Annotated in this window: 104 protein-coding genes and 3 tRNA genes (1 of these 107 cut by a window edge); 52 read left to right on the top strand and 55 right to left on the bottom strand. The window is 69.9% G+C overall.

Translation table 11 applies throughout. The features are described from left to right. Positions 1 to 1233 carry the 5' portion of an aspartate--tRNA ligase gene (gene aspS / locus ACGF8B_RS01880; RefSeq protein ID WP_392733835.1) on the bottom strand. It extends 585 nt beyond the left edge of the window, so only the first 1233 of its 1818 coding nucleotides appear in the window; its start codon is at positions 1231 to 1233; its stop codon lies beyond the left edge, outside the window. Between the two features lie 173 nt (positions 1234 to 1406). On the opposite strand from aspS, the gene ACGF8B_RS01875 reads away from it, so the two are divergent. Further along, on the top strand, positions 1407 to 3497 hold the full coding sequence (locus tag ACGF8B_RS01875) for a SpoIIE family protein phosphatase (protein WP_392733833.1): 2091 nt from the start codon (positions 1407 to 1409) through the stop codon (positions 3495 to 3497). 168 nt (positions 3498 to 3665) lie between these two features. On the opposite strand, the gene ACGF8B_RS01870 is transcribed toward ACGF8B_RS01875, so the two are convergent. The 3 genes from ACGF8B_RS01870 to ACGF8B_RS01860 form a co-directional block, all read right to left on the bottom strand. After that, positions 3666 to 4763, bottom strand: a complete 1098-nt coding sequence (locus ACGF8B_RS01870; RefSeq protein WP_392733831.1) for an AI-2E family transporter — start codon at positions 4761 to 4763, stop codon at positions 3666 to 3668. Positions 4764 to 4841: 78 nt separating this feature from the next. Further along, a complete protein-coding gene (locus ACGF8B_RS01865) occupies positions 4842 to 5798 on the bottom strand; it encodes a pirin family protein (RefSeq protein ID WP_392733830.1) in 957 nt (318 codons plus the stop codon). Between the two features lie 166 nt (positions 5799 to 5964). Further along, positions 5965 to 6405, bottom strand: coding sequence for an SseB family protein (locus ACGF8B_RS01860; protein WP_072487501.1), 441 nt, complete (start codon positions 6403 to 6405; stop codon positions 5965 to 5967). Positions 6406 to 6577: 172 nt separating this feature from the next. On the opposite strand from ACGF8B_RS01860, the gene ACGF8B_RS01855 reads away from it, so the two are divergent. The 5 genes from ACGF8B_RS01855 to ACGF8B_RS01835 all read left to right on the top strand — a co-directional run bounded on the left by ACGF8B_RS01855 (position 6578) and on the right by ACGF8B_RS01835 (position 13989). Continuing rightward, positions 6578 to 8404, top strand: coding sequence for an acyl-CoA dehydrogenase (locus ACGF8B_RS01855; RefSeq protein ID WP_392733829.1), 1827 nt, complete (start codon positions 6578 to 6580; stop codon positions 8402 to 8404). 128 nt (positions 8405 to 8532) lie between these two features. Next, positions 8533 to 9213, top strand: a complete 681-nt coding sequence (locus ACGF8B_RS01850; RefSeq protein WP_392733828.1) for a hypothetical protein — start codon at positions 8533 to 8535, stop codon at positions 9211 to 9213. 60 nt (positions 9214 to 9273) lie between these two features. Next, positions 9274 to 10572, top strand: a complete 1299-nt coding sequence (locus tag ACGF8B_RS01845; protein ID WP_392733827.1) for a M18 family aminopeptidase — start codon at positions 9274 to 9276, stop codon at positions 10570 to 10572. A 102-nt stretch (positions 10573 to 10674) separates the two neighbouring features. Continuing rightward, on the top strand, positions 10675 to 10896 hold the full coding sequence (locus ACGF8B_RS01840) for a DUF6458 family protein (RefSeq protein WP_392733825.1): 222 nt from the start codon (positions 10675 to 10677) through the stop codon (positions 10894 to 10896). 120 nt (positions 10897 to 11016) lie between these two features. Beyond that, positions 11017 to 13989: a BTAD domain-containing putative transcriptional regulator gene (locus ACGF8B_RS01835; RefSeq protein WP_392733823.1), complete on the top strand. Its 2973-nt coding sequence runs from the start codon at positions 11017 to 11019 to the stop codon at positions 13987 to 13989. Between the two features lie 22 nt (positions 13990 to 14011). Here ACGF8B_RS01835 and ACGF8B_RS01830 read toward each other — a convergent pair whose 3' ends face one another. Next, positions 14012 to 15838 carry an NHL domain-containing thioredoxin family protein gene (locus ACGF8B_RS01830; protein ID WP_392733821.1) on the bottom strand — a complete coding sequence of 609 codons (1827 nt, stop codon included), beginning with the start codon at positions 15836 to 15838 and terminating at the stop codon, positions 14012 to 14014. A 64-nt stretch (positions 15839 to 15902) separates the two neighbouring features. Here ACGF8B_RS01830 and ACGF8B_RS01825 point away from each other — a divergent pair, with 64 nt between their 5' ends. Further along, positions 15903 to 16394, top strand: coding sequence for an LURP-one-related/scramblase family protein (locus ACGF8B_RS01825; protein ID WP_392733818.1), 492 nt, complete (start codon positions 15903 to 15905; stop codon positions 16392 to 16394). Between the two features lie 43 nt (positions 16395 to 16437). On the opposite strand, the gene ACGF8B_RS01820 is transcribed toward ACGF8B_RS01825, so the two are convergent. Continuing rightward, positions 16438 to 17229 (bottom strand): carbon-nitrogen family hydrolase, encoded by a 792-nt coding sequence (locus ACGF8B_RS01820; protein ID WP_392733816.1) that lies wholly within the window; start codon positions 17227 to 17229, stop codon positions 16438 to 16440. A gap of 191 nt (positions 17230 to 17420) precedes the next feature. Here ACGF8B_RS01820 and ACGF8B_RS01815 point away from each other — a divergent pair, with 191 nt between their 5' ends. Then, on the top strand, positions 17421 to 18245 hold the full coding sequence (locus tag ACGF8B_RS01815; RefSeq protein WP_266492058.1) for a maleylpyruvate isomerase family mycothiol-dependent enzyme: 825 nt from the start codon (positions 17421 to 17423) through the stop codon (positions 18243 to 18245). A 128-nt stretch (positions 18246 to 18373) separates the two neighbouring features. On the opposite strand, the gene ACGF8B_RS01810 is transcribed toward ACGF8B_RS01815, so the two are convergent. Both ACGF8B_RS01810 and ACGF8B_RS01805 read right to left on the bottom strand, forming a co-directional pair. Beyond that, complete coding sequence (locus ACGF8B_RS01810; protein WP_392733813.1) at positions 18374 to 19684, bottom strand: nitrate/nitrite transporter; 1311 nt, start codon at positions 19682 to 19684, stop codon at positions 18374 to 18376. Next, the gene (locus ACGF8B_RS01805) at positions 19681 to 20400 is read right to left on the bottom strand and encodes a GntR family transcriptional regulator (protein WP_392733811.1); all 720 of its coding nucleotides are present in this window, start codon (positions 20398 to 20400) and stop codon (positions 19681 to 19683) included. Before ACGF8B_RS01805 ends, ACGF8B_RS01810 begins: the two co-directional genes overlap by 4 nt. A 214-nt stretch (positions 20401 to 20614) precedes the next feature. Between ACGF8B_RS01805 and ACGF8B_RS01800 the strand changes: the two genes are divergently transcribed. Next, the gene (locus tag ACGF8B_RS01800; protein WP_392733809.1) at positions 20615 to 21514 is read left to right on the top strand and encodes a D-alanyl-D-alanine carboxypeptidase family protein; all 900 of its coding nucleotides are present in this window, start codon (positions 20615 to 20617) and stop codon (positions 21512 to 21514) included. Positions 21515 to 21569: 55 nt separating this feature from the next. On the opposite strand, the gene ACGF8B_RS01795 is transcribed toward ACGF8B_RS01800, so the two are convergent. Both ACGF8B_RS01795 and ACGF8B_RS01790 read right to left on the bottom strand, forming a co-directional pair. After that, positions 21570 to 22172 (bottom strand): hypothetical protein, encoded by a 603-nt coding sequence (locus ACGF8B_RS01795; RefSeq protein WP_392733807.1) that lies wholly within the window; start codon positions 22170 to 22172, stop codon positions 21570 to 21572. Positions 22173 to 22221: 49 nt separating this feature from the next. After that, positions 22222 to 22656 (bottom strand): VOC family protein, encoded by a 435-nt coding sequence (locus ACGF8B_RS01790; RefSeq protein WP_342281939.1) that lies wholly within the window; start codon positions 22654 to 22656, stop codon positions 22222 to 22224. A 206-nt stretch (positions 22657 to 22862) separates the two neighbouring features. On the opposite strand from ACGF8B_RS01790, the gene ACGF8B_RS01785 reads away from it, so the two are divergent. The 4 genes from ACGF8B_RS01785 (at position 22863) to ACGF8B_RS01770 (ending at position 24981) form a co-directional block, all read left to right on the top strand. Next, positions 22863 to 23027 (top strand): hypothetical protein, encoded by a 165-nt coding sequence (locus ACGF8B_RS01785; RefSeq protein WP_392733805.1) that lies wholly within the window; start codon positions 22863 to 22865, stop codon positions 23025 to 23027. A 119-nt stretch (positions 23028 to 23146) separates the two neighbouring features. Further along, the gene (locus ACGF8B_RS01780) at positions 23147 to 23773 is read left to right on the top strand and encodes a LysE family translocator (protein WP_392733803.1); all 627 of its coding nucleotides are present in this window, start codon (positions 23147 to 23149) and stop codon (positions 23771 to 23773) included. Between the two features lie 117 nt (positions 23774 to 23890). After that, positions 23891 to 24472 carry a GNAT family N-acetyltransferase gene (locus tag ACGF8B_RS01775; protein ID WP_392733801.1) on the top strand — a complete coding sequence of 194 codons (582 nt, stop codon included), beginning with the start codon at positions 23891 to 23893 and terminating at the stop codon, positions 24470 to 24472. Positions 24473 to 24588: 116 nt separating this feature from the next. Next, positions 24589 to 24981 carry an SgcJ/EcaC family oxidoreductase gene (locus tag ACGF8B_RS01770; RefSeq protein WP_392733799.1) on the top strand — a complete coding sequence of 131 codons (393 nt, stop codon included), beginning with the start codon at positions 24589 to 24591 and terminating at the stop codon, positions 24979 to 24981. A 79-nt stretch (positions 24982 to 25060) separates the two neighbouring features. Here the strand turns inward: ACGF8B_RS01770 and ACGF8B_RS01765 are convergent, their stop codons facing one another. The 3 genes from ACGF8B_RS01765 to ACGF8B_RS01755 form a co-directional block, all read right to left on the bottom strand. Next, on the bottom strand, positions 25061 to 25243 hold the full coding sequence (locus tag ACGF8B_RS01765; RefSeq protein ID WP_392733797.1) for a DUF397 domain-containing protein: 183 nt from the start codon (positions 25241 to 25243) through the stop codon (positions 25061 to 25063). Between the two features lie 67 nt (positions 25244 to 25310). Beyond that, positions 25311 to 25493 (bottom strand): DUF397 domain-containing protein, encoded by a 183-nt coding sequence (locus tag ACGF8B_RS01760; protein ID WP_392733795.1) that lies wholly within the window; start codon positions 25491 to 25493, stop codon positions 25311 to 25313. Next, positions 25490 to 26377 carry a helix-turn-helix domain-containing protein gene (locus ACGF8B_RS01755; protein ID WP_392733793.1) on the bottom strand — a complete coding sequence of 296 codons (888 nt, stop codon included), beginning with the start codon at positions 26375 to 26377 and terminating at the stop codon, positions 25490 to 25492. Before ACGF8B_RS01755 ends, ACGF8B_RS01760 begins: the two co-directional genes overlap by 4 nt. A 241-nt stretch (positions 26378 to 26618) precedes the next feature. Here ACGF8B_RS01755 and ACGF8B_RS01750 point away from each other — a divergent pair, with 241 nt between their 5' ends. Beyond that, on the top strand, positions 26619 to 27116 hold the full coding sequence (locus ACGF8B_RS01750; protein WP_392733791.1) for an ATP-binding protein: 498 nt from the start codon (positions 26619 to 26621) through the stop codon (positions 27114 to 27116). A gap of 332 nt (positions 27117 to 27448) precedes the next feature. After that, entirely contained in the window at positions 27449 to 29116 is a 1668-nt protein-coding gene (locus ACGF8B_RS01745; protein ID WP_392733789.1) for a glycosyltransferase, read from the top strand. A 300-nt stretch (positions 29117 to 29416) separates the two neighbouring features. On the opposite strand, the gene ACGF8B_RS01740 is transcribed toward ACGF8B_RS01745, so the two are convergent. Genes ACGF8B_RS01740 through pdhA (ACGF8B_RS01730) form a run of 3 tightly spaced genes read right to left on the bottom strand, consistent with a single transcriptional unit; the run spans position 29417 to position 33004 of the window. Beyond that, positions 29417 to 30829, bottom strand: a complete 1413-nt coding sequence (locus ACGF8B_RS01740; protein ID WP_392733787.1) for a dihydrolipoamide acetyltransferase family protein — start codon at positions 30827 to 30829, stop codon at positions 29417 to 29419. A 10-nt stretch (positions 30830 to 30839) separates the two neighbouring features. Continuing rightward, positions 30840 to 31820 (bottom strand): alpha-ketoacid dehydrogenase subunit beta, encoded by a 981-nt coding sequence (locus ACGF8B_RS01735; protein WP_384749302.1) that lies wholly within the window; start codon positions 31818 to 31820, stop codon positions 30840 to 30842. Positions 31821 to 31822: 2 nt separating this feature from the next. Further along, positions 31823 to 33004 (bottom strand): pyruvate dehydrogenase (acetyl-transferring) E1 component subunit alpha, encoded by a 1182-nt coding sequence (pdhA, locus tag ACGF8B_RS01730; RefSeq protein ID WP_392733784.1) that lies wholly within the window; start codon positions 33002 to 33004, stop codon positions 31823 to 31825. Between the two features lie 340 nt (positions 33005 to 33344). Between pdhA (ACGF8B_RS01730) and ACGF8B_RS01725 the strand changes: the two genes are divergently transcribed. The 3 genes from ACGF8B_RS01725 (at position 33345) to ACGF8B_RS01715 (ending at position 35815) form a co-directional block, all read left to right on the top strand. Continuing rightward, a complete protein-coding gene (locus ACGF8B_RS01725; protein WP_392733782.1) occupies positions 33345 to 34004 on the top strand; it encodes a response regulator in 660 nt (219 codons plus the stop codon). A gap of 122 nt (positions 34005 to 34126) precedes the next feature. Beyond that, positions 34127 to 34555: a pyridoxamine 5'-phosphate oxidase family protein gene (locus ACGF8B_RS01720; protein WP_392733780.1), complete on the top strand. Its 429-nt coding sequence runs from the start codon at positions 34127 to 34129 to the stop codon at positions 34553 to 34555. 267 nt (positions 34556 to 34822) lie between these two features. Next, on the top strand, positions 34823 to 35815 hold the full coding sequence (locus tag ACGF8B_RS01715; RefSeq protein ID WP_392734447.1) for a phosphotransferase: 993 nt from the start codon (positions 34823 to 34825) through the stop codon (positions 35813 to 35815). A gap of 104 nt (positions 35816 to 35919) precedes the next feature. On the opposite strand, the gene ACGF8B_RS01710 is transcribed toward ACGF8B_RS01715, so the two are convergent. After that, complete coding sequence (locus ACGF8B_RS01710) at positions 35920 to 37539, bottom strand: protein kinase (RefSeq protein WP_392733778.1); 1620 nt, start codon at positions 37537 to 37539, stop codon at positions 35920 to 35922. Between the two features lie 291 nt (positions 37540 to 37830). On the opposite strand from ACGF8B_RS01710, the gene ACGF8B_RS01705 reads away from it, so the two are divergent. The 6 genes from ACGF8B_RS01705 (at position 37831) to ACGF8B_RS01680 (ending at position 45939) form a co-directional block, all read left to right on the top strand. Next, positions 37831 to 39465: a protein kinase gene (locus ACGF8B_RS01705; RefSeq protein ID WP_392733776.1), complete on the top strand. Its 1635-nt coding sequence runs from the start codon at positions 37831 to 37833 to the stop codon at positions 39463 to 39465. Between the two features lie 377 nt (positions 39466 to 39842). Next, the gene (locus tag ACGF8B_RS01700; protein WP_392733774.1) at positions 39843 to 40658 is read left to right on the top strand and encodes a hypothetical protein; all 816 of its coding nucleotides are present in this window, start codon (positions 39843 to 39845) and stop codon (positions 40656 to 40658) included. A gap of 83 nt (positions 40659 to 40741) precedes the next feature. Continuing rightward, complete coding sequence (locus ACGF8B_RS01695) at positions 40742 to 41356, top strand: PadR family transcriptional regulator (protein ID WP_392733773.1); 615 nt, start codon at positions 40742 to 40744, stop codon at positions 41354 to 41356. Between the two features lie 231 nt (positions 41357 to 41587). After that, the gene (locus tag ACGF8B_RS01690; RefSeq protein WP_392733771.1) at positions 41588 to 42367 is read left to right on the top strand and encodes an ABC transporter ATP-binding protein; all 780 of its coding nucleotides are present in this window, start codon (positions 41588 to 41590) and stop codon (positions 42365 to 42367) included. Beyond that, on the top strand, positions 42364 to 45216 hold the full coding sequence (locus ACGF8B_RS01685) for an FtsX-like permease family protein (RefSeq protein WP_392733768.1): 2853 nt from the start codon (positions 42364 to 42366) through the stop codon (positions 45214 to 45216). The genes ACGF8B_RS01690 and ACGF8B_RS01685 overlap by 4 nt, the downstream gene beginning before the upstream one ends. Before the next feature lie 171 nt (positions 45217 to 45387). Then, positions 45388 to 45939 carry a bacterial proteasome activator family protein gene (locus ACGF8B_RS01680; protein WP_392733766.1) on the top strand — a complete coding sequence of 184 codons (552 nt, stop codon included), beginning with the start codon at positions 45388 to 45390 and terminating at the stop codon, positions 45937 to 45939. A 314-nt stretch (positions 45940 to 46253) separates the two neighbouring features. Here the strand turns inward: ACGF8B_RS01680 and ACGF8B_RS01675 are convergent, their stop codons facing one another. The 7 genes from ACGF8B_RS01675 to pdhA (ACGF8B_RS01645) form a co-directional block, all read right to left on the bottom strand. Further along, on the bottom strand, positions 46254 to 47240 hold the full coding sequence (locus tag ACGF8B_RS01675; protein ID WP_392733765.1) for an NAD(P)H-quinone oxidoreductase: 987 nt from the start codon (positions 47238 to 47240) through the stop codon (positions 46254 to 46256). Between the two features lie 210 nt (positions 47241 to 47450). Next, complete coding sequence (locus ACGF8B_RS01670) at positions 47451 to 48593, bottom strand: potassium channel family protein (protein WP_392733764.1); 1143 nt, start codon at positions 48591 to 48593, stop codon at positions 47451 to 47453. Then, entirely contained in the window at positions 48551 to 50275 is a 1725-nt protein-coding gene (locus tag ACGF8B_RS01665; protein WP_392734445.1) for a molybdopterin molybdotransferase MoeA, read from the bottom strand. Before ACGF8B_RS01665 ends, ACGF8B_RS01670 begins: the two co-directional genes overlap by 43 nt. A 347-nt stretch (positions 50276 to 50622) precedes the next feature. Beyond that, positions 50623 to 51477 (bottom strand): NTP transferase domain-containing protein, encoded by an 855-nt coding sequence (locus tag ACGF8B_RS01660; protein ID WP_392733762.1) that lies wholly within the window; start codon positions 51475 to 51477, stop codon positions 50623 to 50625. Between the two features lie 109 nt (positions 51478 to 51586). Then, the gene (locus tag ACGF8B_RS01655) at positions 51587 to 53125 is read right to left on the bottom strand and encodes a dihydrolipoamide acetyltransferase family protein (protein WP_392733760.1); all 1539 of its coding nucleotides are present in this window, start codon (positions 53123 to 53125) and stop codon (positions 51587 to 51589) included. Beyond that, entirely contained in the window at positions 53125 to 54156 is a 1032-nt protein-coding gene (locus ACGF8B_RS01650) for an alpha-ketoacid dehydrogenase subunit beta (RefSeq protein ID WP_392733758.1), read from the bottom strand. The genes ACGF8B_RS01655 and ACGF8B_RS01650 overlap by 1 nt, the downstream gene beginning before the upstream one ends. Beyond that, positions 54153 to 55316, bottom strand: coding sequence for a pyruvate dehydrogenase (acetyl-transferring) E1 component subunit alpha (gene pdhA / locus ACGF8B_RS01645; protein WP_392733756.1), 1164 nt, complete (start codon positions 55314 to 55316; stop codon positions 54153 to 54155). The genes ACGF8B_RS01650 and pdhA (ACGF8B_RS01645) overlap by 4 nt, the downstream gene beginning before the upstream one ends. A 264-nt stretch (positions 55317 to 55580) precedes the next feature. Here pdhA (ACGF8B_RS01645) and ACGF8B_RS01640 point away from each other — a divergent pair, with 264 nt between their 5' ends. Continuing rightward, a complete protein-coding gene (locus ACGF8B_RS01640; protein ID WP_124720168.1) occupies positions 55581 to 56087 on the top strand; it encodes an Lrp/AsnC family transcriptional regulator in 507 nt (168 codons plus the stop codon). Positions 56088 to 56199: 112 nt separating this feature from the next. Here ACGF8B_RS01640 and ACGF8B_RS01635 read toward each other — a convergent pair whose 3' ends face one another. Next, complete coding sequence (locus ACGF8B_RS01635; protein WP_259930212.1) at positions 56200 to 56793, bottom strand: TetR/AcrR family transcriptional regulator; 594 nt, start codon at positions 56791 to 56793, stop codon at positions 56200 to 56202. Positions 56794 to 56916: 123 nt separating this feature from the next. On the opposite strand from ACGF8B_RS01635, the gene paaN reads away from it, so the two are divergent. Continuing rightward, positions 56917 to 58617 carry a phenylacetic acid degradation protein PaaN gene (paaN, locus tag ACGF8B_RS01630; protein WP_392733754.1) on the top strand — a complete coding sequence of 567 codons (1701 nt, stop codon included), beginning with the start codon at positions 56917 to 56919 and terminating at the stop codon, positions 58615 to 58617. Positions 58618 to 58746: 129 nt separating this feature from the next. On the opposite strand, the gene ACGF8B_RS01625 is transcribed toward paaN, so the two are convergent. The 3 genes from ACGF8B_RS01625 to ACGF8B_RS01615 form a co-directional block, all read right to left on the bottom strand. After that, positions 58747 to 59391: a TrmH family RNA methyltransferase gene (locus ACGF8B_RS01625; RefSeq protein ID WP_392734444.1), complete on the bottom strand. Its 645-nt coding sequence runs from the start codon at positions 59389 to 59391 to the stop codon at positions 58747 to 58749. Between the two features lie 173 nt (positions 59392 to 59564). Continuing rightward, positions 59565 to 60818 (bottom strand): HTTM domain-containing protein, encoded by a 1254-nt coding sequence (locus ACGF8B_RS01620; protein ID WP_392733752.1) that lies wholly within the window; start codon positions 60816 to 60818, stop codon positions 59565 to 59567. Beyond that, positions 60815 to 61576 (bottom strand): DUF5819 family protein, encoded by a 762-nt coding sequence (locus ACGF8B_RS01615; RefSeq protein WP_392733750.1) that lies wholly within the window; start codon positions 61574 to 61576, stop codon positions 60815 to 60817. Before ACGF8B_RS01615 ends, ACGF8B_RS01620 begins: the two co-directional genes overlap by 4 nt. A gap of 115 nt (positions 61577 to 61691) precedes the next feature. Here ACGF8B_RS01615 and paaA point away from each other — a divergent pair, with 115 nt between their 5' ends. The 6 genes from paaA (at position 61692) to ACGF8B_RS01585 (ending at position 66567) form a co-directional block, all read left to right on the top strand. Then, the gene (paaA, locus tag ACGF8B_RS01610; RefSeq protein ID WP_392733748.1) at positions 61692 to 62708 is read left to right on the top strand and encodes a 1,2-phenylacetyl-CoA epoxidase subunit PaaA; all 1017 of its coding nucleotides are present in this window, start codon (positions 61692 to 61694) and stop codon (positions 62706 to 62708) included. Beyond that, positions 62705 to 62995: a 1,2-phenylacetyl-CoA epoxidase subunit PaaB gene (paaB, locus tag ACGF8B_RS01605; RefSeq protein ID WP_093548044.1), complete on the top strand. Its 291-nt coding sequence runs from the start codon at positions 62705 to 62707 to the stop codon at positions 62993 to 62995. Before paaA ends, paaB begins: the two co-directional genes overlap by 4 nt. Next, the gene (gene paaC, locus ACGF8B_RS01600; protein WP_392733746.1) at positions 62992 to 63693 is read left to right on the top strand and encodes a 1,2-phenylacetyl-CoA epoxidase subunit PaaC; all 702 of its coding nucleotides are present in this window, start codon (positions 62992 to 62994) and stop codon (positions 63691 to 63693) included. Before paaB ends, paaC begins: the two co-directional genes overlap by 4 nt. Further along, complete coding sequence (paaD, locus tag ACGF8B_RS01595) at positions 63687 to 64193, top strand: 1,2-phenylacetyl-CoA epoxidase subunit PaaD (RefSeq protein ID WP_342280215.1); 507 nt, start codon at positions 63687 to 63689, stop codon at positions 64191 to 64193. The genes paaC and paaD overlap by 7 nt, the downstream gene beginning before the upstream one ends. Further along, positions 64194 to 65252: a 2Fe-2S iron-sulfur cluster-binding protein gene (locus tag ACGF8B_RS01590; protein ID WP_392733744.1), complete on the top strand. Its 1059-nt coding sequence runs from the start codon at positions 64194 to 64196 to the stop codon at positions 65250 to 65252. It abuts the gene before it with no gap. Between the two features lie 115 nt (positions 65253 to 65367). After that, the gene (locus ACGF8B_RS01585) at positions 65368 to 66567 is read left to right on the top strand and encodes an acyl-CoA dehydrogenase family protein (protein ID WP_392733742.1); all 1200 of its coding nucleotides are present in this window, start codon (positions 65368 to 65370) and stop codon (positions 66565 to 66567) included. A gap of 162 nt (positions 66568 to 66729) precedes the next feature. On the opposite strand, the gene ACGF8B_RS01580 is transcribed toward ACGF8B_RS01585, so the two are convergent. The 4 genes from ACGF8B_RS01580 to ACGF8B_RS01565 all read right to left on the bottom strand — a co-directional run bounded on the left by ACGF8B_RS01580 (position 66730) and on the right by ACGF8B_RS01565 (position 71021). After that, positions 66730 to 67074, bottom strand: coding sequence for a rhodanese-like domain-containing protein (locus tag ACGF8B_RS01580; protein WP_342280218.1), 345 nt, complete (start codon positions 67072 to 67074; stop codon positions 66730 to 66732). 46 nt (positions 67075 to 67120) lie between these two features. Then, the gene (locus ACGF8B_RS01575) at positions 67121 to 68200 is read right to left on the bottom strand and encodes a J domain-containing protein (protein WP_392733739.1); all 1080 of its coding nucleotides are present in this window, start codon (positions 68198 to 68200) and stop codon (positions 67121 to 67123) included. 58 nt (positions 68201 to 68258) lie between these two features. Then, on the bottom strand, positions 68259 to 69710 hold the full coding sequence (locus ACGF8B_RS01570; RefSeq protein ID WP_392733738.1) for a DUF2252 domain-containing protein: 1452 nt from the start codon (positions 69708 to 69710) through the stop codon (positions 68259 to 68261). A gap of 159 nt (positions 69711 to 69869) precedes the next feature. Continuing rightward, a complete protein-coding gene (locus ACGF8B_RS01565) occupies positions 69870 to 71021 on the bottom strand; it encodes a hypothetical protein (RefSeq protein ID WP_392733736.1) in 1152 nt (383 codons plus the stop codon). A gap of 90 nt (positions 71022 to 71111) precedes the next feature. Between ACGF8B_RS01565 and ACGF8B_RS01560 the strand changes: the two genes are divergently transcribed. Beyond that, entirely contained in the window at positions 71112 to 71582 is a 471-nt protein-coding gene (locus ACGF8B_RS01560; RefSeq protein WP_392733733.1) for a MarR family winged helix-turn-helix transcriptional regulator, read from the top strand. 175 nt (positions 71583 to 71757) lie between these two features. Here ACGF8B_RS01560 and ACGF8B_RS01555 read toward each other — a convergent pair. Next, positions 71758 to 71840: transfer RNA gene (locus ACGF8B_RS01555), tRNA-Leu, on the bottom strand. A 317-nt stretch (positions 71841 to 72157) separates the two neighbouring features. Between ACGF8B_RS01555 and ACGF8B_RS01550 the strand changes: the two genes are divergently transcribed. From ACGF8B_RS01550 to pknB, 6 genes are all read left to right on the top strand, one after another. Beyond that, on the top strand, positions 72158 to 73027 hold the full coding sequence (locus ACGF8B_RS01550; RefSeq protein WP_392733731.1) for an FhaA domain-containing protein: 870 nt from the start codon (positions 72158 to 72160) through the stop codon (positions 73025 to 73027). A 10-nt stretch (positions 73028 to 73037) separates the two neighbouring features. Continuing rightward, positions 73038 to 73553, top strand: a complete 516-nt coding sequence (locus tag ACGF8B_RS01545) for an FHA domain-containing protein (RefSeq protein ID WP_072487556.1) — start codon at positions 73038 to 73040, stop codon at positions 73551 to 73553. A 129-nt stretch (positions 73554 to 73682) separates the two neighbouring features. Beyond that, a complete protein-coding gene (locus ACGF8B_RS01540; RefSeq protein ID WP_392733729.1) occupies positions 73683 to 75194 on the top strand; it encodes a PP2C family protein-serine/threonine phosphatase in 1512 nt (503 codons plus the stop codon). 23 nt (positions 75195 to 75217) lie between these two features. After that, entirely contained in the window at positions 75218 to 76618 is a 1401-nt protein-coding gene (locus tag ACGF8B_RS01535) for an FtsW/RodA/SpoVE family cell cycle protein (RefSeq protein ID WP_392733727.1), read from the top strand. Further along, positions 76615 to 78072, top strand: coding sequence for a penicillin-binding transpeptidase domain-containing protein (locus tag ACGF8B_RS01530; RefSeq protein WP_392733725.1), 1458 nt, complete (start codon positions 76615 to 76617; stop codon positions 78070 to 78072). Before ACGF8B_RS01535 ends, ACGF8B_RS01530 begins: the two co-directional genes overlap by 4 nt. 167 nt (positions 78073 to 78239) lie before the next feature. After that, positions 78240 to 80222, top strand: a complete 1983-nt coding sequence (gene pknB, locus ACGF8B_RS01525; RefSeq protein WP_392733723.1) for a Stk1 family PASTA domain-containing Ser/Thr kinase — start codon at positions 78240 to 78242, stop codon at positions 80220 to 80222. Positions 80223 to 80409: 187 nt separating this feature from the next. Here pknB and ACGF8B_RS01520 read toward each other — a convergent pair whose 3' ends face one another. The 6 genes from ACGF8B_RS01520 to ACGF8B_RS01495 are packed head-to-tail and all read right to left on the bottom strand — an operon-like array spanning position 80410 to position 85150. Beyond that, positions 80410 to 81138: a class E sortase gene (locus tag ACGF8B_RS01520; protein ID WP_392733721.1), complete on the bottom strand. Its 729-nt coding sequence runs from the start codon at positions 81136 to 81138 to the stop codon at positions 80410 to 80412. A gap of 27 nt (positions 81139 to 81165) precedes the next feature. After that, positions 81166 to 82746 (bottom strand): class E sortase, encoded by a 1581-nt coding sequence (locus tag ACGF8B_RS01515; RefSeq protein WP_392733719.1) that lies wholly within the window; start codon positions 82744 to 82746, stop codon positions 81166 to 81168. Next, entirely contained in the window at positions 82743 to 83381 is a 639-nt protein-coding gene (locus tag ACGF8B_RS01510) for an aminodeoxychorismate/anthranilate synthase component II (protein ID WP_342280231.1), read from the bottom strand. Before ACGF8B_RS01510 ends, ACGF8B_RS01515 begins: the two co-directional genes overlap by 4 nt. Beyond that, positions 83378 to 83560 (bottom strand): hypothetical protein, encoded by a 183-nt coding sequence (locus tag ACGF8B_RS01505; protein WP_266914546.1) that lies wholly within the window; start codon positions 83558 to 83560, stop codon positions 83378 to 83380. Before ACGF8B_RS01505 ends, ACGF8B_RS01510 begins: the two co-directional genes overlap by 4 nt. Positions 83561 to 83616: 56 nt before the next feature. Next, positions 83617 to 84327, bottom strand: coding sequence for a class E sortase (locus ACGF8B_RS01500; RefSeq protein ID WP_392733717.1), 711 nt, complete (start codon positions 84325 to 84327; stop codon positions 83617 to 83619). Between the two features lie 52 nt (positions 84328 to 84379). Further along, on the bottom strand, positions 84380 to 85150 hold the full coding sequence (locus tag ACGF8B_RS01495; protein WP_392733715.1) for a DUF881 domain-containing protein: 771 nt from the start codon (positions 85148 to 85150) through the stop codon (positions 84380 to 84382). A gap of 140 nt (positions 85151 to 85290) precedes the next feature. Here ACGF8B_RS01495 and crgA point away from each other — a divergent pair, with 140 nt between their 5' ends. Continuing rightward, complete coding sequence (crgA, locus tag ACGF8B_RS01490; protein ID WP_093548084.1) at positions 85291 to 85545, top strand: cell division protein CrgA; 255 nt, start codon at positions 85291 to 85293, stop codon at positions 85543 to 85545. A 357-nt stretch (positions 85546 to 85902) separates the two neighbouring features. Here the strand turns inward: crgA and ACGF8B_RS01485 are convergent, their stop codons facing one another. Both ACGF8B_RS01485 and ACGF8B_RS01480 read right to left on the bottom strand, forming a co-directional pair. Then, positions 85903 to 86805 (bottom strand): rhomboid family intramembrane serine protease, encoded by a 903-nt coding sequence (locus tag ACGF8B_RS01485; protein ID WP_392734441.1) that lies wholly within the window; start codon positions 86803 to 86805, stop codon positions 85903 to 85905. 156 nt (positions 86806 to 86961) lie between these two features. After that, entirely contained in the window at positions 86962 to 87489 is a 528-nt protein-coding gene (locus tag ACGF8B_RS01480; RefSeq protein WP_392733713.1) for a peptidylprolyl isomerase, read from the bottom strand. Between the two features lie 391 nt (positions 87490 to 87880). On the opposite strand from ACGF8B_RS01480, the gene ACGF8B_RS01475 reads away from it, so the two are divergent. Further along, positions 87881 to 88615, top strand: a complete 735-nt coding sequence (locus tag ACGF8B_RS01475; RefSeq protein ID WP_392733711.1) for a DUF5324 family protein — start codon at positions 87881 to 87883, stop codon at positions 88613 to 88615. A gap of 166 nt (positions 88616 to 88781) precedes the next feature. Here ACGF8B_RS01475 and ACGF8B_RS01470 read toward each other — a convergent pair. Beyond that, a tRNA-Ala gene (locus tag ACGF8B_RS01470) sits at positions 88782 to 88854 on the bottom strand. A gap of 171 nt (positions 88855 to 89025) precedes the next feature. Here ACGF8B_RS01470 and ACGF8B_RS01465 point away from each other — a divergent pair. Together ACGF8B_RS01465 and ACGF8B_RS01460 are read left to right on the top strand one after the other, a co-directional pair. After that, positions 89026 to 89574, top strand: coding sequence for a DNA-binding protein (locus ACGF8B_RS01465; RefSeq protein WP_342280236.1), 549 nt, complete (start codon positions 89026 to 89028; stop codon positions 89572 to 89574). An 84-nt stretch (positions 89575 to 89658) separates the two neighbouring features. Then, positions 89659 to 91020: a serine/threonine protein kinase gene (locus ACGF8B_RS01460; RefSeq protein WP_392733709.1), complete on the top strand. Its 1362-nt coding sequence runs from the start codon at positions 89659 to 89661 to the stop codon at positions 91018 to 91020. A 73-nt stretch (positions 91021 to 91093) separates the two neighbouring features. Here ACGF8B_RS01460 and ACGF8B_RS01455 read toward each other — a convergent pair whose 3' ends face one another. The 3 genes from ACGF8B_RS01455 to ACGF8B_RS01445 all read right to left on the bottom strand — a co-directional run bounded on the left by ACGF8B_RS01455 (position 91094) and on the right by ACGF8B_RS01445 (position 94671). Continuing rightward, entirely contained in the window at positions 91094 to 92437 is a 1344-nt protein-coding gene (locus tag ACGF8B_RS01455; RefSeq protein WP_392733708.1) for a hypothetical protein, read from the bottom strand. Continuing rightward, positions 92437 to 94389 carry a VWA domain-containing protein gene (locus ACGF8B_RS01450; protein WP_392733706.1) on the bottom strand — a complete coding sequence of 651 codons (1953 nt, stop codon included), beginning with the start codon at positions 94387 to 94389 and terminating at the stop codon, positions 92437 to 92439. The genes ACGF8B_RS01455 and ACGF8B_RS01450 overlap by 1 nt, the downstream gene beginning before the upstream one ends. Before the next feature lie 147 nt (positions 94390 to 94536). Further along, positions 94537 to 94671 carry a DLW-39 family protein gene (locus tag ACGF8B_RS01445; protein ID WP_003958712.1) on the bottom strand — a complete coding sequence of 45 codons (135 nt, stop codon included), beginning with the start codon at positions 94669 to 94671 and terminating at the stop codon, positions 94537 to 94539. A gap of 308 nt (positions 94672 to 94979) precedes the next feature. Here ACGF8B_RS01445 and ACGF8B_RS01440 point away from each other — a divergent pair, with 308 nt between their 5' ends. Next, positions 94980 to 95351 carry a DUF6344 domain-containing protein gene (locus ACGF8B_RS01440; RefSeq protein ID WP_392733703.1) on the top strand — a complete coding sequence of 124 codons (372 nt, stop codon included), beginning with the start codon at positions 94980 to 94982 and terminating at the stop codon, positions 95349 to 95351. Positions 95352 to 95433: 82 nt separating this feature from the next. Here the strand turns inward: ACGF8B_RS01440 and ACGF8B_RS01435 are convergent, their stop codons facing one another. The 10 genes from ACGF8B_RS01435 to dnaA all read right to left on the bottom strand — a co-directional run bounded on the left by ACGF8B_RS01435 (position 95434) and on the right by dnaA (position 108829). Further along, the gene (locus ACGF8B_RS01435) at positions 95434 to 95787 is read right to left on the bottom strand and encodes a hypothetical protein (RefSeq protein ID WP_392733701.1); all 354 of its coding nucleotides are present in this window, start codon (positions 95785 to 95787) and stop codon (positions 95434 to 95436) included. A gap of 108 nt (positions 95788 to 95895) precedes the next feature. After that, a tRNA-Ile gene (locus ACGF8B_RS01430) sits at positions 95896 to 95972 on the bottom strand. A gap of 71 nt (positions 95973 to 96043) precedes the next feature. Next, positions 96044 to 96652, bottom strand: a complete 609-nt coding sequence (locus tag ACGF8B_RS01425; protein ID WP_392733700.1) for a DUF3566 domain-containing protein — start codon at positions 96650 to 96652, stop codon at positions 96044 to 96046. 93 nt (positions 96653 to 96745) lie between these two features. Next, positions 96746 to 99376: a DNA gyrase subunit A gene (gene gyrA / locus ACGF8B_RS01420; protein ID WP_392733698.1), complete on the bottom strand. Its 2631-nt coding sequence runs from the start codon at positions 99374 to 99376 to the stop codon at positions 96746 to 96748. A gap of 46 nt (positions 99377 to 99422) precedes the next feature. Beyond that, positions 99423 to 101516 carry a DNA topoisomerase (ATP-hydrolyzing) subunit B gene (gene gyrB, locus ACGF8B_RS01415; protein WP_392733695.1) on the bottom strand — a complete coding sequence of 698 codons (2094 nt, stop codon included), beginning with the start codon at positions 101514 to 101516 and terminating at the stop codon, positions 99423 to 99425. A 413-nt stretch (positions 101517 to 101929) separates the two neighbouring features. Further along, on the bottom strand, positions 101930 to 102502 hold the full coding sequence (locus ACGF8B_RS01410) for a DciA family protein (protein WP_342280245.1): 573 nt from the start codon (positions 102500 to 102502) through the stop codon (positions 101930 to 101932). Further along, positions 102499 to 103629 (bottom strand): DNA replication/repair protein RecF, encoded by a 1131-nt coding sequence (recF, locus tag ACGF8B_RS01405; RefSeq protein ID WP_342280246.1) that lies wholly within the window; start codon positions 103627 to 103629, stop codon positions 102499 to 102501. Before recF ends, ACGF8B_RS01410 begins: the two co-directional genes overlap by 4 nt. An 84-nt stretch (positions 103630 to 103713) precedes the next feature. Then, the gene (gene gnd, locus ACGF8B_RS01400; RefSeq protein ID WP_124719870.1) at positions 103714 to 104592 is read right to left on the bottom strand and encodes a phosphogluconate dehydrogenase (NAD(+)-dependent, decarboxylating); all 879 of its coding nucleotides are present in this window, start codon (positions 104590 to 104592) and stop codon (positions 103714 to 103716) included. A gap of 165 nt (positions 104593 to 104757) precedes the next feature. Further along, positions 104758 to 105888, bottom strand: a complete 1131-nt coding sequence (gene dnaN, locus ACGF8B_RS01395) for a DNA polymerase III subunit beta (RefSeq protein WP_072487582.1) — start codon at positions 105886 to 105888, stop codon at positions 104758 to 104760. A gap of 1129 nt (positions 105889 to 107017) precedes the next feature. Continuing rightward, a complete protein-coding gene (gene dnaA / locus ACGF8B_RS01390) occupies positions 107018 to 108829 on the bottom strand; it encodes a chromosomal replication initiator protein DnaA (protein WP_392733691.1) in 1812 nt (603 codons plus the stop codon). Between the two features lie 380 nt (positions 108830 to 109209). On the opposite strand from dnaA, the gene rpmH reads away from it, so the two are divergent. The 8 genes from rpmH to ACGF8B_RS01350 all read left to right on the top strand — a co-directional run bounded on the left by rpmH (position 109210) and on the right by ACGF8B_RS01350 (position 115215). Further along, a complete protein-coding gene (rpmH, locus tag ACGF8B_RS01385) occupies positions 109210 to 109347 on the top strand; it encodes a 50S ribosomal protein L34 (protein WP_030930485.1) in 138 nt (45 codons plus the stop codon). Between the two features lie 18 nt (positions 109348 to 109365). Then, entirely contained in the window at positions 109366 to 109737 is a 372-nt protein-coding gene (gene rnpA, locus ACGF8B_RS01380; protein ID WP_093895046.1) for a ribonuclease P protein component, read from the top strand. Further along, positions 109734 to 110093, top strand: coding sequence for a membrane protein insertion efficiency factor YidD (gene yidD / locus ACGF8B_RS01375; RefSeq protein ID WP_392733689.1), 360 nt, complete (start codon positions 109734 to 109736; stop codon positions 110091 to 110093). Before rnpA ends, yidD begins: the two co-directional genes overlap by 4 nt. A gap of 3 nt (positions 110094 to 110096) precedes the next feature. Continuing rightward, complete coding sequence (gene yidC / locus ACGF8B_RS01370; RefSeq protein ID WP_392733687.1) at positions 110097 to 111359, top strand: membrane protein insertase YidC; 1263 nt, start codon at positions 110097 to 110099, stop codon at positions 111357 to 111359. A gap of 14 nt (positions 111360 to 111373) precedes the next feature. Then, the gene (locus ACGF8B_RS01365; RefSeq protein ID WP_124719874.1) at positions 111374 to 111883 is read left to right on the top strand and encodes a R3H domain-containing nucleic acid-binding protein; all 510 of its coding nucleotides are present in this window, start codon (positions 111374 to 111376) and stop codon (positions 111881 to 111883) included. A gap of 110 nt (positions 111884 to 111993) precedes the next feature. After that, complete coding sequence (gene rsmG / locus ACGF8B_RS01360) at positions 111994 to 112710, top strand: 16S rRNA (guanine(527)-N(7))-methyltransferase RsmG (RefSeq protein ID WP_072487588.1); 717 nt, start codon at positions 111994 to 111996, stop codon at positions 112708 to 112710. Positions 112711 to 113041: 331 nt separating this feature from the next. Further along, positions 113042 to 114118: a ParA family protein gene (locus ACGF8B_RS01355; protein ID WP_124720173.1), complete on the top strand. Its 1077-nt coding sequence runs from the start codon at positions 113042 to 113044 to the stop codon at positions 114116 to 114118. Further along, entirely contained in the window at positions 114115 to 115215 is a 1101-nt protein-coding gene (locus ACGF8B_RS01350) for a ParB/RepB/Spo0J family partition protein (RefSeq protein WP_392733684.1), read from the top strand. The genes ACGF8B_RS01355 and ACGF8B_RS01350 overlap by 4 nt, the downstream gene beginning before the upstream one ends. The last annotated feature ends 128 nt before the right edge of the window (positions 115216 to 115343 follow it).

The following is a 115343-nucleotide window of genomic DNA, read 5'->3' as shown; positions in this document are numbered from 1 at the left end:
GGCGGCCTCGACGCGGACGGCGGACATGATCTTGGAGACCTCGTCGAACTCGCCGGCGCCGAAGAAGACCGCGTGGCCCGGCACGAGGGAGAGCCGCTCGGTGAGCGTCTTGATGTCGGTCTCGGTGAGGAACTTGGCGATCGGTCCCGCCAGGGTGCCGTCCTCACCGACCCGGACCCAGGCCAGGCCCTTGGCGCCGTGCTGGACGGCGTAGTCGCCGAGGCCGTCGAAGAACTTCCGGGACTGACCGGCGGTGTCCGGGACCGGGAGGGCACGGACGTGCTTGCCGGCGAACGCCTTGAACTCCGAGTCGGCGAAGACATCGGAGATGTCGACCAGTTCCAGCTTGGCCCGCAGGTCGGGCTTGTCGTTGCCGTACTTCAGCATCGACTCGCGGAACGGGATGCGCGGGAACGGCGAGGTGACGTGGCGGCCGTTGCCGAACTCCTCGAAGAGCTCGGTCATCAGCTTCTCGATCGGCCGGAAGACGTCCTCCTGCTCGACGAACGACATCTCGACGTCGAGCTGGTAGAACTCGCCGGGCGAACGGTCCGCGCGGGCGTCCTCGTCGCGGAAGCACGGCGCGATCTGGAAGTAGCGGTCGAAGCCGGAGATCATCAGCAGCTGCTTGAACTGCTGCGGGGCCTGCGGCAGGGCGTAGAACTTGCCCGGGTTCAGACGCGACGGGACGACGAAGTCACGGGCGCCCTCGGGGGAGGTCGCGGTGAGGATCGGGGTCGCCATCTCGTTGAAGCCGAGGGCCACCATCTTGGCGCGGATCGAGGCGATGACCGCCGAGCGCAGCATGATGTTGCGGTGCATGCGCTCGCGGCGCAGGTCGAGGAAGCGGTACTCCAGGCGCCGCTCCTCGTTGACCCCGTCCTCGGTGTTGATCGTGAAGGGCAGCGGGGCGGCCTCGCCCAGCACCTCGACCTCGGTGACCTCGACCTCGATCTCGCCGGTCGGGAGCTCCGGGTTGACGTTGTCGGCGCCGCGCGCGGAGACCTTGCCGTCGATCCGTACGACGGTCTCCTTGGTGAGCTTCGCCAGCGCCTCGTTGCCGGGAGTGCCGGGGCGGGCGACGAGCTGCACCAGACCGTAGTGGTCGCGCAGATCGATGAAGAGGATGCCGCCCAGGTCTCGGCGATTGTGCAGCCAGCCGCTCAGCCGGACGTCGGTGCCGACGTCAGAGGCGCGGAGCTCGCCGCAGGTGTGGGACCTGTACCGATGCATCGTCGTTCATCCAGTCTTCGCGGTTCGGGGTGGATTCAGCCTCCCCAGGCTACCGCCCGCACCCGCACCGAATCATTGACATTGACATCTCAAGATCATCCGGGGCCCTCCGAGGGGCGGGAGGGCCCGTTCCTCGGTGGCGTTCACGGAGCAAGTCTTCTTAAAGTGGGGCAATGCGCACCGAGGACATCCTGGCCGCGACCGCGACCGGTCTGTGGCGCTGGGACAGCGGATCCGGGACCTTCACGCTCGATGCGGAGGCGGCCCGGCTCCTGGAGCTGCCCGCGGGGGGCGGTGTCTTCCGCGACTCCGCGGTGCGTTCCCGCTTCCACCCCGTCGACTGGAACGAGATCTACGGGGTGGTGAACCTCGCGCTCACCGAGGGCACCCTCGCCGAGGCCCGGCTGCGGATCGTGGACGGGACCGGCCGGGTGCTGCGCACCGTACGCAGCCGCTCCAAGCCGTTCCCGCCCGAGCGGCCGGGCGGGGCGGGCCACGTACTGCTCGGCACCCTCCAGGAGGTCCCGGAGCCGCACCCGGGCGCCACCGGGGCGCCCGCGACCGTCACCGGCGACTGGCGCCGCTCCCGCGAGGCGTTCCTGCTGGACGCGGGCCGGGCACTGGCCGAGGCCCGGTCGACCGAGGAGGTGCTGCGGGTCGCCGCCTCGCTCTCCATGCCGGGGTTCTCGCCGGACGGCCTGGCGGTCTTCGGCATCGCGGGCGAGCGGCTGACGGTCATCGGGCACCACGGGCACAGCGTGGGCGACGAGGACCCGTTCACCGACATGCCGCTGGAGACCGACTACCCGGCCGCCGAGGTGGTGCGGACGGGGCGGGCGATCTATCTGCCGTCGCCCGAGGACTACGGCCGCCGCTACCCGGTGACCTGGCCGCTCGCCAGCCGGTTCGGGCGCCGCTCCTGGGCCTTCCTGCCGCTGATCGTCGCGGGGCGCACCATGGGCGCCTGGATGGCGGGCTTCAAGCACCCGGTGTCGTTCACACCGGACGAGCGGTCCGTGCTGACGACCGTGGCCCGGATGCTGGCGCAGGCGCTGGCCCGGGCCGGGGTCGCCGAGACCGAGCGGGAGCTGTCGCTGGGGCTCCAGCGCTCGATGATGCCGACCCTGGGACCCGACATCCCGGGGATGACGGTCGCCGCCCGCTACATCCCGACCGGCGGCGGACTCCAGGTCGGCGGCGACTGGTACGACATGATCCCGCTCCCCAACGGCCGGATCGCCCTGGTCATCGGTGACGTCCAGGGCCACGACGTGCGGGCCGCCGGGCTGATGGGACAGCTGCGGATCGCCCTGCGCGCGTACGCCGCCGAGGGACACCGCCCGGACGCGGTGCTCTCCCGGGCGTCCCGCTTCCTGTCCGGGCTCACGGACGCGTACGAGGACGGCGAGGAGACCGGACCGCGCTTCGCCACCTGCCTGTACGCGGAGACCGACCCGGAGACCGGCACGCTCGACATCGCACGGGCCGGCCACCCCGACCCCGTGGTGATCACCGCCGACGGGACGGCGATGATCCACCAGGCCGAGGGCGGAATGCCGCTCGGCGTCGAGACGGACGCCGACTATCCGACGAGCCGGCTCACCCTGGAGCCGGGGGAAACGATCATGCTCTGCACGGACGGGCTGATCGAGACCGGCGGCCACGACATGTTCTCCGGCTGGGACCGGCTGCGGCCGGTCCTGGAGCAGCAGACCGCCGACCTGGAGAAGCTCGCCGACGCCCTCGTGCAGGCCGTGCACGGGCCGACGTCGCACTACACGACGGGCCCGCTGGCGGACCGCCGCGAGGACGACATCGCGCTGCTGCTGCTCCGGTGCGACGGAGGGACGCGGCGGCGGCCGGCGCCCCGGCGCACCGCGCTGACCATCGCGCAGGCCGAACCGGAGCGGATCGCGGCGGCCCGGCAGCAGATGCGGGACCTGCTGCACGACTGGGCGGATCCGGAGCAGGTCGACGCGGCGGTGCTGATGATCTCCGAGATGGCCACCAACGTCCTCGTCCACACGGACGGGGACGCGCTGATGCTCGCTCAGGCGACGGGGGAGCACGGCGAGCGGCGGCTGCGCGTGGAGGTGTCCGACGGCAGCGACGAACTCCCGCACAAGCGGCGCCCCGGGGAGATGGCCTCCAGCGGGCGCGGGCTGGTGCTGATGGAGATGCTCGCCGACGCGTGGGGAGTGGACCCGCGCGGGGCGGGGAAGTCGATCTGGTTCGAGCTGTACGAGTCGGGGCCGGAGAGCTGAACCGGGCACCCCTCCACCGGGCGCCCTCCGAAGCCATAGAACCGAACCGGGCGCCCTCCGAGGCCGGAGAGCCGAACCGGGCGCCCTCCGAGGCCGGAGAGCCGAACCGGGCGCCCTCCGAGGCCGGAGAGCCGAACCGGGCGCCCTCCGGGGCCGGAGAGCCGGGTATCAGGCGCCCTCCGGGGCCGGCCCCGGACGCGGCCCTTCCCCGGGCGCCGGCCCCGGCCCCGGCCGGTCACCGCGCAGTTCACCAAGGACGCCGAAGGCCGCCGCGCAGACCGGGACCGCGAGCAGCATGCCCAGCAGACCGGCCACACTGGCGCCCGCGGTGATCGCGATCATGATCATGGCGGGGTGCATCTGCACCGTACGGCTCTGGATCACCGGCTGCAGCACGTGTCCCTCCAGCACCTGCACCGCCAGTACCACCCCCAGCGCCCAGAGCGCGATCACGAACCCCCGGTCGGCGAGCGCCACCAGGACCGCGACCGCGCCCGAGATGAACGCCCCGAGGTAGGGGATGTAGGCCCCGACGAAGACCAGCGCCCCGAGCCCCACCGCGCCGGGGACGCGCAGGATCAGCAGGCCGACGGTGATGCAGACGGCGTCGATCAGCGCGATGAACGTGGTGCCGCGCATGAAGCCCTCGACGGCCTCGAAGGCCCGCCTCCCCATCGCCTCGACCAGGTCCCCGGTACCACGCGGGGCGATCGAGTGGGCGAGGCCCGCGGCCCGGTCGGAGTCACGCAGGAAGAAGAAGGTCAGCAGGAGCGCGAGGACGCTGGTGGCGATGAGCGAGCCGATCAGGCTGAGCCCGGACAGCAGCCCGCCCGCGGCGCTCGCACCGAACTTCTCGACGAGCTTCTGGGCGTTGGCCACCAGGTCGTCCACGCTGGTGTTCCTGCCGATCCCGAAGTGGTCGACGATCCACTGGGCCACGTCCTTCAGGGAGCGGACGATCTGGTCGCCGGTGTCGACGAGCGCGGTGACGACGATGTACCCGGCGCCGCCGACCACCGCGACGAGCAGCACACAGGTGAGCCCCGCGGCGAGCGAGCGCTTCAGTCCCCGGGCGATCAGCCAGCGGTGCACCGGCCCGAGCAGCGCCGTACCGAGCAGCCCGAGCAGCACGGGAGTGACCGCGGTCTTGAGGACGATGCACAGCCAGATGGCGACCGCGGCCACCCCGGTGACGAGGAGGACCACGCCGCACCAGGCGGCGGCACGGCGCGCGCCGTCGGGCAGGAGGGGCTTGTCGGTCTGCACCCTCCCACCCGATCACGGCGCGGGGGCCGTGTCCCGCCTGCGGATCCGTACGGGTGACGGTCCGTCAAGCGGCGGCGGTCACATCCCGTGGACCGCGGGCACGGTGCCGAGGCGGCCGGCCTGGAAGTCCTCGAAGGCCTGCTTCAGTTCGGCCTGGCTGTTCATCACGAACGGCCCGTAGTGCGCCATCGGCTCCCGGATCGGACGGCCGCCGAGCAGCACGACCTCCAGGTCCGGGGTGTTGCCGTCCTGCTTCTCGTCCGCGCGGACGGTCAGCGAGGAACCGGACCCGAAGACCGCGGTCTGCCCCATGTGGACGGGGCGGCGCTCCGCACCGACGCTGCCGCGGCCGGCCAGCACGTACGCGAGTCCGTTGAAGTCCTCGCGCCACGGCAGGGTCACCTCGGCGCCGGGGCGCACCGTGGCGTGGATCATCGTGATCGGGGTGTGCGTGATGCCGGGGCCCTGGTGCCCGTCGAGCTCACCGGCGATGACGCGGAGCAGCGCGCCGCCGTCCGGGGAGGCGAGGAGCTGGACCTGGCCGCCGCGGATGTCCTGGTAGCGGGGGTCCATCATCTTGTCGGCCTTGGGCAGGTTCACCCAGAGCTGGAGGCCGTGGAAGAGGCCGCCCGACATCACCAGGGACTCCGGCGGGGCCTCGATGTGCAGCAGCCCGGAACCGGCGGTCATCCACTGGGTGTCGCCGTTCTGGATGGTGCCGCCACCGCCGTTGGAGTCCTGGTGGACGAAGGTTCCGTCGATCAGGTACGTGACGGTCTCGAAGCCGCGGTGCGGGTGCCAGGGGGTGCCCTTCGGCTCGCCGGCCGCGTACTCCACCTCGCCCATCTGGTCCATCATGATGAACGGGTCGAGGTGCTTGTAGTTGATCCCGGCGAACGCACGGCGCACCGGGAAGCCCTCGCCCTCGAATCCGCTCGGCGCCGTGGTGACGGCGAGCACGGGGCGGGCCGCCGCGTCGCCGGATGCGGCGACCTTGGGCAGGGTCAGCGGGTTTTCGACAGTCACTGCGGGCATGGGAGCCACCTCCGGGATCGTCCTGCCTTCAATTTAGTTGAATGGTGAACATCTTGCAAGGCTCACTTCATTCCCCCCGCGTTTCCCACCCGTCCGGAGCAGCGGAAGAGGGCAGCACAAAGGGCCCGCACCGAGCGGTGCGGGCCCTTCCCGAACGATTCCGGCGTCAGCCGTACATGCGGCGCATCGCGAAGTCGACCATCTGCTCCACGGCCTTCGCGTCGAAGACCATGCGGTGCTCACCCTCCATGTCGAGGACGAAGCCGTAGCCGGTCGGCAGCAGGTCGATCACCTCGGCCCCGGTGATCACGAAGTACTTGGACTCCTTGCCCGCGTACAGCCGCAGTTCCTTGAGCGTGGTGAACATCGGGATCACCGGCTGCTGGGTGTTGTGCAGCGCCAGGAAGCCGGGATTGTCGCCACGCGGGCAGTAGACCTTCGACGTCGCGAAGATCTGCTGGAAGTCCTCGGCGGACAGCGAGCCGGTGGTGAAGGCCCGCACCGCGTCGCCCAGGGACGGCGGCGAGGGCTCGGGATACAGCGGCTGCTCGCCGTAGCCGCCACCCATCTGCTGCTGTGCACCCGGGTTCTGGTCGTAGCCGTACATACCGCAAAGAGTAATCGGACACATCCGGGCCTTGAGGGGTTGCGTCTTATTACTGACGGGTAGCATCATCGTAGAGGTCAGCTGATATACGCACCGCCAGCTCGTCGCCCACCCGGCCCACACCCCATCCCCGGGGCGTTGCGCGCCACTGCTATTGATTACGGAGCCTTCCATGGGGCACTACAAGTCGAATCTCCGCGACATCGAGTTCAACCTCTTCGAGGTCCTCGGGCGCGACAAGACGTACGGCACCGGCCCGTTCGCCGAGATGGACGTCGAGACGGCGAAGAGCATCCTCGACGAGGTCAACCGCCTCGCGGAGAACGAGCTGGCCGACTCCTACGCGGACGCCGACCGCAATCCGCCGGTCTTCGACCCGGAGACCAGCACCGCGCCGGTCCCGGCGACCTTCAAGAAGTCGTACCAGGCGTTCATGGACTCCGAGTACTGGCGTCTGGGCCTGCCCGAGGAGATCGGCGGCACCACCTCGCCGCGCTCCCTGATCTGGGGCTACGCGGAGCTGCTGCTCGGCGCGAACCCGGCCGTGTGGATGTACTCCTCCGGCCCGGCGTTCGCCGGCATCCTCTTCGAGGAGGGCAACGAGGCGCAGAAGAAGATCGCCGAGATCGCCGTCGAGAAGCAGTGGGGCTCGACGATGGTGCTGACCGAGCCGGACGCCGGTTCGGATGTCGGCGCGGGCCGCACGAAGGCCGTCGAGCAGGAGGACGGCTCCTGGCACATCGAGGGTGTGAAGCGCTTCATCACCTCGGGCGAGCACGACATGTCCGAGAACATCCTCCACTACGTGCTGGCCCGCCCCGAGGGCGCCGGCCCCGGCACGAAGGGCCTCTCGCTCTTCATGGTCCCGAAGTTCCACTTCGACTGGACCACCGGCGAGCTGGGCGAGCGCAACGGCGTGTACGCGACCAACGTCGAGCACAAGATGGGCCTCAAGGCCTCCAACACCTGCGAGATGACCTTCGGCGACCAGCACCCCGCCAAGGGCTGGCTGATCGGCGACAAGCACGACGGCATCCGCCAGATGTTCCGCATCATCGAGTTCGCCCGCATGATGGTCGGCACGAAGGCCATCGCCACCCTGTCGACCGGCTACCTGAACGCGCTGGAGTACGCCAAGGAGCGCGTCCAGGGCACGGACCTGTCGCAGTTCATGGACAAGACCGCCCCCAAGGTCACCATCACGCACCACCCCGACGTGCGCCGCTCGCTCATGACGCAGAAGGCGTACGCGGAGGGCATGCGCTCCCTGGTCCTGTACACCGCCTCCGTCCAGGACGCGATCCAGGAGAAGGAGGCCGCGGGCGAGGACGCGAAGGCGCTGCACGGCCTCAACGACCTGCTGCTCCCGATCGTGAAGGGCTACGGCTCCGAGAAGTCCTACGAGCAGCTGGCCCAGTCGCTCCAGACCTTCGGCGGCTCCGGGTACCTCCAGGAGTACCCGATCGAGCAGTACATCCGTGACGCCAAGATCGACACGCTGTACGAGGGCACCACGGCGATCCAGGGCCAGGACTTCTTCTTCCGGAAGATCGTCCGCGACCAGGGCGCCTCGCTGAACGCCCTCTCCGAGGAGATCAAGAAGTTCCTCGCCGGCGCCCAGGGCAACGAGGAGCTGGCCGGTGCGCTGGACTCGCTCGCCAAGGCGGCCGTGGACCTGGAGGCGATCGTCGGCACGATGATCACCGACCTCACCGCGACCGGCGAGGACGTCAAGAACATCTACAAGGTGGGTCTCAACACCACCCGCCTGCTGATGGCCTCCGGCGATGTCGTCGTCGGCTACCTGCTGCTCAAGGGCGCGGCCGTCGCGGCGGAGAAGCTGCCGACCGCGACCGCGAAGGACGTCGCCTTCTACCAGGGCAAGATCGCCGCCGCGAAGTTCTTCGCCGCGAACGTCCTGCCGGGCGTCTCGGCCGAGCGCGCGCTCGCCGAGTCCGTCGACAACTCGCTGATGGAGCTGGACGAGGCCGCGTTCTAGCCTTCCCCCACGCATCGAAGGAACCGCCGCCCGGAGTCGCTCCGGGCGGCGGTTCCGCAGTATCGGGCGCCGTCGAGCGGGCCGCTCTAGGATCGGACGTCCGATGACCGGAGGGGGCGGGTTCACTCATGGGTGACAAGGGTTTCGTGGGTACGCGCGCGGTGCGGGGGCGGCTCGTGGCGGTCGGGGCGGTGGCGCTGCTGCTGGCGGGCTGCGGGGGCGGGGGCGGTGATGCCGAAGCGGCCGCGCTCGACAAGGGGCAGGTCGCCTCGGTGCTGCCGGACGCGAAGGCCGTGCCGGGCTGGCGCAACTACGTGAAGCCGGAGGCCCAGAAGCCGGTGCCCGACTACCCGCCGACGGTCTGCGTGGCCAGGACGAAGAAGCAGCGGGACACGGCCTGCGCCCCGGTCACGTCCTGGGGCGCCTCGGCCTTCGTGCGCAAGGCGGACGCGACCACACTCAACTTCTGGGCCCTCGCCTACAAGGACGAGAAGGCCGCGGACGCCGCGTACGACGTCCTGATCGAGTGGTACGGCGGGGACCGGGTCGGCCAGAACGCCGAGAAGGTGGAGATCGGCAGCCCCGGCGCCGAGCGCGAGGCCAACCGCGCGGCGGTCGGCACCATGGCCGGACCGGCCACGATCACGCAGATCCGGGTCGGCACGACCGTCCTCGGCATCAGCACCGGCACCACGGGCAGGGCGGTCGTCCCCGACAAGGAGGTCGAGTCGTTCGCGGCCATGTTCGCCGAGCGGGCGCAGCAGGCCCAGAACGGCGAGAAGCCCTCGGCTGCCCTGCCGGCGAGCTGAGCGCACGGACCGGCCGACGGCGGTGAAGGTGTCCGGTCCGGTCTCGTTACAGTGAGGAACATGAGTTCCTCCCTCCGCTTCGACCGCGGGCACACCGACGATCTGATGGCCTTCCTGATGGCCTCCCCTTCCCCGTACCACGCCGTGGCCACCGCGGCCGCCCGGCTGGAGAAGGCCGGATTCCGGCAGGTCGAGGAGACCGCGGCCTGGGACGGGACCAGCGGCGGGAAGTACGTCCTGCGCGGCGGTGCGATCGTGGCCTGGTACGTGCCGGAGGGCGCCTCGGCGCACACCCCGTTCCGGATCGTCGGTGCGCACACCGACTCGCCGAACCTGCGGGTCAAGCCGCTGCCCGACACCGGGGCGTACGGCTGGCGGCAGGTCGCTGTGGAGATCTACGGCGGGACTCTTCTCAACACCTGGCTCGACCGGGACCTCGGTCTCGCCGGCCGGATCTCGCTGCGCGACGGCACGCACCGGCTGGTGAACATCGACCGGCCGCTGCTGCGCGTGCCCCAGCTGGCCGTGCACCTGGACCGGTCGGCCAACCCCGACGGTCTCAAGCTCGACCGGCAGAAGCACATGCAGCCGATCTGGGGGCTCGGGGACGTCGAGGAGGGCGACCTGATCCGGTTCGTCGCCGAGGAGGCGGGCGTCGACGCCGAGGACGTGACCGGCTGGGACCTGATGCCGCACGCCGTCGAGCCGCCCGCCTACCTGGGCCGGGACCGCGAGCTGCTGGCCGGGCCCCGGATGGACAACCTGCTCTCCGTGCACGCGGCGACCGCCGCGCTCGCCGCCGTCGCCGGACAGCCGGACGCCGAGCTTCCGTACATCCCCGTCATGGCCGCCTTCGACCACGAGGAGAACGGCTCGCAGTCCGACACCGGCGCCGACGGACCGCTGCTCGGCACGGTCCTGGAGCGCTCCGTCCTCGCCCGGGGCGGCACGTACGAGGACCGCGCGCGGGCCTTCGCCGGGACCATCTGCCTCTCCTCCGACACCGGTCACGCGGTCCACCCCAACTACGCCGAGCGCCACGACCCGACCCACCACCCGGTGGCCAACGGCGGACCGATCCTCAAGGTCAACGTCAACATGCGGTACGCGACCGACGGCAGCGGCCGGGCCGTGTTCGCGGAGGCGTGCCGGAAGGCGGACGTGCCGTGGCAGACGTTCGTCTCCAACAACTCGATGCCGTGCGGCACCACGATCGGCCCGATCACCGCCGCCCGGCACGGCATCCAGACCGTGGACATCGGCGTCGCGATCCTGTCGATGCACAGCGCCCGTGAGCTGTGCGGGGCGGACGACCCGTACCTGCTGGCCAACGCACTGGTGTCGTTCCTGGCGGGCTGAGCCGCCGCGCCCCGGCCGTCCCCCGGGCATGGTCGTCGCCGGGCCGGGTACGCGATCCGTACACCGGCCCGGAGCCGCCGGGCCGTCGAGGAGGCGGGATTCATGGGACTCGGAGGATGCATCATCCTCATCGGAGCCGGGGCGATACTGGCCTTCGCCACCGACTGGAAAATGGACACCGTCAACGTCGACCTGGTCGGCTGGATCATGATGATCGTCGGCATCATCGGGGTCATCGTCTACTCAAGCATCGCGCGGCGCCGCCGGATGCTCGTACCGCCCAGCACCACGGTCGTGTCCGAGGACGAGCGCCGCTACCCCTGACCCGCGGCGTCCGCCGGGTCGCGACCGGCGTGACCCGTCGTCGGCTCCACGGCACCCCCGATATCCTGGGACTTTCCCGTGCCCGACTCCGGGCGCATCCTGCCCGGAAGGGAAGCCCCCGTGGAGTTCCGGCTGCTCGGCACCGTCTCCGTCGACACGTTCACCGGGCCGCTGCCGCTCGGTCCCGCCAAGCGCCGCAGCCTGCTCGCCGCGCTGTTGCTGTCAGCCAACACCCCCGTCACCATCGCGAGGCTGACGGACTCCCTGTGGGACGACACACCACCGCTGCACGCCCGCAGCGTCATCCAGGGCCATGTGTCCCGGCTGCGCGCCCTGCTGGTGGGCGCGGACGCGGAGGCGTACGGGGTGGAGCTGGTCACGCTCGGCGACGCGTATGTGCTGCGGCTGCCGGAGACCCTGCTGGACTCGCAGCGGTTCGAGGAACTGCTGATGCTGGCGCGGGGGCAGCGCAGCCCCGCCGACGCGGTGCTGATGCTCAAGGAGGCGCTGTCCCTGTGGCAGGGCCCGGCGCTCAGCGGCGCGTTCGCCGGACGGCCGCTCCAGGCCGCCGCGCACTCCCTGGAGGAGTCGCGGCTGGCGACGGTCGAGCAGCTGGCGCGCGCCTACGCGGAGCTGGGGGAGCACAACCGGGCGGCGGCGGTGCTGCGTGCGGAGGCCGTCGCGCACCCGATGCGGGAGTCGCTGGCGGCGGCGCTGATGACGGCGCTGTACCGGGCGGGGCGCCAGTCGGAGGCGCTGGACTGGTTCCACCGCACGCGCCGGCTGCTCGCCGATGAGCTGGGCATCGACCCGGGACACGAACTCGCCGACGCGTACGCGCTGATCCTGCGCGGCGACCCCGGGCCGGACACCGGCCGGAACGCGCCCGACGGGCACCGGCCTGCGGCACGCGGCCCGGTCCGGGCCGGCGGAAGCGGTGGCAGTGGCGGCCCCGATGGCCCGGGCGGCAACGGCAACAACACCGGGCCCGGGCCCGCGGCCCGTCCGGCGGCGGACCGGCGGACCGGACCGGACGGCGGGACCGCGGCCGGACCGGGAGACCGGCCGGCCGAGCAGCCCGGCGCCAGGAGCGGCGGTACGGCACGGGGTGCGGCCGACGGCCCCGGCCCCGCGCCGGGCCGCCCGCTCCCGGTGCCGTCCCTCGCGGGTGAGCCGCACCCCACCGATCTGCTGCCCCGCGCACCCCGCGGCTTCCAGGGGCGGACCGCCGAGCTGGCCGCGCTGACCCGGGCCGCGGCGGGCGAGGCACCCGTGTGCCTGGTCACCGGACCGGCCGGGGTGGGCAAGACCGCGCTGGCCCTCCAGTGGGCGCACCGCAATCAGGCCGCCTTCCCGGACGGACGGCTCTTCGCCGATCTGCGCGGGTTCAGCGACACCGGCGAGCCCGCGCTCATCGAGGTGCTGCGCGAGTTCCTGCTGTCGCTCGGCGTCGCACCCCGCCGCGTCCCGGAGTCCGTCGCGGCCGCGGCCGCGCTCTTCCGCTCGCTGACCGACCGGCGCCGGCTGCTCGTCGTGCTCGACAACGCCCGGCACTCCGCCATCATCCGGCCGCTGCTGCCGGGCGGCACCGACTGCGTCACGCTGGTCACCAGCCGCCACCGGCTGGAGGGCCTCATCGCCTCGGACGCGGCCCGCCCCGTACCGCTGGACGTGCTCGAACCGCCGGACAGCACGGCCCTGCTGGCCGGTGTGCTCGGTGAGGACCGGGTACTCGCGGAGCCGGTCGCGGCCCGTCGGCTCGCCGAACTCTGCGGCGGGCTGCCGCTCGCGCTGCGGGTCACCGCGGCCCGGCTGGCCGGGCGGCCGACGTGGACGCTGGCCGGTCTCGCCGACGAGCTGGCCGACGAGCGCAGCCGGCTGACGTTCCTCGACGTGGACGACACCGGTGTCTCGGCCGCCCTGCGGCTGACCGTGCAGCAGTTGCCGCAGGACGCCGTCCACCAGCTGGCCCGACTGGGCCACCACCCCGGCAGCCACTTCGACCCGTACACGGCGGCCGCACTGGCCGGTACCGACCCGGTCGTCGCCACGGCGGCGCTGGAGCGGCTCGCCGCCGCCCATCTCGTCACCGAGACGGGCCCCGGACGCTGGATATTGCACGACCTGGTGCGCCTCTACGCCCGCGGCATGGCCCCCGAGGGCGGCCCCGAAGCGCTCATCGGGGTGCTCGACCACTACATCGCCACCGCGCTCGCCGCCGCCGACACGGCCGAGCCCGGCGGCGAACCCTGCTTCGTCCTGCCGGAGGACTACCACCGCCCCGTCGCCGTACGGGACTTCGTGGACCGGCCGGCGGCCATGCACTGGCTGGCGACCGAACGCGACGACCTCGCGCTGGCCGCCGTGGCGGCCCGTACCGCCGGGTTCCACGACCGGGCGTGGCGGATCATCCTGCTCCAGTGGCCCCAGGTGGTGTGGCGGGTGCGGGACAGCTGGTCCCCGCTGCTGGAACTGGCGCTGGACTCCGCCCGCGCCCGCGCCGACGCGTACGCCGAGTCGCGGGTGCTCAACCTGCTGGGCTGGGTGCTGACCGAGGAGGGCCGGACCGCCGAGGCCGTCGCCCTGCTGGAGCGCTCGCCGGCGCTGGCCCGGCAGGCGGGCGACCGGCTCGGCGAGGCGACCGCGCTGATCAACCTCGCCGTGGTCCAGGCCGAGCAGGGGGAACTCGACACGGCGCTGGAGGACTGCGGGCGCGCCGTCGGACTGGCCCGAAAGGAGCGGGACGCGCACACCGAGATGCTGGCGCTCCAGCACCTCGCGCGGATGCAGCTCACCGCGAACCGGCCGCACGAGGCCCTCGAATCCGTCCGGACCGCACTCGACCTGGGGCCCGAGCACGAGGAGATCGCCCGCAGGGTCCTGCTCCTGACCATCAGCGGCGAGGCCCGGCTGTCGCTCGGCGAGGAGGACGAGGGCATCCGGCTGCTGGACCTGGCGGCCGGGGAGGCGGAGAACTCCGGCTACGACGAGGGCGCGGTGCGGGCCCTCCAGGCACTGCTGCGGGTGACGGCGGAGCCGGAGTACCTCAAGCGGTACGAACAGGCGGTCCGCCGGCTCACCGAGGACGGCTGAGCCCGCCCGGCCCCCCGGGGCGTCAGCCCTGCTCGTCCATTCCCGCCAGCACCAGCGGCAGCCGGGACACTCCACCGGCGCCCACACGGACCGGGACGCCCCAGTCCTGCTGGTGGACATGGCAGGCCGGGTACTCGTTCGCCGGGTCGTCGTCGCAGGACGCCGCCATCGCCGACACATGCAGGACGCCCTCGGTGACGTCGTCGGCCAGGACCAGGTCACGGAACAGGTCCGTCCCCGGCCCGGCGCCCTGTGCCAGCAGCTCCGGCGGCGTCGCGGAGACCAGCAGCCGGGTCGAGGGACCGTACCGGGTGTCCAGCTTCTGCCCGGCGGGCGCCTGGAAGACCACATCGAGCCGGAGCGTGCCCGGGGCGATCCCGGTGGCCGCCCGCTGCGTGCGGTGCGCCCGGTCGGTGACGCGTACGGCCTCCTCGGGCAGACGCAGCCGGGTCAGCCGGTGCCGGGCGGACTCCACGACGACGAGATCACCGTCGACCAGCACGGCGTCGCTGGGCTCGCGCAGATCCGTGGCCAGGGTGGTGACCTCGCCGCTCGCGGGGTCGTAGCGCCGCAGCGCGTGGTTGTACGTGTCGCAGACGGCGACGGACCCGTCGGGCAGCGCGGTCACCCCGAGCGGGTGCTGGAGCAGGGCCTGTCCGGCGGCGCCGTCGCGGTGCCCGAAGTCGAAGAGCCCGGTGCCCACAGCGGTGCGGACGGCGAAGCCGGTGCCGTCGCGCTCGACGTGACGCACGGAGGACGTCTCCGAGTCGGCGACCCAGAGCCGCTCGCCGTCCGCGGAGGCGGCCAGCCCCGACGGCTGGGCGAACCAGGCCTCGTCGGCCGGCCCGTCGACCAGGCCCTCGTTGGTCGTGCCGGCGGCGACCCGCACCGTCCTGGTCGCGGGGTCGTACGTCCACAGCTGGTGCACGCCCGCCATGGCGATCCACAGCCGGTCCGCGAACCAGGCGACGTCCCAGGGAGAGGAGAGGTCGACCTCGCGGGCCGGTCCGGACGTCGGCGAGCCCTGCCACCACTGACGGCCGGTGCCGGCCAGTGTGGTCGTCTCCCCGGTCGCGGGGTCGAAGGCGCGGATGGCGTGGTTGACGGTGTCCGCGACCGCGATCCGGCCGTCCGGCAGCGCGGCGAGACCCTGGGGCTCGGAGAACCGGGCCGCCTCCGGCCCGCCGTCGCCGAACCCCCGCTCGCCCGAGCCGATGTGGCGGCGCACCGTCTCACCGTCGGGCCCGAGATCGACCAGCCGGTGGCGGGTGGTGTCGGAGACGAGGAAGCCGCCGTCCGGCAGGAGCAGCGCCTTGCCGGGGAAGCGCAGATGCGTGGCGACCGGTTCGGGCGCGACGTAGGGGCCGTCGCCGCGGCGCAGCGTGCCCTTCGCCGCGTGTTCGGCCTCCAGCTCCTCGACCAGCTTCGCGATGGCGTGCGCGTGGCCCTCACCGGCGTGCTGGGCGACGACATAGCCCTCGGGGTCGATCACGACGAGCGTCGGCCAGGCCCGTACGGCGTACTGCTTCCAGGTCGCCAGTTCCGGGTCGTCGAGGACCGGGTGGTGGACCCCGTACCGCTCGACGGCGTCCACGACGGCCTGGTGCTCCGCCTCGTGGACGAACTTCGGCGAGTGCACCCCGATGATCACCAGGGTGTCGCGGTGCTTCTCCTCCAGCTCGCGCAGCTCATCGAGGACATGCAGACAGTTCACACAGCAGAAGGTCCAGAAATCCAGGACCACAATGCGTCCTCGCAGGTCAGCGAGGGTGTACTGCTGGTCGCCTGTATTGAGCCAGCCGCCCTTGCCGACCAGCTCGGGGGCCCTTACGCGCGCACGTGTTGCCATGTGAACAGTCAACATCACCGTGGCGTCCACGCATTCCGCAGGGACCTCGGGGAACCTGTGAGCCATGAGATTCCTGGTGCGTGAACGACTCTTCGCCGTCGGTGACGACTACTGGATCGAGGACGCGGACGGCCGCAAGGTGTTCCTCGTCGACGGCAAGGCCATGCGGGTGCGGGACACCTTCGAGCTGAAGGACGCGCAGGGCCGGATCCTGGTCGAGATCCGGCAGAAGCTGCTCAGCCTGCGCGACACGATGCTCATCGAGCGGGACGGCGAGCAGCTCGCCAGGATCAAGCGCAAGCGGCTGTCGCTGCTGCGCAACCACTACCGGGTCACGCTGGTCGACGGCACCGAACTCGATGTCAGCGGCAAGATCCTGGACCGCGAGTTCGCCGTCGACTACGACGGGGAGCTGCTGGCCCAGGTCTCGCGGCGCTGGCTGACCGTACGGGACACCTACGGCATCGACGTCGTACGGGAGGACGCCGATGTGGCGCTGCTCATCGCCGTGTCGGTCTGCGTCATCGTGCTCGCGGAGAAGGAGCACGAGGGCTGAGCCGTCGGCGCTGTTTCACGTGAAACAGCGGGGCGTGCATGCCCTACGAGGGCGGGTTCAGCCCCAGGCGGCGGTCCTTGAGGGCCGGGAACTGCTCGCGGGTCGTCGCCACCCTCGCCGGGTCGAACTCCACGGCGAGCACCTCCTCGCCCGCGCCCGCCTCCGCGAGCACCTCGCCCCACGGGTCGACGACGATGCTGTGCCCGGACTGCTCGACCCCGGCATGGGTGCCCGCGGAGGCGACGGCCAGGACGTACGACTGGTTCTCGACCGCGCGGGCCCGGGAGAGCAGCGTCCAGTGGGCGCGGCGCCGCTCGGGCCAGCCCGCCGAGACGATCAGCGTCTCGGCGCCCGCGTCGACCAGGCCGCGGAACATCTCCGGAAAGCGCAGGTCGTAGCAGGTGGCGAGGCCGAGCGTGGTCTGCGGCAGAGCGACCGTGACCAACTCCTCGCCGGCGCCCATCATGACCGCCTCGCCCTTGTCGAAGCCGAAGCGGTGGATCTTGCGGTACGCGGCGGCCCGCTCGCCCTCTGGCGTGAAGACCAGCGAGGTGTTGTAGAGGGTGCCGTCCGCGGCGCGCTCGACGAAGGAGCCCGCGTGCAGCCAGACCCCGGCGTCGGCGGCGGCCTTCGCCATGATGTCGTGGGTGGGCCCCTGGAGCGGTTCGGCCTCGTCCTCGAAGGCGGCGTACGCGAAGGCGCCGACCGGCCAGAGTTCCGGCAGGACCACCAGGTCCGCGCCGCGCTGGGCGGCGATCAGCGAAGCCGCGCGCTGCCTGCGGGCCTTGACGGATTCGTCCGGGTCTACTGCGATCTGGATGAGGGAGGCGCGCACACTACCACCGTCCTGGCATTCGAGCCGTCAACACGGGCCTACGATCGTCACACGAAAGCACTGCCGGGGTGCCTGCTCGCAGCGTAACTTAGCGACCGAACCTCCCACGAAGACCGCCGCCCGCAGACCGCAGCCCGCCGCCCGCGCCCAGCTCTCCAGCCCATGCACCGCAGAACCGCACGAGGGGTCCCGTGACCGTCCATCCCAGCCTCCAGACCTACGCCGATGCCTGGACCCACTCCATCGAGTCGATAGCCGAGCTGGTGAAGCCGCTCGCCGAGGGAGAGTGGAACCGCCGTACGCCGTGCCCCGCCTGGTCGGTGCGTGACATCGTCTCGCACATCATCGGCATGGAGTGCGAGCAGCTCGGCGACCCGCGCCCGATCCACTCCCTGCCCCGCGACCTCTACCACGTACAGAGCGACTTCGCCCGTTACATGGAGATGCAGGTCGATGTGCGGCGGCACCACACCTCGCCGGAGATGACCTCCGAGCTGGAGTACACGATCATCCGCCGGGCGCGTCAGCTCCGCAACGAGACCCGTGACCCCGAGACCATGGTCCGCGCGCCGCTCGGCGCCGAGCAGACCCTCGAACTGGCGCTGCGGATGCGCGTCTTCGACGTCTGGGTGCATGAGCAGGATCTGCGCGCGACGCTGGGCCGGCCCGGCAATCTGGACTCCCCCGGCGCGACCGTCGTCCGGGACACCCTGCTGGAGGCGCTGCCGAAGGTGGTCGCCAAGGACGCGGGGGCGCCGGCGAATTCGGCGATCGTGCTCGATGTGCACGGGCCGCTGGAGTTCCTGCGCACCGTCAGGGTCGACGCGGAGGGCCGGGGTTCGGTGGACGGTTCGCCGTCGCTCGGGCCCGTGGTGACGCTGGCGATGGACTGGGAGACGTACTTCCTGCTCGCCTGCGGGCGGGTGCGCGCGGGCGCGGTCGCGGACCGGGTCAAGATCGAGGGCGACCAGGACCTGGCGACGGCGATCCTGCAGAACTTCGCCGTGACCCCGTGACGCCCGGCTCCGTGACGCCCGGCTCCGTGACCCCGTGGCTCTTCGGCGCCATGCCGTCATGACGCCATGACCGGCGGCGCCCGTCGCAGCTGAGGACGGGCGCGCCGCCGGCCCGGCGCGGGCCGCGGTCACGCGGGTACGTGCACGGCCTCCACCCGGCTGACCACGTGGTGGTCCCGCTCGCGGTGCGTGGCCCGGGAGTGCAGCCGCAGGATCTGCACGACGCCGAGCGCCTCCAGCACGAAGACCGAGGCGAACGCGATCCGGTAGTTGTCGCCGGTCGCGTCCAGCAGCACGCCGACGGCGAACAGCGTGGTCATCGAGGCGATGAAGCCGCCCATGTTGACGATGCCCGACGCGGTGCCCTGACGCTCCGGCGGGTTGGCCGGCCGGGCGAAGTCGAAGCCGATCATCGAGGCCGGGCCGCAGGCGCCGAGCACCACGCACAGGACGATCAGCAGCCACATCGGCGCATGGTCGCCGGGGTAGAAGATCGCCGACGCCCAGAGCAGCGCCGTCACCGCGACCGTGCCGAGGGCCAGCGGGGCGCGGGCCGCGTGGTGGCGGGCGATGATCTGCCCGTAGACCAGCCCGAAGGCCATGTTGGAGAGCACCACCAGGGTGAGCAGCTCACCGGCGGTGGACCGGCTGAGCCCCTGCGCCTCGACGAGGAACGGCAGTCCCCACAGCAGCAGGAACACCATGGCCGGGAACTGCGTGGTGAAGTGCACCCACATACCGAGCCGGGTGCCGGGCTCCCGCCAGGAGGCGGCGATCTGCTTGCGCACATAGGCGGCGCCCGCGTGCTCGGCGGGCGGCGGCTCATGGCCCTCGGGGTGGTCCTTCAGGAACAGCAGCAGAAGGACGAGGACGACGACTCCGGCGACGGAGCTGCCGACGAACGTGGTGGTCCAGCCGAACCCGTGCAGGGCCCGTGCGATGAAGAGCGTCGAGACGAGGTTGCCCGCCATTCCGAACAGGGCCGCGACCTGCCCGATCAGCGGTCCGCGCCGGGCCGGGAACCAGCGGGCGCCGAGCCGCAGCACGCTGATGAACGTCATCGCGTCACCGCAGCCGAGCAGCGCCCGGGACGCCAGTGCCATGCCGTACGAGGGGGAGAGCGCGAAGCCGAGCTGTCCGAGGGTGAACAGAACGGCCCCGAAGGTGAGGACCTTCTTGGTGCCGAGCCGGTCGACCATCAGGCCGACGGGTATCTGCATGCCCGCGTAGACCAGCAGCTGAAGGATGGAGAACGTGGAGAGCGCGGAGGCGTTGACGTCGAAACGGTCGGCGGCGTCCAGCCCGGCGACACCCAGGCTGGTGCGGAAGATGATGGCGACGAAGTAGACGGCGACGCCGATGCCCCAGACCCACGCGGCACGCCGGCCGCCGGGTGGATCGCCGGGCAGGGACAGGGTGGGAGCGGCGGCAGAACTCACCGGTCCTCACCCCTGACCAGCACCTTGACCCGGCCGACATGGCGCCGTACGACCTGCGCCGCACCGTCCGCGTCCCCGGCCCTGATCGCCTCCAGCAGCTCACCGTGCTCGGTGATGTTGGCGGCGATCCTCCCCGGGTGCGCCTCCATCACGGCGACGCCCATCCGCAACTGCCGGTCGCGCAGCTGGTCGTAGAGGCGCGAGAGGATGTCGTTGCCCGCGTTCCGCACGATCTCGGCGTGGAAGCAGCGGTCCTTCACCGACACCGCCGCCAGGTCCCCGGCCTCGGCCAGCTGCCGCTGCTCCTCCAGGAGTTCTTCGAGCCGGCCGATCAGCTGCGCGGAGGCGGGCACGGCCCTGCGGGCCGCGAACTCCTCGACCAGCAGCCGGGTCTCCACCACATCCGCGATCTCCTGCGCGGAGACGGCGAGGACGAGCGCGCCCTTCTTCGGATACAGCTTGATCAGCCCCTCGACCTCCAGCCGCAGCAGCGCCTCGCGCACGGGGGTGCGGGAGACGCCGACGGCCTCCGCGAGATCGCCTTCGGTCAGGAGCGTGCCGCCCTCGTAACGGCGGCCCAGTACCGCCTCCTTGATATGGGCGTACACGCGCTCGGCGGCGGCCGGCTGCTTGGCGGGGGACTTCACGGCGGACTTCGCCGACGGCTTGGCGGACGACTTCGCGACAGGCTTCACGGCTGGGGGTGCGGCAGGCATGCACACAGCATAGATACAAGATGCGTACATGATGAAACCATTCCGGCATCCGGACGGGATCCCATCGGCGCCACCCACCCCACCCCCGGCCGGAATCACCCGTAGCCCCGAAATTGCCCCAGGAATCAGTACATCCATCCCCTGCTCCCGTGAGTCTCATCACCGAGCGGCACCTTCATGTGGCCGCATTCCAGGGGCATTTGGAGCATTCAAGTTGAAAATCGGCATTAAGGGCATAAGCCGCGCCACCGCCACTGCCACCGTGGCCCTGACGGCAGGTGCCGTCATCACGGGCAGCGCGTTCGCCTCCACCGCGCAGGCCGCCACGCTGCCCAACCCCAAGATCACCGCCGCGGGCGGTTTCGTGATGAACAACGGCACCTCGAAGGCCCTGTTCGCCAAGACCGCGGACACCCGTCGTTCCACCGGATCCACCACCAAGATCATGACGGCGAAGGTGGTGCTGTCGCAGAAGAACCTGAACCTGGATTCCAAGGTCACGATCCAGAAGGCGTACAGCGACTACATCGTCTCCAAGGGCGCCTCGTCGGCCCGCCTCATCGTGGGCGACAAGGTCACGGTCCGCCAGCTGCTGTACGGCCTGATGCTGCCGTCCGGCTGCGACGCCGCCTACGCCCTGGCCGACAAGTTCGGCTCCGGCTCCACCCGCGCGGCCCGCGTGAAGTCGTTCATCGGCAAGATGAACGCCCAGGCCAAGTCCCTCGGGCTGAAGAACACCCACTTCGACTCGTTCGACGGCATAGGGAACGGCTCCAACTACTCGACGCCGCGCGACCTGACGAAGCTCGCCAGCAGCGCGATGAAGAGCTCCACCTTCCGCTCGGTCGTCAAGACCAAGTCGACCAAGCAGAAGGTCACCACGAAGTCCGGCGGCTACCGCTACATGTCGTGGTCCAACACCAACACCATGCTCAGCAGCTACAGCGGCGCCATCGGCATCAAGACCGGCTCCGGCCCGTCGGCCAAGTACTGCCTGGTCTTCGCCGCGACCCGCGGCAGCAAGACGGTCATCGGTACGGTGCTCGCCTCCACGTCGGCGGCCAACCGCAGCGCGGACATGAAGAAGATCATGGACTACTCCTTCAAGAAGTAGTCCCGGTCCCGGCACACACACGGAGGGGTCCCGCGCCGAGCGGGGCCCCTCTCGGCTACCGCGTCGCTGCTCCGGCCGGCCGCAGCCGTGGGGAGCCGCCCCGGGTCAGCGGCATCCCGGTGCCGGTCACGAGGTCGTACGCCGCGGGGCCGATCCTCATGCCGGAAACCCGCCCACCGTGCGCGGTCTCGACATGGGCCGGACGGGTCGCCGACCGGAGGGCCCGCCAGGCCAGCCGCGTCTGCTCGGTCAGCAGCCGATGCCGCTCCGGCCCGACCTCCGGTTCGTCCCAGCGCACCGCGAGGCGGCCTGCTTCGAGGACTTCGCCCGCACCGTCCCGGAACCGGCGCGAGCACAGGAACTGCAGCACGGCGGAGCGCGAAAGACCGGAACGGGAGACAGCTCCCTCGGCCACCAGGACGTCCTCGGGCGCCCCGGCCCCCTCCGGCAGCAGCAGGAACGCCTGGCGGCCACCGCAGTCCAGGGCCTCGACGAGCGAGGGATGCAGGTGCACCTCGTGAAGACCCTTCGGTCCCGGCTGACTGCACAGCCAGCCGGACCGGGGCAGGGCCTCACCGATGCACTGCCCGACGTCCCGCTCGTCCTCGGGCAGCAGCCACACATGGGTCGTCTTCGTACGAGAGCCAGGAAATGCCACGGGCGCAGCATGGCAGAGGCCACTGACAGGCCCGCCGTCCGGCGGATGCTCAGTCGAGACAGAACTCGTTGCCCTCGATGTCCTGCATGTTGATGCACGACTCGTTGTCCTCGTCGGCGTACAGCACGTTCGTGCACACGGCGCCGAGCGCCACCAGCCGATCACGTTCGGCCTCAAGCACGGCCAGCCGCTCCGCACCCACGAGCCCGGTGCCGGCCCGCACGTCGACGTGCACCCTGTTCTTGGCGACCTTGCCTTCGGGGACACGCTGGAAGTACATGCGCGGGCCCTCACCCGTGGGGTCGGAGCACGCGAACCACGCCCCCCGCTCCTCGGCCGGCAGCGATTCGTTGTAGGCGTCCCAGGAGTCGAACCCCTCCGGCGGCGGAGGCGCGACGTACCCCAGCACCTCGCACCAGAAACGAGCGACGCGCTCGGGGTCCGCACAGTCGAAAGTGATCTGGATCTTCCTCACCGATGCCATTCGGCCACCCTAACAGCGGCCGACAGCGGGCCTCAGCCCAATAACCACCGCTGGATATCGACACGTTGGCCGGCAATCGGACACCGCCGCCCCTGCCGCCCGCACAGGGAGTTGACGGCATTCGTACGATGGGGAGGAAACGCATCAACGCCCGCCCCGGACTCCGATCCGGGCGGGCCGAGCGGGGGAAGAAAGGTGCGTGCCCGGTGTCCGTCGGGCTCCTCTCCACGATCGCCGCCGTGTTCTACGGAGGCACGGTCTCCGTCCTCGCCCTCACCGCGACCTTCGCCCGCCGCCGCACCCTGCGGCGCGAAGCGCGCAGCACCCTCGCCCTGCTGGTGCCGGGGAGGCCGGAGGAGCCGCAGCGCTGAGGGCCGCCCCGTGAACGATCTCCAAGTCGGTGCAGCTGCGGGTTGTCCCGGTCGGGCTTGCCTCGAAACGGTCGGGGCAACTGCCGGTTCGGCGCCCGCCTGTTGCATAGGCTCGTTGCGTGCAGTGGCATCCGGTACTCGGCTTCGTGGCTGCGGTCACACCCCTGACATTGATTCCCGGTACGAGTTTCACGCTGGTCACGCAGCACGTGATCGCGGGCTCGCGGTCCGACGGCGTACGCGCCGCCCTGGGCTCGGCATGCGGGCTCCTGGTCCACGCGGCCTTCGCCGCGGTGGGCCTGTCCGCCCTGGTCATGTCGTCGGCTCGCGCGCTCACCGTGGTGAAGCTCGTGGGCGGCATCTATCTCATCTGGCTGGGCGTGGCCACGTGGCGTTCAGCGCGTCGAGGCGTCGAGCCGAAGGCCCGCAGGCGATGGCGCCTGCCGTGGGCTCAACTCGGGTGCTTCGGCCAGGGGATGTGGTCCAACGCCCTCAATCCGAAGGCAGCGTCGGTCTATCTCACCCTGGTCCCGCAGTTCCTGACCTCCAGCCGCTCGATCGCGCCACAGATCGCCACGCTCGCGGTCGCGCACATAGTGGTCGTGCTGGTGTGGCTGCTCTTCTGGGCTTCGGTGGTCGCCGTCGCGCGCACGGCAATCGACACACCTCGGTTCCGGCGTGGGACGAGTCGTCTGGCGGGAGCCGTGCTGGTCGCCTTTGGGGTTCGGACAGCGACGGCGGGCTGAGCCCGCACGTTCCGGCCGAGATGTGGACCTACCGGCGGAGCGTCCCCCGACACTGCTGACCCGCGCGTCTGGACGATTACCCGCGGGCACAGGGCCGGGCTTGCCATGATGTCGACCATGCCTTCACTGGTCACTCCAGTCATGTCCCCCGGCGTCCTCAGAGCCGCTGCCCAGCCGACGCTGCCGATCGACGACGACTTGCTGCTGCGGCCGTGGCGGCCCTCCGACGCAGCCGCCGTCGCCCGAGCCTTCCAGGACCGGGCGATCCAACGCTGGCACCTGCGCAAGGCGGACTCCGAGGGCGAAGCCCAGGAGTGGATCAAACAGTGGCGACGTGGCTGGGAGACGGAGACTGCCTGCCACTGGGCCGTGGTCGATGCCGACGACCACACGCTTCTCGGGCGGGTCTCCCTCCAGTCCATCATCATGGCCGGAGGCCAGGCAGAGATCTCCTACTGGACGACCCCGGAGGCCCGTGGCAAGGGCGTCTGCTCCCGGGCAGTCGCCCAAGTGGCGAACTGGGCACTGGAGGAAGCCGGCTTCAACCGGCTCGAACTCGGCCACTCAACGGTGAACGTCGCTTCCTGCCGCATCGCGGAGAAGACCGGCTTCGCCCTGGAAGGCGTACGACGCCAGGCGCTGCTCCACGCCGACGGCTGGCACGACATGCATCTGCACTCCCGAGTCCGCAAGGCCTGACCGGGCGTCTGGTCCCGCCGGTAGCGACCACTGTCCGGATGCGTCGGAGATCATTACGGGACAGGCCTTGGCCGGCCCTTGACCTCAAGTCCGCTTGAGATCACAGAGTGATCTGCATGAACACCGAACCCGCAGACATCGAAGCCATCGAACGGGTCGTCGCCACCGTCGAGCGCGCTCAGCGCGCCAAGGACGTCGAGGGCTTCCTCGCGCTCTTCCACCCCGACGCCCTCTGGACGACCGGCCACGGCAAGGTCCTGATCGGCTTCGACGCGATCGCCGAATTCACCCGTACCGTGCTGCCCGCGGCCAGTTGGGAGGGCGAGGTCACCTACGAGGCAGTGCACACGCAATTCCTGCGGCCCGACGTGGCGGCCGTCAAGGTCCGGCAGGTCTACCGGTCGCCGGAGGGCGAAACGGAAGGCGCTCCGCTCTACGTCATGACGAAGCAGGATGACGGAAGGTGGCTGCTGCACGCCTGCCAGAACACGGCGGTGTGGGCCGAATAGACATCCCGAAGTCATGGACGGCGGCGGCGCGGAGGATATCGCAGGCAACCTCCTCGCCCTCGCCGTTCCACCGCCGCGCCTACGGTTGCCGGCGCAGGCCCGTCGCGAAGGCGTCCCACGCGGCGGGAGCGAGGACGACGACGGGGCCGTCAGGGTGCTTGGAGTCTCGGACGGCGACGGCGTGGGGGATGTTGCGGGCGACTTCGACGCACTCGCCGTCGCCGCTGCTGTAGCTGGACTTCCTGAAGCGAAATCCACTCACTCGCCCATTCCTCCAAGGATGCCGGGAGCCATAGTGCGCAACTCGGTCGGTGGCGAACTCCGCCGCACTACGGCTGTCGACGCAGCTCAGCCCGGAAGGTGTCCCACGCGGCGGGAGCGAGGACGACGACGGGGCCGCCGGGGTGCTTGGAGTCGCGGACCGCGACGGCGTGGGGGATGTTGCGGGCGACTTCGACGCACTCGCCGTTCGGCTCGCTGTAACTGGACTTCCTGTAGCGGAACTCGGTCACTCGTTCATCCCCTTGGCAATGCTCTCCACGACCCGCAACGAGTCGTACGGTGACAGGCTCGTGGCGCAGGTGCGCGCGAACAACTCAGTGTAGGCAGCGCTCTCTTCGGCCCCCTCAACCCAGTTGGTGGAGCGCAGTCCGTCCATGTGCACCACATCCAGAGCACCGGACTCGACGAACGACAGGATGTTGAAGGGCCCACCACCGCACAAGTGCACCCCTGCCCTGAACGGGAGCACCTGTACGTCGATATTGGGCATCTCGGCCAGCGAGCACAGGTGCTCAAGTTGTTGCCTCATGACCTGCGGGCCGCCGATCATCTGCCGCAGCGCCGCCTCCCAGATCACCGCATGCACCCGCAGCGGGTTGCCACCATGCAGGCGCCGCTGACGGCGCACTCTCACGTCGACCAGGCGCTCGACTTCGTCGATCCGGTCGGGCGAGACGGCTGCGACCGAGAGGGCCCTCATGTACTCGGGCGTCTGGAACAAGCCTGGGATCAGAGCAAGCTGCCAAGTGCGCAGCCTGAGTGCCACGTCCTCCATGGCGATGTACTCGCGCAGGCTCCCTTGCGTCAGCGAGGTGGCCCACCAGCCCTTCGCCCTCCGCCGTTCCCGGTCCAGTTTTGCCAGCCGAAGCAGATCGTCCACCGTGTCCGGGCTGTCAACTCCGTACGCCGCGCATAGCGCCACGACATCCGGGTCCCGGAACGGAACCCAGCCATGCTCCATCTTGGCGACCTTGGCGGCCTGAGAACTGAGGGCCACCGCGGCCTGCGTCTGGTTCAGCCCGGCAGCTTCCCTGAAGCTCAGAAGCCGACCGCCCAACTGCCTTGCAAGGACCGTGGATACACGGTTTCCCCTGTCTGCTGGCGACTTCGGCACAGCCCAACACCTCCTGTGGTCGGTGACAGTCTCCAACCGGCGGCGGGAACCTCACAATCACTCCGATGGGGATATTTATCCCCGAGAGATTGTGTGCGGCACTCCAAGTCGCTACTTTCGGTACCGAGCCGCTCACAACGCGGTACCGCCACGGCGGAAGTGCACCGCCCTGCCCCGCGCCGAAATCGGCGCCCCGCAGGCTCGGCATCGCCACCGCCCCCTCATCGAGAGGTACGCGACCATGACCTCACCCCAGGAGAAGCCCCCCGTCCCCGAACCCATCCTCCGCGAGGACCGGCTCGACTTCACCCCGACCGCTGAGAGCGTCACCTTCTCCCGGCGCCGTACCGCGCGGCTCGTACGGGAGTGGGGGTATCCGGGGCTGGCCGGCGACGCGGCGTTGCTGGTCAGCGAGTTGGCGACCAACGCGTTACTGCACGGCGCCGTCCGGGGGCGGCTCTTCCGCGTCCACCTCACGCTCGGCACGGCCACGCTGCGTATCGCGGTCAGTGACCCGCGCGGTGAACGGCTGCCCGGTCTGCGCGAGGCCGCGGACGACGAGTGCTACGGGCGGGGACTCCTGATCGTCGCGCGGATCGCGGATCGCTGGGGCACCGAGCCGCGCACTGTCGGCAAGACCGTGTTCGCCGAACTCGCCCTGCGGCAGGGGCCGGACATGCCGATGGGCCCGCGCGAAAGACTTCGCACGGGCCCATCTCGTACAGCTACGCCCAGGTGATCAGGCACTTCGGCTGTTTCAGGATGACGGCGACATCCGCCTTCGTCGCGTACTTCCAAAAGGCACAGGCCGACAGCGAGTTCATCGGGTCGGCCTGCCTGCCTGCCCCACAACGAAGTCACCCGGCACCCGCACCGGCAGCGCACCGCGAGCGATGGCCGCTTTGCGGAACCTGGCGCCGCGTCTACCGGTTCCGACCGGGTGGACTGCTCGTCTCAGTGGACGAGAAAGCATCGGCCCTGCGGGCGAGAACCGTCCAAAACCGAGGCTGGCGCCCGGCGTCTCCTGCTTGCAACCATGGTCAGGACTGTAGGCGACATGAGGGAGAACGCGTGCGTCACCAGAATTATTTAAAGCGAATCAACCGGGATAATGTCAGCGAAAACATCGGCGAAGGAAGCCGTATCCACGCGAACTCCCTGAGACATGCGGATGAAGCCCCGGATTCCCTTCTCGCACTGCAAAGCGAAATAGGCAATGCTGCTGTTGTACAGATGCTTCGCCGGGCCGGGCATTCCGAAGTCCAGGGTGACACAGAGCCTGAGCCTCTGCGGACGAAGTCCGCCGGTATCGAGCAGCCCGTTGCGCAGCGCTCCGCCCGCGAGACCCCGGATGCCCTGCCGAGCGGGGAGAATCTGGAGGAGAGCAGCTGGCAGATTCCGTTCGCCAAAAAGTCGAAGGGACTGTCGTCCGACGCCAGGAAGGCGATCGAAAATGCTGTCGATGCCGCAGTCAGGGAGGGCCTGAAGGCCGCGGCGGAAGGGCGTCCGGTTCCTGATATCAATGTGGTCGGATACGGAAACGGCTCACGCCTCCCCGGCCGCGGAAGCCAGGCAGAAGAAACTGGAAAGGAACGCGCCTCCGCGGTCGAGACGAAGTTTCGCGATTCGCTCAAGGAGCGTAAAAACACGCTGGCGCCCACGGTTGCCCCCGATCACTTCTCCTTCGACAGTCGAGCCGCGAGCCGCGATGACCCCCACCCCGCCACGCGGGATGAAGGCCGCCTCGCCCACATCAACCTGCGTGAGTCCAATCAGTCGGTTCTGGGCGACGAGGGTAAAGACGCCGTGGCGAAATTTGTGCATGCCATCTGGCTGGGTCCCGAAATGGACGCCTACCTGGAGAGCAAAAAGAGCGGCAAAAGTGGCGGCGGCCTCAGCGGTACGGCGCGCACCAACCTCGAAGCATGGCAGGGCAAGGCGGCGGCCAGCGGATGGCGGCTGAAGGTGTGGAGCAACGCATCGGCAAGAGATGCCAACCAGGAGTTCTACGGAAAACTGCTCGACAAGGGATCGGTGGACATCGAAACCGTGGATGCAGAGATTTTCGACAAGGACCATTCAAAGGCCAAGGAGGTGATGCAGACAGCATTAGGGAAGAAGGTCTTCACGCTGGCTTCAGACGTGGCACGCTACGGAATCCTGTACCGCGAGGGCGGAGTCTACGTGGACGTGGACATTCACCCCGCCAAAGTCGAGCTGCCCCGCGAACTGACAGGGGACAAGGAAGGAGTTCCCTTCCTCGCACCAGAGCTGCAAGACTCGAAGCAGTACGAAAATGTGCTGGAAAAAGAAATCAATAGAAAGCGGATGGACGAGGGGGCTGCCCCGCTGGTCGCCGAAGACGCGGAGGCACTGAAAAGCGTCGTGGACAACCAATACGGCGCCGGCAAGCTGAATAATAACTTCATCGTCACACCGGCGGACTCCGCCTTCCTGCGCCGCCTGCTGGAGGGGCTGCCCGAAGCTTCGGATCTGAAAAACCTGACGACAGACAGCCTAAAGAAAAACGCTGCGGAAAAGACGGGCCCCAATTACATCCGGAACCACATAGAAAGCCACTTCAAGGATAAGAAGTCATGGCCTTTCGGGAAGCGCTGGGCGGACATGTTCAAGGAACGCAGGATCGTTGTCTCGAAGACCCACAGGCAAATCTGGGACCGTCTGCAATGGATCACCGCCGAAAGTGACATCACCGGGGAACAACGGGTGTCCGAGTAGACCGGCAGGTCGTCGACGCCCGCCAGGGCGGCTTCAAATTCCGGGCAGAATCGGGCTGTCGGCGATGCCCCGGATCGGGAGGGCGCGTTCGGGTGCGTTCGGGTGCGTCCAGGATTGCCCGGGTGGTCTTGGCGATGTCGTCCGCTCCCAACTGTCGCGCTTTCGGAAGCGCAGTCGTTGCACGGGCGTTGTCCTGGTCCTGCGCCCGTCCAGGCACCTCCCTCGTCATCGCCCCCGCACACGGACGGGCCCGCGCATCAATGTGCGCGGGCCCGTCGGTGAGGTGTGACCGGAGGACCGTCAGGCCCAGGTGATCAGGCGCTTCGGCTGTTCCAGGATCGCGGCGACGTCCGCCAGGACCTTGGAGCCGAGCTCGCCGTCGACCAGGCGGTGGTCGAACGACAGGGCCAGCGTGGTGACCTGACGGGGCTTCACCTTGCCCTTGTGGACCCACGGCTGGAGCTTGATCGCACCGACCGCCAGGATCGCGGACTCGCCCGGGTTCAGGATCGGGGTGCCCGTGTCGACGCCGAAGACACCGACGTTGGTGATGGTCACCGTGCCGCCCGCCATCGCGGCGGGGGAGGTCTTGCCCTCGCGGGCCGTGGAGACCAGCTCGCCCAGGGACGCGGCCAGTTGCGGGAGCGTCTGCTCGTGCGCGTCCTTGATGTTCGGCACGATCAGTCCGCGTGGGGTCGCGGCGGCGATGCCCAGGTTGACGTAGTGCTTCTGCACGATCTCCTGGTTCGCCTCGTCCCAGGCGGCGTTGACCTCCGGGTTCCGCTTGATCGCGACGAGGAGGGCCTTGGCGATGATCAGGAGCGGGTTGACCCGCACCCCCGCCATGTCCTTGTCCTCCTTGAGCTCCGCGACCAGCTTCATCGTGCGCGTCACGTCGACGGTGACGAACTCGGTGACGTGCGGAGCCGTGAACGCGCTGCCGACCATGGCCTGGGCGATGGCCTTGCGTACGCCCTTGACCGGGATGCGGGTCTCGCGGGCGCCCACCGTGGTGACGACGGCCGGAACCGAGGCCTCGGGAGCGGTCCCGGCCGCCGCCGGAGCGGCGGTCGGCGCCGGGGCCTGCGCCGGTACGGGCGTGGCCGCCGCGTGCACGTCCTCGCGGGTGATGATCCCGCCCTCGCCGGTCGGGACGACCGTCGCCAGGTCGATGCCCAGGTCCTTGGCCAGCTTGCGGACCGGCGGCTTGGCCAGCGGCCGGCTCTCCGGGACCACGGCGCCGTGGCCGTTCATCTCGCCCTGGATCGCCGCAGCGGCAGCCGGTACGGAAGTGGCCGCGCCCTTGCGGGCCCGCCGCTTGGTCGAACTCTCGGCCACGCCGTACCCGACCAGGACCGGCTGGCGGCCCTTCGGAGCCTCGGGCTCCGGTTCGGGCCGAGCCGCCGGGGCCGGAGCGGGGGCCGGCTCCGGAGCAGAGCCCGGGGCCACATCCACCGCGATGATCACCTGGCCGACGTCGACCGTCGTGCCCTCGGGGAAGCGCAGCTCGTGCACCACGCCGTCGAACGGGATCGGCAGCTCCACGGCCGCCTTCGCCGTCTCGACCTCGCACACGACCTGGCCGTCGGTGACGGTGTCGCCGGGCTGGACGTACCACTTGAGGATCTCGGCCTCGGTCAGTCCCTCGCCCACGTCGGGCATCTTGAACTCACGGAAGCGAGCAGCGTTGGAAGTGTCGGTCATCGTTGTCACGTCCCAGTCCTCAGTACGCCAGCGAGCGGTCGACGGCGTCGAGCACACGGTCGAGACCCGGCAGGTACTCGTCCTCCACCCGCGCCGGCGGGTACGGGGCGTGGTAGCCGCCGACCCGAAGCACCGGTGCCTCCAGGTGGTAGAAGCAGCGCTCGGTGATCCGGGCGGCGATCTCGGCCCCGGAGCCGTAGAACACCGGCGCCTCGTGGACCACGACGAGCCGGCCGGTCTTCTCGACCGAGCTCTGGATGGCGTCGAAGTCGATCGGGGACATCGAGCGCAGGTCCAGGACCTCGATCGACTTGCCCTCCTCCTGCGCGGCCGCGGCCGCCTCCAGGCAGACCTTCACCATCGGGCCGTACGCAACGAGCGTGAGGTCGGTGCCGGTACGGGCCACCGAGGCCTTGTGCAGCGGGCCGGGAATGGAGTCGGTCTCGACCTCGCCCTTGTCCCAGTAGCGGCGCTTCGGCTCGAAGAAGATGATCGGGTCGTCGCTCTGGACGGCCTGCTGCATCATCCAGTACGCGTCGCTCGCGTTCGACGGCGAGACCACCTTCAACCCCGCGACGTGCGCGAACAGCGCCTCGGGCGACTCGCTGTGGTGCTCGACCGCGCCGATGCCGCCGCCGTACGGGATGCGGATGACGACCGGCAGCTTGATCTTGCCGAGCGCGCGGGCGTGCATCTTGGCGAGCTGGGTGACGATCTGGTCGTACGCGGGGAAGACGAAGCCGTCGAACTGGATCTCCACGACGGGCCGGTAGCCGCGCAGGGCCAGGCCGATCGCGGTGCCGACGATGCCGGACTCGGCGAGCGGGGTGTCGATCACCCGGTCCTCGCCGAAGTCCTTCTGGAGCCCGTCGGTGATCCGGAAGACACCGCCCAGCTTGCCGACGTCCTCACCCATGATGAGGACCTTGGGGTCGGTGTCGAGCGCCTTGCGGAGCGACTCGTTGAGAGCCTTCGCAATGGACATCTTTTCCATGGCCATGGCTACTTGCCCTCCTCGGCGGTGTCTGCGAACGATGCCTGGTAGGCGGCGAACTGGGCGCGCTCCTCGTCGACGAGGGGGTTCCCGTCCGCGTAGACGTTGTCGAAGATCGCGATCGGGTCGGGGTCGGGCATCGCCCGTACCGCCTCGCGGACCCGCTTGCCGAGGGTCTCGCTCTCCTCGTCCAGCGCGGTGAAGAACGCCTCGTCGGCGGCGCCCTCCTTCTCCAGGTACCTGCGCAGCCGCAGGATCGGGTCCTTGGCCTCCCAGGAGGCCCGCTCCTCGTCCGCCCGGTACTTCGTCGGGTCGTCGGAGGTGGTGTGCGCGCCCATCCGGTAGGTGAACGCCTCGACGAGCGTGGGCCCCTCGCCCCGGCGGGCCCGCTCCAGCGCCGACCTGGTCACGGCCAGGCAGGCGAGGACGTCGTTGCCGTCGACCCGGACACCGGGGAAGCCGAAGCCCTGCGCACGCTGGTAGAGCGGGACGCGGGTCTGCTTCTCGGTCGGCTCGGAGATCGCCCACTGGTTGTTCTGGCAGAAGAAGACGACCGGGGCGTTGTAGACCGCGGAGAAGGTGAAGGACTCGGCGACGTCCCCCTGGCTGGAGGCGCCGTCGCCGAAGTACGCGATCACGGCCGAGTCCGCGCCGTCCTTGGCGACGCCCATGGCGTAGCCGGTGGCGTGCAGGGTCTGCGAGCCGATGACGATCGTGTACAGGTGGAAGTTGTTGGTGTTCGGATCCCAGCCGCCGTGGTTCACGCCGCGGAACATTCCGAGCAGGTTGGTCGGGTCGACCCCCCGGCACCAGGCGACGCCGTGCTCGCGGTAGGTCGGGAAGACGTAGTCGTCGTCCCGCAGGGCCCGGCCGGAGCCGATCTGGGCGGCCTCCTGGCCGAGCAGCGACGCCCACAGGCCCAGCTCGCCCTGGCGCTGGAGGGCGGTGGCCTCGGCGTCGAAGCGGCGGGTCAGGACCATGTCCCGGTACAGGCCGCGCAGCTCTTCCGCGGTCAGGTCGATCGAATAGTCCGGATGCTCCAGCCGCTCGCCCTCGGGCGTCAGCAGCTGTACGAGCTCGGGCTCGGAACTCTGTGGCGTCTTCGCGGACGTCTTCGCGGTCGTTTTCACGGCGCTGGTCCGCTTGCTGCTGCGTCGCGGTTTGCGCGCGGCAGTGCTCTCCACGGTCACGTGCGTGCTCCTCCGTCGGTCCGGCCCCCGGGGTCTGCCGGGAAGCCAGTGCGGCTCGCCTGTGTCCGTACCCGTGCACGGGGTGGGTGCCGCTCGGTCCGGGAACAGGCGTGACAGGTGCCCCGGCGAGCGCCCTGCCGAATGCACGTTACCCAGTACGCCGCAGAACTGCGAAACCCTATCTGACCTGCGATTTTGCTTGGATTTCCAAGTAAATCGAAAAAGTCGGGAACTCTCGCTGGTCACAGCACTGGTAACAGCCTCGCAGGCCGCCGGAACAACGGCACGTTATCCCGCCGTTCGGCGGCAGGGAAGAGGTGAGTGTGTGAGACTGCGTTTTGTGAGCGAACAAGGAAAAATCACCGTTTTTCTGTTGGACGACCACGAAGTCGTCCGGCGCGGAGTCCATGAACTGCTCTCTTCCGAGGACGACATCGAGGTCGTCGGCGAGGCCGGCACCGCGGCGGACGCACTGGTCCGCATCCCCGCGACCCGGCCCGACGTGGCGGTGCTCGACGTACGGCTGCCGGACGGCAGCGGGGTGGAGGTCTGCCGCGAGGTCCGCTCAAGGGACGAGAACATCAAGTGCCTGATGCTCACCTCGTACGCCGACGACGAGGCGCTCTTCGACGCGATCATGGCGGGTGCGTCGGGATACGTGCTGAAGGCGATCCGGGGCAACGAACTGCTGAGCGCGGTACGTGACGTGGCGGCCGGGAAGTCGCTGCTGGACCCGGTGGCGACCGCGCGGGTGCTGGAGCGGCTGCGGGACGGCAAGAAGGGCCGGGGCGAGGACAAGCTCGCCGGCCTCACCGAGCAGGAGCGCAAGATCCTCGACCTGATCGGCGAGGGCCTGACGAACCGGGTGATCGGCGAACGGCTGCACCTCGCCGAGAAGACGATCAAGAACTACGTCTCCAGCCTGCTCTCCAAGCTGGGCATGGAACGGCGCTCGCAGGCCGCCGCGTACGTGGCCAGGCTCCAGGCGGAGAAGCGCTGAGGAGCACATCACCGAGGGGCCGAGGAGCGCCGGGAAGCCGGTGATCTTCGGGACTTTGGTCCCGGATCAACCGGGGCCGCAGCCTCTTTCCGCGACCTCCCCGGTGGCGGAGAGTGGAGGTCATGTCCTCCGAGGAACTCCAGGCGATCGAACTTCTCGGCCGTGTCCGGTACGGCCGGCTGGCGACCAGCATGCGGGCCCTTCCCTTTCTGTCGGTGGCCCGGCACGTCGTGATCGACGGGCATGTGGTCCTGCGGATGCACAGCGGTTTCGGGTATCACAACGCGTGCGACGGCACGGTCGTGGCGTACGGCGCGGACAACTTCGACACCGCCGCCCAGGGGGCCGGCAACGACCTGTGGGCCGTGCAGTTCACCGGCACCGCCGAGATCGTGCACCCCTCGGCCGACCGGCGCGAACTGTTCGGCGAGGGTCCCGCCCGGGTGAACGGGGAGCCCTTCGACCCGGCGTACCTCAGGATCGAGCCTCACTTCGTCTCTGTGCACACTCTGGACTTCAACGCAAGTCAGACGATCGGCCACACAGCGTGATCTAACATCTGGTGAGTGCTGCGCTCATTTGTCACCCTTCCGTCCGCTTCGCCGGCCGGCGGGGTCCGGTTCCCTTCCGTGCCCGTTCCGCCCGTCTCCCCGGTGGACCGGGCGTTGTTCCCCTCCGTGCCCGTTCCGCCCGTCTCCCCGGTGGACCGGGCGTTGTTCCCCTCCGCACCACCGCCGCCCGTGTCCCCGGTCGACCGGGCCCGCTTCCCGTCCGTGCCACGGCAGCCGCCCGTGCCGCCGGTGCCACCCGTGAACGAGGTGCTGCGCCACTACCCGGACGCCGGTGAACCCCTGAGCTGCAAGCCCATCACCAAGGGCCTGCTCAACCACGGCTACCGCGTCTCCACCACCCGCGGCTCGTACTTCCTCAAGCATCACCTCGACGACTCCACCGGCGACCGCGCCACGATCGTCCGCCAGCACCGCGCCACCCAACGGCTCCAGTCGCTGGGCGTGCCCGTCGCCCCGCCCGTGCAGGACACGGAGGGCGACACGGTCACGGAGATCGGTGGCCGGTGCTACGCCCTGCACCCCTGGGTGGAGGGACTGCACCGGGCGGGCGCCCAGCTCACCACCGCCCAGTCGGAGCGGCTCGGGACGCTGCTCGGGACGGTGCACACCGGGCTGGAACAGGTCATGGGCCCGTGCACCGGACCCGCGCACCCCACCTGCGGTCACCGGAGCGCCGATCCCGGCGACACCTTCGCGCTCATCGACGACCTGCTGACGGCCACCCGCCGGCGCCGCCCCCGGGACTGCTTCGACGAGCTGGCCGAGCACCGCCTGCTGGAGCGGCGCACCCTGCTGGAACGTCACGCCGACCGCAGACCCCCCACCCCCGGCGCCCCGGCCACGGGCTGGGTGCACGGCGACTTCCACCCGCTGAACGTCCTGTACCGGGGCACCGACCCGGTCGCGATCCTCGACTGGGACCGGCTGGGGGTCCAGCCGAGGGCGGAGGAGGCGGTACGGGCCGCGGCGATCTTCTTCGTACTGCCGGCCGGGGAGCTGGAGCTGGAGAAGGTACGGGCGTACGCGCGGGCCTACCGGCTGGCGGCCGGGGCCGGGGCGGCCGAACTGGCCGCCGCGGTGCACCGGGTGTGGTGGGAGCGGCTCAACGACTTCTGGATACTGCGCTGGCGGTACTGCCTGGACGACCGAAGGGCCGACCCGCAGTTCCCTGCGGTGTCGGCCCTGGCGGTCTGGTGGACGCGCGAGTACGAGAGGGTGCGCGAGGCGTTCACGGACTGAGCGCGCCCGTGAACGGCCGAGTCAGCGGGTGATCACGGGGTTGATCACGGGGTTGATCACGGGGTTGATCACGGGGTTGATCACGGGGTTGATCACGGAGTTGATCACGGGGTGGCGCCCGTACCGGCCGCCGCGGACGCTCCGGCCGCCGCGGACGTACCGGTGGTGGCACCACCGTCGGCCGTGCCGGTGCCGCCGTCTGCCGTGCCCGTGCCGCCGTCCTCCGTGCCGGTGCCGCCGTCCTCGTTACCCGTACCGCCGTCCTCCGTACCGGTACCGCCGTCCTCCGTGCCCGTGCCGCCGTCCTCCGTGCCTCCGGTGGCCGGGGTGGACGGCTTGTTCGACGGCGGCGGGGAGGGCTGGGTCGGGGTGGTCGACGGGGAGTAGGTCCGCGAGGGCGGGGTGTCCTGCTGGTTGCCGGTGGAGTTCCCCGGCAGCTCGGTCTCCTGGCTCTCCTCGTCGGTCGGCCCGGACGAGCTCTTCTCCGGGGACGGCGAACTGGAGACCTTGTCGGGCTTCTCCTCGGGCTTCGAGCCGGTGTCGTTCGCGGCGTTGACCGCGATGGCGACACCCGTGCCGATCGCGATCAGCGCGAGCACGATGAACAGCCACAGCTTGCCGCGGCCGCCACCGCCGTTGCTCCCGCCCTCGTAACCGCCGTCGTCGGGGTTCATCGGCGGCAGGATCGGGCCCTGCGAGGTGTCCCCGTGCGGCGGGTGGCCCATCGCCATCGTGCCCCCGGCCATGCCCATGGCCGGGGTGTGTCCGCCTTCGTGCATCGCGACCGGGCCGGTGTTCCACGTACCCGTGTGGCCGCCCTGCACCTGAAGCATCTGGAGGCTGTACTGGACGAGGCCGCGCATCTCCTCGGCGCTCTGGAACCGGTCGTCCGGGTCCTTCGCGAGGGAGCGCATGACCATCCCGTCCAGCTCCGGCGGCACCGCGCCCAGGACCTCGGACGGCGGGACCGGAATGTCCTGGACGTGCTGGTACACGACGGAGAGCGGCGTCTCACCCGTGAACGGGGGCCGCATGGCCAGGAGTTCGTACAGTAGGCAGCCGGTGGCGTAGAGGTCGGAACGGTGGTCGACGGCCTTGCCGAGCGCCTGCTCCGGGGAGAGGTACTGCGGCGTGCCCATGACCATGCCGGTCTGGGTCATCGTCGACTGCGCGCCGTGCAGCGCACGGGCGATGCCAAAGTCCATCACCTTGACCGCACCGGAGTTGGTGATGATCACGTTGGCCGGCTTGATGTCACGGTGCACGATGCCGTGCTGGTGCGAGTACGCGAGCGCTTCCAGCACACCCGAGACGATGATCAGGGCCTGCTCGGGCGGCGGCGCCTCGGCACTGATCAGCAGGTCGCGGATGGTCCGGCCCTCGACCAGCTCCATCACGATGTAGGGGACGGTCGCCCCGCCCACGACGTCCTCGCCGGAGTCGTACACGGCGACGATCGCGTGGTGGTTGAGCCCGGCGACCGACTGCGCCTCGCGCGTGAACCGGGCCTTGGAGACCGGGTCCTCGGCAAGATCGGAACGCAGGAGCTTCACCGCGACCGTGCGCCCGAGCCTGACGTCCTCCGCCGCGAAGACCTCCGCCATTCCGCCCCGGCCGAGGCGGTGGGTCATCCGGTAGCGCCCGTCACCGACAACACCGCCGATGCCCCAGGAGTCGGTGCCATCCGAAACTCCGCCGCCGTTTGCTTCGGAATCGGGTGCCATCAGTCCTCGCCGTCGTATCTGTCCGCGCGTCCGCGGGTTCTCACGGTGCCTAGCTGCATTGCCACATCACGCTACAGCCTCTTCCGGACACACCGTTTCCGAGAGGGACCGGTCATCCAACCGCCCGGCGTGCCGTCCACGCAAATTTCATGCGGGTCCTGTAACGCTTCCGAGACGCTTCTTGTGCGTACGGTCACGGAACGGGCACCCGGCTTGACGTGTCGTACCCCTCGGGCAGACTTGGCGCGTAATGGATGATCGCGTGAGTCGCGCGCCGAGGGGGAGCAAGTCATGAGCCAGGACGGCGCACACGGCGCTCAGGGTCGCTATGCGGGCGGTTCGGTCGCCGGCGGACGCTACCAGCTTCGCGACCTGCTCGGTGAGGGCGGGATGGCGTCCGTATACCTGGCGTACGACACCGCCCTGGACCGCCAGGTCGCAATCAAGACACTCCACACGGAGCTGGGGCGCGAGCAGTCCTTCCGCGAGCGGTTCCGGCGCGAGGCACAGGCCGTCGCCAAGCTGCAGCACACCAACATCGTCTCGGTCTTCGACACCGGCGAGGACGAGCTCGGCGGCGCGCTGATGCCGTACATCGTCATGGAGTACGTGGAGGGGCAGCCGCTCGGCTCCGTGCTCCAGACCGACATCCAGAACCACGGCGCGATGCCGGCCGACCGGGCGCTGAAGGTGACGTCCGACGTGCTGGCCGCGCTGGACACCAGCCACGAAATGGGCCTGGTCCACCGCGACATCAAGCCCGGCAACGTGATGATGACCAAGCGCGGCGTCGTGAAGGTCATGGACTTCGGCATCGCCCGCGCCATGCAGTCGGGCGTCACGTCGATGACGCAGACCGGCATGGTCGTCGGCACCCCGCAGTACCTCTCCCCCGAGCAGGCCCTCGGCCGCGGCGTGGACGCCCGCTCCGACCTGTACTCGGTCGGCATCATGCTCTTCCAGCTGCTGACCGGGCGGATCCCGTTCGACGCGGACTCCCCGCTGGCCATCGCGTACGCACACGTCCAGGAGGAGCCGGTCGCGCCCTCCACCATCAACCGGTCGATCACCCCGGCGATGGACGCGCTGGTCGCCCGAGCGCTGAAGAAGAACCCGAACGAGCGCTTCCCGAGCGCGGCGGCGATGCAGGACGAGATCGCCCGCGTGCTGGCCGCGAGCGGCTCCACGGGCGCTCCGGTGATCGTCGCGGGCGGCGGCGCCCCGGCGAACAGCGGCTCGGGCGTCGGCTCGGCGGTCTTCCCGCCGGTCGACCAGTCCGGCGGCATGCCCCAGAGCGTCCAGACGCCCTACCAGCCCGGCCCGTACCAGTCGGGCCCGTACGGCCCGGCGACCCCGGCTCCCACGCCGGCACCGTCGTACGGCTACCCGCAGTCGGCCCAGCAGTACCAGAGCCAGGTCCCGGCCCAGCAGACCCCGCCGCCCTACACGATCTCCCCGCAGACCCAGCCGCAGACGCACGCCGGCTCGGGCGGGGGCGGCTCCAAGCGGAGCATGCCGGTCGTCGTGGGCTCGATCGTGGTCGCCCTGATCGCGATAGGCGGACTGATCACGGTCCTCTCCCTCAAGGGCTCGGACGAGAAGGACGACCCCACGGCCGGCCAGTCCCCCGCCGGCGAGCACAAGGATCCGGAGCGGAACCGGACGATGAAGACCGAGAAGTGCACCGACGCCATGGAGGACAGCGACGACCCGAACAAGGTCGACGCACCGAACTTCCTGTACAAGGACATCCTCTCCGCGCGAGCGTGCGCGGACGCGGCGGGCTGGACCATCAAGCCGATCAAGGTACCGGGGAACACCTACGCGGAGGACCAGGTCATCGACCAGTTCCCGACCACCGGTACCGCGGTGCCGAAAGAGGGAGCCCACTTCGAGCTGCGCATCGCCACGGGCGACCCGGCCTGATCCAGGCTCGTACCGGGGGCGAAGGGCGAAGAACGGGCTCGCACGAGGAACAGGTCCGGGCTCGCGCGGGGGATGAGCCGTGGCTCGTGAGAGGGATGAGTCGTGGCTCGCGCGGGGGATGAGTCGTGGCTCGTGCGGTGACCGTGGTGACGGGCTCGTGCGGTGGCTGAGGTGACGGGCTCGTACGAGGGATGAGCCGTGGCTCGTGCGGTGGCCGAGTGACGGGTCGACAGGTGTGGGGGGCCGATTTTCCGGACGTCGCGCGCCGGGTGAGGGCCGTGCTCCGGGGGTCCGGGCATCGAGATGCCGGACATACCGTCACATGTGACGCTGAGCCCATGTCTCCAGGGCTTCTGTCTTCACACCCCACGAGATGCGTGGCCTGCCTGGTACTGACGGCGGGCGCGGCACTGGGGGCCGCTGCGGGCGAGGTACAGGCCGGGCAGCGGGTGCCGGGTGGGGCGGTGGGGCAGTTCAGTGCCCCGGTGGCGCCGCCCGCGCACACCTCGGGCGGGCCCTCGGCGCGGGCCTCCGGCGATCCGGGTGCCGGTCCGCCGGCCGGGAAGTCGGACACGAAGCCGCACGACAAGTCGGACGGCAAGTCGAACGACAAGTCGGACGGGAAACCGGACGGGAAACCGGACGGAAAGTCGGCTGCCCCTTCGGTCACGCCCTCGACCGCGTCGACGGCCGTTCCCCCGGACGGCGGATCGGCCGCCCCCGCGCCTCCGGGGTCTGCGTTGCCGTCCGCCCCGGCCTCCGGTTCCCCTGCCGACCCCGAACCCGGCTCGGACTCCACGGCGGCCTCCGCCACCCCCGCCCCGTCCGACGACTCGGGCTCAGGCTCCGACGCGGAGCCGCCGGTCGCCGACGCGGAGTCCCCACTGGCTGGGCGGGAGGCCGGGGAGGGGCGGTCGCGGCCCGGGCGACAGCTCTCACCGTGGGAGCTCGCACACACGGACGGTACGTTCCAGAGGCCCGACGCGTCCCCGGCCGCCAGCGATCCGGCGTCCGTGCCGGTACCGGCGGAGACACCCGGGGTGAGTACATCCGCCGGCGCCGACCCGCTCACGCCGCAGGCCCTGGACACGCCGACCGTGCGCCGGGTGAAACAGGTCTCACTGGGCGCGGGAATCGCGCTGATCGGGATGGGGCTGGGCTTCCTGGCTTTCCGCATGCGCCGGGCCGACTGAGCCGTCCCGGGCCGTGTCACCAGCGCCCGCGCACCCCTCGGAGGGATTTGCGTGAAGCGACATACTCGGTATACATACTGAGTATGTCGATCCGCCACGGGCTGCTGTCCCTTCTGGAGCGGGGGCCCAGATACGGCTCCCAGCTACGTACCGAATTCGAGTCGCGCACCGGCTCCACCTGGCCGCTCAACGTCGGCCAGGTGTACACGACACTCAGTCGGCTGGAGCGCGACGGCCTGGTCGTCCAGGACGACGAGGACGACCAGGGGCACGCCCTCTACGCGATCACCGACGACGGACGCACCGAGCTGCGGAGCTGGTTCGAGACGCCCGTCGACCGCAGCAACCCGCCCCGCGACGAGCTGGCCATCAAGCTCGCCATGGCGGTCGGCGCGCCCGGGGTCGACATCCGTGCCGTCATCCAGTCCCAGCGCCACCACACCCTGAAGGCGATGCAGGACTACACGCGCCTCAAGGCGCAGTCGCTCAGCGACGTCCCGGCCAACCGGGACGAGGTCGCCTGGCTGCTGGTGCTGGAACAGCTGATCTTCCAGGCGGAGGCCGAGGCACGCTGGCTGGACCACTGCGAGACCCGGTTGATCCGCCTCGCCGACGCCGCCGCCACGGAGCCGGACCCCGAAGTCCGTACGACCGGACGCACCACGGCCCGCCTCGCCCTCCCGCGCAGCCGGCGCTGAGCACACGCCGCACACCGCACACCACGCACCACGCACCACATCGCAGCAGGCGCCGAACGCACACGCACTCCGCCCGCCGCACACCGCAGCCGGCACCGACCACCGCCGGCGCGGAATCCGGGCCACAGGCCACCCGCGTACGCACCGGACACCGGCACGGTCCGCCACGGACCGCTCGGCCGTACCGACTCCGTCGCCCCACACACCCGTTCCGAGGGGGAACCGCTCACCATGTCCTCGCACGTCCCGCCCCGATCCGCGGCGCCGACCGGCGCACCCATACCGGCCGGCGCACCGGTCCTCGAACTCCGGGCGCTCACCCGCACCCATGGCTCCGGCATCGCCGAGGTACACGCCTTGCGCGGCATCGACCTCGCCGTGCACGCCGGTGAGCTCGTCGCCGTGATGGGCCCGTCCGGTTCCGGCAAGTCGACCCTGCTGACCATCGCGGGCGGTCTCGACACCGCTACCAGCGGCCAGGTCGTCATCGAGGGCCAGGACATCTCCGGGCTCGGCCGCAAGGGCATCGCCGCCCTGCGCCGCCGCAGCGTCGGCTACGTCTTCCAGGACTACAACCTGATCCCCGCGCTCACCGCCGCCGAGAACATCGCCCTGCCGCGCGAGCTGGACGGCGTCTCCGTGCGCAAGGCCCGCAAGGAGGCCCGGGCGGCGCTGGAGGAGATGAAGCTGCTGGAGATCGCGGACCGCTTCCCGGACGAGATGTCCGGCGGCCAGCAGCAGCGGGTCGCGATCGCCCGCGCGCTGGTGGGGGACCGGCGTCTGGTGCTCGCCGACGAGCCGACCGGAGCGCTCGACTCCGAGACCGGCGAGAAGGTGCTCGCGCTGCTGCGCAACCGCTGCGACCAGGGCGCGGCCGGTGTGATGGTGACGCACGAGCCGCGGTACGCGGCCTGGGCGGACCGGGTCGTGTTCCTCCGGGACGGTTCGATCGTCGACCAGACGCTCACCGCCGACGCCGACTCGCTCCTCACCTCCGAGGCCGCGAAGTGAACGTCTTCACCGGCTGGCGCGCCGCCCTGCGGATAGCCCGGCGCGACGCGATGCGGTTCAAGGGCCGCAGCGCACTGGTGGTCGCGATGATCGCCGTACCGGTGGTCGGCGTCACCGCCCTCGACGTGACGTACAACAGCGTGTCACCGACCACGGCCGAGCAGCTGACGGCAGACATGGGCGCCGCCGACGCGCTCTACAGCGATGCGGAGATCGGCCCCATCGAGCAGTTGCCCGCCGGGGACCGGTACGAGCAGGTCGACGAGAACGCGCCGCTGGACGAGAACGCCCCGCCGATCGACATGAGCACCACGTTCCCCAAGGGCTCGCGCGCGATCAGCATCCAGTCCGTCCCGGCGAGCGTCACCACCGAGTACGGCATCGCCGACACCGACATCAACGAGTTCCAAACCTCGGACGAGCTGGCCCGCGGCAGGATCGAACTCGTACGCGGTGAGTTCCCGCACGGCAGGAACGAGCTGGCGGCCACCGAACCGTTCCTGAAGTCGACCGGCCTGCACGTCGGGTCGGTGACCACCGTGCGCAACTTCGGCATGAAGTACCGGATCACCGGTGTGGTCGAGCAGCCCGACTCGCTCAACACCAAGGCGCTCTACGCCGACCCGGGAGCGGTCATCGCCCCGTGGCAGGCCAAGGCCGACCACGACAAGAAGGTGCTGCCGCCGAACACCCGTACCAAGGACTGGCTGGTCAAGGGCCCCGAAGGAGTGGGGGTGACCTGGCCCGACGTCATGGCGGCCAACAAGTCCGGCGTCGTCGTCACCTCCCGTCAGCTCGTCCTCGACCCGCCGCCGGACTCCGAGGTCCCGCTGGCCAGGAAGGGCGTCGAACCGTACCAGGACAGCTCCGAGGGAGAGCCGAGCGCGCCGCTCATCACCGTGATCGCCATGGCGGTCCTGGAGATCGTGCTGCTCGCCGGCCCGGCCTTCGCTGTCGGTGCGCGCCGATCACGCCGTCAGCTCGGTCTGCTCGGGACCTGCGGCGGGGACCGGCGCCATGTCCGGGCCGTGGTGCTCGGCGGTGGGCTGGTGCTCGGCACCATCGGAGCCGTGACCGGTGTGGTGGTCGGGCTGGTGGCCACCACGGTGTTCCGCCCGATGATCGAGGCTTGGGCCGGGCGCCGCTTCGGCTCCCTCACCCTGGACCCGATGGAGATGCTGCTCATCGCGGTGATCGGCCTGGTCACCGGCCTTCTCGCGGCCTTCGCCCCGGCGATCGTGGCGAGCCGGCAGTCCGTGCTGGAGTCGCTCACCGGACGCCGCGGCGTCCGCCGCTCCTCCCGCGTGATGCCGGTCCTGGGCGCCTGTGTACTGGCCGTCGGATGCGCCGTCGCCATCTACGGCGGCACCAGCGGGAACTCCTCGCTGGTCGCCGGCGGCTCGGTGACCGCCGAGCTCGGGCTGCTCGCCTGCATCCCGGTGATCGTCGGCTTCCTCGGGCGGCTCGGCCGCGGGCTTCCGCTCTCCCCCCGGCTGGCGCTGCGCGACGCGGCCCGCAACCGTGGCCGTACCGCCCCCGCGGTCGCGGCCGTGATGGCGGCGGTCGCCGGATCGGTCGCCATCGCCACGTACATGTCGAGCACCAAGGCCGAGTCCGAGTTCGACTACTCCCCCACCCTGACCCAGGGAACCGTCGTCCTCTCCGTCTCCTCCTACAACACCGAGAAGGCCATCCAGATCCCGCAGGCACGGGCCGCCGTCGAACGGAGCATGGCCGTCACCGGCGGGCACGCCGACTTCCGGCGGGTCTGGGCGGGCAGCGACTGCGACATCTACGGCGAAGACGAGAACAGCTGCGGCTCGCTCGAACTGGTCAGGCCCCCCGGCAAGGACCGCGTCTGCCCGCTCACCGACAAGGGTGCCAAGCAGCTCGCCGCCCGGCTCTCCTCCGACGAGCACAGGAAGCTGATGCGTTCCCCCGCCTGCCTCGCGGGCGGGACGTCGGGCGTCTTCAACACCGGTGAGAACGGCATCGTCGTGGCGGACGAGGACATACTCAGCACCTATGTGAAGCTCGACGACCCCGCGGCCGCCGAGGCACTGGCGGCGGGCACACCGGTACTGCTCAACGAGGTGTTCGCGAAGAACGGCGAGGTCAGCATCAAGGCGGCCCACCGTTACAACAAGGAGGACAAGAAGAACTGGAAGCTGCACCCCGGAAAGGCCCGGACCACCACCGACAAGCTGAAGGCGTACGTCGCACCCGCGAAGTACGCCGCCACCCCCGGGATCAACATGATCCTCCCGCGGCAGACCGCGGAACGGCTCGGCCTGCACACTGCGGAGAGCGGCAGCGTGTACTCCGTCGCGCACGCGCCGACCGAGGCCGAGCAGCAGCAGGCCTTCGGCGCGATCGAGCAGGCCGGCGGCGGTGCCTGGGTGCAGTCCGAGTCCGGCCCCGACGGGCGCGTGGACGCCATGCTGCTGATCCTGACCCTGTTCGCCGGAATGGTGACGCTGGGCGCCGCCGCGATCACGACGGGGCTCGCCAAGGCGGACGCGGAGGCCGACCTCAACACGCTCAGCGCGGTGGGTGCGCCCCCGGGTGTGCGACGGAAGCTGTCGGGCTTCCAGTGCGTGGTGGTGGCGCTCACGGGTGTGGTCCTCGGCACGCTGGCGGGACTGGTGCCGGCGGTGGCGCTGCGGCTGGTCGATCTGCGCCTGGCGTTGCAAGAGATGCGGCTGGAGCCCACGGAGTCGGCGTACACACCGATCGAGCTGCCCTGGGCCACGCTCGCCCTGCTGGTGGTGGGCGTCCCGCTGCTGGCCGGTCTGCTCGCGGCGGCACTCACCCGCTCACGCCTCGCGCTGGCACGGAGAGCCGGCTGACGGCGAGCCGGACGACGGCAGGCCGGACGACGGCAGAGACGGTGCCGTGCTTGCCGTGGGCGGCGCGGTCGGGTGGGCCGACCGGCTGACTCGGTGCCCCCGTGGACGGTGGATCAACCGTTTACGGGGGCACCACAGTGTCGTACGGCAGCTGTGCGAGACAATGGCGCCATGGAGATGCCGAGGAATGAACGGTCGCAGGAGCACCCCCAAGTCCTCGTGGTGGGGCAGGACGGCATGGCGATCGGCGGCGGCGGTGGCACTGACGACGAATCGCGTGAGGTCCCGGTGACGGAGATGGTCGAACAGCCCGCGAAGGTCATGCGCATCGGCAGCATGATCAAGCAGCTCCTGGAGGAGGTCAGGGCGGCTCCTCTCGACGAGGCGAGCCGGGTCAGGCTCAAGGAGATCCACGCCAGCTCGGTGAAGGAGCTGGAGGACGGCCTCGCGCCGGAGCTGGTGGAGGAGCTGGAGCGGCTCTCTCTGCCGTTCACCGAGGAGTCGGTGCCCTCCGAGGCGGAACTCCGGATCGCCCAGGCACAGTTGGTGGGCTGGCTGGAGGGCCTGTTCCACGGCATCCAGACGGCACTGTTCGCCCAGCAGATGGCGGCCCGGGCCCAGCTGGAACAGATGCGCCGCGCCCTCCCGCCGGGCAGCGTCCATGAGGAAGAGGACGGCAGCGGTGACCCGCACGGGGCCATCCGGTCGGGTCCGTACCTCTAGACCCCCCGTTCCCGCACCCGCGGGACACCTGGCCGTACGCACCTGACAGCGAGCGACACCGAGGCCCGGCACACATGGTCGACGACCTGTGCGCCGGGCCTTTCCACGCGCTGCGGGGCGGTCCGGGACAGGAGCGGAGGGCGGGCGGGGCGGGCGGGGCGACGAGGCAGCCAGCGGGCCGGGGGACGGAGCGGCCAGCGAGACGGGCCGGGACGGGCCGGGCCGGGGGACGGACGGGCCGGGGGACGGACGGGCCGGGGTCCAGGCCCGGACACCAGCCGCAGACCACCCCGTCAGGCCGCCAGACCCGGGCATCAGCCCGTCGGGGCCTGCAGCAGCACCTTTCCGACATGCGCGCTGGACTCCAGTACCCGGTGGGCCTCGGCGGCGTCCGGCATCGGCACGATGCGGTCCACGACCGGCCGCACGACCCCGTCCGCGATCAGCGGCCAGACGTGCTCGCGCACGGCGGCGACGATGGCGGCCTTCTCGGCGAGCGGGCGGCCCCGCAGCGAGGTCGCAGTGACGGCGGCCCGCTTGTTCAGCAGGGCGCTCAGATTCAGCTCGCCCTTGACGCCACCCTGAAGACCGATGATGGCCAGCCTGCCGTTGACGGCGAGCGCCTGCACATTCCGGTCGAGGTACTTCGCGCCGACGATGTCGAGAATGACATCCGCACCGGTCCCGTCGGTCGCCTTGCGCAGTTCCTCGACGAAGTCCTGCTCCCGGTAGTCGATCAGGATGTCGGCCCCGAGTTCCGCGCAGCGCGCCAGCTTCTCCGGCCCCCCGGCGGTGACCGCGACCCGCGCGCCCACGGCCTTGGCGAGCTGGATCGCCATCGTGCCGATGCCGCTGGACCCACCGTGCACCAACAGCGTCTCGCCGGGGCGCAGATGGGCCACCATGAAGACGTTGGACCAGACCGTGGCCGCCACCTCGGGCAGCGCCGCGGCCAGGGCCGGTTCGATGCCGTCCGGCACGGGCAGCAGCTGCCCGGCCGGCACCGCGACCTTCTCCGCGTAGCCGCCGCCCGCGAGCAGCGCACACACCTCGTCGCCGACCGCCCAGCCGGTGACACCGGGTCCGATCGCCGAGATACGGCCCGAGCATTCGAGGCCGGGGTACGGGGACGCGCCGGGCGGCGGGTTGTAGAACCCCTGCCGCTGCAACACGTCGGCGCGATTGACCGCGCTGGACACGACATCGACGAGGACCTCGCCCTCGCCGGCTACCGGATCGGGCACCTCGGCCCAGACGAGTGCTTCGGGGCCGCCCGGTTCAGGGATTGTGATCGCATACATGGCGCGAGGCTACTCCGTGGCAGATGGAGGACCACGGAAGACGCCGCACGGAACGAGGCGGACCGCATGTGGGACGGGCGTGGTGCGGGTTCGACCGGGCGTGAGACCGGCCGGACGCGAGGTGGGGCAAGGTGAGCCGGACGTGCGGCGGGACGCCGCCGGACGCGAGGCAGGACGGCCGGATCAGCCCCGCGGGCGCGGCAGGCCGGATCAGTCCCGTGGGCGCGGCAGGCCGGTGGACGGGCCGTCGGACGGCGATGGGTTCGAGGCGCGCACGATGGTGATCAGACGGTCCGTCAACTGCAACGGGCTGGCCGCCGGATCGTCGTATCCCAGCAGTCGGTGCCCCCGCAGCACGCTGACGACGAGATCATCGGTCTCCCGGACGCTCTTGCCCACCTCGGCCTTTATCACCGGCCGTTCGACGAGATCGAGCCCGCTGCCCTGCTGGATCAGGTCCTCCATCACCGTGCCCGCGCTGGGGCTGAGGACCGAGAGACCCAGCAGTCGGCCCGCCGCACTCGCACTGGTGATCACCGCGTCGGCACCGGACTGCCGGAGCAACGGGGCGTTCTCCTCCTCGCGCACCGCCGCGACGATCTTCGCGCCACGGTTGAGCTGTCGGGCCGTCAGCGCCACCAGCACGGCCGTGTCGTCGCGCTGGGTCGCGATGATGATCTGACGCGCCTTCTGGAGCTCGGCACGCAACAGCACCTCACTGCGCGTCGCATCGCCCACCACACCGACGAACCCTTCGGCGTTGGCGATCTCGATCACCTTGGTCGCCGGGTCGACGATGACGATCTGTTCCTTCTTCAGGCCGGTGGCACACAGGGTCTGGATGGCCGAACGGCCCTTCGTCCCGAAGCCGACGACAACGGTGTGATCACGCAAGTTGGTTCTCCAACGCTTCAGCCGAAAGTCCTCGCGGGTCCGTTCGGTGAGGACCTCAAGAGTGGTGCCGACCAGGATGATCAGGAAGAGCACCCGCAGTGGCGTCACGAGCACCACATTGGTGAGCCGGGCGGCGTCCCCGTACGGAGTGATGTCGCCGTAGCCGGTGGTGGAGAGGGTGACCGTCGCGTAGTACACCGCGTCCAGCAGATCGACGTTGCCGTCGGCCGCATCGTGATAGCCACCACGGTCCATCCAGACGATCAGCACCGTCGCGGCGAGCACCAGCAGCGCCATCATCAGCCGCTTGGCGACCTGCCGCGCCGGTCCGTCGACGACTCTGCGCGGGAGCAGCACCCGTGTGGGTAGGACATGCTCGTCAGCGCGCCTGGCCATCGCATCGTGGCCGGGAAGTTTCACGTGAAACACCCTTCCGTCCACGGCATCGCCGAGGCCCACGGTAGATCGAGGATCTCCACTTCGGTGCCGGACCGTACCCCGCCGGGCGGTACGACGGCCAGCCCGTCGGCGGCAGCGATCCCACGGAGCATCGCCGGACCGTTGTATCGCAGCGGTACGACGTACTCGACACCGCTCCCGGTTCCCGCGCTGCCGATACCTTCGCCGCCGCTGCCGTACCCGCTGACCGACCGGCCGTCAGCCGCGCTGCCCGCCCGGTGGACCACTGGCACCAGCCGGGTGTCGTGCGGGTGCCCGTGCACGTCGTCGCGTACGGCGACCCGGTACGGCGCCTCCGGCTCCCGGCCCGCCAGCCCGCGCAGGAGGGGCTCGGCGAGGGTCAGGAGCCCGGAGACGGCGGCCAGGGGGTTGCCCGGCAGCCCGACGAGATACGGGCCCCCGTTCCGCACCTCGTCCCGGCTGCCCGCCGAACCGTCCACCGGTTCCTCGTCCTTCCTGAGCCTGGCCAGCAGCATCGGGTGGCCGGGGCGGACGGCGACTCCGTCGACCAGCAACTCCGCCCCGATCTCCGCAAGGACCGGGTGGACGTGGTCGACGGGGCCCGCCGCCGTACCGCCGGTGGTGATGACGAGGTCGGCGTCGGAGGTGGTGAGGGCATGCCGCAGGGCGGCCGCGTCGTCACCGAGCCGCTGCGGGGCCGAGACCTCGGCGCCCAGCGCACGCAGCCAGGGGCCGATCATCGGGCCGAGCGCATCACGGATCAGCCCGTCGTGCGGCAGGCCGCCGGTCAGCAGTTCGTCGCCGAGCACGAGGACGTCGACGCGGGGCCGGGGCACCACGACGAGCGTGTCGTACCCGGCCGCGGCGGCCAGACCGAGAACGGCGGGCGTCACCAACGCTCCGGCGGGCATGAGCCGATCGCCGGTCCGGCACTCCTGGCCACGGGGCCTGATGTCCTGTCCGGGAAGCACCTGGTGTTCCGCGTGGAGCAGCCCCGTGATCCTGTCCACGCGGGCGTGTTCACTGCGGATCACGGCGTTGGCGTCTGCCGGAATGCGGGCGCCGGTGGCGATCCGTACGGCGTCGCCGTCGGAAAGCGTGGCGGGTGTGCTCCGCCCGGCGAGGATGCCCAGGTCCCGGTTCGAGCCGGCCCCGGCCCACGCCTCGGCCCCGGCCCCGGCCCCGGCGACCTCGCGGACGTTCCAGGGCCCCGGTCCGGAGGCGACCCAGCCGTCCATGGCAGAGGTATCGAAGGGCGGAAGGTCGGTGAGCGCGACGAGCGGCTCGGCGAGTACGTGCCCGAGCGCCTGGCCGAGAGGAAGCCGACCGCCACCGGTCCCGATGGCCCTGGCGGCCGAGCCGGACTGCCCGTACCTCCGCGACATCCCGGATCTCCCCGACCGGGCGGCCAGTACACGGGCCTCCGGCCAGGAGGTCGCTGGCCCATGCCCCTGCCGACGCCTCTGACCGTGCCCGTGCTCGTGCCGGCCCTGCCCGGGGGCGGTGCGGGAGCCCCGATCCGGGGCCGACGAACGAGGCACAGCAATGGGCTCGGCAGCTGGATGGGCCGCCGGATCGGCCATCGGATCGGCCGTGGGTTCGGCTGTGGGTTCGGCTGTGGCTTCGGCCGTGGCTTCGGCCGTGGCTTCGGTCGTGAGTTCGCTCTCGGGGCAGGGTGCCTCCGAAGGATGCGGCCGATGGCGCGGGATACCGGCTTCCATTTCTGCGGACCACGGCCGGTCCGTCACGTGAGGCCACTCCTCGGATCGGGGCCGCCCCGCCGGGCGGTGCTCGCCGGACGGCCGGCTCCTGACCAGTGCGAGGGCCTGCTCGACGGCCCGTTCCTCCTCGGCCGCCCGTACCTCCTCCGGAGTCGGGCACCGCTCCCCACCACGAGGCCGCTCACGTGCCGAAGACCCGAAACCTGCCACCGGCCCCACGTCCGCCACCGTCCCGGTATCCGCCGACGGGCCGGAGACCGGCGCGGGCCCGGAGACCGGCGCGGGCCCGGAGACCGCCGAAGCGGCGTCCGCAGCCGGAGGCCGGTCGGTCCCTCCGCCACCGGCAGTCACTGCGTCTCGTTCTCGTCCGCCCAGCGAACGGCGAGCGCGGCAGCCTTCCGGGCGGCCTCGGCCACCGCCGTGGCGCTGTCACCGTCGCCTTCGCTGCTCGCCATGGCCGCCGCGTACCCGACCAGAAAGGTGGTCAGCGGCGCGGCGGGCCGGGCGACACCGTGGGCGGCGTCACGGGCGAGGTCGAGCAGGACGCCGGTGTCGACGTCCAGTTCGATGCCGAGTTCGTTCTTGACTGCGGTGATCCATTCATCGAGCACGGTCCCATGCTCTCTGATGCGGGCCCGCGCCGACGCAATGTCCTCCCAGGTGTCGCAGTCGAAGGAGGCGAGAGGGTCGGCCGCCACCCGGGCCAGGTCGAGTTCATGCGTCAGCAGGCGCAGGGGGAGCCCGGACAGGCCGCCGTGCTCGGTGGCGAGCAGCGCGAGCTCACGGCGCAACGGCTCGGCACGGTAGACAGCGACGAGAGGCTGGTCGCGGCCCTCCTGGTCCGTGCACACAGCCCCGTCCCGCTGCCCTTCCCCGGCGGCGGCCAGCAGCGCTGCGACGGTCCCCGTCCCGAGGAACGGCAGGTCGGCGGAGAGCACGAGAACCCGTTGCGCCGTGGTCTGCCGGACCCCCGCGTCGAGCGCGGCCAACGGACCGCCGCCCCGGGGCTCTTCATGCGTCCAGATGACCGGCCGCACGGTGGTCCGGCGCCCGCCCACCACCACCGTCGTCGACGCGTCGGCACAGGCAGTGAGCACCCGGTCGAGCAGCGCACGGCCCCCGACCCGGATCCCCGGCTTGTCGGCGCCGCCGAGCCGCTTGGCGGCCCCTCCGGCAAGAACGATGGCGTCATACGCGGTCATGCATCCGAGTATGCGGGCCGCAGGCTTCCGTCGATCCGCCCGGTCGGCGATCGAGCCGATCGACCGGACCCAGCGGGGGGAGGAGACGGAAGCCCGCGGCAGCTCTCGCCTACAACGTGCGCAGCAGCACCGCCGGTTGTTCCACGCAGTCGGCTATGTAGCGAAGGAAGCCACCCGCCGTGCCGCCGTCGCAGACCCGGTGGTCGAAGGTCAGCGAGAGCTGGACCACCTGTCGTACGGCCAGTTCCCCCTGGTGTACCCAGGGCTTGGGCACGATCCTGCCGACGCCCAGCATCGCTGCCTCGGGGTGGTTGATGATCGGGGTCGAGCCGTCGACTCCGAACACTCCGTAGTTGTTCAGCGTGAACGTCCCGCCGGTCAGCTCCGCCGGAGTCAGTCGCCCGGCCCGCGCAGCCTCGGTCAGCCTGGCGATCTCCGCCCCGATCGACTCGGCATTCCTGGCCTGCGCGTCCCGCACCACAGGGACGACCAGTCCCCGCTCGGTCTGAGCCGCGAACCCGAGATGGACCTCCGGCAACCGCACGATCTCCCGCGCTTCCAGGTCCACCGTGGAATTGAGCTCGGGGAACCGGGCCAGCGCCGCGGTGCAGATGCGTGCCAGCAGTGCCAGCACCGACACCTTGGGCCCGGCAGCCGGACCGGCGGCGCTGTTCATCGCGGCTCTGGCCGCCATCAGCTCGGTGGCATCGGCATCGACCCAGCACGTCGCGTCGGGGATCTCCCGCCGACTGCGCGAGAGCTTGTCGGCGACCGCGCCCCGTACACCGCGCAACGGAATCCGCTGTGCGGCCGAGCCCGCCGCCGTACGGCCGACCGACGGCACCACCGATACGGGAACGGCCTCCGGCTCCGGAGCCGCCCCGACCACCGGCGCCGCAGCCCCGGCCGGCAGCGGGGCTGCCGTACCCTCCGCCAGCGCCCTGATCGCGGATTCGACATCGGCCCGCAGGATCAGCCCGTCCCGTCCGGAACCCGCCAGCTTCCGCAGATCCAGATCATGCTGCCGCGCCAGCTTCCGTACCAGCGGGGACACCACGGCCACCGGACCCGGCACCGCGTCCGGCAGTGGATCGGAAGCCGCGACCGGAACCACCGGAGCCACCGGCACCCGTGCCGGAACGGCCGCGGCCACAGCTGTGGGACGGACCCGCCGACGACGCGCCACCGGTGCGCCCGTCCCGTAACCGACCAGCACATTGCCGGACGACTCCACCTCAGCGGAACCAGAACCAGGACCGGAACCAGGACCAGAACCCGGATCGGGCCCACCCGTACCGGAGCCGGCCCTTGTCACACCCGAACCGGAACCGACCCCAGCACCACCCGAACCGGAACCGGGGGCAGCCCCCGCCCCCTCCTCGGGCGACCCGGGATCCGTCCCCACCGAGACCGCCACCGTCAACAGCGGTGCCCCGACCGGAAGTTCCGAGCCCTCCTCACCGAACCGTGCCGTCACCACGCCCCCGTACGGGCACGGCACCTCCACCATCGCCTTGGCCGTCTCGACCTCGACGACCGGCTGGTCGATGGCGACGACATCGCCGACCTCCACCAGCCAGCGCACGATCTCCGCCTCGGTGAGCCCCTCGCCGAGGTCCGGCAGCTTGAATTCGAGTACCTGGGGCATCAGCTCTCCGCCTCCCACTGCAAGCGGGCGACCGCGTCCAGCACCCGGTCCACACCGGGGAGATGGTGCTTCTCCTGCATCGGCGGCGGATACGGAATGTCGAACCCGGCGACCCGCAGCACCGGGGCCTCCAGATGGTGGAAGCAACGCTCGGTGATCCGGGCCGCGATCTCACCGCCCGGACCACCGAACCCGGAGGACTCATGGACGACGACCGCACGCCCCGTACGCCGGACCGAAGCGGCAACGGTCTCGTCGTCGAACGGCACCAGCGAGCGCAGGTCCACGACCTCCAGGTCCCAGCCCTCCTCGACGGCCGCTTCCGCCGCCTCCATGCAGACGGGCAGCGACGGCCCGTACGTGATGAGCGTCGCGCTGTGGCCCGGCCGGCGGACCACGGCCCGGCCGATCGGCTCCACGGCCACCGGCGCCTCCGGCGACCAGTCCGCCTTCGACCAGTAGAGCCGCTTCGGCTCCAGGAACACCACAGGATCGTCGGAGGCGATCGAGGCCCTCAGCAGCCCGTACGCGTCCTCGACCGTGGCGGGCGTGACGACCTGAAGGCCGGGCGTCGCCATGTAGTACGCCTCCGACGAGTCGCTGTGGTGCTCGACCCCGCCGATCCCGCCGCCGTACGGCACCCGGACCGTTATCGGCAGCGGCATGGCGCCGGCCGTCCGGTTCCGCATCTTCGCGACATGGCTGATGAGCTGCTCGAACGCCGGATAGGCGAAGGCGTCGAACTGCATCTCCACCACGGGCCGCAGCCCGTACATCGCCATGCCCACGGCCGCCCCGAGAATGCCGGCCTCGGCCAGCGGGGTGTCCGTGCAACGATCCTCGCCGAACTCCCTGGCCAGGCCGTCGGTGATCCGGAAGACCCCGCCGAGCGTGCCGACGTCCTCACCGAGTACATGCACGGTCGGGTCCTGCGCCATCGAGTCGCGCAGCGCCCGTCCGAGCGCCTGTGCCATCGTGGCGGGCTTGGCCTTCGTCGTCCGCTCTCCGGCCTTCACCGCTGCGGTGGTCATCGCCCTTCCTCCACGTCGTCCTGGCCGTGCTGGTCCAGCTCGGCATTCAGCTCGACCCGCAACCTGGCGGCCTGCTCCCGCAGTTGTGCGGTCTGTTCCGCGTAGACATGGGCGAACAGGTCCATCGGGTCCAGCACCGGATCGGCGTTCATCCGCTCGCGCAGCGCAGCGGCCATCCGCTCCGCGGCCACGCGCGCCTCCTCGATCTCCTCGTCGCCGAGCAGCCCCCGACCGGTCAGCTCCCGCTCCAGAAGCCGGATCGGATCGTGCGCGCGCCAGGCCTCCACCTCGCTGTCGACGCGGTAACGGGTGGCATCGTCCGCGTTCGTATGGGCGTCCATGCGGTACGTCACCGCCTCGACGAGCGTCGGCCCGCCGCCGCTCCGGGCCCGCGCCACCGCCTCACCGAGGACCTGGTGCACCGCGGCCACGTCGTTCCCATCCACCAACCGGCCCGGCATCCCGTACCCCACGGCCTTGTGCGCCAGGGACGGGGCGGCGGTCTGCTTCGCCAACGGTACGGAGATCGCGAAGCCGTTGTTCTGCACGAGGAAGACGACCGGGGCACGCCAGACGGCCGCGAAATTCAGCGCCTCGTGGAAATCGCCCTCGCTGGTCCCGCCGTCGCCGACCATGGCGAGCGCCACCACGTCGTCGCCCTTGAGGCGCGCCGCGTGGGCAAGACCGACGGCGTGCGGCAGCTGGGTGGCCAGCGGCGTGCAGAGCGGCGCGATGCGGTGCTCGCGCGGGTCGTAACCGGTGTGCCGGTCGCCGCGCAGCAGTGTCAGGGCCTCGACCGGGTCCAGGCCGCGCGCCACCGCCGCAAGAGTGTCCCGGTAGCTGGGAAAGAGCCAGTCCCGCTCCTCCAGCACCAACGCGGCCGCTATCTCGCAGGCCTCCTGCCCCGTGCTCGACGGGTAGACGGCGAGCCGGCCCTGCTTGGTGAGCGCGGTGGCCTGCGCGTTGTACCGACGGCCGCGGACCAGCTCCGCGTAGAGCCTCAGCAGCAGCTCGGGGTCGGCATCGGCCACGGCGTCCGTACCGAGCACGCGATACGGCTCGGGGTCCGGGAGCAGCGGCGCGGGATCGGTGAGCGGCTTCCAGGCCGGGGGCGGCGTGGGCCGGTAAGCAGCCGCGCCGGGCAGCTCTTGGACCGTCATGACAAGCACCTCCTGGCATCGAGGGTTTTCGAGCGGCGTCTGTCGGCGTCGGGGGATCGCCCGATGCCGAGGGGTGTCGAAATACTTCGAAATGTCGAGCGCTGTCCGAGGCACGAATGCGGGGCGCCTCACCTACCGATTGTTCGGTCGCGAGCGCATTTTGGCTACAGGCACCTTCAGCCTGTGGACAAACGGTTCTCCACAGCCTGGGATAGAGGCAGGTCGTCCAGGACAGGGAGGCGGGGGCACATGTCAGCTGAACAAATGGCCGACGGGGGCGAGGATCCCGTACGGCTGCCGCCCGCGCGGCCGCTCGACGCCATCGATCGCGGCATCCTGCGACTGCTCCAGACGGACGGCCGCGCCTCGATACGATCGGTGGCCGACCGCGTCCACGTGTCCCGGGCCAACGCCTACGCCCGGATCAGCCGGCTCATCGACGACGGCGTGATCCGCGGCTTCACCGCGCGCGTGGACCATGAGCGGGCGGGGCAAGGAGCCTCCGCGTACATCACCCTCAAGATCGTCCAGAACTCCTGGCGGACGGTGCGCGAGGAGCTCCAGGCGCTGCCGGGGGCGACCCATATCGCACTGGTCAGCGGCGACTTCGACGTCCTGCTGCTGGTGCACACCCAGGACAACAGGTCCTTGCGCGAACTGGTCCTGACGAAGATCCAGGCCATCCCCGAGGTGCTCTCCACCCGCACGCTCCTGGTGTTCGAGGAGACGGATCTGACCCCGGGCACGGACAGGCCCACCGAGCTGACCTGAGCCCGTCACCCCGCAGCCACCGGAGAATCGGTCCGTGCGCCGAAGCCCTGTCGCCTCGGCGCACGGCCGCCCCGCGACCGTCAACCATTCAACGACTCAACGACTCAACGACTCAACGACTGGAGCGCATCCCCTCGAAGGCCACGCGGACGAGAGTGTCCGCCAGGCGCTCGCCGTCTGCCCCGCCGTCGGGCAGCGGCCGGTACCACTCCACCAGGGAGTTGACCATTCCGAAGAGCAGCCGGGTCACCAGCCGTATGTCCACGTCGGAGCGGAGGTCGCCGTCCGCGACCGCGGCCCTGAGCAGATCGGTCACCCGGTGGTCGAACTCGCGCCGCCGCTCCATGGCCCAGCGCTCGGTCTTCGTATTGCCCCGCACCCGCAGCAGCAGCGTGACGTAGGGCAGTTCGGCTATCAGCACGTCGACGGTGCGGCGGGTGACGTACTCGACCCGCTCGATCGCACGCCCCTGAGTCGCCCCCGGCTCGTCGAGAATTCCGAAGAGCCCGTCCAGCGCACGGCTGACCGCGCGGCGCAGGAGCTCCTCCTTGCCCGCGACGTGGTGGTAGATGGACGACTTGGAGATGCCCGCCGCCTTGGAGAGGTGCTCCATGGACGTGCCGTCGTAGCCGCGCTCATTGAAGACACGGACGGCAACGGTGAGCAGAGTCTCCGGGGTGTACGTGTCCCGCTTGGCCGTGGTCATGTCCGCGATCCTCCCCTACGAGTTGTCCACAGGTTTGGCGGGCCCCCTTGTCCCGACCGATCGTTCGGTTACTCTAACTCTGTCCGCCCGTCCCTGCCCAGCTCGATGAGGAGTTGGTCCGTCATGGCCGCCGAGCTCTCCCCGCCACTGCTGTCCGAGAAGCACCGCCCCACGCTCGACCAGGCCCTCGACGCGATCCGTACGCGCGCCTACTGGTCCCCGCACCCCGAGCATCCGAAGGCCTACGGCGAGGGCGGCGCCCCCGGCAGCCTGAGCGCCGCCGAGGGCAAGGCCGCGTTCGACGCCGTGCTGAACACCCGGCTCGACCTCGGCCAGCCCGGCACCGACGGCTGGACGGGCGAAGAGGTCTCGCCGTACGGGCCGGAGCTCGGCGTCGAGTATCCGCACGCCGACCTGGACGTCCTGCTTCCGGCGATGCGGGCGGGCATGCCCGCCTGGCGTGCGGCCGGCCCCGAGACCAGGGCCCTGGTATGCCTGGAGATCCTCGCGCGGATCAGCGCCAGGACCCACGAGTTCGCTCACGCCGTGATGCACACCAGCGGCCAGGCCTTCATGATGGCGTTCCAGGCGGGCGGCCCGCACGCCCAGGACCGCGGCCTGGAGGCGGTGGCGTACGCGTACGAGGAGCAGATCCGCACCCCGCGGAGCGCCGACTGGTCCAAGCCGCAGGGCAAGCGCGACCCGCTCCGGCTGCAGAAGTCGTTCACCGCGGCTCCGCGCGGCATCTCGCTCCTGATCGGCTGCAACACCTTCCCCACGTGGAACGGCTACCCGGGCCTCTTCGCCTCCCTGGCCACCGGCAACCCCGTCCTGGTCAAGCCGCACCCCCGCGCCGTGCTTCCGCTCGCGCTCACGGTGCAGCTGGCCCGCGAGGTGCTCGCCGAGGCGGGCTTCGATCCCGATCTGGTCGCCCTGGCCGCCGAACGACCTGGCGAAGGCATCGCGAAGACCCTCGCCCTCCGGCCCGAGATCCGGATCATCGACTACACCGGGTCGACCGCCTTCGGCGACTGGCTGGAGACCAACGCCCGCCAGGCCCAGGTCTACACGGAGAAGGCCGGGGTCAACACGATCGTCCTCGACTCCACGGACGACTACCGCGGCATGCTGTCCAACCTGGCGTTCTCCCTGTCCCTGTACAGCGGCCAGATGTGCACCACCCCGCAGAACCTGCTGATCCCCCGGGACGGCATCACCACCGACGCCGGCGACAAGACGTACGACGCAGTGGTCGCCGACATCGCCGCCGCGGTCACCGGCCTGCTGGCCGACGACGCCCGGGCGAACGCGCTGCTCGGCGCCCTGGTCAACCCCGATGTGAAGGCCCGCCTGGAGGCGGCCGCGGATCTCGGCGAGGTCGCCCTGCCCTCCCGCGAGGTGGCCAACCCGGAGTTCCCCGACGCCGTGGTCCGCACCCCCGTCGTCGTCAAGCTGGACGCCACCAAGCCGGACGACGAGGAGCACTACCTGTCGGAGTGCTTCGGTCCGGTCGCCTTCGCGGTAGCGGTCGACTCGACGGCCGACGCCGTGGAGCTGCTCCGCCGTACGGTCCGCGACCAGGGCGCCATGACGGTCGGCGCGTACACCACCTCACCGGAGGTGGAGCGCGCGGTGGAAGATGTCTGCCTGGACGAGTCGGCCCAGCTGTCGCTGAATCTGACCGGCGGGGTGTACGTCAACCAGACCGCGGCCTTCTCCGACTTCCACGGCTCGGGCGGCAACCCAGCGGCGAACGCGGCGCTGTGTGACGGAGCCTTCGTATCGAACCGCTTCCGCATGGTGGAGGTTCGCCGCCAGGCATAGCCGCGCCCCGCGTCCCCGCTCCCCCTCGGCCTCCAAGGCGCCCGGGGAGCGGGGCCCGGGAAGCGAGGAGCCGGGGCCCTGGACCGGTCGGCCCGTCCAAAACCCGGCGGCCCGTCCGAGCGGGAGACCCTAGCCGCCTTGTCCCGCCCCGGGGATCTCCGCGTACCGCTGCACCCACGCGTGCATGGCGATGGCGGCCGCGGCCCCCGCGTTGATCGACCGCGTCGAACCGAACTGCGCGATGGAGCACACCATCGCCGCGTGCTTGCGGGCCTCCTCGGTGAGCCCGGGCCCCTCCTGTCCGAAGAGCAGTACACAGCGCCGGGGCAGCTCGGTCCGCTCCAGCGGCACCGCTCCCGGCAGGTTGTCGATCCCGATGATCGGCAGGCCCTCGGACTCGGCCCAGGCGGTCAGCGACTCCGTATCGGGGTGGTGCCGCACATGCTGGTACCGGTCGGTGACCATCGCACCGCGCCGGTTCCAGCGCCGCCGGCCCACGATGTGGATCTCCTTGGCGAGAAAGGCGTTCGCGGTACGCACCACGGAGCCGATGTTGAAGTCGTGGCCCCAGTTCTCGACCGCGACGTGGAAGTCGTGGCGCCGCAGATCCAGATCGGCGACGATCGCCTCCCGGGTCCAGTACCGGTAGCCGTCGCCCACATTGCGCCGGTCGCCGTGGGCGAGCAGCTCGGGATCGTACCGCTCGTCCACGGGCCAGGGCAGCGGGTGCGGCCCGACGCCGATCTCCGTCCCGAACCCGTCGTCGTACTGCATCGGTTCCGCCTCCGCACCGGGCCCCACCGGTGCCGCGTCCGCACCGGGCCCCGCCGGTGCCGCCTCTGCCCCGGGATCCCCCGACACGACGGGCATCTCAAGCCCGGTGGCCCCTTCGATCGACGATTCCCCGCCGCCACTGCCTGCGCTGCCCGTACTGCCGCTCTCACTGCTCACCCGACGAGCGTATGGCCCCCGTCGTCACTGTGCTGCGGGGCCTGCTCGTCATCCTCGCCACGCCGCGGCCCGGGCACCCTGCTCCGACCCGGGAACAGCAGCCCCCGGGCAAGGGTCACCCGGCCGCCGAGCCAGACCAGGAAGACGGTCGGCAGGAAGACGGAGTCGGCGGCGATCATCGCCATGGAGAAGAAGGGCAGCCCGAGCAGCAGGGCGATGCCGGCGTGCTCCACCATCATGGCGACGAGCAGCACGTTCTTGACCCGCCGGTTGAAGAGGGTGAACGGAAAGGCGACCTGCACGATGACCGTGCCGTACGTGAGGATCATCACCATGACGCCGTTGGAGGCCAGGATGTCCGACAGCCACGGCCAGGGCGTGAAGTAGTCGAGCTTGAGCGGGTAGTACAGCGCCGTGCCGTCCTGCCAGCGGGAACCCTGGATCTTGTACCACCCCGCGGTGGCGTAGATCAGACAGACCTCGGCCATGATCACCACGAGGGTCGCGTTGTGGGCGAGGTTGGCGACGACATCGAGCAGGATCCGCGACTGGCTCCGCGGTGCGAAGCGGTTCACGGCCCACCAGGCCCCCTCTCCGACCCACAGGAACCAGAGCAGGGTCGGCAGCCACCAGGTACCGCCGAGCCCGTCCGTCACACTGGCCACGATCAGGACGAGGCCGAGCACCACCCAGAGGACCGGACCGGCCACGTTCTCCCACACCGGGCTCCGCTGCCCGTCCGCCTCCGCCCGCTCCCGCCGCGCCGCCCGCCGGGCGTCCAGCGACCAGACCCGTCCGCAGCGCGTGAGCACCAGATAGATCGCCATGAGGTGGATGACGTTGTCGCCGCCATCGCCCATGAAGATGGTGCGGTTCTGCAGGGAGAGCACTCCGGCCATGAAGAGGACCGACATGGCACGGGTGTGCCAGCCGACCATCAGCAGCGCCGCGGAGATCAGCGCGACCGCGTACACGGTCTCGAACCAGACCGTGCTGTCCGACCACATGAGCGCGGTGAACGACTGGTTGCCGGATATGAGCTGCTGCGCCATGTCCCAGCGCCACGGGGCGTCGGGGCCGTACATCTCGTGGCGGTGCGGCAGCTCGCGCAGCAGGAAGAACAGATAGGTGGCCGAGAAGCCGATCCTGATGACGGCGCTCTGGTACCGGCCGAGGGCCGTGGAGGTGATGCGCTGGATTCCGCGGGCGACCTTGTGGTCGGCCTTGCGGTCGAGGACGGAAGTGCTCACTTGTCCGCCCCCTCGGCGCTCTCGGGAAGGTCATCGGAAGTGACCGTCCACCACGGCAGTACTCGGTAGGACGGCCGCGTACTGATCTTCTCCTCGCTCCATGGGGGCGCGGCGACGGACCGCACCACGGAACGGACCTGGATGCGCTCGACGGTGCCGCCGTAGTCGTGCTCGCCGAGGCGCAGCATCACGATGCGGCGGATGTAACGCTCGGAGAGCTGTCCGCGAAGGCCGTTGGCCCGGTTCTCGTTGTCGTGGGAGCTGAGGTAGAAGTCCCAGCCGCGGCGCAGTTCGTTCTGGTGGACGTGGCTGGGGAGGAGATTGCCGCGTATCGCCTTGCCGTCCTCGTTGGAAAGGCTCATCCAACGGGTGGTGCGGCGGCCGTCCGCGCCGGCTATCTCGGCCCGTACGTGGACGGCGACGTTCTGCTGGAGCGGATTCGGGGCGAACAGCTTCCAGTTCTGCTCGAACTCGGGATAGACCCACTCGTCGACCGCTTCGCCGTGCTGCTTGGTCAGGGTGTTGGACGGGGCGACGTGAAGAAACACCATGACCAGCTGTCCACAGGCGACCAGTCCGATGACCGACAGTGCGACCGCGGCAACGATCTGGTACGGAAGGGACAGGGCGGCCATCCCGGCACGAGGACCTGATTCCAGGGCCTGACCAGCGCCGGAGGGCTCTCCCTCGCGTCGATCCGGCCCCGGCTCGACGCTCCCGTTCCCGCTCTCGGAGCCCCTGTCGTCGTACGAATCCATCCCGCCCCGATCCCCGTCGATCCCCGGTCAGTTATCCACAGGGTTGACACCCTACGGGCCACCGACTCACCATTGAAGACATTGAACCGAACGATCGGTCGGTAGGGAGCCCGGGATGGCGGCAGTGACTGCGGACCAGACAGCGCAGGCGGGAGCGGACAGGCCCGAAGGGGCGGACAGGGCCCTGGAGGCGGCGTTCGACGCCGCCGTGGCGGCGGACGAGCGCATCGAGCCACGCGACTGGATGCCCGATGCGTACCGGGCTTCGCTGGTCAGGCAGATGGCCCAGCATGCCCACTCAGAAATCATCGGCATGCAGCCGGAGGCCAACTGGATCTCGCGTGCGCCCTCGCTGCGCCGCAAGGCGATCCTCATGGCCAAGGTGCAGGACGAGGCGGGCCACGGGCTCTATCTGTACAGCGCGGCGGAGACCCTCGGCACCGGCCGCGAGGAGCTGCTCGACAAGCTCCACGCGGGCCGCCAGAGGTATTCATCGATCTTCAACTACCCGACGCTGACCTGGGCTGACGTCGGCGCGATCGGCTGGCTCGTCGACGGCGCCGCGATCACCAACCAGGTGCCGCTGTGCCGCTGCTCCTACGGTCCTTACGCGCGGGCGATGGTCCGCATCTGCAAGGAGGAGTCCTTCCACCAGCGTCAGGGCTACGAGCTGCTGCTCGCCCTCAGCAACGGCACCCCGGCTCAGCACGAGATGGCGCAGGACGCGGTGAACCGCTGGTGGTGGCCGTCCCTGATGATGTTCGGCCCGCCGGACGACGCCTCGGCCCACTCGGCGCAGTCGATGACCTGGAAGATCAAGCGGCATTCCAACGACGAGCTGCGGCAGCGCTTCGTGGACATCTGTGTCCCGCAGGCGAAGGCGCTGGGGCTCACCCTCCCCGACCCGGACATCCGGTGGAACGAGGAGCGCGGACAGCACGACTTCGGCGCGATCGACTGGAAGGAGTTCCAGGAGGTCCTCAAGGGCAACGGCCCGTGCAACGAGCAGCGCCTCAGCCAGCGCCGCCGGGCACACGAGGAGGGCGCCTGGGTCCGGGACGCGGCGGTTGCCTACGCCGGGAAGCACACAGCAACACACACAGCAGCGAGGAACGGGGAGGCGACAGCATGAGCAGCTCGACCGAATGGCCACTGTGGGAGGTGTTCGTGCGTTCCCGCCGCGGTCTCTCGCACACCCACGCCGGCAGCCTGCACGCCCCGGACGCGGAGATGGCCCTGCGCAACGCGCGCGATCTGTACACCCGCCGTTCCGAGGGCGTCTCGATCTGGGTGGTCCCGTCCGCACAGGTCACGGCCTCCTCACCGGACGAGAAGGACTCCTTCTTCGAGCCGGCCGGTGACAAGCCGTACCGGCATCCGACGTTCTACGAGATCCCGGAAGGGGTGAAGCACCTGTGACCGCGGCCCTCGCCCTGGGCGACGACGCGCTGGTGCTCTCGCACCGGCTGGGGGAGTGGGCGGGCCATGCGCCCGTGCTGGAAGAAGAAGTGGCCCTGGCCAACATCGCCCTGGACCTGCTGGGCCAGGCCCGGCTGCTGCTCTCCATGGCCGGGGACGAGGACGAGCTGGCGTACCTGCGCGAGGAACGTGCCTTCCGCAACGTCCAGCTGGTCGAGCAGCCGAACGGCGACTTCGCCCACACCATCGCCCGCCAGCTCTACTTCTCCACCTACCAGCGGCCGCTGTACGAGCAGCTGGCCTCGGGCAGGAGCGCGTTCGCAGGTCTGGCGGCGAAGGCCGTCAAGGAGGTCGCGTACCACCAGGACCACGCGGAGCACTGGACGCTGCGGCTCGGCGACGGCACGGACGAGAGCCATTCCCGGATGCAGCGCGGCGTGGACGCCCTCTGGCGGTTCACCGGCGAGCTGTTCGAACCGGTCGAGGGCCTGGAGGTCGACTGGCAGTCGCTGCGGAGCGACTGGCTGGAGTCCGTCTCCGCGGTGCTGGACCGGGCCACGCTGACGCTGCCGTCCGGCCCGCGGTCCGGGGCGTGGACGGCGGGTGCGGGGCGCCAGGGCATCCACACGGAACCCTTCGGCCGCATGATCGCCGAGATGCAGCATCTGCATCGCAGCCACCCGGGGGCGTCATGGTGACCGAGACACTCCTGGAGGAGGAGCTGCACCGCATCGCAGGCTCCGTGCCCGACCCCGAACTTCCGGTCCTGACCCTGGACGAGCTGGGTGTGCTCCGGGGCGTGGACGTCCTCGCCCCCGGCAAGGTCACCGTGCGCCTCACCCCGACCTACACGGGCTGCCCCGCGATCGAGGCCATGTCCGCGGACATCGAGCGGGTGCTGCACGACCACGGCATACCGGAGGTCTCCGTGGTCAAGGTGCTCTCACCGGCCTGGTCCACGGACGACATCAGCGCGGAAGGACGGCGCAAGCTGGCGGAGTTCGGCATAGCGCCCCCACGCCCGCACGACGTCACGGCCCCCGCGGGCGGCCCGGTGCCGCTCACGCTCTCGGTGCGATGCCCGCACTGCGGCTCGACCGATACGGAGCTGCTGAGCCGGTTCTCCTCCACCGCGTGCAAGGCGCTGCGGCGTTGCGTGACATGCCGCGAACCGTTCGACCACTTCAAGGAGTTGTAGATGTTCCATCCGCTCCGGGTCCGCGCCGTCGAACGGCTCACGGACGATTCGGTGGCCGTCACCCTCGCCGTGCCGCCCGAGTTGCGCGAGACCTTCCGCCACAAGCCCGGCCAGCATCTCAATGTGCGGTACACGGTCGACGGCGAGGAGATCCGCCGCTCGTACTCGATCTGTTCCCCGGCAGTCGAGGAACCGGCCGGTCCGGTACTGCGGGTGGGCATCCGGCTCGTCGACGGGGGCGCGTTCTCCACGTACGCCCTGAAGGAACTCTCCGTCGGTGACGTGGTCGAGGCGATGTCTCCGATGGGCCGCTTCGTGCTGGAGCCCCGCGCCGGACGCTTCGCGGCGATCGTCGGGGGCAGCGGGATCACGCCGGTGCTGTCGATCGCGGCCACGCTGCTGGCGCGGGAGCCCGACGCCCACTTCTGCCTGATCCGCAGCGACCGGACAGCGCTGTCGACGATGTTCCTGGACGAGGTCGCCGACCTCAAGGACCGCTATCCGGACCGGTTCCAGCTGGTCACGGTGCTCTCCCGGGAGGAGCAGCAGGCAGGCCTTCCCTCCGGCCGGCTGGACCAGGACCGGCTCACCGAGCTGCTGCCCGCGCTGCTTCCGACGGCCGAGGTGGACGGCTGGTACCTCTGTGGGCCGTTCGGGCTGGTCCTGGCGGCGGACCGGGCGCTGCGCGGTCTGGGTGTCGACCGGACCCGCGTCCACCAGGAGATCTTCCACGTGGACGACGGCCCGAGCGCGTCCACCCGTCCCCGGATCGAATCACCGGCCCACAGCAGGCTCACCGCGACCCTGGACGGCCGCTCCGGCACCTGGCCCGTGGAGGAGGGCGAATCGCTGCTGGAGACCGTGCTGCGCAGCCGCGCCGACGCACCGTACGCCTGCAAGGGCGGGGTGTGCGGGACCTGCCGGGCGTTCCTGGTCTCGGGCGAGGTGCGGATGGACCGAAACTTCGCGCTGGAGCCCGAGGAGACGGGCGCGGGCTATGTGCTGGCGTGCCAGTCCCATCCCGTCACGCCGGAGGTGGAGCTCGACTTCGACCGCTGACCGACCCCGTCGCCGCTCCTCCCGTGTTCCCTTCTCATAGAACCTGTTCTATCTTGACGATCCGTCAGATCCGGGCGGGCATTCGGGTGGCACCGGTCAACGGGAGGCCAGGACAGTGGACTTCACCTTCACCGAGGAACAGCAGGCGGCCGCGGAGGCAGCGCGCGCGGTCCTCTCGGGAGTCGTACCGGACGGGGTTCCCAGCCCCGCTCTGGTGCCGGGCGCGGTGGCCGAGGACATCGACCGCCCGCTGTGGGCCGGGCTCGCGTCGAGCGACCTGCTGAGCCTGACGCTGCTGCCCGAACACGGCGGTGCCGGGCTCGATCTCGTCGCGCTGTGCCTGGTGTTGCGCGAGTCCGCCAAGGTGCTCGCGAGGGTGCCGTTGCTGGAGACGTGCGCAGTCGCGATGGCGCTCCAGCGGTACGGAGACCCAGGGCTGGCCGCCGAGTTGCTGCCCCGGATCGGCCGGGGCGAGCTGGTCCTCACCGCCGGGTCCAACGGCCGCTCCGGCCACGATCCGGCCGAACTCGCGGTCAAGGCCCGCCGGAAGGCGGGGACGGGGACCTCCGGGAAGGACACGGCCCCGGGCAGGGCCGCAGCCACCCCTGCCGATGCCTCTGTCGGCTGGGTGCTCGACGGGATGCAGTCGGCGGTGCCATGGGCGCAGGCGGCGGACTGGATCGCGATTCCGGCCCACACGGACGAGGGCCGGGCGGTCGTCGCCCTGGTCCGGTCCGCCCAGGACGGCGTCACCCTGGCCGAGCAGGTCTCCACCAGCGGCGAACGGTTCGCCGAGGTCCGGTTGGAGTCGGTACGTATAGACGACCGCGCGCTGATCGACGGCGCCGGGGCCTGGGAGTGGCTGCGCGCGCTCCTCACCACCGGGACGTGCGCGCTGGCGCTGGGCCTGGGTGAGGCCGTGCTCGCCATGACGAGCCAATACACCGGCAAACGCGAACAGTTCGGCTTCCCGGTGGCGACGTTCCAGTCCGTCGCGGTACAGGCGGCGGACCGGTACATCGACCTGCGCGCCATGGAAGTGACGCTCTGGCAGGCGGCCTGGCGGATCTCCACCGGGGCCGACGGGGCACTGCCTGCCGAGGGCGACATCGCCGTGGCGAAGATCTGGGCATCGGACGGAATCCGGCGGGTCGTACAGACGGCACAGCACCTTCACGGCGGTTTCGGCGCGGACACGGACTACCCACTGCACCGTTTTCACGCCTGGGCGAAGCAGATCGAACTGTCCCTCGGCCCGGCGGCGGCCCACGAGGAGGCACTGGGCGACCTTCTGGCCGCACACCTGCTCGGCTGACCCCGGTCGAAGCACCTGCCCGGCCGGCGTCGGCCGAACGTCGGACAGCCACCCGGCAGCCGGCCTACAGCCGACCGGCAACAGGGCCGTCCCGCCCGACGCCGCCCCGGTCAGGAGCGCCCCGGCCCGATACGGCTCAGCGGCCGGGCACAGCTCTGCGGATCAGAGCACGAAGGCCGGGTCGCCGCTGTCCGTGACCATCGGGCGTCCGGCACCGTCCCAGGCGAGCATCCCGCCGTCGACGTTCACGGCGTCGATGCCCTGCTGCACCAGGTACTGCGTGACCTGGGCCGACCGGCCTCCGACCCGGCACATGACGTGCACGCGCCGACCGTCGTCGGCGGCCTCGGTCAGCTCACCGAAGCGGGCCACGAAGCCACTCATCGGGATGTGCAGAGCGCCCTCGACATGCCCGGCCGCCCATTCGTTGTCCTCACGGACGTCCAGCACGAAGCCGTCCGACGGCACCGCCGCGACGTCCACCGAGGGCAGCGGGGCGAAATTCATGGGTCATGCCTTCTCTCGTACGTACGCTCCAGAGTCACCCGGAACGCTACTGCACCATCCCCGCAAGCTCCGCCTCGCGCTGCGAGACCTCGCCCAGGAGCTGCTCGGCGATCTCGTCGAGCAGCCGGTCCGGATCGTCCGGCGCCATCCGCAGCATGGACCCGATCGCACTCTCCTCCAGCTCCTGGGCGAGCACCGTCAGAAGCTCCTTGCGCTGGGTCAGCCAGTTCAGCCGGGCGTAGAGCTCCTCGCTCTCGCTGAGCTCCGTCTCCGGGGCCGCCGGGCCCGCCGCCCATTCCTGCGCCAGCTCCATCAGGAGCGCCTCGTCCCCCCGCCCGTACGCGGCGTTCACCCGGGCGATGAACTCGTCCCGGCGGGCCCGCTCCGTCTCGTCCTGCGCCAGGTCCGGGTGGGCCTGGCGCGCCAGGTCGCGGTAGAGCTTGCGCGCCTCCTCGGTCGGCCGGACCCGCTTGGGCGGCCGGACCGGCTGCTCGGTCAGCATCGCCGCAGCCTCGGGGGAGAGCCCGTCGGAGTCGATCCAGTCGTGGAAGAGCTCCTCGACGCCGGGCATCGGCATCACGACAGCCCGGGCCTCCTGCGCCTTGCGGATGTCCTCCGGGTCACCCGTCCTGGCGGCCCGGGCCTCCGCGATCTGTGCGTCGAGCTCATCGAGGCGGGTGTACATGGGCCCGAGCTTCTGGTGGTGCAGCCGGGAGAAGTTCTCCACCTCGACCCGGAAGGTCTCCACCGCGATCTCGAACTCGATCAGCGCCTGCTCCGCCGCCCGAACCGCCCTCGCGAGCCGAGCCTCGGGCCGCTCCCCCTCAGCACGGCCGTCCGTCCCGCCATCGGCGTCACCGCCCGCCGGTCCGCCGGCTTCCCCGTCTGCCGACCCGTCTGCAGCCGCATCGGCAGGCCCGCCCCCGGCGCTGCCCGCAGCAGCACCGGAACCACCGTCAGCACCGGTCTCCGGACCGGCGCCGGCCGGTCCGTACTGCTCGGACGGCCCGCCCTGCCCCTGCTGCCCAAGCGGCTCGTTCGGGGCATGCTGCGCGCGCTGCCGGTCGCTGTCCTGCCGGTCATCGTCGTTCCGGGTGGTCGGCACCCCGGCGGCTTCGTGGGTCACCCGTCCAGCGTATGGCCACCGCCCACGTCTCCAGGACACGCGGTCGGCCCGATGCCCCTCAGACGCCCAGTTCGGCGGCTATCCGCCCCGATCCGACGGCCCGCACCAGCTCGGCGTGATCCGCCTCCGCACGGTCCGCGTAGGTGACCGCGAACGCCGCCACCGCCTCGTCCAGTTCCTCGTTCTTGCCGCAGTAGCCCGCGATCAACCGGGGATCGGCGGTGTGCGCGTGGGCCCGTGCCAGCAGCGCCCCGGTCATCCGGCCGTAATCGTCGACCAGGTCGGCCGCCAGCGCCGCCGGGTCCACGCTGCCCTTGCGGTTCCTGAACTGCCGGACCTGGAACGGGCGCCCGTCCACCGTCGCCCAGCCCAGCAGGATGTCGCTGACCACCTGCATCCGCTTCTGCCCGAGCACCACCCGGCGCCCCTCGTGCGCCACCTCCGGCACCTCGAAGCCGACCGCCGGCAAATACGGCGCCAGCACGGAGGGACGAGCCTCCTTCACCTGGAGCACCAGGGGCTCTCCGCGGTGATCGAGCAGGAGCACCACGTACGACCGGGTGCCGACGCTCCCGGTACCGACGACCCGGAACGCCACGTCGTGGATCGCGTACCGAGCAAGGAGCGGAACCCGGTCCTCCGAGAGCGTGCCCAGATAGTCGCCGAGCCCCGCCGCGACCGCCGCGGCCTCCTCGTCCGGCACCCGCCGCAGCACCGGCGGCGCGTCCATGAAGCGGCGTCCGCCGTTCCCCGCGTCCTCGGTGGACTTGGCCGCGAAGCGGGCGCTGGTGTTGTTGCGCGCCTTCTCCGAGACCCGCTCCAGGGTGCCCAGGAGATCCCGCGCATCGGTGTGCGAGACCAACTCCTCGTCCGCGATGGCGTTCCAGGCGTCGAGCGCGGGCAACTTGGCCAGCAGCCGCATCGTCCGCCGGTACGCGCCCACCGTGTCGTACGCGCCCTGCCGGCAGGTGTCCTCGTCCGCCCCGGCCTCGCGCCCGGCGAGCACCAACGAGGTGGCCAGACGCTTGAGGTCCCACTCCCAGGGGCCGTACACGGTCTCGTCGAAGTCGTTGAGATCGATGACCAGGCTGCCCCGCGCATCGCCGTACAGTCCGAAGTTGGCCGCGTGCGCGTCGCCGCAGAGCTGGGCCCCCACCCCGCTGACCGGTGTGCCCACCAGGTCATGGGCCATCAGCCCGGCCGAACCGCGCAGAAAGGCGAAGGGTGTGGCAGCCATCCGCCCCACCCTGATCGGGGCGAGAGCCGGCACTCTGCCCAGGCTCGACTCCTCGACCGCCCGCACCGCGTCGGGCCGCCCGGCCGGCAGGTCCACAAACGCGTGCGAGGCCCTGGGCACCCGTTCCCGTATCCCCTTGCCCGTCGCCTTCGGCGACTGCGCCGCACCCCCGCCCGCCGCAGCCGCCCGTCGCGCGAATCCGGGCACGACCGGAATCCGCCGATCACCTGTCACGGCCCGCTGGACCGGCACTGTCGCTTCGATGTCACCCATGGCGCGCAGCCTCCCCCGCTCTCGCCCTGCGCCTTGGCCCGGCGCCCTGTCGCAGATCAGCAGATCAATCAATTGCGACGAAGGTACCGCCGTCGGCCGAAAGCCGTCTGCCCCTGTGGAAAACCCATCTTGCGACCTGTGGACAACGATCCGTCCTGGTCAGACGCCGACGGTCTCCTCCAACTCCTCCTCGATCTCCTGCGCGTCGCCCGCCTCGGTCCGGGCCCCGGCCCTGGTCCTGGCGGCGTGCCCGGGCCCGTGCGCCCCGCCGGCCTCGGCGGAACCCGCGACAGCGGCGGCGTCGGCCGCCGTCTCCACCGCGGCCCTCCGTCGCTTCGACTCGGCCAGGCCCGCCAGACCGATCAGGGCCATGCCCACCACGAACCAGAGGGCGAGCACCAGCACGTGTCCGCCGAGCGCGTGTCCGCCGAAGTACACATGGCTGCGTACGCCCTCGACGAAGCCCGCACCGTTCCAGAAGGAGTGCAGCGAGGCGAAGAAGCCGGACTGGAGTTCGGGCCGGAAGATGCCGCCGGAGCTGGTGAAGTTGAGCATCACGAACAGCACCATCAGGCTGAGCGTCGTCCACCGCTTGAGGAAGGTGTGCAGTCCGACCCCGATCAGCAGGATGCCCGCGGAGTACAGCCAGGCCATCGCCCAGAGACCGCCGAGCCCATGGTCCACGAGGCTGAACACCGGCCCCGCGAACGCCACTCCGATCACGCTCACCACCAGCGAAGCGGCGACGGCCAGTGCGGCCCTGATCCGCAGCGCCAGCACGGCACCCGCGCCACCGATGACCGCGACCGACGCGTACGAGCCGATGCTCACCGCGACCAGCAGGAAGAAAATGCCCTGGCCGGTCGGATCGCCATCCGCTGTCGGTGCCGTGTCCGTCACCTTCAGCGGGTCGCCCTGTCCGGCGGCAACCTTGGTGAACACCTTTTCGACCACCGTGGCGGTGGTGTCCGAGGAAGCGCCGGCCACGAGCAGTTCGGGGTGCTTCCCCGGCAGGTAGGCGCCGTAACTCGCCTGCGTCTTCAGGTGGTCCACCGCCGCGGCGCGGTCGGGAACCGTACGTACGCTCAGCGCCCCGTCGCCCCTGTCCTGCAGTGTCTGCGCGAGCACCTGCGCGCTCGGCCCCGAACCGACCACGTCCACCCGGAGATCATGCGGCTCCGGGGCGTGGAAGGCCCCGAGGTAGGCGAGCCCCATACCGATGCACATCAGCAGCGGCGTGACGAAATGGCCCAGCACATGACGGAGAGCTGCGGCGGTGGAACCGGGGGCGGCACTCGGGCCTGCGGACATGCGGAACACTCCAATGGTTGGCTTTTACAACTCCTAATTCGTTGTACTATACAACTGAAAGTCGAGAGCCGCGAAACGGAAGGCGGAACAGTGCCAGGCACCCCCGAGGACCGCGAGGAGTCGCTGGATGTCATCCAGCGGGAACTGACCGCCTTCGCGCGCCGCGCCCGAGCCGCGGCGGCCCGCCTCCACCCGGAGCTTCCGCTGGTCTCGTACACGCTGCTGGCACACATCGAGGACCGGCACGGCTGCCGTGCGACAGATCTCGCCGCCCACTACATGCTGGACAAATCGACGGTCAGCCGGCAGATCGCCACCCTGGAGAAGCTGGGACTGGTCGAGCGCCACCCGGACCCGGACGACCACCGGATCCAGGTGCTGCATCCCACCGCGGCCGGAACCCAGGCCCTCGCCTCCACCCAGGCCAGCCGTCGCACGGCCTACCAGGAACGCCTCGCGGACTGGACGGAAGAGGATCTCGCCCGGTTCGCCGAGTACCTGCTGCGCTACAACTCGGCGGGCAACACCACCACGACCACCACCCAGGCGCCGCGATCCTGACCGGGTGGTCCCGTCGACGCCATCGGCATCTTTCGGCCCCATCGGACCACAGGAAGTCTCAAACCAGACGTTTCACGTGAAACAAGAATCCGGGCGCGAACCGGCAAAAAGTGCGCGACCGGATCCGGGAACGAAGAAGCCCCACAGACCGTTGGCCTGTGGGGCTTCCTACTTGTGCGCGAGGGGGGATTTGAACCCCCACGTCCCTAAGGACACTGGCACCTGAAGCCAGCGCGTCTGCCGTTCCGCCACTCGCGCAAGAGTGGTGTTTCCAGACTCTCTCTCACTGTTTGGTGCGAGCGCCTGGCGACATCCGGAAGATTAGCACGCTGGACAGGGTGGATTCACATCCGTTGTTTCACCGACCGACCAGAGGGAACCGGGAACGCCGAGCGGCCGCCCCCACTCCTCCTCTGTGCACCCCGCGTGCGGGACACTGTGAGGAGGCCACCTCTACGATCCGTGTGAGAGGTGACACTCATCCACAGGGCAGACAAGGGGAACCAGCCGATTTCCCTACGCGTGGATACGATCAGTAAGCAGTACAGGGACGACTACAACGGAGGAGGTGCCCCATGGGAGTCATGAAGCGTTTCGAGCAGCGTCTCGAAGGTCTGGTCAACGGCACCTTCGCCAAGGTCTTCAAGTCCGAGGTCCAGCCGGTCGAGATCGCGGGAGCCCTCCAGCGCGAGTGCGACAACAACGCGACGATCTGGAACCGCGAGCGGACCGTCGTCCCCAACGACTTCATCGTCGAGCTCAGCACCCCCGACTACGAGCGGCTCAGCCCGTACTCGGGCCAGCTGGGCGACGAGCTCTCCGGGCTGGTCCGCGACTACGCCAAGCAGCAGCGGTACACCTTCATGGGCCCCATCAAGGTCCACCTGGAGAAGGCCGACGACCTCGACACCGGGCTCTACCGGGTACGCAGCCGCACCCTGGCGTCGAGTTCGTCACAGCAGGACCCCCAGGGCCGCCAGGGACTGCAGGGCCAGCCTCCCCACCCGGGTCCCGGCCGGTCCGCCCAGCCCACCGGCGGCTACGGATACCCGCCCAGCCCCGCCCCGCCCATGCCCGCGGCCCCGCCGCCGGGCACCGGCAGGCCCGGCGCACCCAGCACCGACCGGCACCCGCCGGCCGGGCCCAGCCCCCTGCCGAACGCGCAGGTGCGACGCTGGATCGAGATCAACGGCACCCGCCATCAGATCTCCCGCCCGACGCTGGTGCTGGGACGCAGCACCGACGCCGACGTGCGGATCGACGACCCCGGCGTATCGCGCCGGCACTGTGAGATCCGGACCGGAACGCCCTCGACGATCCAGGATCTCGGGTCCACCAACGGCATCGTGGTGGACGGGCAGCACACCACCCGCGCTACGCTCCGCGACGGCTCGCGGATTGTCGTGGGCAGCACCACCATCGTTTACCGGCAAGCCGAAGGGTGAAGCGGGGGCAATGTCAGAGCTGACCCTGACGGTCATGCGGCTAGGTTTCCTGGCTGTTCTGTGGCTGTTCGTGATCGTGGCCGTTCAGGTCATTCGCAGTGACCTGTTCGGAACGCGCGTCACGCAGCGCGGCTCACGCCGCACTGCGAACGACGCACGGCCTCCACAGGCACGCCAGAATGCTGCGGCGCCGCCGCAGCAACGCCAGCAGCCGGGCCGGCAACGCCGGGGGGCACCCACGAAGCTGGTCGTCTCCGAAGGCAGCCTCACCGGCACCACGGTGGCGCTCCAGGGGCAGACCATCACGCTGGGCCGGGCGCACGATTCAACAATCGTGCTGGACGACGACTACGCGTCCAGCAGGCATGCCAGGATCTACCCCGACCGTGACGGCCAGTGGATCGTCGAGGATCTCGGGTCCACCAACGGCACGTATCTCGACCGGACCCGGCTCACCACCCCGACACCCGTTCCGCTGGGCGCGCCGATCCGGATCGGCAAGACCGTCATCGAGCTGCGGAAGTAGTACGACAATGAGCGAGCGGAGCGAGCGAGCCGCGGCGGTCCGGGCAACGGCCCCCGCCCGGCTCCCGACCGGAGGGTGGGCAGTGTGGCTCGAGACCGGCTATACCCCGAGCCGACGGGAGAGGTGCGCATGAGTCTTTCCCTGCGCTTCGCCGCCGGATCGCACAAGGGCATGATCCGGGAGGGCAACGAGGACTCCGGCTACGCCGGGCCGCGCCTTCTCGCGATCGCCGACGGCATGGGCGGCCAGGCAGCCGGTGAGGTCGCCAGTTCCGAGGTGATCTCCACGCTCGTCCAGCTCGACGACGACGTCCCGGGCTCGGACATCCTCACCTCGCTCGGTACCGCGGTCCAGCGGGCCAACGACCAGCTGCGCGTGATGGTCGAGGAGGACCCCCAGCTGGAGGGCATGGGCACCACGCTCACCGCCCTGCTCTGGACCGGCCAGCGCCTCGGTCTCGTCCATGTCGGCGACTCCCGCGCGTACCTGCTGCGCGACGGCGTGCTCACCCAGATCACCCAGGACCACACCTGGGTGCAGCGGCTGGTCGACGAGGGCCGGATCACCGAGGAAGAAGCGACCACCCACCCGCAGCGTGCCCTGCTGATGCGGGCACTGGGCAGTGGCGAGCACGTCGAGCCCGACCTCTCCATCCGTGAGGTCCGGGTCGGCGACCGCTATCTGATCTGTTCCGACGGGCTGTCCGGCGTCGTCTCCCACCAGACCCTGGAAGAGACGCTCGCCAGCTACCAGGGTCCGCAGGAGACCATCCAGGACCTGATCCAGCTCGCCCTGCGCGGCGGCGGCCCCGACAACATCACCTGCATCGTCGCCGACGTCCTCGACGTCGACAGCAACGACACCCTGGCCGCTCAGCTCAACGACACCCCGGTCATCGTCGGCGCGGTCGCCGAGAACCAGGCGGCGCAGATGAGCGACGCCGAGAGCACGGCCGCCATGCAGACCCCCGCCGGACGGGCGGCCGGCCTCGGCCGGTCCGTACCGCCGCCCTCGGGGGGCTTCGGCCCGCCCGGAAGCGGCGACGACGGCGGCTACGGCGGGATGCCCGACGGCTCCTTCGACGCGTACACCGACGACGACTTCGTCAAGCCCGGTGGCGGCCGCAAGTGGCTGAAGAGGTCCCTGTACACCGTGCTGGCGCTCGCCGTCGTCGGCGGCGGCCTCTACGGCGGCTACCGCTGGACACAGAGCCAGTTCTACGTCGGCGCGAAGAACGAGCACGTCGCGCTGTTCCGCGGCATCAGCCAGGATCTGGCCTGGGTCTCGCTCTCGGAGGTCGAGAAGGACCACCCCGAGATCGAACTCAAGTACCTCCCGCCCTACCAGCGCAAGCAGGTCGAGGCCACCATCGCCGAGGGCAACATCTCCGCCGCCCGCGAGAAGATCGGCGAACTCTCCGTCCAGGCGTCCGCCTGCAAGAAGAACGCCGAACGACGAGCCGCCGAGAAGGCCGGCGCCGACGAGGCCCAGGCACCGGGTACGGACACGGAGTCCACCGGGACCACCAGTGGCGCGAAGACGTCCGACGCCGCCAAGACCAAGCCGACCAAAACTCCCACTCCTGGTCCCAGCCTCTCGGAGGAAGAGAAAAAGCTGGTCCCGCAGTGCGGTAAGCAGTAAAGCCGTAGGGGGCCTTCAGCACCATGAGCGTTGTCACCAATACGACCACGATCGGCGCGATCGACGCACCGAGCCGCCGCAACACCGAACTGATGCTGATGGTCTTCGCCGTCGCCATCTCGGTGTTCGCCTATGCCAACGTCGGACTCGCCCTCAACGGCGAACTGCCCTCCGGCATGCTCGGATACGGGCTCGGACTCGCCCTGCTCGGCGGCATCGGCCACCTCGCCGTCCGCAGATTCGCCCCGTACGCGGACCCGCTGCTGCTACCGCTGGCGACGCTGCTGAACGGGCTGGGACTGGCCATCATCTGGCGTCTGGACCAGTCCCCGCGGTTCCAGGCAACCGAGAACTTCGCACCCGCCGCCTCCAAGCAGCTGCTGTTCTCGGCCGCGGGCGTCGCGCTGCTGGTCGTGGTTCTGCTGGCCCTGAAGGACCACCGCATCCTGCAGCGCTACACCTACATCTCCATGTTGGTGGCGCTGTTCCTGCTGATCCTTCCGATGTTCTTCCCCGCGGTGAACGGCGCCAAGATCTGGATCAAGATCCCCGGCGTCGGCACGATCCAGCCGGGAGAATTCGCCAAGATCATCATTGCGGTGTTCTTCGCCGGCTATCTCATGGTCAAACGGGACGCGCTGGCCCTGGCCAGCCGCCGCTTCATGGGCCTCTATCTCCCCCGGGGCCGTGACCTCGGCCCCATCCTCATGGTCTGGGCCTTCTCGATCCTGATCCTGGTCTTCGAGACGGACCTGGGCTCGTCCCTGCTGTTCTTCGGCATGTTCGTCGTGATGCTGTACGTGGCCACCGAGCGCACCAGCTGGATCGTCTTCGGTCTTCTGATGTCCGCGGCGGGCGCCGTCGGTGTGGCCACGTTCGAACCCCACGTACAGCAGCGTGTGACCGCCTGGCTCGACCCGTTCGACGGCTGGGGCAAGCTGGCGGCCAGCGAGCAGATGGCCAAGTCCCTGATGGCCTTCGGCTCCGGCGGCACCCTCGGCACCGGGCTCGGTCAGGGCAACTCCGACCTGATCGGCTTCGCCGCGAACTCCGACTTCATCCTCGCCACGGTCGGCGAAGAGCTCGGCCTCGCCGGGATGATGGCCATCCTGCTCGTCTACGGCCTCATCGTCGAGCGCGGCGTCCGCACCGCCCTCGCCGCTCGCGACCCGTTCGGCAAGCTCCTCGCGATCGGGCTCTCCGGCTCCTTCGCCATCCAGGTCTTCGTCGTCGCCGGCGGTGTCATGGGGCTCATTCCGCTGACCGGTATGACCATGCCGTTCGTCGCGGCAGGTGGATCGTCGGTCATCGCCAACTGGGCCCTGATCGGCATCCTGCTCCGGATCAGCGACACCGCGCGCCGCCCCGCCCCGGCCCCAGCGCCCTCGCCCGATGCCGAGATGACCCAGGTGGTCCGACCGTGAACAAGCCCCTTCGCAGGATTGCGCTCTTCTGCGGACTGCTCGTCCTCGCTCTCCTGGTTCGCGTCAACTGGCTCCAGTACGTCCGCGCCGACGAACTGAACGGGAACGAGCACAACCGCCGTGTCCAGATCGAGCGGTACGCCCACGAGCGCGGCAACATCATCGTCGACGGATCCCCCATCACCGGGTCCGTCGAAACCAAGGGCAGCGACTTCAAGTACAAGCGGGTCTGGAAGAACGGCCCCATGTGGGCACCCGTCACCGGGTACTCCTCGCAGGCGTTCGACGCCTCGCAGCTGGAGAGCCTTGAGGACGGAATCCTCACCGGCAACAGCGACCAGCTGTTCTTCGACCGCACGCTGTCCCTCTTCAACGGCAAGAAGAAGACCGGCGGCAACATCGTCACCACCCTCAACGGCGCCGCCCAGAAGGCCGCCTTCAAGGGACTCGGCGACAAGAAGGGCGCCGTGGCCGCGCTCGACCCGCAGACCGGCGCCATCCTGTCCCTGGTCAGCACCCCTTCGTACGACCCGTCGGTCTTCGCGGGCAATTCCCTCAAGGACGCCGAAGCCCGCCAGCAGCTCCTGAAGGACAAGGACAAGCCGATGCTCAACCGGGCATTGCGCGAGACCTACCCGCCCGGCTCGACCTTCAAGGTCGTCACCGCCGCCGCGGCCCTGGAGAACGGGCTGTACAAGGGGATCGACGACAAGACGGACTCCCCGCTGCCCTGGCGGCTCCCCCTGACCACCGGCAACCTCGCGAACGAGGGCAACATCCCGTGCGAGAACGCCACGCTCCGGGAAGCGCTGCGGTGGTCCTGCAACACCGTCTTCGGCAAGATGAGCGATGACCTCGGCAACCAGAAGATGATCGACGAGGCCGGCAAGTTCGGCTTCAACAAGGAGATCTTCACCCCGGTCCGGGCCGACGCCAGCGTCTACCCCAAGGACAACCGTCCGCAGAACGCCATGGCCGGCATCGGCCAGGCGTCCAACCGCGCCACCCCGCTCCAGATGGCGATGGTCGCCGCGGCCGTGGCCAACGACGGAAAGCTGATGCAGCCGTACATGGTCGCCGAGCGCCAGGCCCCCAGCCTGGACGCGATCTACACGCACGAGAAGGAGCAGTTCAGCCAGCCCCTCTCGGGCGAGAACGCGCAGAAGCTCCAGCAGATGATGGAAACGGTCGTCAAGAGCGGCACGGGAACCAAGGCCCTCATCGACGGCGTCACTGTCGGCGGCAAGACCGGTACCGCCCAGCACGGCCTGAACAACAGTGAGAACCCGTACGCCTGGTTCATCTCGTACGCCAAGACCGACAGCGGCTCCCCGGTCGCCGTCGCCGTGGTCGTCGAGGACAGCCAGGCCAACCGCGACGACATCTCCGGCGGCGGCCTGGCCGCCCCGATCGCGCGGGCCGTGATGGAGGCGGTCATCGACAGCAAGAAGTGACGCCCATCACATTGGGTGCCATACCTGCACATCGGGATACCGGTCAGGTATCAGGTCCGGACTCCGGGCCGATCAGGTAGTGCGCGGCCGGTAGCGTATGCGCGAGCAGCACACCGCCGGACCACACACCGGTGCGGTCGGGACTGACGGAGAGGGCTGAAACAGTTATGGAAGAGCCGCGTCGCCTCGGCGGCCGGTACGAGCTGGGCTCGGTGCTCGGCCGTGGTGGCATGGCCGAGGTCTACCTCGCACACGACACCCGGCTCGGCCGCACCGTAGCTGTGAAGACGCTCCGCGCCGATCTGGCCCGCGATCCGTCCTTCCAGGCCCGGTTCCGCCGTGAGGCCCAGTCCGCCGCCTCGCTCAACCACCCGGCGATCGTCGCCGTCTACGACACCGGCGAGGACTACGTCGACGGGGTCTCCATTCCGTACATCGTGATGGAGTACGTCGACGGGTCGACGCTCAGGGAGCTACTGCACTCCGGCCGCAAGCTGCTGCCCGAGCGCACCCTTGAGATGACCGTCGGCATCCTCCAGGCGCTGGAGTACTCGCACCGCGCCGGGATCGTCCACCGGGACATCAAGCCGGCGAACGTCATGCTGACGCGCACCGGTCAGGTCAAGGTCATGGACTTCGGCATCGCCCGCGCCATGGGCGACTCCGGAATGACGATGACCCAGACCGCCGCCGTCATCGGCACCGCCCAGTACCTCTCCCCGGAGCAGGCCAAGGGCGAGCAGGTCGACGCGCGGTCCGACCTCTACTCGACCGGCTGTCTGCTCTACGAGCTGCTGACGGTACGGCCGCCGTTCATCGGTGACTCACCGGTCGCGGTCGCCTACCAGCACGTGCGGGAAGAACCGCAGAAGCCCAGCAATTTCGACCCCGAGATCACGCCCGAAATGGACGCGATCGTGTTGAAGGCCCTGGTCAAGGACCCCGACTACCGGTACCAGTCGGCCGACGAGATGCGCGCCGACATCGAGGCCTGCCTCGACGGCCAGCCGGTCGCCGCCACCGCTGCGATGGGCGCGGCCGGTTACGGCGGCTACGACGGATACGGCAACGACCAGCCGACCACCGCGCTGCGCGCCGCGGACCAGAACGGCGCGCAGACGTCGATGCTGCCCCCGGTCAACCCGGACGACGGCGGCTATGGCTACGACGACCGCCCGGACCGCCGCCGCCAGAAGAAGAGCAACACCTCGACGATCCTGCTGATCGTGGCGGGTGTCCTGGTGCTGATCGGCGCGATCCTGATCGGCCAGTCGGTGTTCAGCAACCGCGACAGCGACGGCGACAAGATCGATGTGCCGAACATGGTCGGTTCGACCGTGAAGGAGGCCGAGCGGCTCGCGGACAACGCCGGCATCGTCCTGAAGATCGGCTCGTCCAAGCCGTGCGAGGACCAGCCCAAGGGCAAGATCTGCAGTCAGACCCCGACCGACGACGAGACGATGGCGAAGAAGGAGACCGTCACGGTCGTCGTCTCCACCGGGGCTCCGAAGATCGATGTCCCGGACGTCGTGGAGAAGACCGAGGCGACGGCCCGCAAGGACCTCGAAGCCAAGGGCTTCACGGTGAACGTCACCTCGGTCGAGTCCGAGAAGACCCCCGGTACGGTCATCAACCAGAACCCCAAGGGCAACACGAAGGCCGAGAAGAACTCCGAAGTCACCATCACGGTCGCCAAGCAGGCCACCCAGAAGGTGCCGAACGTGGCCGACCGTGACTACAACGCGGCCGTGGCCCAGCTCAACGGCCTGGGCTTCACCAACGTCTCCAGGACCGACGTCGATTCGGAGAAGCCGGCGAACCAGGTGATCAGCCAGACGCCGCCCCCCGACTCGATGCAGCCGCTGACCACCCAGATCGTGCTGACGGTCTCCAAGGGCCCGCAGCAGCCCGAGCAGACCACGGTTCCGGATCTCCAGGGCAGGACGCTCGGGGAGGCCAAGGGCCTGCTCACCGCGGCCGGACTGCAACTCGGCCAGGTGCAGGGGCCGAACGACGACAACGCCAAGGTCGTCACCTTCCAGCCCGGCGCGAACCAGCCGGTCGACAAGAACAGCGCGGTCAACGTGGTGACCATGCCGGGCGGCGGAAACGGGAACATCTTCGGTGGCCCGTCCGGCGGACGGCGCTGACACCGATACACCGCCCCGAAGGGCCCCGGCGCCACACGGCGACCGGGGCCCTTCGTCGTACCCACCACGTGCCCGCCGAAGACCGTGCCTGCCGGAGACCCTGGCCGCCGGAGACCCTGCCTGCCGAATGCGGTGCCTGCCGAAAGCCGTGTCCGTCAGGCGTCCGGCGGGAACTGCGGGACAGCTGTCAGCGCAGCTCCGCCGGCTTCGTACGGTCCTTGTCCACCTTCTCCGTACGCACCAGCTCGCCCCACACGATGTAGCGGTACTTCGACGTGTAGACCGGCGTGCAGGTCGTCAGCGTGATGTAGCGGCCGGGCTTCTTCGCGCCCGACCCCTTCGGCACCTCCTGCAACACGTCGACGTTGTACTTCGACGTCTCGGGAAGCTCCTTGAAGACCTTGTAGACGTACCAGGTGTCCTTGGTCTCGAAGACGACAGCGTCCCCGGTCTTCACTTTGTCGATGTTGTGGAACTTGGCGCCGTGCCCGTCACGGTGGGCGGCCAGGGTGAAGTTGCCCTTCTTGTCCCACGGGAGGGCCGACTTCACCGGCTCCGTGTAATAGCCCGCGATTCCGTCGTTCAGGTTCTCGGTGTCGGTGCCCTTCTTGACCAGCACCTCGCCGTTCTTCATCGACGGGACGTGCAGGAAGCCGATGCCGTCCTTGGTGTCCAGCGCGCCCGGCCCGTCCGCCCAGCGGTCGCGGATGGTGTGGCCCTGTTTGGTGGCCTCACGGTCGGCGAGCACATTCGTCCACCAGAGGGAGTAGACGACGAAGAGTCCGAGCACCAGGCCCGCCGTGATCAGGAGTTCACCGAAGAGACTGACCGCGGTCGCGACGGGATGGCGACCCCTGCGCCGGGGCGGGGGCGCGGACTCGCCGGTTCGCTCTTCGTGCTCGGTCCTCGCTGTCACCGCACCCGTCCCTGTCGTGATGATGTTTCAGCCCACGAGCGCGTCGGGCTTCCCCTCGCTGCGCGGTCGTTCGTCGACCATCTTGCCCCAGACGATCAAACGGTACGTACTCGTGAATTCCGGCGTACAGGTCGTCAGAGTGATGTACCTGCCCGGCCCGTTGAACCCGGAATCGCGCGGCACCGGGTCGATCACCGAGACGTTGGACGGCGATGTCTGCGGCAGGGTCCTGGCCGTCTCGTACGTGTAGTACGCGTCCTGCGTCTCGACCACGATCAGGTCGCCGGGGTTCAGCCGGTTGATGTAACGGAACGGCTCGCCGTGCGTGTTGCGGTGCCCGGCCAGGGCGAAGTTGCCCTTCTTGGCGGAGGGCATCGCGGTGCGGAGCGTGCCCTCGCTGTAGTGGCCGACCATGCCCCGGTCGAGGACCTTCTCCTTGCTGATGCCCTCGGCGATCGGAGCGACCACATCCAGCTTGGGGATGTGGATGATGGCGAACCCCCGCCCCGCTTCGAACTCCCCGGGGCTGCGGTCGCCCTTCGCCCAGTCGTCCTGGATCTTGTGCGTCTCCTTGCCGGCGTACTGGTCGGCGCGCACATTCGTCCACCACAGCTGATAGGTGACGAACAGCAGCATCAGCACGCCGAGCGTGATGAACAGCTCGCCGGTGACCCGGCTGGCCACCACGGCCGGGCTGTCCTTGGCCGCACGTGCCGCACGCCGTGCCTCGACGCGCGACATCGGCCTGTCGGGCTGCGTGGCGGCGGTCGACGCGGCCTCCGGGCGCTGATCGGCACGGCGCCGGCCCCGGCCCTTGGCGGCGCGACGGCGCTCGGCACGGCCTCCGGTACGCGGCTCCGCACCGGTGTCGTCGGAGCCCTCACCGGGGTCCGACGCGGAGCGCGGAATCGCGGAGTACGAGTCGGGGTCCGCCGCCGGTATCGCTGCTCCAGCTGCCTCAGCGACCTCGGCGAAGATCTGCGTGTCGCCCACCGGATCCGGGTCCGGAACCGGCCGGCCGGCCGTCGCCGCCCGGCCGTCCGACCGGTGGGCGCCGGCCGTCCGTGGGCCGACCGCCTCGTCGCCGACCGGGAAGGCGACGGCAAGGGGCTGCGTCAGCTCCTCCGGCACGGGCTGCCGCGGAACCGGCTGCTGCGCCATGGGCGGCGGCACGGGCCTCGTCTGTTGCTCCGGGACGGGCGTCGGCACGGATGCCGGTGCAGCCGCCGCCTGCGGGCCGTACCAGTCCCGTGCGAACCCTTCCGGGTCGTACCACTCCTGCGGGGCGCTCCGGGGGCTCTGTGCCCCGTACGACGCCTGTGTCGGGGGCGGCCCCTGTTGCGGCTGTGCCGGTCCGTCCGGGGCACGGTGCTGTCCCCGTCCGGCCGCCGGCGCCTCGGTCGGCCCGGTCGGCCCGGTCGGCCCGGTCGGCCCGGTCGGAGCATCGCCGGACCTGAACCACGGCGAGGTGCGAGGCCCCGGCAGCGGATCGTTCAACGGGTCGGCCAGCCGGTCGACCGCCGCCTCGAACGCTCCGGCCGCCCCGTACGCCCCTGGCTCGTACGGGCCGTCCTGGCCGGCATCGGGTTCGGGGCGGTGCGAAGTCACGCGGCGGCCTTGCCCACCACCGGTGCGAGCCCCGCCGACCGTGCGACGGCTCCCGTGTCGCCGCACTGCACCAGCCAGTTGGCCAGCATCAGGTGCCCGTGCTCGGTCAGCACCGACTCCGGGTGGAACTGCACGCCCTCCACCGGCAGCTCACGGTGGCGCAGTCCCATGATGATCCCGTCGGCCGTCCGCGCCGTCACCTCCAACTCCGCCGGAACGGTGTCCGGTTCGGCGGCGAGCGAGTGGTAGCGGGTCGCGGTGAAGGGGGACGGGAGGCCGGCGAAGACGCCCGTGCCCTCATGGGTCACCTTCGAGGTCTTGCCGTGCAGCAGCTCGGGAGCGCGGTCCACGACACCGCCGTACGCCACCGCCATCGACTGCATCCCGAGGCAGACCCCGAAGACCGGGACACCCGTGGCCGCGCAGTGGCGCACCATCTCGACACAGACGCCCGCCTGCTCCGGGGTGCCGGGACCGGGCGACAACAGGACGCCGTCGAAGCCGTCCTGGGCGTGTGCCGTGGTCACCTCGTCGTTGCGCAGCACCTCGCACTCGGCGCCGAGCTGGTAGAGGTACTGGACGAGGTTGAAGACAAAGCTGTCGTAGTTGTCCACGACGAGAATGCGGGCACTCATTGTCCGCCCTCCGTCCCGGTCGAGCCGTCGACCGTCACATCTCCGAACGGAAGCAGCGGCTCCGCCCAGGGGAAGACGTACTGGAAAAGCGCGTAGACAACAGCCAGTACCAACACGAGCGAGATGAGCGCACGCACCCATGCGTTGCCCGGCAGATGCCGCCAGATCCAGCCGTACATGTTGTCCCCTCCATTCGGTACGAGACCAGACTAAAGGGCCGGGGCAGAAGCGTGGGTCAGCTGTGGAAAGCCGCCGGCTCGCCCTCGGACACCGGCCGGGTGGCATCGAGGTGGGCCCAGGCGATCAGCCGGTGGCTGCTGCCCCACTCCGGGTCGCAGGTGGTCAGCGTGAGATAGCGGCCGGGCCCGTCGAATCCGGACTTGCGCGGGACGGGGTCGATGACCCCGATGTCGCTCGGCACGGTCCGGTAGGGCGGCTTGTCGATGCGGTACGTGAACCACGTCGTGCCGTCGCTCAGCACCACCGCGTCGCCCGGACGCAGCTTCGGGAAGTCCTTGAACGGGTCGCCGTACGTACGGCGGTGTCCGGCCACCGCGAAATTGCCCGTCGCACCGAGGCGGGCGGTCCCCAAGTAGTGGCCGAGGCCCTTTTGCAGGGTCCGGACCCCGGTGTTCTCCAGGACGGGCCACTCCCAGTCCTTGCCGAAGCGGGGGATGTACAGCATCGCGAACGGCTTGCCGTCCCGGTAGGCGGCGGGAGCGGGAGGCCGCCCGTCCGGCGTCCTCGGCGTCGGGGTGGGCTGCGGCGCGGGTGCGGACACCGGGCCCTGCGCCCACCGGCTGCGCAGGTCGTCGATCTGCCCCTCGGTGGCGTCGGCCGCCTTCACCCCGGTCCAGAACAGCACGTACACGACAAAGAGAACGATCAGGGCACCGACGGTGACGCAGAGTTCGCTGAACGTCCTGACGATCAGTCGCACCGACACCTGGCCGGCCTCCCCACAGCCGCTCGCCGATTCACAGCTTCGCGGCCGCCCGTTACTGCTCCACGGGCTCCGCGTAGTGGAGGTCCACTGTGCCCGAGTAGCCGGGAAGAGTCACCGCCTCGTGCTCATCGACTTTCCAGCCGAGCCCGTAAGCCTTCACATACAGCAGGTAGTTGCTGATCGCCGGGGACTCGCTGAGCGCCTGCTTGAGCTTGCCCGGGTCGCCGACCGCGGTGATCTTGTACGGCGGGGAGTAGACCCGGCCCTGGAGGATCAGGGTGTTGCCGACGCAGCGCACCGCGCTGGTGGAGATCAGCCGCTGGTCCATGACCTGGATGCCCCGGGCGCCGCCCTGCCAGAGGGCGTTGACGACCGCCTGGAGGTCCTGTTGGTGGATGACCAGGTCGTTGGGCTGCGGGTCGGGGTAACCGGGGTTGGCGGTGGCGTTGGGCGGGGCGTCGTTGAGGGTGACGGACACCGACCGGCCGGTGAGCTTCGTGGTGCCGCCGGCCCGCTCCAGTTCCTTGAGCCGGGCCTCCTCCGCCTCGGTGCTGCCGTCGTCCCGCCGGACGAGGGCGTCGATGTCGTCGCGCACGGCCGCGGTGGTCTCGTCCAGCTGGGCGTTCTTGTTGCTGCGCTGCTGGATGAGGTCGGAGAGCTTCAGCAGCGAGGAGTCGGTCCGGATGTTGGTGCCCTTGGCCGTGTTGGCGCTGGTGACGAAGATCAGTCCGGCCAGGGCGAACACGGCAGCGGTGAGCACACGGGCCGGGTGCCGGAAGGTGCGCCGGACCGGGCCTTGGGGGGAGTCGGCAGAATTGCTCAACGTACCCTTATCTCCTTCGGCGCCAGGGAAGCACTACGCTAACGGACGCCCGAGGTAGGCAGCATTCTCCTCGAGCTCCGCCCCGGCGCCAGCCACAGTTCCCTGCGCGGTCACGCAGCGCATCGACAGGAGAGTTCCTCGTGCCGAAGTCACGTATCCGCAAGAAGGCCGACTTCACGCCCCCTCCGGCGAAGCAGGCAACCAACATAAAGCTGACCAGCCGCAGCTGGGTGGCGCCGGTGATGCTGGCGCTCTTCCTGATCGGTCTGGCCTGGATCGTCGTCTTCTATGTGACGGACGGCGACCTGCCGATCAAGGACCTGGGGAACTGGAACATCGTCGTCGGCTTCGGCTTCATCGCCGGCGGCTTCGGCGTCTCCACACAGTGGAAGTAGCACGACGACAGAAGTAGCACAGCGACGCAAGTAGTACCGCGGCGGAGCCGGCACGCGGCCTTCATGGTCGCGTTGCCCTCTGCACAGCGGGGCCCCGTCCCGCAACCCTTGCCCCGAGTTACCCACAGCGTTATCCACAGGCAGGGGAAAAGGTCAGACGATCTGTGGATAACTCCCTGACGGTTGACGCCGATGTGACTGCAGTCTCCCCCATCGGGGGATGACACGCCCCTTGTCCCTGCTGGAAAAACCCAGCTCAGCGACAAGGGGCACAGTTGTTCCCACAGAATGCACAAGATCTGGCACCCGCTGTGGACAACCAGGGCTGTGGACGTGCGGCCCCGGGACGATATCCGCTCAGGTGAGCGCGGCCGTCCTGATGACGACGACGAGGATCACGGCCGCGAGGACCAGGGCGCTGGTGCCGTACTGCACCAGCGCGCGCCGCTCCCGGGGTGCGTGCACCATGCCGATCGCGATCAGCGTGCCCGCGACCAGTCCGCCGACATGCGCCTGCCAGGCGATCCCGCCCCAGGGGTTGAAGGTGATGACCAGGTTCACCGCGAGGAGCGCGAAGACCGGGCGCATGTCGTAGTTGAGCCGGCGCATCAGCACCGCGGTGGCGCCCAGCAGTCCGAAGATCGCCCCGGAAGCTCCGAGCGAGCCCTGCTGGGGGGTGGAGAGCCAGTAGGTGAGGGCACTGCCGGCCAGCCCGGACACCAGGTAGAGCGTGAGGTAGCGGGCGCGGCCGAGCGCCGCTTCCAATGGCCCGCCGAGCCACCACAGCCCCAGCATGTTGAACGCGATGTGCCACATCTCCTGGTGCAGGAACATCGACGTCACCAGCCGGTACCACTGGCCTTCCGCGACGCCTTCGGGCGGGCCGCCGTAATAGGTCGGGGCACGGCCGAGCAGCATCAGGTCGTCGACCAGCGCGGTGCCCCTCGCCAGCACCGCGAGGTACACCACGACATTGATGCCGAGCAGGATCTTGGTGACGAGGCGGGGATCGGCCGTGATGCTGCCGCCCGCGACGGTGCGCGGCCGGCCGGCGGCGGGCCCGTGTCCCGTACCCGATCCCTGGCGGACGCAGTCCGGGCACTGGAAGCCGACCGAGGCGTCGATCATGCACTCGGGGCAGATCGGGCGCTCGCAGCGGGTACAGCGGATGTTCGCCTCGCGACCGGGGTGGCGGTAGCAGCTGAGCGAGCCGTCCGCCTCGGCGGACTGGTCACTGCCCTCCGGCGGCTGCCGGTCCATCGGTCCCATCGCTTGCCGGTCCCTTCGGTCCTGGTCATGACGGGCACGGCACGCACGACGCCGCCCTGCTCGTCCGCTATGTATCAGTACGGACGGGCAGGGCGGTTGGTTCCCGGAAGGGAGATCAGCGTGTGATCGACCGGCGACCTTTGGTGATCAACGGGTCTCGACGACGACCGACTCGATCACGATGTCCTGCACCGGGCGGTCGGTACGGGCATTGGTCTGGGCACCCGCGATGGCGTCCACGACCTTCTGGCTGGCGGGGTCCACGACCTCGCCGAAGATGGTGTGCTTGCCGGTCAGCCAGGCGGTCGGCGACACGGTCACGAAGAACTGCGAACCATTGGTGCCCGGTCCGGCGTTGGCCATGGCCAGCAGGTACGGCTTGTTGAAGCTGAGGTCGGGGTGGAACTCGTCCGCGAACTCGTACCCCGGGCCACCGGTGCCGTTGCCGAGCGGGTCGCCGCCCTGGATCATGAAGCCGCTGATGACACGGTGGAAGACGGTGCCGTCGTACAGCTTGTCCGTCGACTTCTCACCCGTCTCGGGGTGCGTCCACTCGCGCTCACCCTTGGCGAGCTCGACGAAATTCTTGACCGTCTTGGGCGCGTGGTTCGGCAGGAGCCGGATTTCGATGTCGCCCTGATTGGTCTTCAAGGTGGCGTAAAGCTGCTCGGCCACGATCTGCCTTCCGTAAGTCTTCGGTGACGCTGAGTCTTCTTCGGTGACGTTGCGTCTCAGTGACGCCACCGATCCTCGCACGGACCGTACGTTCCGGCGCCCGGCCACCACCGTCGGGCACATGGCACTCACCTTCCTGCCCCATTCCGCATTCCGCATTCCGCGGTCCGCAGCAACAAATGCGGCCAAGTGCGTGACGTACCGGCGCGGGCCGGGACGAACCGTGGCATTGTCATCGACAAGCTCCCCTTGCACCGCATTGCCCAAGGTGTCACTCATGACCTGAATGACCCGGATGCCCGCCCCGCATGCCATACCGGAATGAGGCAGGCATGATCTCGAAATGGGTGGAAAGGCGGAGTGTCTACCCGCCACCAAGGAGGAGGATCCCGTGACCCGCATCGACAGCGTGCGCGCCGCAACCGACTCGGCGAAGGACAGCGTGCAGCACGCCGCGGAAGTGGTGGCGCCCTATGCCGACACGGCCAAGGACCAGGCCGCACATCTCGCGCACGAGGCCCGCACGCGGCTCGCGCCGAAGGTGTCCAAGGCGGCCCAGCAGGCCCGCGTCCAGTACGACGCGCATCTGGCACCGCGTATCGAACTCGCCCTGACCCATGTGCCCCCCAAGGTCGACGAGGTCGGCCGGCGCGCCGCGCTCCGCACCCGCCGGGCGGCCCGGACCGCCGCGGACTACACGGTGCCGCGCGTCGAGCACGCGATGGCCGTCGCCCAGCCGGTGGCCGAGGAGGCCTCGGCCCGCAGCGCCGCCGCGCTGGCCGCACTGCGCGGCCAGGTCACCGCGCAGGAGATCAAGCAGCTGGTCAGGAAGCACGAGCGGCGGGCGAGGGCCGGCTGGCTGTTCAAGGGGCTCGCCGTGGCCGGCCTCGTGGTGGGCGGTGCCTACGCCGCCTGGCGGTGGTGGGACAAGCAGGCCAACCCCGACTGGCTGGTCGAGCCGCCCGCCGCCACGGAGGTCTCCGACCGCGCACCCCTGACCTCGGTCGACGGCAGCGGCCCGACCTCGCTCGACCCCGAGGTCCGGGCCAAGCAGGCCGGGACGGAGACCGACGGGACGGACGGCCCGGAGGGCGTGAACGGCTCCGGCCCGGACGACCGCCGCTGAGCCGAGCGACGGCACGGCGACCGGCAGGGACCCGCCGGCAGAACCCCCGCCCGGCACCGGCCGAAGCGCTCAGGGCCTGCGGACCCGCCCTCCGCACGCGAACTCCCAGGCACGAAAAATGCCCTCCGATCTGCGTTTCCGCAGATCGGAGGGCATTTTCTCGGTGTGGAGCCTAGGAGATTCGAACTCCTGACATCTGCCTTGCAAAGGCAGCGCTCTACCAACTGAGCTAAGGCCCCGAACAACGAACAGCCCCGAACGCCCCAGCGTTCCGGCCACCGCCGCAGACAACAGTACCGGGTACTCCCCGGAATCCTGCAAAAAAGATGGGGGCTCCCGGTCGGCGACCACTCTCCGTAAGATGCACGTCGAGGTTCGCAGCAGCGAAGCCGCAGCGAAGGGGAGACGCCATGGACGCAGCGCAGCAAGAGGCAACGGCCAGAGCCAGGGAGCTTCAGCGCAGTTGGTACGGGGAACCCCTCGGTGCGCTCTTCCGCCGGCTGATCGATGATCTCGGCCTGAACCAGGCCAGGCTCGCCGCCGTCCTCGGGCTGTCCGCCCCCATGCTCTCCCAGCTGATGAGCGGCCAGCGGGCGAAGATCGGCAACCCGGCGGTCGTCCAGCGGGTCCAGGCGCTCCAGGAGCTGGCCGGTCAGGTCGCGGACGGCAGCGTCAGCGCGGGCGAGGCCACCGACCGCATGGAGGAGATCAAGAAGTCGCAGGGCGGCTCCGTCCTGACCGGCACCGGCCAGACCTCGCACACCGGCGGCGCCCCCACCGTCCGGCGCGTGGTCCGCGAGATCCAGTCGCTGATGCGGTCGGTCGCGGCGGCCGGTGACATCATCGATGCCGCCGACTCCCTCGCCCCGACCCATCCGGAACTGGCAGAGTTCCTCAGGGTGTACGGCGCCGGGCGCACCGCGGACGCGGTGGCGCACTACGAGGGACACCAGAGCTAGGACCATCCGTCCGGGTCGGGCCGGGCACTGTCCCCCGAAAGCCGGCCGTGGGCCGAAAAAGGAACTGGGAGCGGGCACAGCGCAATGGGTGAGGTCTTCGCCGGTCGGTACGAACTGATCGATCCGATCGGACGTGGTGGGGTCGGCGCCGTCTGGCGGGCCTGGGACCATCGGCGCCGTCGCTACGTGGCGGCCAAGGTCCTCCAGCAGAGCGACGCGCACACGCTGCTGCGCTTCGTCCGCGAGCAGGCGCTGCGGATCGAGCATCCGCATGTGCTCGCCCCGGCGAGCTGGGCCGCGGACGACGACAAGGTCCTGTTCACCATGGACCTGGTGAGCGGCGGTTCGCTGGCGCACGTCATCGGCGACTACGGACCGCTGCCGCCCCGGTTCGTCTGCACGCTCCTCGACCAGCTGCTGTCCGGGCTGTCCACGGTGCACGCGGAGGGCGTCGTGCACCGGGACATCAAGCCGGCCAACATCCTGATGGAGGCGACCGGTACCGGACGGCCGCATCTGCGGCTGTCCGACTTCGGCATCTCCATGCGCAAGGGGGAGCCGCGCCTCACCGAGACCAACTACGTGGTGGGTACGCCCGGTTACTTCGCGCCCGAGCAGATGATGGGCGCTGAACCCGACTTCCCCGCGGACCTGTTCGCGGTCGGACTCGTCGCGCTGTATCTGCTCCAGGGCAAGAAGCCCGACGCGCAGGCGCTCGTCGAGCACTTCGCCTCGTACGGCACGCCCGCCGCACCGGAGGGGATCCCCGAGCCGTTGTGGCAGGTCCTCGCGGGGCTGCTGCAGCCGGATCCGCAGGCCCGGTTCCGTACGGCCACGGGTGCGCGCAAGGCGCTGACGGCCGCGGTCGAGATGCTGCCGGAGCCCGGGGCCGAGGACGAGCCGGTCGAGGTCTTCGACCAAATCGGGCCGCTGCCCGCAGGTTTCGGCCCCGATGGACCGGCCCCGTCCCACGCACAACCCCAGAGCACGCAGAGCACGCAGCACACGGAGGGAACGCAGCACGCGCAGGGCGCACAACAGCCCTACGCCCAGCCACCGGTCCCGATGTCGGAGACGGGCAGCTTCCACCTCCCGCCTCCTCCGCAGCAGCCCACACCGTCGCCCCAGCAGATTCAGCCGGCCCAGCCGGTCACACCGCACACTCCGTTCCCGGCGCCCGCCGCGTCCCCGTACGCCGCTCCCGTCCCGGATGCCTCGCAGGCGCCCACGGCGGCCGTGCAGCACGAACCGGCGCTCACCCGCGCGTACACCGCCGGACAGCCACAGGCACAACCACCGGCGCAGGCGCATTCACCAGCGCCCGCACCGGCGCACACGCCCACCCCGCAGAGGCGTCCGGGACCGTCCCCGAAGGTGGCGGTCCCGGTGCTGGTGGTCGCGTTGATCTGTTTCGCGGTGGGCATCTGGGCGCTGACCCAGAGCTGATCCCGTCGACCGTCCCGGGTCCGTTCCGTACAGGGCCCGGGGCCGTGTCCTACAGGGTCCCGCCCCTGCCCGGCTACCAGGCCTGCGGCGGGCCCCCGTACGGCCGGCTGCCGCCGGACGGGACCGCCGGGGCGGCGGCCGCGCGACGCCGGGCCAGCAGCGTCCACACCCCGAGCCCGAGCACCAGCACCGATCCCGCGCCGATCCCGGCCGCGCCGATCACCTTCATCCGGCCGCTCTTTACGGCCTGCGGGCCGCTCAGGCCCTTCTCCGCCATGTCCCTGTCGTCCTGTGTGACCGAGAAGACCCCGGCGTCCCCCGCGTAGGGCGACTTCCCGGCCGTCCCCTCGACCTTGACCCTGATGGTCAGCGGAATCCCGTTCTTGCCGTACGACTTCGCGACCTGCGGGCTGAGCGTCACCGACAGGTAGTACCAGCCGGCGAACCGCATGGCGCTGACGCTGCCGGCGGAGTCGTACCGGTTCTCGTACGCCACCGGGGGCAGCGGATCCAGCGAGACGGAGGTGGGCTTCCCGGAGTACGACAGCGGCGTCGCGGAGTCGACGTGGCCGTGCGCCGGATTGTCCAGGGACAGCGCGAGCGCGTTGCCGATGTACTCGTCCGAGGCGTTGTTGTTGCTGAGGGTGGCGGTGGCGAAGACCTGCTGACCCCAGTCCACCGGCACCCGGTAGAAGAGGGTCTGTCCCGGCCTGATGCCGCCCTCCTCCTTCCACTCGCCGGTCTCCAGGCCGGTCGCGTCGTAGTAGCCGCTGCCGCCCGACCGCTTCTGCGGGGCGGTGGTGGGCGGCACGGGCGAGGCCGACGGCCAGTTCTCCGGCGCGTCGGTCGGCATCGAACCGGCCGACTTCAGCTGCGGCTCCGACTCGTAGCGCAGCTCCAGGTCCCACTCGCCGGGGGCGGAGGTCTCCTTGCTCTCCCGCTCGATCAGGACGTTGTAGGTGCCGGCCTCCTGGCAGGAACTGCTGTCCTTCGCCACGGTCCGGTAGGCGTACGCCGCGATCGGGCGCGGGAACTCCGCCGACTCGAACCGCGCGTCCTCCGAACTGCACTGGAGGTCCGAGCTGTCGCGGATGCTGACCGTGACGCCGTCCCCGTAGGCGACCTGGCCGGCCCCCCTGGGCACGGCCACCGCCGAGACGTAGCCGTTCGTCCTCGCGTCGAGATTCAGGCGGTAGTAGAGCTTCTGGCCGGGCTTGATCGAACTCCGGTAGACCGATCCCGGCGTCAGCGCCGACGCGTCGGTACTGGCCTCCGCACCGTCGACCTTCTTCGCCCCGGGATCGAAGGTGTACACGGCGGGCTCCCCGGCCGCGTACGCCTGCCCCGGCAGCGCCGCCGCCGCGCACATCGCCGCGACCGCGGCCAGCGCCACCCGGCCCCTGCTGCGCTGCCTCATCACGCGCTCCCCCTCGTCGTCTGTGCGGTCCGCCCGCGACGCCCGCGCACGAACACGAGCCCCGCGATCACCACCACCACGGCGCCCGCCCCGGCAGCGGCCGCAATGCCGGTCCATCCTGCCCCGCCCGTACCGCCGCTGTCTCCGGCACTGCTCGAATTGCCCTTGTTGTCCGCATTCTTGTCCACAGGCCCGCCCGGCTTCCCGGCTGCGGCAGGGGCGTTGTGCTCGGGTCCGGCCAACTCGTCGCCGAGCACCGCCACCCGCAGCACCACACCGATCCGCGCGTTCCGCGCGATGTCCGCGGCCCGCGCCCCCAGCGTCACCGAGATGTAGAAGTCGCCTCCGGCGTGCACGGGCCGGACCTGGGGGGCGTTCTCGTAGCGGTTGGTCCAGGCGACCGGTACGCCGCCCATCGCGATCGCCGCCGGCCGGCCGCTGTACATGGTCGTCGGGTTGAACTCGCCGCCCCCGGTGAGTGGGAACCGGGCCGGGGTGAACAGCTGTGTCGCCCCGTACGAGTACGTGGAGCCGCCCCGCTCCACCGTGGGCTCGTTCGCGAACTCCACGTCGTAGCGCACCTGCCGGCCCCAGCCGGCCGGGACCTTGTACCAGAGGGTCTGCGCCGGGAGGATCCGGTCGCGCCACACGCCCCGGCCGATCTCCTCGGCGTCGTTGAAGCCGGTGCCGCCCCGCACGTCGCGCGGATCGCCGGAGGGCAGCACGGCGTCCTCGCCGCCCTTGCCGTACTCCGGCTGCGACTGGGCGGGCACGACGCCCTTCTCCAGGGGCCGCTCCACCCCGTGGACGAGTTCGAGCGGCCAACGCGCGGCGTCGGAACCCTTCCTGCTCTCCCGCTCGACCACCAGCCGGTACCGCCCGGACCGGTCGCAGGGGCCCGTGCCACGGGCCGAGGGGATACGGGCGATTGCCGAGGTCAGCGGGGTCGCCCCTTCCTTCTGGAGAAAGCGCGCGGTCTCCGTTCCGCAGGAATTGTCGGTGCCGTACGCGATGCTGGTACGCATCGCGTCGAAGGTGTCGACGGCCGCCCCGGCCTGCGGCACCGCCGTGACCGAGAAGTCCGCCGTCGAGACGTCGTCCAGGTCCACCGCGTAGTACCGCTTCTCGCCCGGTCCGATGGTGTCGAGGTACTGCCCCGGTACGAGCACGGGCGCCCCCGCGGCCGTCGCCGTGCCCGTGACCCGCTCGCCTCGCAACCGGTAGCCGTCCGCGGAGAGTTGTGAGGCCCGCTGGAGCTGTCGGGCCAGCGAATCGGCGTCCGGTGCGTCGTAGTAGCGGCCGCTGCCCGCCGCAGCGATGCATTCGAGCTGCTCGCGGGCCGCGCCCCTCACCTGGAAGCCCACGGTGTCGATCCGCAGCCCGGTGACCTCCTTGCCGAGCCGCTCGGCGACCTCGCAGGGCCCCGGCGCTCCGCAGTTGTCCTCCCCGTCGGAGACCAGCAGGATCGTGCGCGTGCCGACGGCACCGGCCGAGGGCCTCGGAAGGTCCTCGGCGGCCTTCCGCAGCGACAGACCGATGGGGGTGTCACCCCGGGGCCGTACGGCCGCCACGGCCCGCTTCAGGGCCGCCCGGTCGAGTCCGCGCACCGGCCTCACCAGCCGGGTGTCCGTGCAGCCCCGGGCACGGTCGGCTCCGTACACCCGCAGCCCGGTCGGGTACCCGTCGGGAAGACCGTCGACGACGGTCCCGACGGCCGCACGGGCACTCTCCATGCGGGAGCGCCCGGTTCCGTCGTCGCCCGCCATGGAGCCGGACGAGTCGAGGACCATGACCAGGCCGCCGCTCCGGCCGGCCCCGGACGGCTCCGGCCCGGCGGCCGCACCGCCCGGGGGCGCCGCCACGGCCGGCGGCCCGCCCGCGATCAGGGCGAGCAGCGCCCCGCCGATCCACGCCCCCGCGACTGCGCTGCGAAACCGGTCCCGTGCCTTCACCCGTGCCCCCTCGATCCACCCGGCAATTTTGCTTACGCAACGTATTGATTTGCTCGGGTGAACTCAAGAGCACAGGTGTCACGGTCCCGCAACAGCACGAAGCCCCGGCCGCTCAGCGACCGGGGCCCGCAATCAGGCTGTTCTGTCTCACACACCCGAACCTGCGGGCACGGAGTCAGTCGCCTCCGTCCACAGATCCTGCTCGGCGCGATCCGCCTGGATCTGGCGGTACACGAGGAGCCCGCCGATGGCGGCCAGTGCGACCAGGAGAAGCTTCTTCACCGCGCGACCTCGTCTTTCCTTGACGTAGGGGACTTCTGCCGCCCGACTATACACACCGGCCGATATCAACCGGTGACCTGCCCGCGACCCAACTGGCGCCCGGGGAAGAGCGCTCCTCCGAGGAGCGCTCCGGCCGGCGGAACGGACCCCGGTACGCGGCCCGGTACGAGTCCGTCGAGTCCGGTTGAACCATACGAGTGGTGTTCATCCGAAGATCGGCGGATCGGTGGCGTCGGTCCATGAAATCGGGGGCCACATCCACATCATCAGAAAGGTAAGCAAACCGGACCACCCGAAAGCGAGGGGCCATGAGCACCTTCAAGCCCAAGAGCATCTGGACCGCCTTCGTCACCGCCCTTTTCGCCCTGCTCACCGCGCTGGGATTCATGAGCACCCCGGCGGCGGCCACGGAGCAGAGCGCCACGGAGCCGACCACCACGAACCAGGAGCACACGGGAGCGACCGCGGCAACCGCGACCACCCCGTCGGTGCGATGGACCCTTCCGCGCGACCGGGCACTGCCACCCACGATGAAGCAGCGCATCCGCGCCGAGGCACACGGCTCATCGCCCGCCACCCGCCATCTGTCCGTGGACGCCACGGACACCACGGACACCAGGAACGCCGCCCGCACCAGCCACGGCGCCCCGGCGGGGGACGCGTCCCTGCTGCCACCCTGAGAGCCGCTCCACTGACCTGCTGAGCCCCCGGGCCGGTTCACACCGGACGGGGGCTTCTCCGTGCCCTCAGCGGCCTTCCCGGCTACCCGAGCCGGCGCAGCGCCGCCTCGACGGTGTCGGCGGCACCGGTGTTGAACGCGATGGCGGCCTGCGGCGCATGGCGGTGGATCAGATTCACGATCTGCTCGAAGAGCGGGAGCAGTTGCTCGGTCTTGCGGATCCCGCCCCCGACGACCACCACGTCCCACGGACGCCCGGTCAGCGACGCGACGAGTGCGGGCTCGGCGGACCCGTCGGACACGACCAGCGTCATGGCCGCTTCGACGCCGATCTCCGCGAACCGCTTCAGCTCCCCGTCGAGAGCCGCGCGCACGGTCTCCGCGTCAGTACCGGGCAGTGCCTGCGGGTCGTAACCGACAACAAGTACGGAGGACATGCGGCCAACCTACTTACGCCGGTCATGGCCGTCAGCCGTAAATTCCCGCCGCACTCCCCGCCACAATGCCGAAGGCCCCCCACCGTTTCCGGTGAGGGGCCTTCGTGCTGGTGGGGCTAACAGGATTTGAACCTGTGGCCTCATCCTTATCAGGGATGCGCTCTAACCAACTGAGCTATAGCCCCGCCGCGCTGCTGCGCTGACTTCTGAAGATTAGCGCACGTCGGGGCCAGTCCCAAAATCGATACCCGGCGCCCTACTCGTCCTCGGCCAGCGTGAGCTCGACACCGCCCACGAAACCCGCCGACAAGTTGTAGATGAAGGAGCCCAGCGTCGCCAGGGCGGTCGCCAGGACGACGTCGATCACCGCGATGACCGAGGTGAAGATGAGGACCCTCGGCAGCGACAGGAACGACTGGAGATCGAAGCCGTTGCCCTCGTTCGAGCCGGTGGCCTCGCTGATCGTGCCGCCCACGGTCTCGAAGACGCCCATGGCGTCCATCACCATCCACAGCACCGCCGACGCCACCACCGTGCAGATGCCGAGCGCGATGGAGAGCAGGAAGCTGACCTTCATCACCGACCACGGATCGGCCTTGGCCACCCGCAGCCGCGCCTTGCGGGTACGCGGGGTCGTCCGCGCCCCCGTCCGCGGCCGCCGGGCCGCCTGCGCGGCGCCGACGCCCTGCGCACCGCCCTGGGTGCCCTGCGGCCGGCCGCCCTGGGTCCCGCCCGCGGGCGAGGGGTATGCCTGCGGCGGGTGGTACGGCCCGCTCGCCTGCCCCTGCGCGGGCTCCCGCTCACCCGGCAACGGCCCGGTCGCGTAGCCCTCGTACTGGGGCTGAGGCCCCCGGGTATCCGTCACAATGCCCCCTTGGGAGTCCGTGGCAGGGCCACGGGCACCGTTCGCTCCTGCTCCGGAAGCGGCCGAACCGGCGCCCGTGGCTCCACTCACGCTCTACTCCTCGTGCTCCCCTGCCGAAGGCGACGTGCCTTCGACATTGCCCTCGACCGTGCTCTCGGCACCCTCCGCCGCAGCGGCCTCGGAGTCCTCGGACCCCTCGACCTCTTCGGCCTCACGACCGGCTTCGGCGTTACGGGCAATACCGACGACGGCATCGCGCTTGCCCAGATTGATCAGTTGGACGCCCATGGTGTCACGGCCCGTCTCCCTGACTTCATTGACTCGCGTGCGAATCACACCACCGCCGAGCGTGATGGCGAGAATCTCGTCCGTCTCCTCGACCACCAGCGCGCCGACCAGCGAGCCCCGGTCCTCGACGATCTTGGCAGCCTTGATGCCCAGACCGCCACGGCCCTGAACCCGGTACTCGTCGACGGGGGTCCGCTTCGCGTAACCACCGTCGGTGGCAGTGAACACGAACGTACCCGGCCGGACAACATTCATCGAGAGCAGTTCGTCGCCCTCGCGGAAACTCATGCCCTTGACACCCGAGGTCGCACGGCCCATCGGGCGCAGCGCATCGTCCGTCGCGGTGAACCTGATCGACTGGGCCTTCTTGCTGATGAGCAGCAGGTCGTCCTCGGCCGAGACCAGCTCCGCACCGATCAGCTCGTCGGCGGTGCCCTCGGCGCCGTCCGGCATCTCACGGAGGTTGATCGCGATGACGCCACCGGAACGCGGCGAGTCGTAGTCCTTCAGCGCGGTCTTCTTCACCAGACCGCCCTTCGTGGCCAGGATCAGATAGGGCGCGGCCTCGTAGTCGCGGATCGCCAGGATCTGTGCGATCTGCTCGTCCGGCTGGAAGGCCAGCAGGTTGGCGACGTGCTGACCGCGGGCGTCGCGGCCGGCGTCCGGGAGCTCGTACGCCTTCGCCCGGTACACCCGGCCCTTGTTCGTGAAGAACAGCAGCCAGTGGTGCGTCGTCGACACGAAGAAGTGGTCGACGATGTCGTCTTCCTTGAGCTTCGTGCCGCGCACGCCCTTGCCGCCGCGCTTCTGCGAGCGGTAGTCGTCCGTCTTGGTGCGCTTCACATAGCCGCCGCGCGAGATCGTGACGACGATGTCCTCCTCGGCGATCAGGTCCTCGATGGACATGTCACCGTCGAAGGGCACCAGCTTGGAACGCCGGTCGTCGCCGAACTTCTCGACGATCGCCGCCAGCTCCTCGCTGACGATCTTCCGCTGCCGCTCGGGCGACACCAGGATCGCGTTGTACTCGTTGATCTTCGCCTGGAGCTCGTCGTGCTCGGCGGTGATCTTCTGGTGCTCCAGCGCGGCCAGCCGACGCAGCTGCATCTCCAGGATGGCGTTCGCCTGGATCTCGTCGATCTCCAGCAGGCCCATCAGGCCCTCGCGCGCCACCTCGACCGTCTGGCTGCGCCGGATGAGCGCGATGACCTCGTCGATCGCGTCCAGCGCCTTGAGCAGACCGCGCAGGATGTGCGCCCGCTCCTCCGCCTTGCGCAGCCGGAACTTCGTACGCCGGACGATGACCTCGATCTGGTGCGTCACCCAGTGGCGGATGAACGCGTCGATCGACAGCGTGCGCGGCACCCCGTCGACCAGCGCCAGCATGTTGGCGCCGAAGTTCGACTGCAGGTCGGTGTGCTTGTACAGGTTGTTCAGCACGACCTTGGCGACCGCGTCCCGCTTCAGCACGACGACCAGGCGCTGCCCGGTACGCGACGACGTCTCGTCACGGACGTCCGCGATCCCGCCGACCCTGCCGTCCTTCACCAGATCGGCGATCTTCTGCGCGAGGTTGTCGGGGTTGGTCTGGTACGGAAGCTCCGTGACGACCAGGCACTGCCGGTTCTGGATCTCCTCGACCGCGACGACCGCGCGCATCGTGATCGAGCCACGGCCGGTGCGGTACGCCTCCTCGATGCCCTTGCGGCCCACGACGAGCGCGCCGGTCGGGAAGTCCGGGCCCTTGATCCGCTCGATCAGCGCCTCCAGGAGCTCCTCCTGCGAGGCCTCCGGGTGCTCCAGGTACCACTGCGCACCGGCCGCGACCTCGCGCAGGTTGTGCGGCGGGATGTTGGTCGCCATACCGACCGCGATCCCCGCCGAACCATTGACCAGCAGGTTCGGGAACCGCGCCGGCAGGACCGTCGGCTCCTGGTTGCGGCCGTCGTAGTTGTCCTGGAAGTCGACGGTCTCCTCGTCGATGTCCCGGACCATCTCCATGGACAGCGGCATCATCTTGCACTCGGTGTACCGCATGGCGGCGGCCGGGTCGTTGCCCGGGGAACCGAAGTTGCCGTTGGAGTCCACCAGCGGCATGCGCATCGACCACGGCTGTGCCAGCCGCACCAGGGCGTCGTAGATCGACGAGTCACCGTGGGGGTGGTACGTACCCATGACGTCACCGACGACACGGGCGCACTTGTAGAAGCCCTTCTCGGGCCGGTAGCCGCCGTCGTACATCGCGTACAGCACCCGGCGGTGGACGGGCTTGAGGCCGTCCCGTACGTCCGGCAGCGCACGCGAGACGATGACGGACATCGCGTAGTCGAGGTAGGAGCGCTGCATCTCCGTTTCGAGCCCCACGGGCTCGACACGCATGCCCACCGCGGCGGCGGGCTCCTCTTCGGGTGTCACAGGGGTGTTCTCGTCGGCCATTGCTGGTCAAAGTCCTTTCGGGCGGCGGCTTGCTGGTACGGCCGACTCAGATGTCGAGGAAGCGGACGTCCTTGGCGTTGCGCTGGATGAACGAGCGCCGTGCCTCGACGTCCTCGCCCATCAGCACCGAGAAGAGGTCGTCGGCCTGCGCCGCGTCGTCCAGCGTGACCTGGCCGAGAACCCGGTGGTCGACGTCCATGGTGGTGACGCGCAGCTCCTCGGCGTTCATCTCGCCGAGACCCTTGAAGCGCTGGATCGAGTCTTCCTTGATCCGCTTGCCGTTCTGCTTGCCCAGCTCGACCAGGGCGTCGCGCTCCCGGTCCGAGTACGCGTACTCGAAGTCGTCGCGGCCCCACTTGATCTTGTAGAGCGGCGGGCGGGACAGGTACACGTGGCCGGCCTCGACCAGCGGTCGCATGAAGCGGAAGAGGAACGTCAGCAGCAGGGTGTTGATGTGCTGGCCGTCGACGTCGGCGTCCGCCATCAGGATGATCTTGTGATAGCGCAGCTTCTCGATGTCGAAGTCCTCGTGGACCCCGGTACCGAAGGCCGAGATCAGCGCCTGGACCTCGGTGTTCTGCAGGATCTTGTCGACCCGGGCCTTCTCGACGTTCAGGATCTTGCCGCGGATCGGCAGGATCGCCTGGTACATCGGATTACGGCCGGACTTCGCCGAACCACCGGCGGAGTCACCCTCGACGATGAAGATCTCGCACTTCGTCGGGTCGTTGGACTGGCAGTCGCTCAGCTTGCCCGGCAGCGAGGCGCTCTCCAGGAGCCCCTTGCGGCGGGTCAGATCGCGCGCCTTGCGGGCCGCGACGCGGGCCGTGGCCGCCGCGATGCCCTTGCGGATGATGTCGGCCGCCTCGTTGGGATTGCGGTCGAACCAGTCCGTGAGCTGCTCGTGGACGACCTTCTGGACGAAGGTCTTGGCCTCCGTGTTGCCCAGCTTGGTCTTCGTCTGACCCTCGAACTGCGGCTCGCCCAGCTTCACCGAGATGATCGCCGTCAGACCCTCGCGGATGTCGTCGCCCGTGAGGTTGTCGTCCTTCTCGCGCAGCAGCTTCTTCTCGCGCGCGTACTTGTTGACCAGCGTGGTCAGCGCGGCGCGGAAGCCCTCCTCGTGGGTACCGCCCTCATGCGTGTGGATCGTGTTCGCGAAGGAGTAGACGCCCTCGCTGTACTGGGTGTTCCACTGCATGGCGATCTCGGCCGAGAGGAGACGCTCCTTGTCCTCGGCCTCGATGTCGATCACCGACTGGTGGATGACATCGCCCTTGCGGGAGTTCAGGTACTTCACGAAGTCGACGATGCCGCCCTCGTAGTGGTACGTGACCGTGCGGGCCTGCTCCGCCTCGCCGGCCTCGGCCACCTCGGCGACGTCCGCGCCCAGCGTCGCCTTCGCCGACTCGCGCTCGTCGGTGAGCCTGATCGTCAGGCCCTTGTTGAGGAACGCCATCTCCTGGAAGCGGCGCGACAGGGTCTCGAAGGAGTACTCGGTCGTCTCGAAGATGTCCCCGTCGGCCCAGAAGGTGACGGACGTCCCCGTCTCCTCGGTGGCCTCGTTGCGGGCCAGCGGGGCAGTGGGCACACCGAGCTTGTAGTCCTGGGTCCAGCGGTATCCGTCCGTCCGGACCTCGACCGAGACCCGCGACGACAGCGCGTTGACCACGGAGACACCGACACCGTGCAGACCGCCGGAGACGGCGTAGCCGCCGCCGCCGAACTTGCCGCCGGCGTGCAGCACCGTCAGCACGACCTCGACCGCGGGCTTCTTCTCCGACGGCACGATGCCGACCGGGATGCCTCGGCCGTTGTCGATCACGCGGACCCCGCCGTCGGCGAGGACCGTGACGTCGATCGTGTCCGCGTGCCCTGCCAGCGCCTCGTCGACCGAGTTGTCGACGACCTCGTACACGAGGTGGTGGAGGCCGCGCTCACCGGTGGAACCGATGTACATGCCAGGCCGCTTGCGGACCGCGTCCAGACCCTCCAGGACGGTGATCGCGCTGGCGTCGTACGAGGCCGTGACCTCGCCCGCGCCCGCGGCGACAGCCTCGGCGCTCTCACCGGGTGTGGACGGAATGTTCTCGTTGGGGTTGCCGGAATCGGCCACGAAGCGCCCTTTCTGGCACAGCACAGGCCGTTCTCCGGGCAAACGGGAGCGGCTGCGTCGTTCGGCTTGTATCGACGACTCCCGCAAGGACGCGGGATTGTTCACCAGTCTACCGGTAGCGCCGACATGAATGGGGGTTTGCCGGTACCTGAGTACGCATGTGCCGCCCTGAATGAGCGGCTGACGACTCCCCATATTCAGGGAGGGCCCTCAGGAGGCTCACGCGGGCCTTGAGCGCTTCTACCTGTCAACCGCCCGCTACCGTGAGGGACGCCCCACTCTCACCGCGTGGCCGCAACCACCACAGACCCGCACAACACGGACCCGCCGACAGGCGCCCCGAGCGGCAGGCACGGAGCCGCGGCAGAGCCGGGAAGAGGGACCGGGCAATGCCCGGGAACAGCCCGGATGCCGGTCGTCCAGGAGAAAAGCGCAGGTCAGCCGTATGTGTCGCCCGGGCCGGTGCTCCCGGGTGCGCGCAGCGGACCGAACCTGCGCTGCGGACCACCGGGCCCCAGCACCTTGATCATCCGGACCGTGCCCTGCCCCAGATCCGCGTTCAGCCGGGCCACCAGCTGGGGCGCCAGCAGCCGCAGCTGCGTCGCCCATGCCGTCGAGTCGCACTGCACCGTCAGCACCCGCTCGTCCGGGTCCTCGTCGTACTTCAAAGGCACACAATGTTTGGCCAGATCTTCACCCACGATCTGCGGCCAGCGCCCCATGACCCCGCCCACCGCCGCGGGGGTCTCCCAGCCGCGCTCGGTGATCAGCCGGTTGATCGCTGAACCCAGCGGCTGCGGGTCACGCCCGTCGGCCCGCGCGCCCGACCGCAGCCCGCCGCCCCGCCGGGCCTGCTTCTTCTGCTGTGCGGCGGCGCCGCGCGCCCGCGCCTGCTCCTTCGCCGCCCGCAGGGCGACCCGAGCCAGATCGACTCCCGAGGGCTCCGGCGCCCTGCCACCGCCGGCACGCTCCTGACCCGGCTCCCCGGCTCCGTCGCCCCGGCCGCTCACAGCCGCTCCACCTCACCCGCGGACACCGCGAACCGGGTCCCCGCCAGCACCCCCGGAACGTCGTCGTCCACCGCGGCCGTCACGAGCACCTGTTCGCCCGGGGCCACCAGCTCCGCCAGCCGCTCCCGGCGCCGGGCGTCCAGCTCCGCGAAGACGTCGTCCAGCACCAGCACCGGCTCGTTGCCCTCGCTGCGCAGCAGATCGTACGAGGCCAGCCGCAGCGCCAGCGCGTACGACCAGGACTCGCCGTGGCTCGCGTACCCCTTGGCCGGCATGCCCCGCAGCCCCAGCAGCAGATCGTCGCGGTGCGGCCCGACCAGCGTCACGCCCCGCTCGATCTCCTGCTTGCGTACCTCCGCAAGGGCGGCGATCAGCTGCTCGTACAGCTCCTCACGGGTACGCGCGGACTCCACACCCGCCCCGACCGAGCTGCGGTACTCCAGCGCCAGCGGGCCGCCGCCCGGCGCGACATCCGCGTACGCCTTGTCCGCCAGCGGCTGAAGGGTGGCGATCAGATCCAGCCGCTGCGCCAGCAGCTCCGCGCCCACCCGGCCCAGGTGCTGGTCCCACACGTCGAGCGTGGACAGGTCCATCGACCGGCCGCCGTGCCGGCGCGCCATCGCCGCCGACTTCAGCAGGGTGTTGCGCTGCTTCAGCACCCGCTCGTAGTCCGAGCGCACCCCGGCCATCCGCGGCGAACGGGCCGTGATCAGCTCGTCGAGGAAGCGCCGGCGCTCCCCGGGGTCGCCCTTGACCAGCGCCAGGTCCTCCGGCGCGAACAGCACCGTACGCACTATCCCCAGCACGTCACGTGGTCTGACCTGCGACGATCTATTGATACGGGCCCGGTTGGCCTTACCGGGATTGAGTTCCAGCTCGATCAGCTGCGAACGCTCCCCCTGAGTCACGGCGGCACGGATCACGGCCCGGTCGGCGCCCATCCGCACCAGCGGCGCGTCGGAGGAGACCCGGTGGCTGCCGAGCGTCGCGAGATAGCCGACCGCCTCGACCAGATTCGTCTTGCCCTGGCCGTTGGCCCCCACGAAAGCGGTGACGCCCGGTTCGAGAGGTACCTCGACCCGGGCGTACGAGCGGAAGTCGGCCAGCGAGAGATGCGTGACATGCATGGGTGTACGCCGACCTTCCCGGCTTCCTGCTCCGTGCCTCGTGGAGCGGACCGGCCGCCGTGGCCCGGCCCGCTTCCCGTTGCGTTACTTCTTGTTCTCGACCGCGTGGCCACCGAACTGGTTGCGCAGCGCGGCGATCATCTTCATCTGCGGGGAGTCCTCCTGGCGCGAGGCGAAACGCGCGAAGAGCGACGCGGTGATCGCGGGCAGCGGCACCGCGTTGTCGATCGCGGCCTCCACCGTCCACCGGCCCTCGCCGGAGTCGGCGGCGAAGCCGCGCAGCTTGTCGAGGTGCTCGTCGTCGTCCAGCGCGTTGACCGCCAGGTCGAGCAGCCAGGAACGGATGACCGTGCCCTCCTGCCAGGAGCGGAAGACCTCGCGCACATCGGTGACGGAGTCGACCTTCTCCAGGAGCTCCCAGCCCTCGGCGTAGGCCTGCATCATGGCGTACTCGATGCCGTTGTGGACCATCTTCGCGAAGTGGCCGGCGCCGACCTTGCCCGCGTGGACGGAGCCGAAGTCGCCCTCGGGCTTCAGCGCGTCGAAGACCGGCTGGACCTTCGCCACGTTCTCGGCGTCGCCGCCGTACATCAGCGCGTAGCCGTTCTCCAGGCCCCAGACGCCGCCGGAGACGCCGCAGTCGACGAAGCCGATGCCCTTGATGCCCAGCTCGACCGCGTGCTTCTCGTCGTCGGTCCAGCGGGAGTTCCCGCCGTCCACGACGATGTCTCCGGGGGAGAGCAGACCGGCGAGCTCGTCGATGGTGGCCTGGGTCGGCGCGCCGGCCGGAACCATCACCCAGACGACCCGGGGACCCTTCAGCTTGCCCACAAGCTCTTCGAGGCTGTGGACATCGGAGACGTCCGGGTTGCGGTCGTAACCGATGACGGTGTGGCCTGCGCGGCGGATGCGCTCGCGCATGTTGCCGCCCATCTTGCCGAGGCCGACGAGACCGAGCTCCATCAGAGATTCCTTAAGCGTTGTGCCGATTCGTACCCGAGGACGAGCCTACGCCCGGCCGGGGACGGACCGACGGGCATGCTCGGCACTGAGCGTGCCCGTCGGGAACCGCCGTGACAGGACCGATGACCGGATCGGCCGATCGGCGGGATCGGCCGGAGAAGCGGGTCAGCCGGAGAGGCGGACCGGCATGATCAGGTACTTGTACGCGTCGTCCGCCTCGGCGTCCACGGCCGGGCGGCCGCTGAGCAGCGCGGGCTTGGTGGACGTCGTGAACGAGAGCTGGGCGACCGGGGAGTCGATCGCGCTCAGTCCGTCCAGCAGGAAGGTCGGGTTGAAGGCGATCGAGATGTCGTCGCCCTCCAGCACCGCGTCGACCCGCTCCACAGCCTGTGCGTCGTCGCTGGAACCGGCTTCCAGGATCAGCACGCCCTGCTCGAAGCTGAGCCGCACCGGGGTGTTCCGCTCGGCGACGAGGGCCACGCGCTTGACGGCCTCGACGAACGGCGCCGTCTCGATGACCGCGACCGAGTTGAACTCGGTGGGGAAGAGCGTGCGGTACTTCGGCAGATCGCCTTCGAGCAGCCGCGTGGTCGTACGCCGGCCCGCGCCCTCGAAACCGATCAGACCCTCACCGGCACCTGAGCCGGACAGCGCCAGGGTGACCGTGTCACCGCTGGTCAGGGCCTTGGCGGTGTCCAGCAGCGTCTTGGCGGGCACCAGGGCGACCGCGGAGGCGTCCGGGTTCTCCGGCTTCCAGAGGAACTCGCGGACCGCGAAGCGGTAGCGGTCGGTCGAGGCCAGGGTGACGGTGTCGCCCTCGATCTCGATCCGCACACCGGTCAGCACCGGCAGCGTGTCGTCGCGGCCCGCGGCGATGGCGACCTGGGCGGCGGCCGAGGCGAAGACCTCGCCGGGCACCGTGCCGGTCGCGGTCGGCATCTCGGGGAGTGCCGGGTACTCCTCCACAGGAAGGGTGTGGAGTGTGAATCGCGAGGAGCCGCAGACCACGGTCGCCCGTACACCGTCTGTGGAAATCTCCACCGGGCGGTTGGGGAGGGCGCGGCAGATGTCGGCGAGGAGCCGGCCGGAGACCAGCACCGTGCCGTCCTCCTCGACCTCGGCGTCCACCGAGACCCGGGCCGAGACCTCGTAGTCGAAGCTGGAGAAGCTGAGGGCGCCGTCCTCAGCCTTCAGGAGAAGGCCCGCAAGAACGGGCGCCGGCGGACGGGCCGGGAGGCTACGGGCCACCCAGGCCACAGCCTCCGCGAGTACATCGCGCTCCACCCGGATCTTCACCGGAACCGCCTCCTGCTGTTGCTCGCTCGCCCTGCTGGCCTTCGTCGTCTGATCGCGTCCTTTGCCGCCGAGGCAGCGAGGACGCCGGGGACCAGTCTGACGTACGGCACCGACACTCGGTGCTGCTCGGGGTCAAGTCGCGACGAGAGGTTCGGAGAGCTCCGGCGCCGAGTTGTGCACAGGCCCCACTTCGAAGCGGATTCCGGGCTAACTCTATGTGGCAGTAGTAGTAGGGCCTGTGGAAACCGTGGATAACGTCGTTTCCGCAGGTCAGGTCCTGTTTTTTATCCACTGCCCCTGTGGGTGGCACCGGTGGACAACACGGCGTTTCTGTGGACACAGGAAAGTTCTGCACACCCGATGCACAGGACAGGGGGGTTTCTCCCCAGGGCTGTCCCCAGCTTTACCCAGGTTCCCCACAGCCCAACCGACCCTCTTGGTGTGACGCCTTTCACTCGGCGCGGTGAAAGGCGGTGCCGCGTTGCCGAACAGTGGACAGAGGTGTGGAGAAGCGGCGGGAAGCTGGGGACAAGACGGCCCGGCCTGTGGGCCGCCGGTGGACAACTTCATCCACGCCCTGTGGACGAATATTTTGTCCACAGGCTGTGGATCATTGTTGACCACAAATCCCCAACCCCTTGACCTGGCCTGATGGAGTATCGGCAGTCGCCCCTGTGGAAGCAATATGGACAACTTCCGGATCCCCAGGCTGTGGAGGGAGAAAACTCCCCAGATCTGTGGAGAACAGGCGGTCAGCGGCAGGTATTCGAACACCGCAGTGGCGCCGGAACGTCGGCAGCGGGTCGGGGGCGGGCCCCGCGACGAGGCCCGGGGCGGCCGCGGACGGCTTCGAGGGAGCATTCAGGAGCCGTCCAGGGAGCGTTCAGGCGGTCTCAGGACTTGGCACGGGGCCGGCTCAGGACTCGGCCGGGCCCGGTGCAGGAGCGGCTCGGGCCCGGCTCATTGACCGCCCCGGACCGCTCCTGAGTCGACTCGGAGCCGTTCCCGAGCCCGCTCAAGTCCGCTTCCGGGCGTCCTCCGGGCAGCGAAAAGGGCGCCCGAGGAACCCTGTTGAGGATTGCTCGGGCGCCCTGCCGGCGCGTGTGGCGCGTCCGTCGGCGGCGGCGCGTCAGCCGTTCTTGATGCGGTTGGTGAGTTCGGTGACCTGGTTGTAGATGGAGCGCCGCTCCGCCATCAGCGCGCGGATCTTCCGGTCCGCGTGCATCACCGTCGTGTGGTCACGTCCACCGAACTGCGCACCGATCTTGGGCAGCGAGAGATCGGTGAGCTCCCGGCAGAGATACATGGCGATCTGGCGGGCCGTCACCAGCACCCGGCTGCGCGAGGTTCCGCAGAGATCGTCCACCGTGAGCCCGAAGTAGTCCGCGGTCGAGGCCATGATGGCCGTCGCCGTGATCTCCGGGGCCGAGTCCTCGCCGCCCGGGATCAGGTCCTTCAGCACATGCTCGGTCAGTCCGAGGTCCACCGGCTGCCGGTTGAGACTGGCGAAGGCCGTGACCCGGATCAGCGCCCCCTCCAGCTCCCTGATGTTCCGGGAGATGCGGGAGGCGATGAACTCCAGCACCTCCGGGGGGGCGTTGAGCTGCTCCTGCACCGCCTTCTTACGGAGGATCGCGATCCGCGTCTCCAGCTCCGGCGGCTGCACATCGGTGGTCAGGCCCCACTCGAAACGGTTCCGCAACCGGTCCTCCAGGGTCACCAGCTGCTTGGGCGGCCGGTCGGAGGACAGCACGATCTGCTTGTTCGCGTTGTGGAGCGTATTGAAGGTGTGGAAGAACTCCTCCTGCGTCGACTCCTTGCTCGCCAGGAACTGGATGTCGTCGACGAGCAGGATGTCCACGTCCCGGTACCGCTTGCGGAAGGTGTCGCCCTTGCCGTCGCGGATCGAGTTGATGAACTCGTTGGTGAACTCCTCGGAGCTCACGTACCGCACCCGGGTGCCCGGGTAGAGGCTGCGGGCGTAGTGCCCGATGGCGTGCAGCAGGTGGGTCTTGCCGAGCCCGGACTCCCCGTAGATGAAGAGCGGGTTGTACGCCTTGGCGGGGGCTTCGGCGACCGCGACCGCAGCCGCGTGCGCGAACCGGTTGGACGCGCCGATGACGAACGTGTCGAAGAGGTACTTCGGATTCAGCCGGGCCGCCGGCTCGCCGGGGCCGGGCGTGGGAGTGGGCTGCGGGCCCATCGGCCCGGGGGCGCCGCCGGGCCGTCCGGTACCGGCGCCGCCCTGCCGGTGCTGCGGCTGGTGCTGGGGCTCCTGCATGTCGTGGTGCTCGGGGCGCTGCTGCTCGTAACCCTGGCGCTCGGGCGGCTGCGGCCGGTAGTCGTGCTGCGGCTGCTGGCGGCCGCCGGCGTACGGCTCGCGCCACTGCTCCGCGGGAGCCTCGCGGTCCTGGAACCCGCCGAGCCGGGGCTGCTGCCAGGAGAGGTCCTCCTGGGTGCGCGGCCACGCGCCGGGTTCGGGGCGCTGCTGCTGGTAGTCGGGGTAGGCCGGCCGGGCGGTCGGCATGCCGTCGTCGGAGGGCCGGTGTCCGTACCCGTCGTACGCGTCGTTGTGCTGCCGTTCGTCGTGCTGCGGTCCCTGGTAGCGGTGCTGCTGAGGCTGCTGGGACTGGTGCATCGGAGGCGCGGGCGGGCTCGGCGGCTCGCCCGCGGAGTCGTCGACGGTGATCGCGATGCGGATCGGGCGGCCGCATTCGCGGCTCAGCGTCTCGCTGATGAGCGGCGCGAGCCGGCCCTCCAGGACGCGCTTGCCCCATTCATTGGGTACCGCGAGCAGCGCCGTGTCGGCGACCAGGGCGAGCGGCTGGCAGCGCTCGATCCACTGCTTGTCCTTCGGCTCGATCCCCTGCTGGCCCTCCCCGAGGAGTTGCTCCAGCACTCGCGGCCACACTGCGGCAAGATCGGCAGGTACGTCAGCCACAGGGCACGCTCTCTCGCTGGTCCCACGAATGTGTGGTTCTCGGGACGGGATGGGTCGGGACGGGTGAGGACCGGCAGGCAGTAAGAAAAGAACCGGAGCTCAGCCACGGTAGTCAGGGCGACCCGCGTGGTTCAAGTTGTTGTCCACAGCCTGTGCACAGCGGGGGGTGCTGTGGAGCCGGTTTGACCGGATGGCGTAGCCGCGCGTACCGTGACCAGGTCGAGTTGTCGATGGCTGCTGCCGCCTGCCTCCGATGGGCAAAGATCACGATCTGTGATTGTGAAGCGGTGCACTAGAGCGTTTACGCGAGTCTCTCGTGGGCGCACGGTGACAGCCAGGCGATGTCCCGCCAACACACGAGTCATTTCTGGAGCCCCCTAGTGAGCAAGCGCACCTTCCAGCCGAACAACCGCCGCCGCGCGAAGACCCACGGCTTCCGGCTGCGTATGCGCACCCGTGCCGGCCGCGCGATTCTCGCGTCCCGCCGTGGCAAGGGTCGCGCCAACCTGTCCGCCTGATCGCTTACAGGTCATGACGTGCTGCCTACCGAGAATCGGCTGAGGCGGCGCGAGGACTTCGCGACCGCAGTACGCCGAGGACGCCGGGCCGGCCGCCCGCTACTCGTCGTACATCTACGCAGCGGTGCAACGGACCCGCACGTGACTGGGGAGAATGCTCCCCCGCCGCGTGCGGGTTTCGTTGTCAGCAAAGCTGTGGGTGGAGCGGTCGTGCGCACAGCGGTGAAGCGCAGGCTTCGCCACCTGGTCCGCGAACGGCTTGCCCTGCTGCCCCCCGGTAGCCTGGTTGTCGTACGAGCGTTGCCCGGCGCGGGCGACGCCGACCATGAACAGCTGGCCCGAGACCTGGACGCCGCTTTGCAGCGGCTGCTGGGAGGGGGCGCGCGATGAAGTACCCGCTGCTGGCTCTTATCAAGCTGTATCAGTGGACGATCAGCCCACTCCTCGGGCCTGTCTGCCGTTACTACCCGTCGTGTTCCCACTATGGATATACGGCGATCGACCGGCACGGAGCGATCAAGGGAACCGCGCTGACCGCCTGGCGCATCCTTCGGTGCAATCCGTGGTCACCCGGCGGCGTGGACCATGTTCCACCACGCAAACGTCCGCGTTGGCATGAACTGCTGCGTAATGCCATGCGCGGTGGCAAGGGCGGGGACTCCGCCGCTGATGTGCCTGTCCGGGGATCGGCCTCCGAACCCCCGAGCCAGGCCGCAGAGACTTCGCCCAATGCTCAAGGAGCCTGATTAGTGGACACGATTGCCAGTCTGTTCAGCTTCATCACCTGGCCTGTCTCATGGGTCATCGTCCAGTTCCACAAGATGTACGGGGCGATCTTCGGCCCTGACACCGGCTGGGCCTGGGGCCTGTCCATCGTGTCGCTGGTGGTGTTGATCCGGATCTGCCTGATCCCGCTTTTCGTCAAGCAGATCAAGTCGACCCGCAACATGCAGGTGCTCCAGCCGAAGATGAAGGCGATCCAGGAGCGCTACAAGAGCGACAAGCAGCGTCAGTCCGAAGAGATGATGAAGCTGTACAAGGAGACGGGTACCAACCCGCTTTCCTCGTGCCTTCCCATCCTGGCGCAGTCGCCGTTCTTCTTCGCCCTGTACCACGTGCTGTCGGCCATCGCCTCGAACAAGAAGATCGGCGTCATCGACCAGTCGCTGCTCGACAGCGCTCGTCAGGCACACATCTTCGGTGCTCCGCTCGCTGCCAAGTTCATGGACAGCGCGGAGAAGGTCCAGGCGCTCGGTGCCTCTCTGACCGACGTCCGGGTCGTCACCGCGATCATGATCGTGATGATGTCGGCGTCGCAGTTCTTCACCCAGCGCCAGCTGATGACGAAGAACGTCGACCTGACGGTCAAGACGCCGTACATGCAGCAGCAGAAGATGCTGATGTACATCTTCCCGGTGATCTTCGCCGTCATGGGTATCAACTTCCCCGTCGGTGTCCTCGTCTACTGGCTGACCACCAACGTCTGGACCATGGGTCAGCAGATGTACGTGATCAACCAGAACCCGACCCCGGGCAGCAAGGCGCAGGACCAGTACCTCGGACGTCTGCTGAAGAGCGTCACCACTCACGGCGAGGTGCGCGGCAAGACCCGGCGCAACACCGTCAAGCGGATCGTGTCCAAGGGCCCGGACCGCAATGACATCGAGCGGAAGTTCATCACGGGGCTGGCCAAGCTGGGCCTCGCCGCCCAGGAGGACGGCACCGTGGTCAAGAGCGACACCGCTGCCGCCGAGGCCGAGGGCGGAGCCGCACAGCGGCGTCAGCAGCCCAAGCGCCAGACCAAGTCCCAGCGCCAGACCGGTACCGCGCAGGCGGGGGGCAAGGACGCCGACTCCAGCGAGTCGGGTTCCAAGACCTCCCTGCAGAAGCGGGATGCCGCACAGGACGAAAAGCCCAAGCCGGCGGGTAAGTCCGCGTCCGGCTCCTCACGCCAAGCCAAGTCCGGACAGCGCAAGGGCCCGCAGCGGCCCAAGCACCCGTCCAAGAAGTAAGAAGGAGTCCATCCGTGACGGAAGGCACCACCTCCACGGCCGCTGAGGGCAGCGACACCTTGACCCGCCTTGAGCAGGAGGGCGAGATCGCAGCGGACTACCTTGAGGGTCTGCTCGACATCGCCGACCTCGACGGCGACATCGACATGGATGTCGAGGCGGACCGGGCCGCGGTCTCGATCATCAGCGACTCGGCACGTGATCTGCAGAAGCTCGTGGGCCGCGACGGTGAGGTGCTGGAGGCGCTCCAGGAGCTGACGCGGCTTGCCGTTCACCGGGAGACCGGGGACCGCAGCCGGCTGATGCTCGACATCGCGGGCTTCCGGGCCAAGAAGCGGGCGGAGCTCGCCGAGCTGGGTGCCAAGGCCGCGGATGAGGTCAAGAGCACCGGCGAGCCGGTGAAGCTGGACCCGATGACGCCGTTCGAGCGCAAGGTCGTGCACGACGCGGTTGCGGCCGCCGGCCTGCGCAGCGAGTCCGAGGGCGAGGAGCCGGAGCGCTTCGTCGTCGTCCTCCCGGCCTGACCGGACCCTAGTTCTGTCGGCCCCGTCTGTTCGCAGGCGGGGCCGATCTTTGTCAGCCTGATAGATCAGCCACCCACAGTGCGGTAGTGCGGTATGGAAGGACGGTTCCCGTGACGGCGGAAGTAGAGCTTCCCCAGGCGCCCGAAGGGGCGCGGGCGGTTTTCGGCGAGTTCTTCCCGGAAGCTGTCCGGTACGCGGAACTGCTGGCGGACGCCGGAGTGAAGCGGGGGCTGATCGGCCCGCGTGAGGTGCCGCGGCTGTGGGAGCGGCATCTGCTGAACTGCGCGGTGCTCTCCGAGGTCGTGCCCGAGGGTGTCACGGTCTGCGATGTGGGCTCGGGAGCCGGCCTGCCCGGCATCCCGCTGGCGCTGGTGCGCCCCGACCTCAAGATCACCTTGCTGGAGCCCCTGCTCCGGCGCACGAACTTCCTCCAGGAAGTGGTGGAGCTGCTGGGGCTGGACCATGTGACGGTGGTGCGTGGTCGGGCCGAGGAGGTTCTGGGTTCGCTCCAGCCGGTGCATGTGGTGACCGCTCGGGCCGTGGCACCGCTGGACCGGCTGGCCGGCTGGGGTGTTCCGCTGCTGCGTCCGTACGGGGAGATGCTGGCCCTCAAGGGGGACACCGCCGAGGAGGAGATCGCCGGGGCACGTGCGGCCCTGGGCAAGCTCGGGGTGGTGGAGACCGAGGTGCTGCACGTTGGGGAAGGCGTTGTCGACCCGATGTCCACGGTGGTGCGTGTGGTGGTCGGCGAGAGCCCAGGTGGTGTGAGGTTCGCCGCAAAGCGAGCCAAGGCCGCCAGGACGAGCCGCACGAGGCGTCGTCGCTGACGTCTCCGTTCACTCCGCTTCACTCCGCTTCACTCCGCTTCACTCCGCTTCACTCCGCGGAACCGAGTGGCGCGTGCGATGCATGTCGTCTGTCAGTCGCGGGTCCGGTACGTGACTGTATGCACCCATACGGAGTGTCGTGCCCCCGTAGCCAGGCTGCGGGGGCATCGTGTTTCACGTGAAACGTCGCTCTCTGCTGCATGGAATCATCAGCCGCGGTCGCGCGGCTGCCGCGCCGCGGCATCGCAGGCCCGTTAGGGCTACGGAGTTGTCCACAGAAGTGGATTCATCCACAGAAGAGCGGGCCTCGCTGGTTCACGACCCCGAAAGCATGGCAGGCTCTGCTCATTGCGAGCCTGAAGTCGAGGAGAGTGAATCCTTGCGGTCCGACGCCAACATCGCGGGACCGATGACCGATCCGGTCCCCGGTCCCCGAACCGAATCGGCGGGGGATGGTGTTTCACGTGAAACACCGCCGCCGATGGACGACACACCCATCGGTCGCGCGGCCCAGCTGGCGGTTGAGGCCCTTGGCCGCGCCGGCGAGGGCCTGCCCCGTCCTGACCGGACGCGCGTCATGGTGGTGGCCAACCAGAAGGGCGGAGTGGGCAAGACGACCACGACGGTCAATCTTGCTGCTTCGCTCGCGCTTCACGGCGCCCGTGTTCTGGTGGTCGACCTTGACCCGCAGGGGAATGCCTCTACGGCTCTGGGTATCGATCACCATGCTGAAGTCCCCTCCATCTATGACGTCCTGGTGGAGAGCAGGCCGCTTTCCGAAGTGGTTCAGCCCGTACCGGACGTCGAAGGCCTCTTCTGCGCCCCCGCCACCATCGATCTCGCCGGTGCGGAGATCGAGCTGGTGTCGCTGGTGGCGCGGGAGAGCCGACTGCAGCGGGCGATTCAGGCGTATGAGCAGCCGTTGGACTACATCCTCATCGACTGCCCGCCTTCGCTCGGTCTGCTGACGGTCAACGCCCTGGTCGCCGGGGCCGAGGTGCTGATCCCCATCCAGTGCGAGTACTACGCGCTGGAAGGGCTGGGCCAGCTGCTGCGGAATGTGGACCTGGTACGGGGGCATCTCAACCCCGATCTCCATGTCTCGACGATCCTGCTCACCATGTACGACGGCAGGACCAGGCTCGCGTCTCAGGTCGCGGAGGAGGTGCGCAGCCACTTCGGCAAGGAGGTGCTGCGGACGAACATTCCGCGATCGGTGAGGATCTCGGAGGCGCCCAGTTACGGGCAGACCGTGTTGACCTATGACCCGGGTTCCAGCGGGTCGCTTTCGTACCTTGAGGCGGCGCGTGAGATCGCCCTGCGGGGTGTCGGGATCCACTACGAGCCCCAGCATGCCCGGACGGGCATGGGGAACAGCCAGCAGAGCACTTCGGAGGGGATTCAGTGAGCGAGCGTCGAAGAGGGTTGGGGCGTGGGCTGGGTGCCCTGATCCCCGCCGCTCCGCAGGAGAAGCAGGTGCCGTCCATGGGGATGGGATCGACCTCTGCGGGGGCGAATCCTGTACTGACGGCGGAGCGGGGGGTGGCTGCGGCAAAGGTGGCCGCTCGCACGGGCGCTCCGATCGTGCCGGAGCCGAGCGCGCCGGTGTCGGGGGCCGGAGCGGCCAACGCTTCGGTGGAACCTGCCGCGGCATACTTCGCCGAGATTCCTATCGGCGACATCACTCCGAACCCCCGCCAGCCCCGCGACGTGTTCGACGAGGACGCCCTCGCGGAGTTGGTGACCTCCATCAAGGAGGTGGGCCTCCTCCAGCCCGTCGTCGTGCGGGAGGTGGGGCCGGAGCGCTATGAGCTCATCATGGGCGAGCGGCGCTGGAGGGCCTGCAGCGAGGCGGGCCTGGAGCGGATCCCGGCCATCGTCCGGGCCACGGACGACGAGAAGCTGCTCCTGGACGCACTCCTGGAGAACCTTCACCGGGCTCAGCTGAACCCGCTGGAGGAGGCAGCCGCGTACGACCAGCTGCTCAAGGACTTCGAGTGCACGCACGACGAGCTGGCCGACCGGATCGGGCGTTCCCGGCCGCAGGTGTCCAACACGCTGCGTCTGCTGAAGCTGTCGGCTCCGGTGCAGCGGAGGGTAGCGGTCGGGGTACTTTCGGCCGGTCATGCGCGGGCTCTGCTGTCCGTGGACGACTCGGAGGAGCAGGACCGGCTGGCTCATCGCATTGTGGCCGAGGGGCTGTCGGTGCGGGCGGTCGAGGAGATCGTGCGGCTCATGGGCTCCAATCCCACGAGCCCTGCCAAGGCCAGGGGGCCGCGGGCCGGTGGCCGGGTGTCGCCCGCCCTGTCCGATCTCGCCACCCGGCTCTCGGACCGCTTCGAGACCAGGGTGAAGGTCGACCTTGGCCAGAAGAAGGGGAAGATCGTCGTCGAGTTCGCATCGATGGAGGATCTGGACCGTATTCTCGGCAGCCTGGCACCGGGCGAGGGGCGTGTGCTGGATCAGGCACCGTCCGAGGAGTCCGCTGAGGAAGACGAGGGCTGACCCCTTCTGAGGTTGTCGGGCGGGGGGGGGGGGGGGGGGGGGGGGGGGGGGGGCCCCGCCCCCGGGGGGTTTGGTGGGGGGGGGGGGCGGGGTGTGGGTGGGTGTGTGTTTGTTGGTTTTTGGGATAG

It is taken from the genome of Streptomyces sp. NPDC047917 (genome assembly GCF_043204345.1).
Taxonomy (GTDB): Bacteria; Actinomycetota; Actinomycetes; order Streptomycetales; family Streptomycetaceae; genus Streptomyces; species Streptomyces sanglieri.
Note: the sequence above shows the minus strand (reverse complement) of the source record. Positions and strands in the feature narration are given on the sequence as shown.

Coding starts and splice junctions, on each gene's coding strand:
- ACGF8B_RS01640 (WP_124720168.1), top strand. CDS start 55,581: ATGGCCGACGGGGGCGAGGATCCCGTACGGCTGCCGCCCGCGCGGCCG.
- ACGF8B_RS01615 (WP_392733750.1), bottom strand. CDS start 61,576: ATGGATTCGTACGACGACAGGGGCTCCGAGAGCGGGAACGGGAGCGTC.
- ACGF8B_RS01535 (WP_392733727.1), top strand. CDS start 75,218: ATGAGCGTTGTCACCAATACGACCACGATCGGCGCGATCGACGCACCG.
- paaN (WP_392733754.1), top strand. CDS start 56,917: ATGGCCGCCGAGCTCTCCCCGCCACTGCTGTCCGAGAAGCACCGCCCC.
- ACGF8B_RS01545 (WP_072487556.1), top strand. CDS start 73,038: ATGTCAGAGCTGACCCTGACGGTCATGCGGCTAGGTTTCCTGGCTGTT.
- ACGF8B_RS01720 (WP_392733780.1), top strand. CDS start 34,127: ATGTCCTCCGAGGAACTCCAGGCGATCGAACTTCTCGGCCGTGTCCGG.
- ACGF8B_RS01695 (WP_392733773.1), top strand. CDS start 40,742: ATGTCGATCCGCCACGGGCTGCTGTCCCTTCTGGAGCGGGGGCCCAGA.
- paaB (WP_093548044.1), top strand. CDS start 62,705: ATGAGCAGCTCGACCGAATGGCCACTGTGGGAGGTGTTCGTGCGTTCC.
- ACGF8B_RS01355 (WP_124720173.1), top strand. CDS start 113,042: ATGGCAGGCTCTGCTCATTGCGAGCCTGAAGTCGAGGAGAGTGAATCC.
- pknB (WP_392733723.1), top strand. CDS start 78,240: ATGGAAGAGCCGCGTCGCCTCGGCGGCCGGTACGAGCTGGGCTCGGTG.
- ACGF8B_RS01860 (WP_072487501.1), bottom strand. CDS start 6,405: ATGTACGGCTACGACCAGAACCCGGGTGCACAGCAGCAGATGGGTGGC.
- ACGF8B_RS01550 (WP_392733731.1), top strand. CDS start 72,158: ATGGGAGTCATGAAGCGTTTCGAGCAGCGTCTCGAAGGTCTGGTCAAC.
- ACGF8B_RS01855 (WP_392733829.1), top strand. CDS start 6,578: ATGGGGCACTACAAGTCGAATCTCCGCGACATCGAGTTCAACCTCTTC.
- ACGF8B_RS01680 (WP_392733766.1), top strand. CDS start 45,388: ATGGAGATGCCGAGGAATGAACGGTCGCAGGAGCACCCCCAAGTCCTC.
- recF (WP_342280246.1), bottom strand. CDS start 103,629: ATGCATGTCACGCATCTCTCGCTGGCCGACTTCCGCTCGTACGCCCGG.
- ACGF8B_RS01635 (WP_259930212.1), bottom strand. CDS start 56,793: ATGACCACGGCCAAGCGGGACACGTACACCCCGGAGACTCTGCTCACC.
- ACGF8B_RS01580 (WP_342280218.1), bottom strand. CDS start 67,074: ATGAATTTCGCCCCGCTGCCCTCGGTGGACGTCGCGGCGGTGCCGTCG.
- ACGF8B_RS01735 (WP_384749302.1), bottom strand. CDS start 31,820: ATGGCCATGGAAAAGATGTCCATTGCGAAGGCTCTCAACGAGTCGCTC.
- pdhA (WP_392733756.1), bottom strand. CDS start 55,316: ATGACGGTCCAAGAGCTGCCCGGCGCGGCTGCTTACCGGCCCACGCCG.
- ACGF8B_RS01790 (WP_342281939.1), bottom strand. CDS start 22,656: ATGGCATCGGTGAGGAAGATCCAGATCACTTTCGACTGTGCGGACCCC.
- ACGF8B_RS01460 (WP_392733709.1), top strand. CDS start 89,659: ATGGGTGAGGTCTTCGCCGGTCGGTACGAACTGATCGATCCGATCGGA.
- ACGF8B_RS01840 (WP_392733825.1), top strand. CDS start 10,675: ATGGGACTCGGAGGATGCATCATCCTCATCGGAGCCGGGGCGATACTG.
- ACGF8B_RS01660 (WP_392733762.1), bottom strand. CDS start 51,477: ATGACCGCGTATGACGCCATCGTTCTTGCCGGAGGGGCCGCCAAGCGG.
- ACGF8B_RS01625 (WP_392734444.1), bottom strand. CDS start 59,391: ATGCAGTACGACGACGGGTTCGGGACGGAGATCGGCGTCGGGCCGCAC.
- ACGF8B_RS01540 (WP_392733729.1), top strand. CDS start 73,683: ATGAGTCTTTCCCTGCGCTTCGCCGCCGGATCGCACAAGGGCATGATC.
- ACGF8B_RS01650 (WP_392733758.1), bottom strand. CDS start 54,156: ATGACCACCGCAGCGGTGAAGGCCGGAGAGCGGACGACGAAGGCCAAG.
- paaA (WP_392733748.1), top strand. CDS start 61,692: ATGGCGGCAGTGACTGCGGACCAGACAGCGCAGGCGGGAGCGGACAGG.
- ACGF8B_RS01710 (WP_392733778.1), bottom strand. CDS start 37,539: ATGGCACCCGATTCCGAAGCAAACGGCGGCGGAGTTTCGGATGGCACC.
- ACGF8B_RS01665 (WP_392734445.1), bottom strand. CDS start 50,275: ATGGAAGCCGGTATCCCGCGCCATCGGCCGCATCCTTCGGAGGCACCC.
- ACGF8B_RS01690 (WP_392733771.1), top strand. CDS start 41,588: ATGTCCTCGCACGTCCCGCCCCGATCCGCGGCGCCGACCGGCGCACCC.
- ACGF8B_RS01485 (WP_392734441.1), bottom strand. CDS start 86,805: ATGGACCGGCAGCCGCCGGAGGGCAGTGACCAGTCCGCCGAGGCGGAC.
- ACGF8B_RS01565 (WP_392733736.1), bottom strand. CDS start 71,021: ATGTCCGCAGGCCCGAGTGCCGCCCCCGGTTCCACCGCCGCAGCTCTC.
- ACGF8B_RS01655 (WP_392733760.1), bottom strand. CDS start 53,125: ATGCCCCAGGTACTCGAATTCAAGCTGCCGGACCTCGGCGAGGGGCTC.
- yidD (WP_392733689.1), top strand. CDS start 109,734: ATGAAGTACCCGCTGCTGGCTCTTATCAAGCTGTATCAGTGGACGATC.
- paaD (WP_342280215.1), top strand. CDS start 63,687: ATGGTGACCGAGACACTCCTGGAGGAGGAGCTGCACCGCATCGCAGGC.
- ACGF8B_RS01675 (WP_392733765.1), bottom strand. CDS start 47,240: ATGTATGCGATCACAATCCCTGAACCGGGCGGCCCCGAAGCACTCGTC.
- ACGF8B_RS01875 (WP_392733833.1), top strand. CDS start 1,407: ATGCGCACCGAGGACATCCTGGCCGCGACCGCGACCGGTCTGTGGCGC.
- ACGF8B_RS01850 (WP_392733828.1), top strand. CDS start 8,533: ATGGGTGACAAGGGTTTCGTGGGTACGCGCGCGGTGCGGGGGCGGCTC.
- ACGF8B_RS01830 (WP_392733821.1), bottom strand. CDS start 15,838: ATGGCAACACGTGCGCGCGTAAGGGCCCCCGAGCTGGTCGGCAAGGGC.
- gnd (WP_124719870.1), bottom strand. CDS start 104,592: ATGGAGCTCGGTCTCGTCGGCCTCGGCAAGATGGGCGGCAACATGCGC.
- ACGF8B_RS01825 (WP_392733818.1), top strand. CDS start 15,903: ATGAGATTCCTGGTGCGTGAACGACTCTTCGCCGTCGGTGACGACTAC.
- ACGF8B_RS01865 (WP_392733830.1), bottom strand. CDS start 5,798: ATGCCCGCAGTGACTGTCGAAAACCCGCTGACCCTGCCCAAGGTCGCC.
- ACGF8B_RS01465 (WP_342280236.1), top strand. CDS start 89,026: ATGGACGCAGCGCAGCAAGAGGCAACGGCCAGAGCCAGGGAGCTTCAG.
- ACGF8B_RS01590 (WP_392733744.1), top strand. CDS start 64,194: ATGTTCCATCCGCTCCGGGTCCGCGCCGTCGAACGGCTCACGGACGAT.
- ACGF8B_RS01770 (WP_392733799.1), top strand. CDS start 24,589: ATGAACACCGAACCCGCAGACATCGAAGCCATCGAACGGGTCGTCGCC.
- gyrA (WP_392733698.1), bottom strand. CDS start 99,376: ATGGCCGACGAGAACACCCCTGTGACACCCGAAGAGGAGCCCGCCGCC.
- ACGF8B_RS01750 (WP_392733791.1), top strand. CDS start 26,619: ATGACCTCACCCCAGGAGAAGCCCCCCGTCCCCGAACCCATCCTCCGC.
- ACGF8B_RS01845 (WP_392733827.1), top strand. CDS start 9,274: ATGAGTTCCTCCCTCCGCTTCGACCGCGGGCACACCGACGATCTGATG.
- ACGF8B_RS01435 (WP_392733701.1), bottom strand. CDS start 95,787: ATGTCCTCCGTACTTGTTGTCGGTTACGACCCGCAGGCACTGCCCGGT.
- ACGF8B_RS01440 (WP_392733703.1), top strand. CDS start 94,980: ATGAGCACCTTCAAGCCCAAGAGCATCTGGACCGCCTTCGTCACCGCC.
- ACGF8B_RS01510 (WP_342280231.1), bottom strand. CDS start 83,381: ATGAGTGCCCGCATTCTCGTCGTGGACAACTACGACAGCTTTGTCTTC.
- ACGF8B_RS01570 (WP_392733738.1), bottom strand. CDS start 69,710: ATGGGTGACATCGAAGCGACAGTGCCGGTCCAGCGGGCCGTGACAGGT.
- ACGF8B_RS01455 (WP_392733708.1), bottom strand. CDS start 92,437: ATGAGGCAGCGCAGCAGGGGCCGGGTGGCGCTGGCCGCGGTCGCGGCG.
- ACGF8B_RS01775 (WP_392733801.1), top strand. CDS start 23,891: ATGCCTTCACTGGTCACTCCAGTCATGTCCCCCGGCGTCCTCAGAGCC.
- ACGF8B_RS01505 (WP_266914546.1), bottom strand. CDS start 83,560: ATGTACGGCTGGATCTGGCGGCATCTGCCGGGCAACGCATGGGTGCGT.
- ACGF8B_RS01805 (WP_392733811.1), bottom strand. CDS start 20,400: ATGCCTGCCGCACCCCCAGCCGTGAAGCCTGTCGCGAAGTCGTCCGCC.
- ACGF8B_RS01705 (WP_392733776.1), top strand. CDS start 37,831: ATGAGCCAGGACGGCGCACACGGCGCTCAGGGTCGCTATGCGGGCGGT.